At 65.5% G+C, this 108,687-nt stretch carries 95 protein-coding genes, 1 tRNA gene and 1 pseudogene; 37 read left to right on the top strand and 60 right to left on the bottom strand.

Annotated elements, in window-relative coordinates:
- Nucleotides 1-915: 915 nt before the first annotated feature.
- Together ABD056_RS05150 and ABD056_RS05145 are read left to right on the top strand one after the other, a co-directional pair.
- The gene (locus ABD056_RS05150; protein ID WP_343865041.1) at nucleotides 916-1,992 is read left to right on the top strand and encodes a porin; all 1,077 of its coding nucleotides are present in this window, start codon (nucleotides 916-918) and stop codon (nucleotides 1,990-1,992) included.
- Nucleotides 1,993-2,275: 283 nt separating this feature from the next.
- Complete coding sequence (locus ABD056_RS05145; RefSeq protein WP_343865039.1) at nucleotides 2,276-3,361, top strand: porin; 1,086 nt, start codon at nucleotides 2,276-2,278, stop codon at nucleotides 3,359-3,361.
- An 88-nt stretch (nucleotides 3,362-3,449) separates the two neighbouring features.
- Here the strand turns inward: ABD056_RS05145 and ABD056_RS05140 are convergent, their stop codons facing one another.
- Entirely contained in the window at nucleotides 3,450-3,944 is a 495-nt protein-coding gene (locus ABD056_RS05140; RefSeq protein WP_343865037.1) for a baeRF12 domain-containing protein, read from the bottom strand.
- Between the two features lie 97 nt (nucleotides 3,945-4,041).
- Nucleotides 4,042-4,983, bottom strand: a complete 942-nt coding sequence (locus ABD056_RS05135) for a diacylglycerol/lipid kinase family protein (protein WP_343865035.1) — start codon at nucleotides 4,981-4,983, stop codon at nucleotides 4,042-4,044.
- A 226-nt stretch (nucleotides 4,984-5,209) separates the two neighbouring features.
- Here ABD056_RS05135 and ABD056_RS05130 point away from each other — a divergent pair, with 226 nt between their 5' ends.
- Together ABD056_RS05130 and ABD056_RS05125 are read left to right on the top strand one after the other, a co-directional pair.
- Nucleotides 5,210-6,142 (top strand): UDP-2,3-diacylglucosamine diphosphatase, encoded by a 933-nt coding sequence (locus ABD056_RS05130; RefSeq protein WP_343865033.1) that lies wholly within the window; start codon nucleotides 5,210-5,212, stop codon nucleotides 6,140-6,142.
- Entirely contained in the window at nucleotides 6,076-7,143 is a 1,068-nt protein-coding gene (locus ABD056_RS05125; protein ID WP_343865031.1) for a glycosyltransferase family 4 protein, read from the top strand. The genes ABD056_RS05130 and ABD056_RS05125 overlap by 67 nt, the downstream gene beginning before the upstream one ends.
- Nucleotides 7,144-7,636: 493 nt before the next feature.
- Here ABD056_RS05125 and ABD056_RS05120 read toward each other — a convergent pair whose 3' ends face one another.
- The 30 genes and pseudogenes from ABD056_RS05120 to ABD056_RS04975 all read right to left on the bottom strand — a co-directional run bounded on the left by ABD056_RS05120 (nucleotide 7,637) and on the right by ABD056_RS04975 (nucleotide 56,327).
- Nucleotides 7,637-11,479, bottom strand: coding sequence for an ATP-binding cassette domain-containing protein (locus tag ABD056_RS05120; protein WP_343865029.1), 3,843 nt, complete (start codon nucleotides 11,477-11,479; stop codon nucleotides 7,637-7,639).
- 81 nt (nucleotides 11,480-11,560) lie between these two features.
- Complete coding sequence (locus tag ABD056_RS05115) at nucleotides 11,561-11,866, bottom strand: hypothetical protein (protein WP_343865027.1); 306 nt, start codon at nucleotides 11,864-11,866, stop codon at nucleotides 11,561-11,563.
- 30 nt (nucleotides 11,867-11,896) lie between these two features.
- Nucleotides 11,897-12,859 (bottom strand): GNAT family N-acetyltransferase, encoded by a 963-nt coding sequence (locus ABD056_RS05110; protein WP_343865026.1) that lies wholly within the window; start codon nucleotides 12,857-12,859, stop codon nucleotides 11,897-11,899.
- On the bottom strand, nucleotides 12,852-13,409 hold the full coding sequence (locus ABD056_RS05105) for a cyclic nucleotide-binding domain-containing protein (protein ID WP_343865024.1): 558 nt from the start codon (nucleotides 13,407-13,409) through the stop codon (nucleotides 12,852-12,854). Before ABD056_RS05105 ends, ABD056_RS05110 begins: the two co-directional genes overlap by 8 nt.
- A 19-nt stretch (nucleotides 13,410-13,428) precedes the next feature.
- The gene (locus tag ABD056_RS05100) at nucleotides 13,429-16,338 is read right to left on the bottom strand and encodes an NHLP bacteriocin export ABC transporter permease/ATPase subunit (RefSeq protein ID WP_343865022.1); all 2,910 of its coding nucleotides are present in this window, start codon (nucleotides 16,336-16,338) and stop codon (nucleotides 13,429-13,431) included.
- Between the two features lies 1 nt (nucleotide 16,339).
- Nucleotides 16,340-18,466 carry an NHLP family bacteriocin export ABC transporter peptidase/permease/ATPase subunit gene (locus ABD056_RS05095; protein WP_343865021.1) on the bottom strand — a complete coding sequence of 709 codons (2,127 nt, stop codon included), beginning with the start codon at nucleotides 18,464-18,466 and terminating at the stop codon, nucleotides 16,340-16,342.
- A gap of 35 nt (nucleotides 18,467-18,501) precedes the next feature.
- Nucleotides 18,502-19,761, bottom strand: a complete 1,260-nt coding sequence (locus tag ABD056_RS05090) for an NHLP bacteriocin system secretion protein (RefSeq protein ID WP_343865020.1) — start codon at nucleotides 19,759-19,761, stop codon at nucleotides 18,502-18,504.
- Nucleotides 19,762-20,420: 659 nt separating this feature from the next.
- On the bottom strand, nucleotides 20,421-21,944 hold the full coding sequence (locus tag ABD056_RS05085) for an LTA synthase family protein (protein WP_343865019.1): 1,524 nt from the start codon (nucleotides 21,942-21,944) through the stop codon (nucleotides 20,421-20,423).
- Nucleotides 21,934-22,701: an SDR family NAD(P)-dependent oxidoreductase gene (locus ABD056_RS05080; protein WP_343865018.1), complete on the bottom strand. Its 768-nt coding sequence runs from the start codon at nucleotides 22,699-22,701 to the stop codon at nucleotides 21,934-21,936. Before ABD056_RS05080 ends, ABD056_RS05085 begins: the two co-directional genes overlap by 11 nt.
- On the bottom strand, nucleotides 22,698-23,918 hold the full coding sequence (locus ABD056_RS05075; protein WP_343865017.1) for a capsule biosynthesis protein: 1,221 nt from the start codon (nucleotides 23,916-23,918) through the stop codon (nucleotides 22,698-22,700). The genes ABD056_RS05080 and ABD056_RS05075 overlap by 4 nt, the downstream gene beginning before the upstream one ends.
- Nucleotides 23,918-24,958 carry a capsular polysaccharide export protein, LipB/KpsS family gene (locus ABD056_RS05070; RefSeq protein ID WP_343865016.1) on the bottom strand — a complete coding sequence of 347 codons (1,041 nt, stop codon included), beginning with the start codon at nucleotides 24,956-24,958 and terminating at the stop codon, nucleotides 23,918-23,920. The genes ABD056_RS05075 and ABD056_RS05070 overlap by 1 nt, the downstream gene beginning before the upstream one ends.
- On the bottom strand, nucleotides 24,958-26,148 hold the full coding sequence (locus ABD056_RS05065) for a glycosyltransferase family 4 protein (RefSeq protein ID WP_343865015.1): 1,191 nt from the start codon (nucleotides 26,146-26,148) through the stop codon (nucleotides 24,958-24,960). Before ABD056_RS05065 ends, ABD056_RS05070 begins: the two co-directional genes overlap by 1 nt.
- Nucleotides 26,145-27,326, bottom strand: a complete 1,182-nt coding sequence (locus ABD056_RS05060; RefSeq protein ID WP_343865013.1) for a polysaccharide biosynthesis/export family protein — start codon at nucleotides 27,324-27,326, stop codon at nucleotides 26,145-26,147. The genes ABD056_RS05065 and ABD056_RS05060 overlap by 4 nt, the downstream gene beginning before the upstream one ends.
- A gap of 28 nt (nucleotides 27,327-27,354) precedes the next feature.
- On the bottom strand, nucleotides 27,355-28,254 hold the full coding sequence (locus ABD056_RS05055) for a GDP-mannose 4,6-dehydratase (protein WP_343865011.1): 900 nt from the start codon (nucleotides 28,252-28,254) through the stop codon (nucleotides 27,355-27,357).
- A gap of 184 nt (nucleotides 28,255-28,438) precedes the next feature.
- Nucleotides 28,439-29,473 (bottom strand): GDP-mannose 4,6-dehydratase, encoded by a 1,035-nt coding sequence (gene gmd, locus ABD056_RS05050; RefSeq protein WP_343865009.1) that lies wholly within the window; start codon nucleotides 29,471-29,473, stop codon nucleotides 28,439-28,441.
- A gap of 37 nt (nucleotides 29,474-29,510) precedes the next feature.
- Entirely contained in the window at nucleotides 29,511-33,860 is a 4,350-nt protein-coding gene (locus tag ABD056_RS05045; RefSeq protein ID WP_343865007.1) for a glycosyltransferase, read from the bottom strand.
- A 19-nt stretch (nucleotides 33,861-33,879) separates the two neighbouring features.
- Nucleotides 33,880-34,602: a DUF4214 domain-containing protein gene (locus tag ABD056_RS05040; protein ID WP_343865005.1), complete on the bottom strand. Its 723-nt coding sequence runs from the start codon at nucleotides 34,600-34,602 to the stop codon at nucleotides 33,880-33,882.
- A gap of 9 nt (nucleotides 34,603-34,611) precedes the next feature.
- Complete coding sequence (locus tag ABD056_RS05035) at nucleotides 34,612-37,026, bottom strand: FkbM family methyltransferase (RefSeq protein WP_343865003.1); 2,415 nt, start codon at nucleotides 37,024-37,026, stop codon at nucleotides 34,612-34,614.
- Complete coding sequence (locus ABD056_RS05030) at nucleotides 37,026-38,276, bottom strand: glycosyltransferase family 4 protein (protein ID WP_343865001.1); 1,251 nt, start codon at nucleotides 38,274-38,276, stop codon at nucleotides 37,026-37,028. The genes ABD056_RS05035 and ABD056_RS05030 overlap by 1 nt, the downstream gene beginning before the upstream one ends.
- On the bottom strand, nucleotides 38,273-38,926 hold the full coding sequence (locus ABD056_RS05025) for an ABC transporter ATP-binding protein (RefSeq protein ID WP_343864998.1): 654 nt from the start codon (nucleotides 38,924-38,926) through the stop codon (nucleotides 38,273-38,275). Before ABD056_RS05025 ends, ABD056_RS05030 begins: the two co-directional genes overlap by 4 nt.
- On the bottom strand, nucleotides 38,923-39,711 hold the full coding sequence (locus ABD056_RS05020) for an ABC transporter permease (protein WP_343864996.1): 789 nt from the start codon (nucleotides 39,709-39,711) through the stop codon (nucleotides 38,923-38,925). The genes ABD056_RS05025 and ABD056_RS05020 overlap by 4 nt, the downstream gene beginning before the upstream one ends.
- Nucleotides 39,712-39,716: 5 nt before the next feature.
- A complete protein-coding gene (locus tag ABD056_RS05015; protein ID WP_343864995.1) occupies nucleotides 39,717-40,820 on the bottom strand; it encodes a KpsE/RkpR family capsule polysaccharide export protein in 1,104 nt (367 codons plus the stop codon).
- Nucleotides 40,817-42,184 carry a phosphohexomutase domain-containing protein gene (locus tag ABD056_RS05010; protein ID WP_343864993.1) on the bottom strand — a complete coding sequence of 456 codons (1,368 nt, stop codon included), beginning with the start codon at nucleotides 42,182-42,184 and terminating at the stop codon, nucleotides 40,817-40,819. The genes ABD056_RS05015 and ABD056_RS05010 overlap by 4 nt, the downstream gene beginning before the upstream one ends.
- A gap of 3 nt (nucleotides 42,185-42,187) precedes the next feature.
- Entirely contained in the window at nucleotides 42,188-43,600 is a 1,413-nt protein-coding gene (locus ABD056_RS05005; RefSeq protein WP_343864991.1) for a mannose-1-phosphate guanylyltransferase/mannose-6-phosphate isomerase, read from the bottom strand.
- Nucleotides 43,601-43,618: 18 nt separating this feature from the next.
- On the bottom strand, nucleotides 43,619-44,941 hold the full coding sequence (locus ABD056_RS05000; protein ID WP_343864989.1) for an aminotransferase class I/II-fold pyridoxal phosphate-dependent enzyme: 1,323 nt from the start codon (nucleotides 44,939-44,941) through the stop codon (nucleotides 43,619-43,621).
- Nucleotides 44,938-52,449: an SDR family NAD(P)-dependent oxidoreductase gene (locus ABD056_RS04995; protein ID WP_343865043.1), complete on the bottom strand. Its 7,512-nt coding sequence runs from the start codon at nucleotides 52,447-52,449 to the stop codon at nucleotides 44,938-44,940. The genes ABD056_RS05000 and ABD056_RS04995 overlap by 4 nt, the downstream gene beginning before the upstream one ends.
- 96 nt (nucleotides 52,450-52,545) lie before the next feature.
- A pseudogene (locus tag ABD056_RS04990) lies at nucleotides 52,546-53,505 on the bottom strand (IS481 family transposase); the annotation flags it as partial.
- A 126-nt stretch (nucleotides 53,506-53,631) separates the two neighbouring features.
- Nucleotides 53,632-53,766: a hypothetical protein gene (locus ABD056_RS04985; RefSeq protein WP_343865045.1), complete on the bottom strand. Its 135-nt coding sequence runs from the start codon at nucleotides 53,764-53,766 to the stop codon at nucleotides 53,632-53,634.
- 12 nt (nucleotides 53,767-53,778) lie between these two features.
- Nucleotides 53,779-55,743: a phage terminase large subunit family protein gene (locus ABD056_RS04980; RefSeq protein WP_343864987.1), complete on the bottom strand. Its 1,965-nt coding sequence runs from the start codon at nucleotides 55,741-55,743 to the stop codon at nucleotides 53,779-53,781.
- A gap of 2 nt (nucleotides 55,744-55,745) precedes the next feature.
- On the bottom strand, nucleotides 55,746-56,327 hold the full coding sequence (locus ABD056_RS04975) for an elements of external origin (protein ID WP_343864984.1): 582 nt from the start codon (nucleotides 56,325-56,327) through the stop codon (nucleotides 55,746-55,748).
- A 155-nt stretch (nucleotides 56,328-56,482) separates the two neighbouring features.
- Between ABD056_RS04975 and ABD056_RS22895 the strand changes: the two genes are divergently transcribed.
- The 8 genes from ABD056_RS22895 (at nucleotide 56,483) to ABD056_RS04935 (ending at nucleotide 59,435) form a co-directional block, all read left to right on the top strand.
- Nucleotides 56,483-56,773: a DUF6900 domain-containing protein gene (locus ABD056_RS22895; RefSeq protein WP_425545007.1), complete on the top strand. Its 291-nt coding sequence runs from the start codon at nucleotides 56,483-56,485 to the stop codon at nucleotides 56,771-56,773.
- A gap of 7 nt (nucleotides 56,774-56,780) precedes the next feature.
- Nucleotides 56,781-57,347 carry a DUF3489 domain-containing protein gene (locus ABD056_RS04965; protein WP_343864982.1) on the top strand — a complete coding sequence of 189 codons (567 nt, stop codon included), beginning with the start codon at nucleotides 56,781-56,783 and terminating at the stop codon, nucleotides 57,345-57,347.
- Nucleotides 57,344-57,703: a hypothetical protein gene (locus ABD056_RS04960; RefSeq protein WP_343864981.1), complete on the top strand. Its 360-nt coding sequence runs from the start codon at nucleotides 57,344-57,346 to the stop codon at nucleotides 57,701-57,703. The genes ABD056_RS04965 and ABD056_RS04960 overlap by 4 nt, the downstream gene beginning before the upstream one ends.
- Nucleotides 57,687-58,037 (top strand): hypothetical protein, encoded by a 351-nt coding sequence (locus ABD056_RS04955; protein ID WP_343864979.1) that lies wholly within the window; start codon nucleotides 57,687-57,689, stop codon nucleotides 58,035-58,037. Before ABD056_RS04960 ends, ABD056_RS04955 begins: the two co-directional genes overlap by 17 nt.
- A 106-nt stretch (nucleotides 58,038-58,143) precedes the next feature.
- Complete coding sequence (locus ABD056_RS04950; RefSeq protein ID WP_343864977.1) at nucleotides 58,144-58,407, top strand: hypothetical protein; 264 nt, start codon at nucleotides 58,144-58,146, stop codon at nucleotides 58,405-58,407.
- Complete coding sequence (locus tag ABD056_RS04945) at nucleotides 58,404-58,886, top strand: hypothetical protein (protein WP_343864975.1); 483 nt, start codon at nucleotides 58,404-58,406, stop codon at nucleotides 58,884-58,886. The genes ABD056_RS04950 and ABD056_RS04945 overlap by 4 nt, the downstream gene beginning before the upstream one ends.
- Before the next feature lie 61 nt (nucleotides 58,887-58,947).
- On the top strand, nucleotides 58,948-59,157 hold the full coding sequence (locus tag ABD056_RS04940; RefSeq protein WP_011886397.1) for a TA system antitoxin ParD family protein: 210 nt from the start codon (nucleotides 58,948-58,950) through the stop codon (nucleotides 59,155-59,157).
- A complete protein-coding gene (locus ABD056_RS04935) occupies nucleotides 59,157-59,435 on the top strand; it encodes a type II toxin-antitoxin system RelE/ParE family toxin (protein WP_011886398.1) in 279 nt (92 codons plus the stop codon). The genes ABD056_RS04940 and ABD056_RS04935 overlap by 1 nt, the downstream gene beginning before the upstream one ends.
- A 7-nt stretch (nucleotides 59,436-59,442) precedes the next feature.
- Here the strand turns inward: ABD056_RS04935 and ABD056_RS04930 are convergent, their stop codons facing one another.
- From ABD056_RS04930 to ABD056_RS04845, 18 genes are all read right to left on the bottom strand, one after another.
- Nucleotides 59,443-60,012 carry a group I intron-associated PD-(D/E)XK endonuclease gene (locus ABD056_RS04930; protein ID WP_011886399.1) on the bottom strand — a complete coding sequence of 190 codons (570 nt, stop codon included), beginning with the start codon at nucleotides 60,010-60,012 and terminating at the stop codon, nucleotides 59,443-59,445.
- A complete protein-coding gene (locus ABD056_RS04925) occupies nucleotides 60,009-61,271 on the bottom strand; it encodes a site-specific DNA-methyltransferase (RefSeq protein ID WP_343864969.1) in 1,263 nt (420 codons plus the stop codon). The genes ABD056_RS04930 and ABD056_RS04925 overlap by 4 nt, the downstream gene beginning before the upstream one ends.
- Nucleotides 61,264-61,713: a D-Ala-D-Ala carboxypeptidase family metallohydrolase gene (locus ABD056_RS04920; RefSeq protein ID WP_343864967.1), complete on the bottom strand. Its 450-nt coding sequence runs from the start codon at nucleotides 61,711-61,713 to the stop codon at nucleotides 61,264-61,266. The genes ABD056_RS04925 and ABD056_RS04920 overlap by 8 nt, the downstream gene beginning before the upstream one ends.
- Nucleotides 61,700-63,124: a site-specific DNA-methyltransferase gene (locus ABD056_RS04915; RefSeq protein WP_343864966.1), complete on the bottom strand. Its 1,425-nt coding sequence runs from the start codon at nucleotides 63,122-63,124 to the stop codon at nucleotides 61,700-61,702. The genes ABD056_RS04920 and ABD056_RS04915 overlap by 14 nt, the downstream gene beginning before the upstream one ends.
- 430 nt (nucleotides 63,125-63,554) lie before the next feature.
- Complete coding sequence (locus ABD056_RS04910) at nucleotides 63,555-63,941, bottom strand: DUF6362 family protein (RefSeq protein ID WP_343864964.1); 387 nt, start codon at nucleotides 63,939-63,941, stop codon at nucleotides 63,555-63,557.
- Between the two features lies 1 nt (nucleotide 63,942).
- Nucleotides 63,943-64,419 carry a crossover junction endodeoxyribonuclease RuvC gene (locus tag ABD056_RS04905; RefSeq protein ID WP_019560057.1) on the bottom strand — a complete coding sequence of 159 codons (477 nt, stop codon included), beginning with the start codon at nucleotides 64,417-64,419 and terminating at the stop codon, nucleotides 63,943-63,945.
- A 139-nt stretch (nucleotides 64,420-64,558) separates the two neighbouring features.
- Nucleotides 64,559-66,850, bottom strand: a complete 2,292-nt coding sequence (locus ABD056_RS04900; protein WP_241924173.1) for a phage/plasmid primase, P4 family — start codon at nucleotides 66,848-66,850, stop codon at nucleotides 64,559-64,561.
- Nucleotides 66,843-67,439 (bottom strand): sigma-70 family RNA polymerase sigma factor, encoded by a 597-nt coding sequence (locus tag ABD056_RS04895; protein ID WP_019560059.1) that lies wholly within the window; start codon nucleotides 67,437-67,439, stop codon nucleotides 66,843-66,845. Before ABD056_RS04895 ends, ABD056_RS04900 begins: the two co-directional genes overlap by 8 nt.
- Before the next feature lie 201 nt (nucleotides 67,440-67,640).
- Nucleotides 67,641-68,375, bottom strand: a complete 735-nt coding sequence (locus ABD056_RS04890; RefSeq protein WP_019560060.1) for a PD-(D/E)XK nuclease family protein — start codon at nucleotides 68,373-68,375, stop codon at nucleotides 67,641-67,643.
- Entirely contained in the window at nucleotides 68,372-68,872 is a 501-nt protein-coding gene (locus ABD056_RS04885; RefSeq protein ID WP_019560061.1) for a DUF6511 domain-containing protein, read from the bottom strand. Before ABD056_RS04885 ends, ABD056_RS04890 begins: the two co-directional genes overlap by 4 nt.
- Nucleotides 68,869-69,726: a P63C domain-containing protein gene (locus ABD056_RS04880; protein WP_026330034.1), complete on the bottom strand. Its 858-nt coding sequence runs from the start codon at nucleotides 69,724-69,726 to the stop codon at nucleotides 68,869-68,871. The genes ABD056_RS04885 and ABD056_RS04880 overlap by 4 nt, the downstream gene beginning before the upstream one ends.
- Nucleotides 69,727-69,737: 11 nt before the next feature.
- Nucleotides 69,738-70,364, bottom strand: a complete 627-nt coding sequence (locus tag ABD056_RS04875; RefSeq protein ID WP_343864958.1) for a hypothetical protein — start codon at nucleotides 70,362-70,364, stop codon at nucleotides 69,738-69,740.
- Nucleotides 70,365-70,369: 5 nt separating this feature from the next.
- Nucleotides 70,370-71,212 carry an ATP-binding protein gene (locus tag ABD056_RS04870; protein WP_241924171.1) on the bottom strand — a complete coding sequence of 281 codons (843 nt, stop codon included), beginning with the start codon at nucleotides 71,210-71,212 and terminating at the stop codon, nucleotides 70,370-70,372.
- Nucleotides 71,209-71,691, bottom strand: coding sequence for a hypothetical protein (locus ABD056_RS04865; RefSeq protein ID WP_241924170.1), 483 nt, complete (start codon nucleotides 71,689-71,691; stop codon nucleotides 71,209-71,211). Before ABD056_RS04865 ends, ABD056_RS04870 begins: the two co-directional genes overlap by 4 nt.
- Nucleotides 71,688-72,014: a helix-turn-helix transcriptional regulator gene (locus ABD056_RS04860; RefSeq protein WP_241924169.1), complete on the bottom strand. Its 327-nt coding sequence runs from the start codon at nucleotides 72,012-72,014 to the stop codon at nucleotides 71,688-71,690. Before ABD056_RS04860 ends, ABD056_RS04865 begins: the two co-directional genes overlap by 4 nt.
- 159 nt (nucleotides 72,015-72,173) lie before the next feature.
- Entirely contained in the window at nucleotides 72,174-72,650 is a 477-nt protein-coding gene (locus ABD056_RS04855; protein ID WP_241924168.1) for a hypothetical protein, read from the bottom strand.
- Complete coding sequence (locus ABD056_RS04850; protein WP_241924167.1) at nucleotides 72,647-74,014, bottom strand: recombinase family protein; 1,368 nt, start codon at nucleotides 74,012-74,014, stop codon at nucleotides 72,647-72,649. The genes ABD056_RS04855 and ABD056_RS04850 overlap by 4 nt, the downstream gene beginning before the upstream one ends.
- Nucleotides 74,011-74,472, bottom strand: coding sequence for a DUF2924 domain-containing protein (locus ABD056_RS04845; RefSeq protein ID WP_026330036.1), 462 nt, complete (start codon nucleotides 74,470-74,472; stop codon nucleotides 74,011-74,013). The genes ABD056_RS04850 and ABD056_RS04845 overlap by 4 nt, the downstream gene beginning before the upstream one ends.
- Before the next feature lie 369 nt (nucleotides 74,473-74,841).
- On the opposite strand from ABD056_RS04845, the gene ABD056_RS04840 reads away from it, so the two are divergent.
- From ABD056_RS04840 to ABD056_RS04825, 4 genes are all read left to right on the top strand, one after another.
- Nucleotides 74,842-75,279: a thermonuclease family protein gene (locus ABD056_RS04840; RefSeq protein WP_343864953.1), complete on the top strand. Its 438-nt coding sequence runs from the start codon at nucleotides 74,842-74,844 to the stop codon at nucleotides 75,277-75,279.
- Nucleotides 75,280-75,368: 89 nt separating this feature from the next.
- Nucleotides 75,369-75,602 (top strand): LexA family protein, encoded by a 234-nt coding sequence (locus tag ABD056_RS04835; protein ID WP_241924165.1) that lies wholly within the window; start codon nucleotides 75,369-75,371, stop codon nucleotides 75,600-75,602.
- A gap of 35 nt (nucleotides 75,603-75,637) precedes the next feature.
- Complete coding sequence (locus tag ABD056_RS04830; RefSeq protein WP_343864950.1) at nucleotides 75,638-76,426, top strand: hypothetical protein; 789 nt, start codon at nucleotides 75,638-75,640, stop codon at nucleotides 76,424-76,426.
- The gene (locus tag ABD056_RS04825; RefSeq protein ID WP_026330037.1) at nucleotides 76,416-78,527 is read left to right on the top strand and encodes a 7-cyano-7-deazaguanine synthase; all 2,112 of its coding nucleotides are present in this window, start codon (nucleotides 76,416-76,418) and stop codon (nucleotides 78,525-78,527) included. The genes ABD056_RS04830 and ABD056_RS04825 overlap by 11 nt, the downstream gene beginning before the upstream one ends.
- Nucleotides 78,528-78,784: 257 nt before the next feature.
- Here the strand turns inward: ABD056_RS04825 and ABD056_RS04820 are convergent.
- A tRNA-Ala gene (locus tag ABD056_RS04820) sits at nucleotides 78,785-78,860 on the bottom strand.
- A gap of 163 nt (nucleotides 78,861-79,023) precedes the next feature.
- Here ABD056_RS04820 and ABD056_RS04815 point away from each other — a divergent pair.
- From ABD056_RS04815 to ABD056_RS04780, 8 genes are all read left to right on the top strand, one after another.
- The gene (locus ABD056_RS04815) at nucleotides 79,024-79,320 is read left to right on the top strand and encodes a YggT family protein (RefSeq protein WP_343864947.1); all 297 of its coding nucleotides are present in this window, start codon (nucleotides 79,024-79,026) and stop codon (nucleotides 79,318-79,320) included.
- Nucleotides 79,321-79,325: 5 nt separating this feature from the next.
- Entirely contained in the window at nucleotides 79,326-79,661 is a 336-nt protein-coding gene (locus ABD056_RS04810) for a DUF167 family protein (RefSeq protein WP_343864945.1), read from the top strand.
- A complete protein-coding gene (locus tag ABD056_RS04805) occupies nucleotides 79,654-80,556 on the top strand; it encodes a bifunctional 5,10-methylenetetrahydrofolate dehydrogenase/5,10-methenyltetrahydrofolate cyclohydrolase (protein ID WP_343864943.1) in 903 nt (300 codons plus the stop codon). The genes ABD056_RS04810 and ABD056_RS04805 overlap by 8 nt, the downstream gene beginning before the upstream one ends.
- 126 nt (nucleotides 80,557-80,682) lie before the next feature.
- Complete coding sequence (locus ABD056_RS04800) at nucleotides 80,683-81,627, top strand: DMT family transporter (RefSeq protein ID WP_343864941.1); 945 nt, start codon at nucleotides 80,683-80,685, stop codon at nucleotides 81,625-81,627.
- A 73-nt stretch (nucleotides 81,628-81,700) separates the two neighbouring features.
- A complete protein-coding gene (locus tag ABD056_RS04795) occupies nucleotides 81,701-82,462 on the top strand; it encodes an SDR family NAD(P)-dependent oxidoreductase (protein WP_343864939.1) in 762 nt (253 codons plus the stop codon).
- 309 nt (nucleotides 82,463-82,771) lie between these two features.
- Complete coding sequence (locus tag ABD056_RS04790) at nucleotides 82,772-83,815, top strand: OmpA family protein (RefSeq protein WP_343864937.1); 1,044 nt, start codon at nucleotides 82,772-82,774, stop codon at nucleotides 83,813-83,815.
- Nucleotides 83,816-83,997: 182 nt separating this feature from the next.
- Complete coding sequence (locus ABD056_RS04785) at nucleotides 83,998-84,543, top strand: NUDIX hydrolase (RefSeq protein ID WP_343864935.1); 546 nt, start codon at nucleotides 83,998-84,000, stop codon at nucleotides 84,541-84,543.
- Nucleotides 84,544-84,623: 80 nt separating this feature from the next.
- Nucleotides 84,624-85,118, top strand: a complete 495-nt coding sequence (locus ABD056_RS04780; protein ID WP_343864933.1) for a PAS domain-containing protein — start codon at nucleotides 84,624-84,626, stop codon at nucleotides 85,116-85,118.
- 127 nt (nucleotides 85,119-85,245) lie between these two features.
- On the opposite strand, the gene typA is transcribed toward ABD056_RS04780, so the two are convergent.
- Both typA and ABD056_RS04770 read right to left on the bottom strand, forming a co-directional pair.
- Nucleotides 85,246-87,066, bottom strand: coding sequence for a translational GTPase TypA (gene typA / locus ABD056_RS04775; RefSeq protein WP_343864931.1), 1,821 nt, complete (start codon nucleotides 87,064-87,066; stop codon nucleotides 85,246-85,248).
- A gap of 40 nt (nucleotides 87,067-87,106) precedes the next feature.
- On the bottom strand, nucleotides 87,107-88,105 hold the full coding sequence (locus tag ABD056_RS04770; RefSeq protein ID WP_343864929.1) for an adenosine kinase: 999 nt from the start codon (nucleotides 88,103-88,105) through the stop codon (nucleotides 87,107-87,109).
- Nucleotides 88,106-88,302: 197 nt separating this feature from the next.
- Here ABD056_RS04770 and ABD056_RS04765 point away from each other — a divergent pair, with 197 nt between their 5' ends.
- Together ABD056_RS04765 and ABD056_RS04760 are read left to right on the top strand one after the other, a co-directional pair.
- Entirely contained in the window at nucleotides 88,303-89,067 is a 765-nt protein-coding gene (locus ABD056_RS04765; protein ID WP_343864927.1) for a class I SAM-dependent methyltransferase, read from the top strand.
- Nucleotides 89,068-89,155: 88 nt separating this feature from the next.
- Nucleotides 89,156-89,986 (top strand): universal stress protein, encoded by an 831-nt coding sequence (locus ABD056_RS04760; protein ID WP_343864925.1) that lies wholly within the window; start codon nucleotides 89,156-89,158, stop codon nucleotides 89,984-89,986.
- Between the two features lie 82 nt (nucleotides 89,987-90,068).
- Here the strand turns inward: ABD056_RS04760 and ABD056_RS04755 are convergent, their stop codons facing one another.
- Entirely contained in the window at nucleotides 90,069-91,298 is a 1,230-nt protein-coding gene (locus ABD056_RS04755; RefSeq protein WP_343864923.1) for a class I SAM-dependent rRNA methyltransferase, read from the bottom strand.
- Nucleotides 91,299-91,616: 318 nt separating this feature from the next.
- Here ABD056_RS04755 and ccoN point away from each other — a divergent pair, with 318 nt between their 5' ends.
- From ccoN to ABD056_RS04700, 11 genes are all read left to right on the top strand, one after another.
- Nucleotides 91,617-93,092: a cytochrome-c oxidase, cbb3-type subunit I gene (gene ccoN, locus ABD056_RS04750; RefSeq protein WP_343864921.1), complete on the top strand. Its 1,476-nt coding sequence runs from the start codon at nucleotides 91,617-91,619 to the stop codon at nucleotides 93,090-93,092.
- A 13-nt stretch (nucleotides 93,093-93,105) separates the two neighbouring features.
- Nucleotides 93,106-93,834 carry a cytochrome-c oxidase, cbb3-type subunit II gene (gene ccoO / locus ABD056_RS04745; RefSeq protein ID WP_343864919.1) on the top strand — a complete coding sequence of 243 codons (729 nt, stop codon included), beginning with the start codon at nucleotides 93,106-93,108 and terminating at the stop codon, nucleotides 93,832-93,834.
- A gap of 12 nt (nucleotides 93,835-93,846) precedes the next feature.
- Entirely contained in the window at nucleotides 93,847-94,038 is a 192-nt protein-coding gene (locus ABD056_RS04740) for a cbb3-type cytochrome oxidase subunit 3 (protein ID WP_343864917.1), read from the top strand.
- Nucleotides 94,022-94,888 (top strand): cytochrome-c oxidase, cbb3-type subunit III, encoded by an 867-nt coding sequence (gene ccoP / locus ABD056_RS04735; protein ID WP_343864915.1) that lies wholly within the window; start codon nucleotides 94,022-94,024, stop codon nucleotides 94,886-94,888. Before ABD056_RS04740 ends, ccoP begins: the two co-directional genes overlap by 17 nt.
- 461 nt (nucleotides 94,889-95,349) lie before the next feature.
- Entirely contained in the window at nucleotides 95,350-96,846 is a 1,497-nt protein-coding gene (gene ccoG / locus ABD056_RS04730; RefSeq protein ID WP_343864913.1) for a cytochrome c oxidase accessory protein CcoG, read from the top strand.
- Between the two features lie 84 nt (nucleotides 96,847-96,930).
- A complete protein-coding gene (locus ABD056_RS04725; protein WP_343864911.1) occupies nucleotides 96,931-97,434 on the top strand; it encodes a FixH family protein in 504 nt (167 codons plus the stop codon).
- 34 nt (nucleotides 97,435-97,468) lie between these two features.
- Entirely contained in the window at nucleotides 97,469-99,835 is a 2,367-nt protein-coding gene (locus ABD056_RS04720; RefSeq protein WP_343864909.1) for a heavy metal translocating P-type ATPase, read from the top strand.
- A gap of 74 nt (nucleotides 99,836-99,909) precedes the next feature.
- Entirely contained in the window at nucleotides 99,910-100,152 is a 243-nt protein-coding gene (gene ccoS / locus ABD056_RS04715) for a cbb3-type cytochrome oxidase assembly protein CcoS (protein ID WP_343864907.1), read from the top strand.
- A gap of 78 nt (nucleotides 100,153-100,230) precedes the next feature.
- The gene (panB, locus tag ABD056_RS04710; protein WP_343864905.1) at nucleotides 100,231-101,112 is read left to right on the top strand and encodes a 3-methyl-2-oxobutanoate hydroxymethyltransferase; all 882 of its coding nucleotides are present in this window, start codon (nucleotides 100,231-100,233) and stop codon (nucleotides 101,110-101,112) included.
- A gap of 5 nt (nucleotides 101,113-101,117) precedes the next feature.
- A complete protein-coding gene (gene panC, locus ABD056_RS04705; RefSeq protein WP_343864903.1) occupies nucleotides 101,118-102,005 on the top strand; it encodes a pantoate--beta-alanine ligase in 888 nt (295 codons plus the stop codon).
- Nucleotides 102,006-102,118: 113 nt separating this feature from the next.
- A complete protein-coding gene (locus ABD056_RS04700) occupies nucleotides 102,119-102,892 on the top strand; it encodes a putative metalloprotease CJM1_0395 family protein (RefSeq protein ID WP_343864901.1) in 774 nt (257 codons plus the stop codon).
- Nucleotides 102,893-102,920: 28 nt separating this feature from the next.
- On the opposite strand, the gene ABD056_RS04695 is transcribed toward ABD056_RS04700, so the two are convergent.
- The 6 genes from ABD056_RS04695 to ABD056_RS04670 all read right to left on the bottom strand — a co-directional run.
- Nucleotides 102,921-104,258 carry an alanine/glycine:cation symporter family protein gene (locus ABD056_RS04695; RefSeq protein ID WP_343864899.1) on the bottom strand — a complete coding sequence of 446 codons (1,338 nt, stop codon included), beginning with the start codon at nucleotides 104,256-104,258 and terminating at the stop codon, nucleotides 102,921-102,923.
- Between the two features lie 128 nt (nucleotides 104,259-104,386).
- Nucleotides 104,387-105,331 carry a glycosyltransferase family 9 protein gene (locus ABD056_RS04690; protein ID WP_343864897.1) on the bottom strand — a complete coding sequence of 315 codons (945 nt, stop codon included), beginning with the start codon at nucleotides 105,329-105,331 and terminating at the stop codon, nucleotides 104,387-104,389.
- A 98-nt stretch (nucleotides 105,332-105,429) separates the two neighbouring features.
- A complete protein-coding gene (locus ABD056_RS04685; RefSeq protein WP_343864895.1) occupies nucleotides 105,430-106,062 on the bottom strand; it encodes an NUDIX hydrolase in 633 nt (210 codons plus the stop codon).
- Nucleotides 106,063-106,150: 88 nt separating this feature from the next.
- A complete protein-coding gene (locus ABD056_RS04680; protein WP_343864893.1) occupies nucleotides 106,151-107,059 on the bottom strand; it encodes a bacteriohemerythrin in 909 nt (302 codons plus the stop codon).
- 273 nt (nucleotides 107,060-107,332) lie between these two features.
- Entirely contained in the window at nucleotides 107,333-108,118 is a 786-nt protein-coding gene (locus tag ABD056_RS04675) for a hypothetical protein (RefSeq protein WP_343864891.1), read from the bottom strand.
- Nucleotides 108,119-108,176: 58 nt separating this feature from the next.
- On the bottom strand, nucleotides 108,177-108,687 hold a 511-nt coding region (locus ABD056_RS04670; RefSeq protein WP_425545006.1), incomplete at its 5' end, for a hypothetical protein.

The raw sequence follows: 108,687 nt of genomic DNA, 5'->3' as shown, positions 1-108,687 counted from the left end.
GCGATGTCGATCCCGAGAAAACCTGACATGTCCCCCTCCGAACCTGTTGCAGGCTGGCCGCACAGGCGACCATCCTTGTGCATCCAGGCTCACCACGGAAAGGGGCCTTCGATACCGTCCGGTCTCAGGTGCGGCACAGCGAAGGGGGCCTGATCTCAGGCACGCACTTCAGAGAGGCAGGGACAAACAGGCTCTCCCTTCACCAGCCTCGCGCAGCTTACTGCCGACGCTGGGCAAGACATACAAGGGACTGCCGGCCGGGGAGGGGGCTCGTCCACCTGGACAAGGGCCACGACCTTGCCCCGGTGCGGGCTGATCATTGGGAACCAGAGAGGCGCGCCGAGCATCCTGCCTCGGCCAATTGGCGCTGAAAGACCTGGTTCTCGCCCTCCTCTCCGCGACCTCGCCGCCATCGAGGGCATCGTCGGCCTGTGGAAGAATTTCCGCCGCGGCGCCGCGAGGTGCGCGACCGTCCGGCGGTCACCTTCCTCTCCGCCGTCCGATCATCGCGCTTGCCGGCCACTGGTTATAAATCAGGGAGCCAGATCAAACCGGTATTGGCCGCCGCAGCATCCCCAGTTCTGTCATCGCCACAGGCGGCACCGGCGCAGGTCTCTGATCCTTGACGGGTGGCACATATATTAAGGGGTAGATCAGGCCAAGTTAACCCAGAATAGGAAGTTTTCCTACCTCTTTTGATAATACTTACAAATACCTCAAAAGATCATCGTGTGTCTTCGCGGCAACAGCGTGGCAAAAACACAAATCCTTTCCTCTTCCTGACGTTGTCTTTGCCGAAACATCGTGTCTTTCATTGGCCTCACGGCAGGGCCGTTCCTGGCGGCTCAAGTCCGCAGGGGGAAAATTCCGGGTGCCGCCATGAGCACACCCATCTCGTCACGGAGAGTTTGGACCATGAAAAAGATTCTTCTCGGCAGCACCGCCCTGATCGCGGCCGTGTCGCTGTCCATGCCGGCGTCGGCCGCCGAAAAGATCCGCCTCGGCCTCGGCGGCAAGCTGGAGCAGTACTTCGGCGTCGTGTCGCAGGACGATGCCCCGGGCTTCGATCCGACCACCACCGGCATCAACACCGACACCGAAGTCTACTTCTCGGGCGCCACCACCCTGGACAACGGCCTGACCATCGGCGCCATGATCCAGCTGGAAGCCCAGACCAACTCGGACGTCACTGCCAACGCTGACGAGCAGTACGCCTACATCGAAGGCGCCTTCGGCCGCATCATCGCCGGCCAGAAGGACGGCGTGCTGACCCAGCTGGCCCACGAAGCGCCGCAGTACGGCCTGGCCGACGACGACGTTTCCGCGTTCTTCAACCCGGCCAACCTGCTGACCAACTACCGTCGCGGCGTCGACACCACCCTCGGCGGTCAGGACAACGCCAGCGTCAGCTACATCTCGCCGTCCATGGCGGGCTTCAGCTTCGGCGCCACCTTCATGCCGAACGTCAACGGCGCCCTGCAGGCCAACAGCGAGACCCAGCTGCACAACCAGTGGGAAGTCGCCCTGGCCTACAACGGTGAGTTCAGCGGCTTCGCCATCGGTGCCGACGTGGCCTACATTGAGGCTTCGGGCGCCAACGCCGCCGATGCCGAGGATCCCTGGGGCTGGCGCGCCGGCCTGATCCTGGGCTACGCCGGTTTCCAGGTGGGCGGCAGCGTGCTGCAGCTGGAAGACGCCGCCGGCAACGCCGGTGAGGACAGCCTGACCTGGAACGCCGGTATCGGCTACAAGACCGGCCCCTACGGCGTCTCGGTGGTCTACCTCGAGTCCGACTTCGACGATCCGGTCACCGGCGACAACTCGGAATACCGCCAGGTGTCGCTGCACGGCAGCTACGCCATGGGTCCGGGCGTGACGCTCGCCGCCGCGGCCTTCTGGGCCGAAGGTGAGCAGAACTACGGTGCGGCCGCGGCCGGCAGCGACAGCGTCGACGGCGTTGGCGGCATCGTCGGTCTGCAGCTCTCCTTCTGATCCGCTACCGGCGCAAGCCGGGAGCCGAGGGGGGGATGACGGCCCGGCCGCGCAAGCGGTCGGGCCGTTGCCTATTCTGCAGGCAACTTCGGCATCAGCGGGCGCCGATGGCTGGAATGTGACCAAATAGTAACACCCAGGGCGGAATCCGTTCACACGTCATTCATCTCCGTTGCCGCCGGGCCGCGCCCGTGGCTTCTTCTTCTTGTTCAGTTTCGGAGGCCGTTTTCCCGATTCGCCGGCACCCGCGGCGGATGGCCATCCCCAGGGAGTTGAACTGGAAATGAAGAAGCTTCTCCTCGCGACTTCGGCGCTTGTCCTCGCTGGCGCTGCCGTTTCCCCCGCCATGGCTGCCGAGAAGATCAAGCTCGGCCTGGGCGGCAAGATGGAACAGTACTTCGGCGTCACCTCGCAGGACGATGCCCCCGGCTTCGATCCGACCACCACCGGCATCGCGACCGACACCGAGGTCTATTTCTCCGGCGCCACCACCCTGGACAACGGCCTGACCATCGGCGCCATGATCCAGCTGGAAGCCCAGACCAACGCTACTCCTCAAAATGAAAATGCTGACGAGCAGTATGCCTACATCGAGGGCGCGTTCGGCCAGATCCAGGCCGGCCAGAAGGAGGGCGTGCACGCCCAGATGGCGCACGAGGCGCCGCAGTACGGCCTCGCCGACGACGACTTCGGCGATTGGTTCGCACCGGGCGATTACTATGCCGGCTTCATGAACGGCTGGAACGGCCTGGACACCACCCTGTCCAACGACGACGCCTCGATCAGCTACATCAGCCCATCGCTGGCCGGCTTCAGCGTCGGCCTGACCTGGACCCCGTCGCCGGGCGGCGCGCTGCAGGCCAACACGGTCACCAACGCCCACAACCAGTATGAAGCCGCCATCGCCTATAACGGCGAGTTCGGCGGTGTCGCCATCGGTGCCGACGTCGCCTACATCGGCGAATCGGGCGCCGACGACAACAACGCCACCACCACCGATCAGGCGGCGTGGCGCGGCGGTCTGGTCATCGGCTACGCCGGCTTCGAAGTGGGCGGCAGCTACCTGCGCACCGACGACAACGACGGCGCCCGCGGCGACGACCGTGAAGTGTGGAACGCCGGCATCGGCTACAGAACCGGTCCCTACGGCGTGTCCATCACCTACACCGCGTCGACCCTCGACTACGGCAACGGCAACAAGGACAAGCTGTACAACGTCTACCTGGGCGGCACCTACGCGATGGGCCCGGGCGTGACGCTGGTCGGCGCTCTGTACCACGCGGAAGCGGAACGCCGCCTCGCCAATGCGCCGGACCCGGAAGACGTCGACGCCCTGGGCGCCGTGGTCGGCCTGCAGCTGGAGTTCTGATCGGCTCCTGCCGGTACGGACACCACAGGCCCGGCGGGACACCGCCGGGCCTGTCGGCTTTTCAGGGCCATGCCGGTCCCGGCCGGCTTCAGCCGGCGGCCGGGTCCGGGTGGCGCCGCGCCTGCGGGTCGATGGGCAGCAGGTGGGTCAGGTGGCGTTCCAGGTCGGCTTCGTCGGAGCCGGTGTAGTTCTTCACTTCCTCCGCCACCACCTTCTGGGCCAGCGGCTTCGGCATCAGCTCGCGCACCGAACTCATGGTCTGGGCCGGGGCGCAGATGATCAGCTGGTCGAACTCGTTGCGCTGGGCGTGGCGGGTGAGGTCGTCGATCACTTCCCGCATCAGCTCGTGGCGGGCGCGGTCCTGCGGGTTGGACTTGGGCTCGTAGGCGCTGCGGCCCTCGTCCTCCATGTTGCTGGAGAACGTGCGGCCGGGCTTGTCGCGCTGGACCTCGCGCGCCTTCACCGCCTGCCCTTCGAACTCCCGGTGCTCCAGCCGCTGGACCGGCTTGCCGGGGCCCGCGTGGACGAAGAGGCGGGCCTGGGAGCCGTCGGCCACCAGGATCCAGGTTTTTGTCGCGTCCATGGGATACCTCGCTTGCTGCTTGGTTTCCCTTGGAAACGGGGGGCGAGGCCCGCGGGTTTCCCGGTCGTCGGGAGCACCCGCCGGGCGGGCCGCGCCGTCAGGCCGGATAGACCAGCGCCACCGTCTCGTCGGCGATGGCCACCTGCGCCGGCAGGCGGGCGATGATGTCGCCGTCGCCCTGCACCGGCTCCCGCGCCGGGCTGCCGTCGATGGTGAAGGAGGTGGAGCGCAGCACCTCCACATCGGCAAAGTCGGCCAGCGCCCCGGTGGCGAGGCCGACGGCATAGCGCAACACGTTCCACATGCCTTTTCTCTTCAGCAGGATCATGTCGAGTCGGGGTTCGGTCAGCCCGCCGTCGCGGACCACCACGAAGGGCCCGCCGTAGAGGCGGCCGTTGAGCGCCACCGCCGTCGCCGCCTGGTGTACGGCGCCGGTGACGTGGTCGGTGACGGAAAGGGTCGGGAAGGGGTAGCGGCGGGACTGGCGCAGCATCTCCCACACGTAGGCGGCCTTGCCGAAGCGGCGCTTGAGCCGCAGGTCCACATGCTCCACCACCACCGCATCGAAGCCGGCGCCGGCCATCAGCAGGAAGCAGCGGTCGCCGGCGCGGCCCAGGTGGATGCGCCGCACCGGCCCGGTGGCCAGCGCCTGCGCCACCTTGGCCGGCGCCAGCGGCAGGCCGATCTCGTGCGCCAGCACGTTGGCGGTGCCGAGCGGGATGATGCCGAGCGGCACCCGGCTGCCGGCGCTGACCAGACCGTTCACCGCCTCGTTGATGGTGCCGTCGCCGCCGGCCACCACCAGCACGTCGCAGTCCTCCGGCGAGGCGGCGGCGGCGAAGGCCTCGGCATCGCCCACCTTGCCGGTTTCCCGCAGCACCACCGCGCAGCCGTGCCGCTCCAGCGCCGCCAGGGTGGCGCGCAGGCGGGGGGGGCGGTTGCCGCCGGCGGTGGGGTTGAAGATCACCATCAGGCGGCGGACGCCGGCAGGGCAGTCGGCAGCGGTCGGCCGGTCGGCGCGCGGGGAGTCGAACACCATCTTCTCCAGAATAGAGGAACCATGGCAGGTGCACATCCGCACCAGATCACGAACGCCTGAGGAAAGTCTGATCGTTACAGTGATACTTCAGAACAAAGACAAGAATGTTTCTGGCCTGTTAATTATTCTTGTCTACGGGTGAATTTCGTTCTCTGTGTGCCGCCCTTATACTACACATTGCGCCCAGATCAACCGCCCACACGGCATTTTTTGCAAGCAGCGGAAGATGAATGCGGTGAGCACGCAGCGCCGGTACCGATCCGTCTTCATTTCCGACGTCCACCTGGGGACGCGCGGCTGCAAGGCGGATTTCCTGCTCGACTTCCTGCGGGTGGTTGAAAGCGACAACCTCTACCTGGTCGGCGACATCGTCGACGGCTGGCGCCTGCGCAAGCACTGGTACTGGCCGCAAAGCCACAACGACGTGCTGCAGAAGCTGCTGCGCAAGGCGCGCAAGGGCGTCAACGTGGTGTTCATCCCCGGCAACCACGACGAATTCGCCCGGTCCTACACCGACCACGAGTTCGGCGCCGTCAAGGTGATGCACGAAGCAACCCACATCGCCGCCGACGGTCGCACCTATCTGGTCATGCACGGCGACCAGTTCGACGGCGTCATCCAGTACGCCAAGTGGCTGGCCTACCTGGGCGACTGGGCCTACACGACGGCGCTGGCCCTGAACCACTGGTTCAACGTCGCCCGCAAGCGCTTCGGCCTGCCCTACTGGTCGCTGTCCAAGTACCTGAAGCACAAGGTGAAGAACGCCGTCGCCTTCATCGCCGACTTCGAGGCGGCGATGGCCGGGGTGGCGCGCCAGCGCGGTGTCGACGGGGTCATCTGCGGCCACATCCACCACGCCGAGATCCGCGACATCGACGGCATCCTCTACTGCAACGACGGCGACTGGGTGGAAAGCTGCACCGCGCTGGTCGAGCACTACGACGGCCGCATGGAAATCCTCGACTGGACCGAGATGCGGCAGTTCAGCGCGCTGGACGCCTATGAACGCGCCCGCACCGAACCCTCCGGCCCCGTCACCGTCCCGCCCGAGGCCGTCGGCCCGGCACCGGCCCCCGTGGAGAACACCCCGGCATGCGCATCCTCCTCATTTCCGATGCTTGGTCGCCTCAGGTCAATGGTGTGGTCCGCACGCTCCTGACCCTCAAGGAGCAGCTGGCCGAGCGGGGGCATGAGGTGTTCGCCATCACCCCCAACGACTTCCGCACCATCCCCTGCCCCAGCTACCCGGAAATTCCGCTGGCGCTGCTGCCGGGCAACAAGGTGGCGCGGATGATCGAGCGGTTCCGCCCCTGCGTCATCCACATCGCCACCGAAGGGCCGCTCGGGCTGGCGGCGCGGGCCTACTGCGTCAAGCGCGACATCCCCTTCACCACCGCCTTCCACACCAAGTTCCCGGAATACATCCAGGCCCGCACGCGGCTGCCGCTGTCGGTGGGGTACAAGGCGGTGCGCTGGTTCCACCGGCCGTCGCGCTGCGTCATGGTGGCCACCGACGGCATCGAGGCGGAACTGAAGCGCTGGGGCGTCGGGAACATCGGCCGCTGGGGCCGCGGCGTCGATACCGACCTGTTCCGCCCCGACCCCGACGCCCGCGCCCTGTTCGGCGACGGCGGCGACGGGCGGCCGGTATTCCTCTACGTCGGCCGGGTGGCGGTGGAAAAGAACATCGGTGCCTTCCTCGACCTCGACCTGCCGGGGCGCAAGGTGGTGGTCGGCGGCGGCCCGATGCTGGACGAGCTGAAGCGCCGCTATCCCGGCGTCACCTTCACCGGGCCGAAGTTCGGGCACGAGCTGGCGCGCCACTTCGCCGCCGCCGACGTCTTCGTGTTCCCGTCGCTGACCGACACCTTCGGGCTGGTGGTGCTGGAGGCGCTGGCCTGCGGCACGCCGGTTGCCGCTTTCCCGGTGGCCGGGCCGAAGGACGTGCTGCAGGGGGCGCCGGTCGGGGTGCTCGACGACGACCTGCGCAAGGCCGCCCTGGCGGCGCTGGAGATCCCGCGCGAGGCCTGCCGCGCCTTCGCCCTGCGCAACAGCTGGGATGCCAGCGTCGACCAGTTCCTGGCCAACCTGGCGCCCTTCGCCACCGATGCGTACTTCCCCTCCCTGCTGCCCGAGCGCGAGACGCAGGCGGCGGAGTAGGTGCAAGCTGCCGTGCTCGGAGAAGGGAGATCCTGTTTGGCCCTGCCTCTCCGGAGCACTTTCCCCTCGTTCGGGGTCATAGCCGGCGGCGGCGAAGACGTTCAAGCACTGGGCCGGCATGATCGCGTCGATATCCTGGCGGATCTCCTCCCGCAACGCTTCCCTGGTTCTGGCCGCGGCTTTCTGGATCTCGACGAACTGGGTGTCGTTGCCGACCAGGGAGAAATCCACGGCTCCATCCCCGTCCGCCAGGCCCGGGCGTCGCGGCTGGTCGCGCATAGGCGATGGCTGACGCATCATCCAGTGGGCCGCCACGGTCGCTGCCGCGGCTGAAATACCAGTTGCTCAAGGTTTTGCCCCTCCTCGACCGCCGGCAGTGCCGCCGGGCGGCACGGTGATCCCTGCACCGACTAACTCGGTCCCCCCTCTCGGCCGCGCTCAATGCGGCGGGGGAGGGGGCTGAGGGCACCTGCGGCCCGAACTGTCGCTGCTGCTATCGAAAGGGAGCAACGCGAGGCAGGGTGGTGACGCGGTCCAGGATGGCGGAGCCGTCGTGGCGGTCGAGGGCGGCGCGGCGGTAGATCCGTGGCGGGGCCGGGTGGGCGGCAGGGGCGGTGGCGGAGGGCGGAGGGGCAGGAGGCGCGCAGGGCAGGGTGATCGGCAGCAGGCGGCCGTCCTGCAGGCGCCAGGCGTGGTCGACCAGGGACAGCGTGTCCGCCCGGTGGGCCGTCAGCAGGGTGGTGATGCGCCGCCGCCTCAGCTCGGCCAGGATCAGGGCCTGTACTCCGGCATCCAGCGCCGCCGTGGCTTCGTCGAGGACGAGCAGGCCGGGCCGGCGCAGCAGCACCCGGGCCAGCCGCACCTGCAGGATCTGCCCGGCGGACATGCCGCGCGGGTCGAGCGGCGTGTAAAGGCCCATGGGCCAGCGCGCCACCTCTCCGTCCAGGCCCACTGCCGCCAGCGCCGACCACGCTGCCGCCGCGTCGTGGGGCGTGCTGCCGAGAAGGTAGGACCGCAGCGTCATCCCCGGCAGCGGCTCGTCCTGGAACAGGGCATCGCAGGCGGCCCGCAGCACGGTCCGGTCGCTGTCCCGCAGGCTGTGGCCGCCGAGGCGCACGGTGCCGCGCTCCGGGGCCAGCAGGCCGAGCAGGATGGCGATCAGCGTGCTCTTGCCGGCGCCGGAGGGGCCGACCACCGCCACCACCTCGCCGGCGGCAACCTGGAGCGAGGCGCCGTCGAGCACCGGCGGGCCGTCGGCGCGGTAGCGGAAGTGCAGGTCTTCGGCCGTCAGGGTGGCGTCGAAGGCGGCGGGGGCCGCACCCGCGTCCTCCACCGGGCCGGACAGGAACGGACCGACCCGGCGCCACTGGCGGCGGTGGTTCAGGCTCTGGCGCCCGGCGTGCGCAAGCAGCCATGCCGCTGCCAGGACAGGCGCGGCGACGGGCGCGACGGCGGTCAGGGCAAGGCCGGCAAGGGTGGCGCCTCGCACCGCCGCCTCGGCCCACGCGAGGCGCCGCAGGGGAGCGCGGGCGGCCTCGTCGGCGGCCTGCTTCTGCCGCTGCCAGTGCTCGACCACACGGTTCAGGCCGCCGTTGCCCCGCAGGTCCGGCAGGGCCCCGACCAGGGCCGCAAGGGTGTCGTCGGCGGCCTGCCGGGCGGAGAGGGCGGCGGCCGGCATCGCCCGCTGCGTCTGGCCCGCCAGAAGGCGTCCGGCGGCCTCGCTCCAGGCCGCCAGGTGGTCGGGGTGGCGGGCCTGGACCCAGGCCGGTTGCAGGCGCAGGGCGTGGCCGGCGAGCTGGATTTCGCCGACCGCCATGCCGATCGCGCGTCGCCGCCCGGCCCCCAGGTCACCGGCCGCGGCGCCGAGCGCCACCGCCGCGGCGCCGAGTACCCCCGCCGCCAGCGGCAGGCCGGGCACCAGCAGGCCGGTGCCGAGGCACAGCAGCAGGGACGAGGCGGCGGAGGGCAGAGCCGGGCGCGGCCTGTCCAGGGCCGGCTGTTCGGGCAGCGGGCGGCGATGGGCGGCGATGGCGTCCTCGGCCACCGCGCTGGCGTCGGCATCGGTCAGGGGGCGCCGGCTGCCGTCGGCCAGCACGAGGGAGTAGCGCCCGTTGCGGCCCGGCAGCAGGGGCGTCCAGCCGAGGGCGGCATGGCGGACCAGCAGCGGCTCCAGGCTGTTGTGGCGCCAGGCGTCGCCGGTCAGGCGGACGTGGCGCAGCACCACGCCGCTGCGGCGGGCGGCGTGGCGCAGGCCGGCCAGCCCGCCCTCCGTCCTCGTGTCAGCCTCCAGAGGCGGCGGCAGCCCGAGGGCCGCCAGCAGCCGCTCCAGGCCCGCCCGTTCCTCCGCCTCCGCCGGGGTAGGTGGCGGTGGTGGCGGTGCGGGCTGGGGCGCCGGTCCGCAGTCCTGCGAGACGACCGCCGCGCCCGTGGCGGTCAGGCGGCCATCGCCGAGGTGCCACACGGCGTCGCAGGCGGCGAGGCTTTCCTCGCGCTGGCTGATGAGCAGAAGGGTGATGCCGTGGCGGCGCAGATGCCGGCGCAGGAGGGTTTCCGCCTCCAGGTCGACGCCGTCCAGGGCCTCGTCGATGATCAGGATGTCGGGGCGGCGCACCAGGGCGCGGGCGATGCCGAGCCGCCGGCGCTGGCCGCCGCTGAGGTTGCGCCCGTGCGCCTCGACGGGCTGGTGGAGGCCGCCGGGGCGGTCGCTGAGTTCTTCCCACAGGCGGACGGCCCGCAGGGCCTCCTGCACTGCCGCATCGGAGATGCCGTGATCCCACAGCGTCACCGCATCGCGCAGCGACGCCTGGACCAGGATCGGTCGCTCGGTGACCAGCGCGAGGGTGCCGCCGCGCGTGGCGGTGCCGTCCCACGGCAGCACCTGACCGGCGGCGATGGCGGCGAGGGTGCTCTTGCCGGCCCCCACCGGGCCGGTGAGGCCCACTTGCGCGCCGGCCTCCAGGCGCAGGGTGAGGCCGTCGAGCAGGGGCGGGGCGGCGGTGCTGTAGCCGAAGCGCACCGCCGATAGCTCCAGTACCCCCGGCGTCGCCGTCGACGAGGTCGGCTGATCGGCCGGCGGGGCGGCCTCGATGTCGGCGAGCAGGGCGGCCTCGCGGCGCAGGTGGAGCAACCGCCGGGCCAGCTGCCCGACCCCCAGCCACGGCCACAGCGCCAGAGCGGCGAGGGCGAAGGCCGGGCCGCCGCCCGTGGCTCCGGCAACCGCCACCGCGGCCGCGGCAAGGCCCACCGTGGCGCCCCGGTGCCAGGCCGCGGCGGTGACGGCGCGGGCCAGCGTCGCCGAGTGCTCCGCCCGGCTGCCGGCGATCTCGGCCAGCAGGTCGTCGTCGCGGCCGTCGAACAGGTACGACGGCAGGCGCAACGGCACGGCAAGCGGAAGGTCCGGCAGATCGTCGCCGGCCACCGCCTCGGCCCGCCGCCGGATGGAGCCCCGCGCGGCCGTGGCGACGGCGGCCAGCGCCCCGCAGGCGACCGCCCCGGCGACGGTCGCCGCGCCGGCAACCGGGTGCATCAGGGCGAGCGTGACGCCCGGCACGGCGGAGGCCGCCAGCCGGGCGGCGTCCACCGTAACCGGGGCGAGGATGTCGCGGCCGACGCGCTGGCCGCTGTCGGCTATGGCCTGAAGAAGGGACGGGCTGCGGTGGGCGATGCTGGCCGGGCTGCGGCCGAGCAGGGTGGAGAGGCTGTCGCTGCCGATGCACTCGTCCAGGCGACGGGACAGGTGGCGGCCTGCCGCCAGGGTGGCGGCCAGCAGGGGCGGCAGCGCCAGGGCGGCGGGCCAAAGCTCGCCCGCCATCAGCGTCGCCACCGCCATCACGCCGGCCTCGCCCGCCACGACAGCCGCCGTCCACGGCGCCGCCGCGACGGCAGCGCGCCGCAGGATGGCGGAACGTGCTCGCCAGGGCCGGCGGGGGCGCACCTGCGGTCCGGGGGTGACGGCCAGGGCCACGCCGGTGAACATGCGGTCGAAATCGGCCCGATCCATGCGCATGGGCCCGACCGCCGGGTCGTTCACCTGCACCCAATGGGGCGTGATGCCTTCCACCACCACCATGTGGTTGAAGGACACGAACGCCATGAGGGGGAGGGGGCGGCCGGCGAGGGCCTCGGGTTCGCAGCTGACGGCGTGGGCCAGGAAACCGTAATGCCGCGCCAGATCGCGCAGGCGGCGGAGCGAGGTGCCGTCGCGGGAGGCTCCGGCCACCGTGCGCAGCTCATGCAGCGGCACATGGCAGCCATGGTAGCCCATCAGCATGGCGAGGGCGGCAAGGCCGCACTCGGTCATTTCGTGCTGCAGGACGGTGGGGGTGCGAACGGTCACGGCCCGGTCCGGTGGTCGACGGCTCGCACTGCTGGATCTCCGCAGGAAAGGGGCTCCCGGAGACCGGGAGCCCCATTTGCCTCAGCCGAAGCCGATCTTCGCGTTCTTGCCGAGGTCCTTCATGGTGGGCCGCGGCGGAACGCCGCCGGCCACCAGATCGAGTTCGTCGTCGGACAGAACGGTTTCGTCGGTGGGGATCAGATTGAAGGTGCCGTCCTTGTTCTCCACCAGCTTCAGCGGCAGCGGCAGGTCGATGCCGTAGTGCGCCTTCACGGCGGCGTTGATGTCGGCATCCGCTTCGGCGCGGAAGGCCGCGTCGGTCTTCAGGCGGGCGGTGGCGGCGGCGATGGTGTCGGCGCCGAACAGGGCCTCAAGGTCAAAGGACATCAAAAGATACTCCTGAGAATGGTTGATGGTTTATTTTTGTAGTGTTCGAAAGGTAATCCTCAGTTCCCATGCCTCGTCCACCTTCAAATGGAGGGGGCCGAAGCGGCGTCGCACCATGGCCATCATGCGTGGCAGGCAGGTGTGATAGATGGCGATCGACTGCGGGCCGAGCAGGGCGGCCTGACGGTCGAAGGCGTGCCAGTAGGCGCCGACCAGGGCGCCGGTGTGCCACAGGTCGGGCCGCAGATAGGCGGAGCGGTAGGTGACGGCCGGGCGGTCGCGGTAGCCGGGCAGGGGCACGCCCGCCGCCTGCTCCGCCATCACCCAGCCCACCAGGGCGCCGCCGCGCCGCACCGCCACCGAGCATTCGGGCAGCGGCGCCGCCATCGACCAGTCGGGGTGCATGTGCGGTACGTAGCCCTCGCCGCCGGCCATGGCGGCGATGGCGGCGTGGTCGGCGGCATCCAGCGGCCGCCACGGCGCGAAGCTCACCCCCTCGGCATCGCGCAGCCGGCCCGACACCGCCGGCCAGCGCGCGACCGCTTCCACCATGGGGCCGGCCTCGCTGAAGCAGATGAGTTCCCGCAGCTCCGGCGGGCCCCAGCCGGCGGCGGTTGCGGCGGCGACCAGGGCGGCCGCATCCCCCGCCGGCAGACGGCTGGAGTACGCGGCGGCGGCGCGGTGGGCGCCGGCGGCGGCGGGCGCCTCGGCGAAGGCGGCCAGCAGGCGGCGGCCGAACCCCTGCCGGCGCAGCGCCGGCGTCACCACCACCGACAGCAGCAGCGCCTCGCCATCGTTGCCCAGGGTTCCGAGCGCGAGGCCGACCGGCACCCCCGCCAGGGTGGCACCGACAGCCAGCCACGGCAGCGCCAGCGCGCCCAGGCAGGGGGCAAGACGGGGATAGGTGAGGCCGGCATAGGCCGAGGTATTCCCGGCGAGCGGCGCCAGCACGACGGTGGAGCGAGGCCGGGCCGCCGCGACCGGGTCAGCCATGGCTGTCCACCAGGCGGGCGGTGGCGAGGGTGCGCAGCAGGCGGTCGAAGCGGTCGCCGGCCTGCGACAGCGAGTCGAGGATGGCGTCGTCCAGTTCGTCGGCCAGCACGCCTTCGTCGGCAAGGCTCGCGTCCTCGCCGTAGCCGAGGCGGCGGACGGTGTTGCGCAGGCGGTCGGCCAGGAACAGCGCCATGGCCTTGTAGAAGCGGCCGGTGAAGGCGGTGTCGCTGGCCAGCTTGGCGCTGAGATCGGCGCGCGACAGTTCCAGCACCACGCAGCCCTCCAGCGCCTCCACCGAGGCCGAGGGCGGGGCGCTGTCGACGAAGGACATCTCTCCCACCACCTCGCCGGCGCTGAGGCGCGCGACCGTGCCGACGCCCCGCACCGTGACCGCCACATGCCCTTCCAGCACCACGAACAGCGAGGCGATGGGCTGCCCTTCGGTGATCAGCCGCTGGCCGGCGGCGATGCGGCGGCGGACGCCGGCATGGGCCAGCCACTCGACATCGCGGTCGTCGAAATGGCCGAGGATGTACAGAACCTTGCGCATTCCGCGCGTCCTCCCGTGGTTAGAGCATCTGGCGCCGCGCCATGTCGGCGAACGGGCCCGGCGTGGAGACAAGCTTGTCATAGGGCCCCTGCTGCACGATGCGGCCGCCGCGCAGCACGACGATGCGGCCGGCCTGCTGCACCGAGGTCAGGCGGTGGGCGATGACGATGCGGGTGACCGGCAGGGCGGCCAGGGTTTCGGTGACGATGGCCTGGGTGCGGTTGTCGAGGGCGCTGGTGGCTTCGTCCAGCACCAGCAGGCGCGGCCGGCGGATCATGGCGCGGGCCAGCAGCAGGCGCTGGCGCTGGCCGCCGGACAGGGTGGCGCCGCCGTCCAGCAGGGGGGTGTGCATCTCCATGGGCATGGCGCGGATGTCGGGCTCCAGCCCGACCAGCCGGGCCGCCGTCCAGGCGTCCTCCAGCCCGAGGCCGCTGGTGCCGACGATGTTGCTGAGGATGGTGCCGCCCGAGACCTTGCCGCTTTGCAGCACCACGCCCATCTGCCGCCGCACCGCCGCCAGATCGAGGTCGGCGAGCGGCTTGCCGTCGAGGAAGATCTCGCCGCCCTGCGGCCGCTCGAACCCCAGCAGCAGGCGCAGCAGCGTCGATTTGCCCGAGCCGGAGGGGCCGACCAGCGCCACCCATTCCCCCGGCTCGATGGCAAGCGACAGGTCTTCGATGAGGCGGGCGCCGCCGCTGTGGTAGGCGAAGGTGACGTTGGCGAACTCGACGCCGCCGCGCAGCACCGCCGGGTCGCGGCCCTGGCCGGCTTCTTCCGGCACCGCGTCCAGCACCGGCCGCAGGCGGGTGTACAGCGGCACCGCCGCCAGCACGTCGGTCAGCGATTGTCCGACGGCGTTGAGCGCCGCCAGGAACTGGCCGAAGGCGGCCAGGAAGGCCAGCATGGCGCCGGGCGTCAGGCCCTGCGGCGGGCGCGTCGGGTCGCCGCCGCCGAGCAGGTGGCGGCGGCGGTCGATGGCGGCGTCCTCGATCACCAGAACGGCGACACCGAGCAGCAGCAGCGTCGCCACCGCCGGGAAGGCGGCATGGAACACCGTCAGGTGGTTGGAAACCCGGCCGGCGGCGGCGAAGTGTCGCTTCTGGCCGGCATAGAGGCGAGCCCAGGCGCTGAAGGCGCGGTCGACGGCGGCGGCGGCCTTCAGCTTGCCGATGCCGGCCAGGATCTGGAACACCAGCCCCTCCACCCGGCCGCGGGCGTCGGCGTGGCGGGCCTCGTGCCGCAGCTGCACCGCCGCCAGCCCCACCGTCGTCACCAGCGAGGCAAGCGCCAGGGCCAGCCCGACCAGCGCCAGCCAGGGGTCGAAGAAGAACAGCGCCGCCAGGCTGAAGGCCGAGAACAGCAGGCTCTGCAGGGCGGTGAGGGCGGCGCCGGACAGCCGCTCGCGGATGCCCTGCACGCCGAGCACGCGGTCGGCCAGGTCGCCGGCGCTGAAGCGGCTGTAGAAGCCGGGCGCGAGGCGCAGCAGGCGGTCGAACATGCCGGCCTGCAGCGACCAGTCGAGACGGCCTTCCACGGTCAGGGTCAGCAGTTGCCGCACCAGCTGGAAGGCGCCGGCCCCCAACGCCGCCGCCAGCAGGCCGCCGACCAGGATCAGGTGCTGGTCGGCCATGGCGCGCGGGATGATCTCCTGCACCAGCAGGTTGGTCGCAAAGGGGACGCTGAGGGCAAGCAGCGCCGTCAGGGCGCCGAGCCAGCCCAGCCGCCGCAGCACCGGCCCGGCATCGCGCAGCCCGAACCGCACCAGCGCCGCCGCGCCCAGCGGCGTGTCGGGCAGCCGGCGATAGAGCATGCGGGCCTGCGGCTTGAGCCGGTCGGCCAGACGGGCATCCACCCGCCGGACCGTGCCGTCGGCCGGATCGTGCATCATGTAGCCGCCGCGGACCGGCAGCAGCGCCACCGCGGCGGCACTGTCGCCGCCGTTGTCCTTTTCCCACCACGCCAGCAGCGGCCCGCTGTCGCGACGCCACCAGCCGTCGCGCAGCAGCACCATGCGCCAGCGGATGCCCGATGCCTTCAGCACCGCCTGCAAACGGTCGCCGCCGGTGTCGGCGGTGGTGGCCGGGCGCAGGGTGAGGTCGAGGTGATGGGCGAGCAGATGCAGCGCCGCCAGCTCCGGCACCGTCTCGGCCGGCGGCGGCGGCGGGGCGTCGGGCTCCGCCACCTGGGCGAGGGCGCGCAGGCCGTCGGTGCGCGCCCGGCGGTTGATGTCGTCGCGCCGCCGCTGCCGCTCGCTCGCCTGGGCGGCGCGGCGGCGCAGGGCGCTGTCGATGACGGCGGCGGCATGGGCGTGGTAGGCGGCCAGGGCCTCGCCCGTCGCGGCATCCGGCAGGGCGTCGAGCACCTCCACCTCGCCGCGGTCGAGGCAGTGAAGCCAGAGGGTACGGGTGAGCGGCACCGGCGCCGCGCCGGGGGCCAGGGGCTCGACCGCCTCGTCGCCGCCGCGCAGGCGGAAGCGGCCACCCTGCACCACCACCCACACCGGCAGCAGGGCCGTCCCGCCGCACCGCAGGCCGGGGGCGACATCATGGTGGCCGGGAGCCAGGGCGAGGTCGGCGCCGCCGGCCCCGGTGCCGCCGCCACCCGCCATCTCCGCCAGCCCGGCGGCGAGGGTGGCGACCCAGTGGTCGCGGGCGGCGGGCGGCATGGCTTCGGCGGTGTGGCCGGCGTCCTCCACCTCGGCGCCGAGCCCCGGCACCGCCCGCACCTCCCAGGCGGCGCCGGCCGGGGCCGGCAGGGGCGGCAGCCAGCCGCCGGCCTCGACCCGGCAGAGGAAGTGGTGGCGACCGCTGTCGCCGTCGGCGGTGCGCTCGACGGCGAACAGGTCAACCGCCCCCCGTCGCACGATGCGCGGCACGGCAGGCGCGGAGGCGGCGCGGACTCCCGCGACGGGGGCGTCAAGCAGGGCCATGTCAGCCGCTCCGGATGAGGTCGGCATAGACGCCGTTGCGGGCCATCAGCGTCTGGTGGGTGCCGCGCTCGACCACCTGGCCGCGCTCCAGCACCACGATCTCGTCGGCGTCGCGGATGGTGGACAGGCGGTGGGCGACGATGAGGCAGGCGCAGCCGCGCCGCCGCAGGTTGGAGTCGATGGCCAGCTCCGTCGCCGGGTCCAGGGCCGAGGTGGCCTCGTCCAGCACCAGCACCGCCGGATCGTTGACCAGCGCCCGCGCCAGTTCCAGCCGCTGCCGCTGGCCGCCGCTGAAGTTGAGGCCGCCCTCGCGCACGGCGCTGTCGTACCCGCCGGGGCGGGCGGCGACGTCGGCGTGGATCTCGGCATCCTTCAGGGCGCGGGTGAGCACCTCGTCGGGGACGTCGGGGGCCCACAGGGTCAGGTTCTCCCGCACCGTGCCCTCGAACAGCATGATGTCCTGATCGACGTGGGCGACGGTGGCGGCGAAGCGGGCCGCCGGCAGGTGGCCGATGGGGATGCCGTCGAGCAGGATCTCCCCCTCCCACGGCGCCAGCAGGCCGCAGACCAGACGGCCGATGGTGCTCTTGCCGCTGCCGGAGCCGCCGACCAGGGCGATGCGCTTGCCCGGCTCCAGCACCAGCGAGACCGCCTCGATCAGCGGCCGGTCGAGCGGCGAATAGCCGAAGGTCACGCCCTTCAGTTCGATACGGCCGCGCGGCGGTCCGTCGGCCCCGGCGGGAAGGGGCGGCGGCTCCGCCGGCGGCGGGGCGTTCAGCACGTCGGACAGGCGGGCGAGGTCGCCCTTCACCAGTTGCAGGCGGGTGCCGAGCTGCGTCAGGCCGGCCAAAGGTGCCATGAAGGCCTGAAACAGGCTTTGCAGGGCGACCAGGGCGCCGATGGTCAGCGCCCCGTCCATCACCCGCCAGCCGCCGATGCCCAGCACCACCACCGGCGCCAGGGCGGCGGTGAGGGCCGGCACCCCGGCGAGCAGGGCGGAATGCAGGCCCATTTCCTGCCGCGTGGTCAGCAGCCCGGCCTGATGGCCGCTCCACAGGGCGAAGGCGTCGGTTTCGGCGCCGGTCGCCTTCAGGGTCTCGATGTTGTGAATACTGCCGACCGTCGCCGACAGCAGCTTGCCCTGCTGGCCGAGCAGGCGGCGGTTGAGGTCGTCGCGGCGGCGGCCGGCCAGGGTCAGGGCGCCCAGGTTCACCGCCCCCAGCACCACCGCCGCCGCCGCCATCACCGGATCGAACAGGGCGATGACGGCAAGGTAGAAGGCCAGCGACATCATGTTGAACAGGTTGGTCGCCAACTCGCCCGACAGAAGGGTCGCCACGCGGTCGGTGGCGGCCACCCGTCCGGCCAGTTCGCCGGCATGGCGCTGGGTGAAGAAGCGTAGCGGCAGGGCCATCAGGCGGGCGAGGTAGCGGCTGGCGAGGGTGACCGCCAGCTTGCTCTCCAGCCGCAGCAGGTAGTGCTGCTGCAAGGCGGTGACGCCGGCCTGCGCCACGGCGGCGAGCGCCAGCCCGATGATCAGCGGCGCCACCCAGGTTTTCATCTGGTCGACCAGCACCCGGTCGACGAACTGGCTGGTCAGGCCCGGCACCACGATCCCCGGCAGCACCAGGAACAGGCTGAAGGCGGCCACCAGCGCCAGCGCCGGACGGGATCCGGCCAGCAGCCCGGTCAGCTGGGCGAAGGGGCGCGGCGGAGTGCCGCCGGGGGCGAAGTCCGGCCCCGGCTCCAGCGCCAGGACGACGCCGGTGAAGGCTTCGTCCAGATCCTGGCGGGAGACCTGGCGCGGGCCGCTGGCCGGGTCGGTGATGTGGACGCGGTCGCCGACGATGCCCCGGAACACCACGAAATGGTTGAAGTTCCAGTGCAGGATGGACGGCACCGGCAGATCGAGCAGGCCGTCCGGCTCCTTGCGGAAGCCCTTGGCGCCCAGGCCGAAGCGACGGGCCGCCCGCAGCACGTTGGAGGCCTTGGCGCCATCGCGCGACACGCCGCAGGCTTCGCGCAAGGTTTCCAGGCTCTCCCACCGGCCATGGTGGGCCAGCACCATGGCCAGGCAGGCGGCGCCGCACTCGGTCGCCTCCATCTGGAGGATGGTGGGAACGCGCACCGGCCGCCTCCGCCGCCGGGGCAGGGGCGGGGCGGTCATCCGTCCAGACCCGTCTGCTTGCGGATCAGCGGCACGATCAGGGTGGCGGGCGTCTGCTCGCGCACGGTGATGTCCAGCTCCAGCGTGGTGCCGCTGAACAGGCTGACGGGCGGCCCCTGGCGCGACGACCAGGCATAGCCGCTCGGCGTGTCGCCGGGGGTGAGGTCGATGCGCACTTCGTAGGGGGCACCGTCCTGCGAGAAGGTGGTGATGAGGGCGTCGTTCTGCAGCACTGCCGCCATGCCCTCGCGGGTGGACGGGAAGGCCGAGATGCTGCGCACGGTGCCGAGCAGGCTGCCGTGTTCCTCCCGCCGCACGTTGGCGGGGGCGATGCGCACCGGCATGCCGGCGGTCACCAGCTTGCCGTGGCGGGTGGGGATGTAGGCCACCGCCTCCAGCCCCTGACCGGCGCTTTCGATGCCGAGGACGCCCTGGCCGGCGCTGACCATGGTGCCGGCGGTGGCGCGGATTTCGGTCACCCGCCCGGCGGCCGGGGCGAGGACGTGGGTGTCGCGGTCAAGCTGGGCTTCCAGCTCGCGGATGGTGCGCTCGGCGGTGGCGACGGCGGCCTCCGCCTCGCTGCGGTCGCGCTCGTGGCGCAGCACCACCTCGTTCTCCTCCGCCTGAAGGCGCAGCAGGGCGGAGCGGCCGTCGGCGACGGTCTGCTGGGCGCGGGCGAGGTCGGTCTGGATGGCCTGCACCTGGGTGCGGGTGGCGATGCCCTGGGCGGCCAGGTCGCGGTGGCCGCGCAGCCGTTCGGTCAGCCACGCCACCTGCTCCTCGGCGGCGGCGATGGACTGCTCCAGCGCGTTGCGCTGCTGGGCGAGGTTGGCGCGCACGATCTGCAGTTCGCGGGCATGGGCGGCGGTGCGCCGGTCCAGGTCGGTGGTGCGCTCGGCAAGCAGGTCGCGGGCATTGGCGAGGCGGGTGACGATGTCGCTCTGGAGGATGCGGGCGATGGGCTGGCCCTCGCGGACGCTGTCGCCCAGGCTGACCAGCACCGCCTCGATCCGGCCGGCGGTGGGACTCATGGCCGAGACCACCCGGCCCTCTCGGGCGATGAGGATACCCTTTCCCTGCACGTTGGTCGGAATGGTGCCAAGGAAGGCCCAGGCGACCAGCACCGCCAGCAGCACCCCCAGGGTAGCGGCGACGATCCAGCCGCGCGGGTCGGTGATGACGATGGTGCGGTCAAGCTGATCGGGCGACGACAGGCGATCCAGCGCCGCCTGGCGGAACGGCGGCCGGGTCGTCATGGTGCCGCAGCCGCAGCGGGGACAAAGGCCGGCGGGCGCGCCTGTGCGGACGCTTCAACGGGATGCAGAACCACTCTCTGTGCTCTTCCCCAGGACCTGATGGACCCTCACCGCGACCCCCGGCGGTTTCCCCGCTCCTCCGGCTGCCGCCGCCTCATAACTTCACAATCGGACAAACTGCTTGAGGCTGCAGTTATCTAACCATAAAGATTCGCTGCGCGCACCTCAATCTGTCGGGGCATCTCATCCGAAAGGCGCCCCTGCTGCGTCCTCCGGTTGGGCGGCGGCGGACGGCATGGTGGAAGCGGGATGAGAGCCGGTCCCTGTCCTCGCGGGGTGATGCGGCTCACCCCGCGCCGGACGATGTTGATGTGATGCGGGCGGTGGAGGCGTGGCCGTGGCCGCGCGGCCTTCAACCACTCGGCGTGGTCGGCCGCAGAGCAGGTGACGGAGCCTGCCGGGCCGCAGGCGTGCCACCCAAGGACAGGGGTTCGATCGCCAACCCTAAAACAAAACACCCGCCGTCTCGCGACAGCGGGTGTTCCGGGAATTCTGGTGGTGGACTCTACCACTCTGACAAACTTTCCTCAATAATGCCTGCGGGTTGCTGCGGAAGCACGCGAAGTCATGCGACTGACCGAGCTGCCGCGCATGTGGGGTTAGCGTGTCTCCATCAAGCCCACACCCCGCAGCCAAGCCATCGGCAAGTCATTCGCTGCCAGATCTACAGCGCGAGGGCGTACGGGGTTTTGGTTGTTCCAGATAACATACTCGACATCTCCATCGGGCGCGCCAAAAGTCTCATAGACCGAAGGCATGATCGGCACATGGTCGCCGAACCAGCAGAGGCTGGCCGGTCGTTCACACCGGTCAAGCGACTGACGGAGTGTCGCGATCATCTGATCCGCGTTGCGCAAGTGGCGTAGGTAAATGGTCAGATCATCGCAGCCTGCCGGCGGCTGGACCGAATACAACGCATCAACATCCGTTGGAATTACCCTTTCGAGGTGAAGGGGCCCATGGTTCTCCATCGTAATGACGAAGAGGAACACAGGGCCTGTGGCTTCACGCAAGAGCGCGGCAACCTTGTCGGCCACGGCGGCATCGCCGATGTAAGGGCCAAAGCGCATCGTGTCGTCGAATGCGCGAACATCCAGAAATTCGTCGAAACCCAAGCGCGGATAAACGCGGTCACGCTGATAGAAGCTCGCGGGGTAGGGATGGATGCAGACCGTGCGATAGCCCAGTCCCTTCAGGTAAGACGCCAGCGACGGCGCATCGCCACCGGCCGCGATCGCCCGATACGGGTTAAAGCGATGCACGCCCAGCCTGTCCTCATCGATGCCGGTGAGAAAAGCGAACTCGGTGCGCACCGTATTAGCTCCCCAGGCCGGAACCTTCAACTTACCGTAAGCCACGGCATCGACCTTGAGACGGTCAAACTCGGCCAGCACTTCGGGACGGATGCCAGCAAAAAGCGGTCGCGGGTCGAAAAATGATTCGCTTTGCACCGCTACCAGATGCGGCAACTCGCCTTTTTCGCGGGTGGAAGGCAAGAACTCGAAAGGGGACGCCACTGCCAACGGCGCACTCTCTTCCTGGGAATACCGCCAGAGAGATGCCAACAAACCCAACGCACGGACATCCCGCACTGGCTCAAGACTGACCGGAAGCGTTTTCCAGCTACCCACCAGTAAAAGGAGCGCACTCCCGACAAACACCACGGCAATTCCGCCCAACTGACCCGACCAGACAAAGCGTTGGAGAGGGGTTTCCTCCATCCACAGCCCCACGGCGACCGCCAGCACGAACCCCGCTGCCGCAGCTAAAAACTTCCCCCACCCCAGAAACGGGATGTAGAGGCGAGGGTGCCGTATCGTATCGGTGAAATACTCGTAATCCTGGAACACAAAGGGCTCGCGCAAGGCCTTGAACTTGGCGTTGTTCACCAGCACCACCATCAGCAGAAAAGCTGACACGGCTGCAGCGGCGAACCAAGGGCATCCCAGGAGCAGCGCCAAAACCGCGTAAGAGGACATCCACAAGCCCCCATGCAAAGCCCAGGCGGCCCAGGGGCGCGCGAATGACGGGCGCGGCGTCATCAGACGTTCAATGGTTACCGACAAGGCAAGCCCTGCCGCCGCAGCAGAAAGCACCGCCACGAAAGCGCCATCAACGTTCACCTGGAGCAAACCCTAACCAGCGCAAAATATTGGTCGAAAGCGCGGCAGGTAACACCGCCAGCCACCACGTCCCCCAGTTCAGCGGAAACGGGAAACTGATGCGTGCCTTGTCCCGCGCCAATCCGCGCCGGATCGCCTTGGCTGCCCGCTCGGGGGGCCACAGAAAAGGCTTCGGCCCAGGCATGGCGTCACACATGGGCGACTTCACATAGCCAGGCATGATCACATTGACTTTGATGCCATGAGGCGCAAGCCAACCCCGTAATGCCTCGCCATAAGCCTTGAGACCGGCCTTGGTGGCGCAGTAGGTTGGCGTCACTGGAAGACCAAAATACGCTGCCAGCGAGCTGACCAACGCAATCTGGCCGCAGCCGCGCGCTTGCATCGCGGGCAATACCGCCTGCACGATGAGCATCGCCGCTTTCAGATTCACGTCCAAAAGCGCCTCCACCTCATGCCACGGCTCCGGCTCGCCGTTGGGGCCGATGTGAGTATTCATTCCTGCGTTGATGATGACCAAATCCAGCGGCCCTAAATCTTCCAACCATGCCCGCAGCGCGGTGAAATCCCGCATATCCAGCCGCATCGTGACCACCTCCGCGCCAAGCCCCTGGCAGGCCGTCGCCATTTCCTGCAAACGCTCGGCATGACGACCGTGCAGGTAGAGCGTCACCCCCGGTGCGGCATATTCACGCGCCAGTGCACCGCCGATAGCACTGGTTGCGCCGGTAATCAGAACGCGGTACTTCGCCGTCACAGCAGCGCCTCCAAGGGCGAACATTCAGCCATCAGCACGTGCGCCGCATTGTCCACGGCCAGGGCGATACCACGCGCGCAGTAAAACCCGCCGTTGATTTGAGTGGCACGGATGACCACGCGGCGAAAACGGCGGAACAACTCCCCATCAGGCGGTGACGGTGCCTGCCAAAACTCATCCAACCGAACCTGGCTTGTCAGACCTGGGAGGTTGTAAATAGGATCACTGAGCGTCAGCGTGGGCGTCCCCTGCTCCAGCGCGACGATGCCCGCAGTGCTGTTGACTGTCACCACACCGCGCGCCTGTTTCAGCAAGGCCAGCAAATCACCGTCCTCAAAAAAATGAATCCGCCCAGACAGGCCCAACCGCCGCGCTGCCTGCTTGATGATCCTGTCATAAGGCATCAGCCCCATATCCAGCGGGTGGTTCTTGATCACCAAGTGATGGTCGTGCGGCGCATTGCGCGCAAACGATTCCGCCACATACTCGATCACCTCCCCCATATCACCAAAGCGAGAGTGATCGCGAATCTGCGCATCCGAGTTGAGCTGCAATGGGAGCACGAAATACGACCGCTTTCGCGCGATGAACGCCCCCATCCGCTCCCGTTCGCGCTTACCAAAGAGACGCAACCACGCGAAGCGTTTGAGGTAGCCCGCATACTCCAGCGGCGCATAGATGCCGTGCGGTCGGTAGCGGGGAAACAGCACCGGGTTGGCAGCGTTGGCCACATGGTAGACCACATCGTGCATCGCCCGCTTCCAGAACGGAGAAAGAAAGGACACCACGCTCTCAGGTTCGTCCAACGCACCCCCTACCTCCCAGAACCAGTCTGGATCCCGCGGCAGCAACGAATGGCCGTTCACCCCCTCCCGCTCTAGTGTCACCCAATAAGGACGGAAATACCCTTCCTCAAATACATGCGTGCGCACACCGCAGACCTCGCCGTGCTCCGCGGCAGGCCGATGCACTGGCCTACGGTCACCGAACAAGATTTGATCGGTAATGCCGTGGCGGCGGTAGAAATCGTCAAGGAAATCGCGCAACGCTGTCAGTGGCTCCCGAAACCACCATGCAGGACGCCCCCCCCAATACGCGGCGTCGCCAGCGCAAAAGTGGATGCGATGCACCGCATGCCCTTGCGCACGGAGCCGGTCAGAAAGATGCGCGAAAAAGGGCGTGGCTGGGCCTTGTAGAAACAGGAACGCGCGACGCATTAACGTACCCCCACCACCCGGCGCAACACCAAGCGAGTGAGATGACGCCACCACGGGGTCTTGCTGCCCGATCGGGTGCGCCAAAGCTGCAGACGCTCCAGAGCCTCCTCAGGTGAAATGCCCCCTCCATGCTCATAATCGAGATAGCGCGGATAAAGAATCAAACAACCAGCCACCAACTCATCGAGCGTCAGCCGCCGCGTGCGCCGTGGCAATGGCACGACATCTTGCGTCAGCCCCCATCCCGCATAAAACGGCTGGCCATAGCAGATCACGCGCTTACCGCGCAAAAGCGCCTCGAACCCGGCGAGCGAGGTCATGACATGCACCTCATCCACGGCAGACAGCATCCCATCCATCGGCGCCTCCAGCACGATTTCATCACACCAGCGAGCCGCATCAGTCTCGCCCGCGCCCCGTGCGCGCAAACCCGCCACCACGTCGGGATGGGGCTTGTACACTACATACGCCTCAGGATTCGCTTCGCGCACGGCGCGCAGCAAATCGAGATTACGCCGGATACCCGGCGCACCAAAGGCAAGGGAGGCGTCCGTCTCCACCTGCCCCGGCACAAGAATGCGTAACCTTCCGTTCACGGGCGGCTGCCAAACCGCCGCCCCCACGTTGTACTTGGTCAGCCCCGCCGTAACGAGCGACAGGCGCAAGGCCTGGGCACGCGCAAGCAGCGCCTCGCCGAACTTGACCGTCTCCAGCAACACCTCCAAGTCTGAGGGCTGCGTGGCATCGAAATACATGCCTTGAGCATCCACCACCAGCGAGAGCGGGCGAATCAAATCCGCCCCCAAGCCGACCGAGCGCAGAAACCCATCCTCCAGGCGCAACAGACGCACGCCATCAGGCAACCCTTGCGGCGTGTGCATCCCCCACACCGCCAACCACGCCCCCTCGGGCAGCTGATCGACGTGCTGGATGAACACCACGCGCTGCCCGGAAAAACACAAGCGCACTGCCTCCCGTTTCCAGCGGGAGAACCCCAGCGCATAGATGACCGGTGCCTGTTGCCAAGGTTGGGTAAGCATCAGCCGCGAATCTCCAGGCCGATCCCCCGCAGAAAGGACTCGACCGCGCTGAAATGCTCCGCCCAGGTCGGTGCCTTAAACCCCTGCATCCGCTCGAGTTGAGCAGCACGCAACGCGCTTTGGGGCTGTGCGTAATCCAAAATCACACGTCGCCAACCCGGCCCATCGAGCGGGTCGAGATATTCGGGTATCTCCCCCGCAATCTCGCGAAATACCGGCAAATCGCTGGCAATCACCGGCACTCCGAAGGAGAGGGCCTCCGCCAGCGGTAACCCATATCCTTCGACGAAGCTGGGGAACACTAAGGCACGTGCATGATGCAGCCACGTTGCCAGTTCTACATCGCTCGCGCGGGAAATCTCTACCACCCGTCCACGTAAGGCTGCGGATCGCTCCAGCAGATCAACCACCTGCTCGCATTCCCAGCCCCGTTGGCCGATGATCACCAGGTGCGGCGCCGCACCCCCCAGGGCTTTCGCAAACTCCCTCCAAAGGTGCAGCAGCAGCAGATGGTTCTTGCGCGGCTCGATGGTGCCCAGCATCACGAAATATGGCGTAGCCAATGGCGATTCGGGCGACGGTAGGGGTAGCCTCGCCCCCGCCAAGGGCGCGATCACGTGGGGAGGTATCGGCAGACCGTGCGTGCGCGCGTGGGACTCCAGGGCATGGGCCGTGTCGCGGGAGTTCACCACGATTCCCCGTGCGTTGGACAGCATCGTCTGCACACGCCGAGCGTGCCGCTCGGGCTCACCTGCACGGGCATACTCGGGATGCGTGATCGGGATCAGATCATGCAAAAAAAACACCGGCCGCAGTCCGTGCTTCCGGACCCGCACGCCATAGTTCGGCCGATCCAGCCCGCTGTGGCCCATGTTCAACAAGACAGCCCCTCGCGGTAACCCCTTGAGGACGCTTCGCGGAAGCGCTTTGGCAACCCACCAACGCACCCGTCGATTGAATCCTTCGGCGGGCAAGAGCAAAGCAGCAAACAGACGGTCCGAATCCTGCTGGGACAGCATCACCCAGAAGCCACGCCAGCGGATCAATGCGCGGCTTTCCCCCCCGAAGCGGCGCACATATTCGAGACAGACCCGATCCACGCCAGTAGGCAAACGCCCCTGCATCTGGCGATCCACCAAACGGGTGACATCCAGCAGGAACGCTCCCGTCGACATTCCTCCATCGGTCATTTAGACAGATTCACCAGACTGCTCACCGAGAAAATCGACGACGTCAGGATATTGAGGAACTTCTGCAGCTCAGCCGCAGGAGCGTTCGACACATACAGCACATCCTTGTTTCTGATGGGGAAGTTTTGCGCGATCAGGAAAGTGGCCGGGTTTTTCAGATCGGCGCGATAAATAACCGGTACCTTGCCTTCCGGCGTCTTGGGCAAATCCTTGCCGCCATTCTGAAACACTGAAGGGTCCTCAAAGCGGAAAATGAACACGCCCTGCGCATCCGCGCGCGCATCCTGCAAGCCACCGATGCGACCCAAAGCCTGCGCAAGCATAATGCCCTGCGCCTCGAAATTGATCTCCTCGTTCTTACCCGTCGCCCCCAGTGCCACGAAGCTCAAGGGCTGGAAGCTCGCCGTTACCACATCCCCCGGTTGCAGCAGGATGTTCTGTGCTGGATCCTGAATGATGCTCTCCAGCGGCATGGCCACCACCTTTCCCGCACGGGAGAGCTGGATCGTCGTCTTGCCCACCGGCTGACGCACCCCACCCGCCGCCGCCAAAGCATCCAAGAGCCGCTCGCCTTTGGCCGTAAGAGGCATCCGCACACTTTGTGCAACCTCCCCCACCACCGTGACATTGGCCGTGGCATTACGCGTCACCCGCACCAACACCTGAGGCAAATTGGCCTTACCGGAAAGACGACGGACAATCTCTTTCTCGATTTCCTGGGGCGATTTGCCGGAGACGAGAATGCTCCCCGCGAATGGCACATTGATCGAACCATCGGCCGCCACCATCTGCTCCGGTAGAGTCGTCACACGGGTGCTACTCACGCCCAGCTTCGGATCGATGGTCGCCGCACCAAAGAGCACGGCCGGTGGCGCTTCCCACACCGACACCTCCAAAAAATCCCCCGGCCCCACGGTATAGCCCCGGGGGGTCACCTCCGACAGGGCAACAGCAAAAGAAGCGTGCTTTCCCGCCGCCATTACGGCACGAGCCACAGCATCTGTCACTTCAATCACTGGAATCGGTGACACGACTTCCTTCTGCTCTGCCACCTGCGCCCGGCTAGGCCCTGCAGAAGCAATCCAGTCGGGGAAAGTGGCGCAGCCGGAGAGGCTAAGCAATCCCAACAATACAAACAAGACAACAGGATTGCCGCGCCTCAACCTGAACCCTTTCATATGGACAACCCATTCCTCTAACCTCACCCTATTCATCCTCTATCATCCAGCGTAGCGTCTCATCCAATGGAATATCCTTAAGCTGGCCGATCACCGATTCCAGACGAGTTCGGTCCCCCAGCAAGATTTTGACTTCGTTTTCCCGTACCAACGCCGGATTCACCCGAACCTCCATGTCATAACCGGAAATGTTCCGCGCCATGAACAGAATATCCTGCAACGTGTAAGCTTTACCCGAGCAGACATTGAAGGTGCCGCCAATGGCAGCCGGCGTTTCGAGCAATCGCCGGTAACAGTGCACCACCATACGCACATCGGAAAAATCGCGTGCGATATTCAGGTTTCCCAACTCGATAAAGGCAGCCCGCCGGCGTGCGTGGGCGACGATCTTTGGAATCAGGAAATGCTCGGCCTGACCGCGTCCCGTATAGTTGAATGGACGAACGATGACCATGGGTAAACGGTCAACATAAAGCCTCGCTACGTACTCCATCGCCAGCTTGCTTATGGCGTAATCATTAGCCGGCGCTGGCGGAGTCATTTCATCGAGCGCACCGCCCTTCGCATTGCCATAAATATTCGCGCTGCTTGCCAGTAACACGGTCTTCAGCGACGAAGACATGGGCAGCAGTGCCTCAAAAAGATGCCGCGTACCCAGCAGATTGGTACGATAGATGGCTTCAACATCCTTGTGGGCCAAGAAAGAAATCGCCGCCAAATGCACAACGACATCCGGCTGCACCGTTTCGACCACCACGCGCAGCTGCGCCGGATCAAGCAAATCGCACACGAAAACTCGAGAAACGAAAGGCAATGAAGAAGATGGCTCGCGGCGCACAAGGCCGAACACCTTATAACCTGCGCCAGCCAGCTCCTCAGCCAGATAACGTCCAGTAAAGCCGGCGATGCCAGTAATCAATGCTCTCAAGTTTATTCTCCTCTTTTGCCAGCCTTCCTCGGAACCATTGCCAAGCAGTGCTTCGGTGTCGCGGCGCTGTGTAAAGCCTTTTCCGGTACATCAACGATAACGATCATTCCGGCCGCTTCACATGATAACTCGCCCGACACCCAACGAGCAGTAGCGATGCGCGACGCATGCACTCGGTTATCCGTCAAAATGACCACCCTCGTTCGTTTCGTCGAATGTCGGCTTCTACCATCATCGCACCGAGCTCCTCCAGTGTAGTCCTCGGTTCCCACCCGAGTTTTACTTTTGCCTTGGCAGGATTACCGATGAGCAGATCGACTTCTGCCGGGCGATAGTAGCGTGGATTGACGCGCACCAGCGCCTTACCGCTGGCTCGATCGATGCCTACCTCATTCTCATCGTGCCCCTCGAACACAAGATCAAACCCGGCCGCCTTGGCGGCCATGCTAACGAAATCCCGCACTGCCACCGTGCGGTTGGTGGCCAGCACATAAGTGTCAGGCTCATCGGCCTGCAGCATGCGCCACATGCCTTCCACGTACTCTTCGGCATAGCCCCAATCGCGCTTAGCATTCAGGTTGCCCAGTTCCAGGCACTCCATCTTGCCGAGCTTGATTTTAGCCATACCGTCGGTGATTTTGCGTGTAACGAATTCCAAACCGCGCAACGGACTTTCGTGGTTGAACAGGATCCCGCTCGCGCCGAAGATGCCGTAGCTTTCGCGGTAGTTGACGGTGATCCAGTGGGCATAGAGCTTGGCTACACCATACGGGCTACGGGGATAAAACGGCGTGCTTTCATCCTGGGGCACTGCCTGCACCTTGCCGAACATCTCGGAGGTGCTGGCCTGATAAAAGCGGATTTTCGGGTTGACGATGCGTATTGCCTCCAAAAGATTGAGCGGCCCTAAACCCGTGATCTGAGCCGTTGTCATCGGCTGTTCGAATGACACCCCAACGAAGCTCTGTGCCGCCAGGTTATAGACCTCGTCCGGTTGGGCGCGCTCCAAAAGGCGGATGCTGTCGCCTAGATCAGTCAGATCGTACTCCACCAGATGCAGGTTTGGGTGCTGGGCAATGCCCAGTTCCTTGATACGCCAAAAATTCACCGAGCTGGTGCGGCGGTAGGTGCCGTACACCGTGTAACCCTTGTCGAGCAACAGCTTGGCGAGATAAGCGCCATCCTGACCGGTGATGCCGGTGATCACTGCCGATGTCATGTTCAAACTCCTGTTGATTGTGTAAAAAACAGCGCTGTTATCGACGGCGCTTCGATTTCCCCTTCGATTTCCACTTCGCTTTCTTTGGCATCGTTTTCGTGGCTACAGACCAGTCATTTTTTGCGGGAAACACCTGCTTCGGTGGCACGTCACAGTCGGCGAGGGCCAGGGCATCTTCTCCTGCATCTGACAGGACAGTATCTACTCCATGGTCATCGCCGTTGGCCGCATCGCCGGTCTTTTGCGCTGCGTCGTCCGTGACCAGGGCGGATGCTTCCACCTTCTCTAGAACAATTCCATCTAACGTCAAATCGCTCCCCTCATCGACCCACAGCCGGAATTCAAGGTCGCTGACCGACGATTCCAGCGCGAACAACCGCTCGAATTGCCATTTGCCCCCACCCATGTCGTTCAACCCCTGATGCAGGAGACGCCGCCCACCCTGATCGCACACGACATCCACCCACTCATCGCCCGTGCACCTGGCCGCAGTGCCATGCACCGCCAAGCGGTAGCGCCCTGCCGACAAGGGTACATAGGGACCGAACACCAGGAAGCCGGCTCGCCCAGTCGTCCGCATTCCGCGTCCGGCCCGTTCGCCCACCTGGGTATGCAGGCGCGGGTCGTTGCCCCAATAGCGCATCACACCGTCGGGCAGCCAGCTCCGATACGGTGCGACCTGCCCAAGCGCAATGTCGAGCAAGCGCTGGGCACTTTGCTTCCAGGTCAGCCAGGGCATCGCTTGGGATGACGGCGCTCTGCCTGCTCGGTGCAGGTCGAGCCAGGTGCGAACAGCTTCGGCGATCACGGCGGGATTCTTGTCGTCTACGAAATAGAAGGCATGTTCGCCTGCCACCTCGCGAAACACCGGAATGTCCCGCGCGATGAGGGGGAGTTTGTGCTGGGCTGCCTCGATCAAGGGCAGGCCGAAGCCTTCGCTTTCGCTGGCGGCGATGAGGCAAGTCGAGACGGCATAGACCTTCTCCAAGTATTCGTCGCTAATGCCTTCCAGCCAGAACAGGCGCTTGCCGCGCTCGGGATGCATGCGAAGTTTGTCCACGAGCGCTTCGACCATCCAGCCCTGTTTGCCCACGATGACAAGATTGACGTCGACGCCTTCAGTCCAGAGTTGCTCAAACGCCTCGAGCGTCTGGGCATGCCCTTTACGCGGCTCAACAGTGCCTACCATCAGGAAACTCGGTCGGCTGCGCAACGTGGCGAGCACCTGCCCGGCATCCGCAGGCACTCCGGTGGTCGGCACGGAATGTTGCACATCTGCGCCCAGATGGAACCAAGCGATGGCAATGGGCCGCTCGCGCTTCGGCCCAAAGGCCGCCAGCCAGTCGGCCATCTCATCCGCGACTGCACGGGAGATGCACGCCACGCCATCGAAATCGCTGATGGTCTCCAGCCAGCGCCGGTGGGTCTCCGCGGCTGACTCTGGGAAACATTCCGGCAAAAGGACAGGTAACAGGTCATAAACCACAAACCACACCTTCACGCCGCGGTCGCGCCAGCGATGCAAAAAGGCCTGCTGGGCCGGAACGACGAGGGGTTGCAAATCCAGCCCGACGAAGACATCGCCGGCCCAGGCTTCGGCCGGGGCATCCTCGGTCCAATCGTCCGGGATGCCCAGAAAACGGCAGGTCCAGCGCCGCGCGTAGCGATAGCCCGGCGCATCCACTGTGGCGTACACCGGCTCCACCTGAAAGCCTCCAGGCGGGTTGTCTAACCACTCCCGCAGGATGGCGCGCACCACGCGCTGAATACCGCTTTTGCCGTCGCGCTGGACCAACTCCGAAACATCCACCAGCAACTGCCGCCGTCGCGGTGTGGGCGGAAAGTTGCGCGCGAGGCTTGCCGCCAGCCGCGGCCACTCCTCCTCGGGCAGCGGCTGGTGCGCCAAACCGGTCAAGAGGCCTGGCAAGCCCGCCTGGGCGCACTGGTAAAACCCTTCGATGGCCTGAAAGTACTGCTCGGCACAGCGGCGCGGCGCATGGAGTGTGCGGATGATTTCCTGTGCCCGCGCGCCCAAAGCGCAGCGCTTGTCGGCATCGCGGGCAAGCGTCGTGAGTGCCTCGATCAGCGCGTCGTCGGAAAATTCATCCGGCAGCATCCACACGCCTTGCGGATCCAGGTCGGCCATGCTGCCGTGGGCATTGACGATGATGGTGGGAAGGCCATAATTCATGCAGTCCAGCACCGTGCCGGAGGTCTCACCGCGGGAGAGGGTGCGCAGTTGCACGCCGATGTCGGCGGCGGCCAGATACCGGCGGAAAGTCTCGGCATCGGCCCAGCCGGTGATGCGGATGCGCTCGGGAGCTGCGCTTTCGCGGATGCGGCGCACGAGATTCTGGCCGTAGTCGCCGCCGTGGTTCTCGCCGACAAAGACCAGATGCGCCTTGGGGTCGGCCGCAAGCGGCGAGGCCAACCACGCCTCGAGCAAGCGGTGGTTGAGCTTATGCGGCCCCAGCAGGCCAAAGGAACAGACCAGCAAGTCGTCCGCCGCCAGCCCCAGCGCCCGGCGCGCCGCCTCGCGGCCTGCGGCCGACGCCGGGGCGCGCAGATGGGGGATGACCGTCCAGTCCGTTGCGGCGGCGTCGCCGTACCACTGGCGAGCGAGCGCCCCCGAAAATTCGCTGTGCACGATGACGCCCAGCGCCCCCTGTAAAACAGGAAGGTTGGCCGGATAGCGCCAGACGACCTCCGCCGTGTCGGGCGCGGTGAAGCGCTCGCGAACCGCGCGGTAGCCGTGGCTGTCCAGCAACGCCCGTGCCCAGGCATGGAGCGTCTGGCCGTGCACCTCCCGGTGCGCCTGGATGCCGGAGAGGAAAAAGTCGTGCAGCACCACAACGCCCGGAATCTCTTCCAGCAACGCGAACATGTGTTCGTGGAACGTGGAATTGCCGAAGTGATAGAGCACCCGGTCATAGCTTGCTGCGCGGGCGCGGAATTCAGCCACGGTGCGGATGAGGCAGTTAGCGCGGATGTAAGCATCGGTCACCTCGGGCTGGGCAACGATGACCTCCACCTCATACCAGCGGGTGAGTTCGGGGAGCAGTTCGGCGCTGTAGTCGGCAATGCCGCTCTTCTCGGGCGGCAGCGGCGAGACGTAAGCGAGCCTCAAGCGGTGACGGCCCGGCCCGGGAGCAGGCAAGGTGAAAGCCGGCCGTGCCGCAGCTTCCAGGGCGGCCAGCGCCCGCCGCGCGGTTTCGTCCCAACTGAAGCGCTGGCTTTGCTTTAGGCCATGGCGTTCGAGGTCGTGCCGGAAAGCGTCGTCCGAGAGCGCACGCTGGATTAACGCCGCCATCGCGCGCTCATCGAAGGGGTCGAACAGCGCGTCTTTCCGTCCCACCACCTCGGGGAGGCTCGAAGTATTGGCCGCCAGCACCGCCTTGCCGCAGCGCATGGCCTCCAGCGCGGGCAGGCCGAAGCCCTCGTGCCAGGAAGGAAACACGAACAGGGTGCAGGCGTTGTAGAGGGCGAGGAGATCCTCGTCCGGAACGAAACCCGTCAGCACCAGCTCATCCTCATCCAGCCTGGCCTCGCGCGCCAAGCGCAGTAGCCGTTCGCGCTCCGGAGGCTGGACCGCACACACCACCGCCAGTTGGTGGGTGCTGCGGATCGTCCGAGGCAGGGCGGCATAGGCGCGGATCAGGCCTTCGATGTTCTTGCGATGGTCGACGCCTCCCGTGTACATGACAAACGGACGCTTGATCCCGTAGGCCGCACGAAGGTGTGCCTGCTGCGCGTCCGACAGCCGGATAGACCGGAAGCGCGCGTCGCAGGCGGTCCCGATAGGCACCACCGCGGCGGGATCGAAACCCAGGTGATCGACCGCCTCGTCTCCGGACGACTCGGAAATGGACAGCAACAGGGTTGCGCGGCGCAGGTGGTCGATCTTTTCCAGATACCAGCGCTCGGCGACCGGATCGCGGAGATAGATATCGCGGTAAATGAGCGGAATCAAGTCATAGAGCACCACCGCCGTGGGCAGCCGCGTGTGCTGGCCGATGCTGGTGACGGCATCGTCACTGAAAGCATGACTCTCAAACAGGCTGGTGACCACGACCCAGTCCGACCGCAGGGAAGCGAGGAAGGCTTCGCGCACGCGCTCGGCGGCGTGCCGGCGCTGGGTGTTGGCTGGATCCATACCAGCCACGGGGCCAGGGGCTTCCCACACCACGATCCGCTCCTGCGGTAAGAGGCCTTCGAAGGCGGCGCGGATGGGCTCGATGGTGTCGGCAAAGGCTGCGTTCAGAGCGATAAAGATTTCATGCCCCTTGTCCTTGCGTGCAAGGGCTTGAGCAAACTGAAGGGAATAGCGCCCGATGCCACGATCACGGCTCGCTCCCTGAGCGCCTTGCAAATCTATTACGATGCGCATCACTGCACTCCCTGTGTTCTTATCGGTTTGCAGCGGCCAGCAAGTATCGATATATCCGCTGCGCATTGGGGGAAAGCGAAGCCAGGTGTTGCGGTGGCACACTTGGGCTAGGGCCGTCTGCAGTCACCGACGCTTCCGGGGACAGGCTTTGCTCCAAACGTGCCTCCAGGTGCAGCAAACGGGCTTTTATATCGGCACACGTCGCGGCGGTGGCTTGCGCCAGCCGCCCGAGTTCCGTCTCCAGCCGGTGGAGTTGGCGCTCCAGCCGCTCGCCCCGCGCGAACCAGCGCCAGAACCAGTGGCAGGCCTTTTTCTCTTCTTCAACCAGCGCGGCAAGTTCCGCTTCGAACCGGGCTTGCTTGGGTGCGCGCGCCTGGGCTTCGGGCGAGGCGGCGACGTCGTCGAGCATCGTGCGGCGGTCGCCGCCTTGCCGCAAAAAGTCCGTGTAGTGCTGAAAACCGTCCGGATCCGGCGCTCGTCCGAGCAGGGCGTGGTAGGCAGCCGTCACGAAGGCCGCATCGTCAGGGATGGATAAAAGATATCTGCTACGCTGCAGGCGCTCGGGCGAGCGGGCGATTTGCGCCACGATGCTGCGCTTGCCGTAGCCGGCGCTGAGACGGCCCAGATAGTATCGCAGGCCTTCGGGGTCCGGTGCGCGGCCCAGGATAGCGAAGTAGGCGGCATGAATGAAGTCGCTGCCGTGCCGTTGCAGCAAGTCGTCCAGGATCTGGATATCGCTCATGTTGTGTTACTACCTCTCGTCGTTCATTGCAGGTGTGCCAATTTGCTGCTGTTCCTTCTCGGGTTCAGCAGGTACGGGTAGGGGGCCTGTTTTCGGCGTCGCGTCGTCACCGGGCCACACCTTCGCCCGGGGTGCGGGAAAACCATCACCAACCAGCAACGCGCTGTCTGGTGTTGAGGCATCGCGCCGATGCCGCGGAGCTAGCCAAGCGCCCAGGCGCCGCAAGGGCAAGGTGAGCCGCCATGCGTAGCTTTGGTGTATCCGCGCGAGTTCATCCGCTAGTTTCCGGGACTGCTCGGTATGGAACGCCAGTTCCGCATCGAGGCGGGTTTTCTGCTCGATGGCCATGTTGAGCAAATGCGTTTTCTCCGCCAATCGCAGTTCGATGGAGTGGCGTGTTTGTTGCTCGGCGAGCAAGCGGGCTTGCAGTTCGTGTTCTCGTTCGAGCAGGGCCTGTAACGTCGCCTGAGCCTCACGGCGCACATTGTCAAGCGCACACTCGGAAGCCTCACGCAGCGTCTGTTCGCGCGCTGTGGCTTCTTCCCTGGCGCGCTCCAGTGCCTCGCGCAACGTCTTCAATTCCTCCTCGAACGCGGCTTCGCGCACGGCATGGGCTCTTTCAGCCGCTTCGCGCGCCTGGCTTGCCTGTGCGTGCAACCGCGCCAATTCCTCGGCAAATTCCCTCTCTCGTGCGGCCCACTGCTTGAGATGCGACTCGATTTCTCGGCGGGTTCGGTCAACCGCCTGTTGCGCATGCATTTGAAGCTCGCGTTCGCGTTCAGCCGCCTCATCGCGCGCACGTTCCAGCGCCGCACGCAGCGCCTTCAACTCTTCCTCCAGCGCTGCCTCCCGCTCAACATGGGCTCGTGTCTGCTCGATCGCCGCCTGCTGGGATTGCCTCTGCTGTTCCAACAGGTGTTCGGCCAGCTCTTGCTCACGCTCCAGCAGGCCCCGTAGTTGCGCCTGGGCCTCCCGCTGGGCTTCGGCCAGCGCCTGCTCGGATTCGGCGCGCAGCGACCGCTCGCGCTCGGCGGCTTCTTCCCTGGCGCGCTCCAGTGCCTCACGCAACGTCTTCAATTCCTCCTCGAGCGCGGCTTCGCGCACGGCATGGGCTCTTTCAGCCGCTTCGCGCGCCTGGCTTGCCTGTGCGTGCAACCGCGCCAATTCCTCGGCAAATTCCCTCTCTCGTGCGGCCCACTGCTTGAGATGCGACTCGATTTCTCGGCGGGTTCGGTCAACCGCCTGTTGCGCATGCATTTGAAGCTCGCGTTCGCGTTCAGCCGCCTCATCGCGCGCACGTTCCAGCGCCGCACGCAGCGCCTTCAACTCTTCCTCCAGCGCTGCCTCCCGCTCAGCATGGGCTCGCGCCTGCTCGAGCGTCGCCTGATGGGATTGCTTCTGCTGTTCCAGCAGGTGTTCGGCCAGCTCCTGTTCACGCTCCAGCAGGCCACGTAGTTGCGCCTGGGCTTCCCGCTGGGTTTCGGCCAGCGCCTGCGCGGATTCGGCGCGCAGCGACTGTTCGCGCTCAGTGGCTTCTTCCCTGGTGCGCTCCAGCGCCAGACGAAGGGCGTTCAACTCTTCCCTCAGAGCAGCCTCTTGCTTAGTGGCCTGGAACCGCATTTCATTGGCTGTTTTCTCGGCATCGCGGAATTTACTTTCCGCAGCGGCCAGTTTGGTTTCCAGTTGAGCTACCACCTGCTGATGGTTGTGCACCAGCCAACTCGTCATGGAGGTTCCGGTGCCGCTCAACTGAAACCCATCGAAAACATTTGGCGGATAGATGAACCGCTCTCCGAGCTCGGGGTGTTGTTCATGCAAATAGAAACGATTGAGACCGTCGCGATATACCAGACGGTAGTTCTTGTCGAGAATCAAGGGTTCCCAGTCGGCATAGGTATCACTCTGAGTGTTGGGATAGGTTGCCTCGACAACGATGATCCATGGACGGCGCGGCGATTCGCGCCATCCGGAGAGTACTTCGCGTTCGAAGCCTTCGACGTCGATCTTGAGCCAATGGATATCGTCGGAAGGCGCAAGCGCAAGCAGCGAATCAAGGGTAATGGCGGTGACCGGGGTTTCCACGACTTCGTAGCCCAGTTTTGCCTGATGTTCCAGCGCGATGTCCTTGCGTGCCGTGGACAAACCACTGTCTGGAATCTCGTAAAACTGAATGATGCCCGGACGATCGGAAACCACCGCTTGGATCACCGTTTCGTCTGGGCGATCGGCGCGCAGGAGATTAACGTACTCGGTCGCGGGTTCGACATGAATGCCACGCCATCCGTGCTCGTAGAACGCCTTGCTGACAGAGTCGATGACGGGGTGCCAGGCACCGATGTCGATGTAACAACCATCTGGGATGTCACCGACGGCGCGCCAGAGGATGACGTCCTCGAAATTCTGCGCATAGGAGATGATACCCATCAGGTGTTCTCCGCGGCCAGCGAGGAAAGAATGGATCGGGCCGTATCCGCCCAAGTGGGAATGTCTAAAAACGATATTGGCATCCTTCCCTGGGCCGTTCCGAGCCAGTCATCGATGGTGTGCGCTAGGGTCGACGGTTCGCACCCGGCGTCGAAGTAGCGCACACCTTTATCCTCATGAAGACGGAACACGGGAATGTCCCGGGCCAGCACGGGCTTGCCATAGCCTAAGGCTTCAATGAGCGGGAGCCCGAAGCCTTCGGCGAGGGAGGCTACGATCACGCCATTGCACGCAGCATAGAGCATCGCCAACGCCTCATCGCTCGCGTCGTCCAGCCAGAAGAGGTGCTTGCCATGCCGCGGGTGGCTGCGTAAGGCCAACTGCAGAATTTCAGTTTTCCACCCCGCCCGTCCCACGATGACGAGGTTGTAGCCACGTCCCTGCCGCCATAGGATGTCGAATGCCGCCAATACGTCGGCATGGCCCTTGCGGGGTTCGATGGTACCGACCATGAGAGCGGTGGGGCGCCGGGCGAGGCGTTGCAAAAGCGAGTCGAATTCAGCCGGCAGTCCGGTACTTGGTCGGCTGCTCGCCAGGTCCCAGCCCATAGGCAAGACGCAAGTACGAAATCCACTCTCTAGGCCGTAGCGTTGCGCCAGCTCCTCGCGTAGCTCTGCTTCCGTGTAAGGCGAAATGCAATAAAAACCGTCTGCCATCGCGGCCAGCACGCCGAGCCATTTGCGATAGCGGACAACGTTTTTGTCGCTAAACCAAGCCGGGTTTCTAACCGGCAGAAGGTCGTAGATCATGAACCACAGCTTTCCACCCCGGCGTTTGAATTCTATGAGCTGCCGCCGGTGAAAGCGTATGGTGTCGAGAGCAAAATCCAGCCCGATGAACACGTCTCCGGGCCTGCCCTCGATGGGCATATGAGGGGCAGGAGCCTTGGGGGTAGGCCACTGGATGAGGTGATAAGGATACTTGCGATTAGCGCCAACAGCATGAATAACCCAACCGGGCTGCGGATCAGTCAACAAGTGCGAGGCGACTGCACGAACGACGCGCTGGATGCCGGTTCCGGCATCGTGTCTACTGATAACAGAAACGTCAACATACACGCGCCGCGGGGAAGTTGTGGCGCGGAACGAGCACTTCGCGAGCTCGCGCCTCAAGCGCTGTACCTGCCAGGCTTCGAGCCAATGCGGGGATGTATAAGCATACGCATGCCGCTCGATCGCCGACCAGATCATGTCGTTACTTCCTGATAGAAGGCGTAGGCCATATCGATGTCGTCGAACATGTGCATCTTGCCTGCGTGCAGCACACCGGCGCGATCGCAGTGTTCGCGAATGTTGTGCGCCTCGTGCGACACCATAACAAAGGCGCGATCCTTGCGTTTCTCAAACAACTCGGTCTGACATTTGGCATGAAATCGAGCATCGCCCACCGAGATGACTTCATCGATTAAAAAACAGTCAAATTCGACCGCCATAGAAATGGCGAAGGCCAGCCTCGACCGCATGCCTGATGAATAGCTTTTGACCGGCTCACGAAAAAACTTTCCCAATTCAGCGAAATCCTGCACGTAGTCGATCTTGTCACGGTAATCCACTCCGTACACCCGGCAGATGAACTTTAAATTATCCAGCCCGGTGAGGCTGCCTTGGAACGCACCGCCGAATGCGAGCGGCCAGGAGATGCTCATACCGCGATCAATGCAGCCTTGGGTAGGTCTTTCAGCTCCGGAAAGGATGCGAATTAGCGTGGATTTACCCGCACCGTTGCGGCCGAGGATGCCGATTTTGTCGCCTGGCTTGATGGTGAGATCGACGCCATCCAGTACGGTATGGAGTCCGCTGCGGGTGGGATAGACCTTGGTGATGCCGAGCAACTGGATCATTCCGGCTGCACCCTTCCTTCCATGTCGCGCACCAAGGCTAAGCCGATCAGCGTGAGAAGGAGATTGGCAATGGCAAAATAACCTGGGTTCTCGTATGTCGGCACGATCTCGCCGAAATAACCATGGCGCAACATTTCAACGCCATGCACCATGGGGAGCCACAATACGGCATCCTGGGCGGCCTTGGGTAGCCAGTGCACCATGTAAACGGCGCCCGACAAGGGAAACATCAGGTAGGTCATGACATGCCAAATGCGTTCGAAAGTCTCCGACCGCTCGGAGATGGCCCCCACGATGAGCCCCAGACCGAGGGAGAACCAGGCGAGCAGCAGCCAGCCTCCAATCACAGGCACAATGTCCTGTGGCCAGCGCATGGCACCGATGAAGGCAAAGCATGCCGTCAGCACGATGAGAGACGCGGTCGCCCCGACCCATTCCAGCACGATGCGCGCTAGCAGGATGTCGAACACCTTGACGTTGCGGTGGTACATCAAGGCCAGATTCGGCTCAATTGCCTTGGTGCAGCGGTTTGCCGCATTGCGCCACATCAGTACCGATGAATAACCGGTAATGGCAAAGGCAATGATGGGGATGTCAGAGAGTGTGTGCAGATTCGCCAGATACCAGAGAGCAGCCACGCCCAATGTGAAAAGCATGGGTTCAAGCATGATCCAGAGTACACCGAGACCATGCCGTCCATAGCGGGTAATCACCTCGCGCAGCAGCAGAGCTGCGATGACACGGCTCTGGATGGCAAGCGAATGCCGTAAGGAAACCGTGGACATGACGCTCAATCTACATGCTCCCGGATGCCGGCAATGAGCATGGTCAACACCCCCCAGACCACAAGACCCAAGACAAACACAGCCAATACGACCCGCAACCGCCGTGGCTCCATCGCGGCATCGGGCAGACTCGGCGCGCTAATGCGTTCGAGATAGAGTTGCTGACGTTGGGCTTCGTTGCGCGCAAGTTCCAGCGAGCTCATGGCGGAAGCGAGCATTTTGTCGGCGAATTCCTTTTCTAGCGCCAGCCGCTGGAATTCAGCAGCCTTGCCGGCAAGGGATTTGTCTCCGGCCCCAGCAACACCGGCGCTGAATTTGCCGATTTCATCCTCCAGCATCCGAGCCCGTTGACGCAGCACGGGCAATTGTGGGTTGTTGGGGGTAAGGCGTTCGAGCTGGGCTATTTGCGCTTGTGTTGCGATGAGTTCGTCTTGGAGCTTGGCGATTTGTTGCAACGGGATCGCGGCCTGCTGTTCAGGGTTGATGACGTTCTTCCGATTGCGGTAGTCGGCCAGGGCGAGTGCGGCTTGCTTGGCCTTGACTTCGGCCTTGGCCACTTCACTTTCGGCGAAGCGGATCATGTCCTCCTGCGCCCGTTTGTTGAGCCGGTTGATGAGTTTCTCAGCGTGTTCAAGCAGTCGCTGGTTGATCTTCTGGGCTTGCTCAGCACTGAAGGCGCGCACCGAGAGGGTGGCGATGGATGACGTGGCATCGAGCTGGAGGCCGACGACTTTCTGGTAGTAACGGTAGAAGTTTTCCAGGCTGTCATCCCAATCCAGTCCGGGAAACCGACTGAAGAAGTCACCGTGGGGTTTGGAATAGGACGCCTTGATGTTCAATTCCTTGTCCAGCGCGGTCATGGCATCATGCGAGAGGATGAAGTCCTGCACCACAAAAGCATCGTCCTGAGCACGGGAGATACCCGTTCCTTTGAGGAGCAGCCCAAGGGGCGAAGTGGTTTGCTTTTCTGGGCTGCGCACAACAAAACGCGATTCTGAAATGTAGATGTCCGCCGCAATAAAACCATAGTAGATAATCGCAAGAAGTGTCGGCAGGACTGTGGTTAGCAGAAAAAGACGGTTCTTTAGCATATTAGCCAAGGCGCTCATGACAATAATCCTTGGATTTCAAGCACCTTTTCCGAAACGAGCGCGGCATTTCTCCGGCTTTCCACGTTGAGACGTAGTAGGGGTTCGGTGTTGGAACCGCGCAGATTGAAACGCCAATCGGGAAACTCGATGCTCAGGCCATCGGTGCGGTCGATGAAGGGACTTTGCGGAGCGTAATAGGCTTGGATTCGCTCAATAACCGCTTGTATGTCGTCTACACGATAGTTGATTTCCCCGCTGCACGGGTAGGCAGCGATGCGCTCGTCTACAAGTTCGGCCAGCGTTTTCCCGGTTTTGCTGATCAGTTCGACAATGAGTAACCAAGGGATCATGCCGGAATCGCAATAGGCGAAATCGCGGAAGTAATGATGCGCGCTCATTTCGCCACCGTAGACGGCGTCTTCCTGGCGCATGCGTTCCTTGATGAAGGCGTGACCAGTTTTGGATTGCACGGGAATACCGCCGGCTTGTCGTACTTGGTCGAGGGTGTTCCAGGTCAGGCGTGGATCATGGATGATTTTGGCGCCAGGGTGTTTGGCCAATATTGTCTCGGCGAGCAGCCCGACCAGGTAGTAGCCTTCAATGAAGCGGCCCTGTGCGTCGAACAGAAAGCAGCGGTCGAAGTCGCCATCCCAAGCGATGCCAAAGTCGGCGCCATGCTCAATGACAGCCCGGGATGTAGCGGTACGCATTTCGGGTAGGAGCGGGTTGGGCACGCCATTGGGGAAGGTGCCATCGGGTTCGTCGTGAATGAGGATGAATTCAAAAGGGAGATGGGGCATCAGTTGCCGAATGACGAGGCCGGCTGTGCCATTGCCCGGGTCGGCCACGATTTTGAGCGGTTTGAGTATCGAGAGGTCGATGTAGCCAAGCAGGTGTTCGATATAGGCCGATTTGTCCGTATCTGTCTTGATGTTGTGCAGACTGTCTTCAACCCCGCGCGCGCTGGCAGGCGCGGAGAGAGTCTCGACACGGTCGCGTATGGCAAACAAGCCACTATCCCCGCTGATGGGGCGAGCACCTTCGCGCACCAGCTTCATGCCGCAGTAACCTTTGGGATTGTGGCTGGCAGTGATCATGATGCCGCCACCAACGCCTTCAGACTGGCGGTGGAAGGTGTGGAAATAGACTTCCTCAGTACCGCATAGGCCGATGTCGATGATGCCTGCACCACCGGCGTTGAGTCCGCGCATGATGGCCTGTGCAAGCGCCGGGCTCTCCAGACGGGCATCGTGTCCAACCACGACCAGCCCAGGCTGAATTTCCTCGGCATAGGCACGCCCAATCCGCCACGCCATGTCTTCATCGAGTTCTTCAGGGACACGGCCACGGATATCATAGGCCTTGAAACAATTCAGGTTCATGAGTTACGCCCTGCCGTATACGTCTTCGAAACGGACGATGTCATCTTCGCCCAAGTATTCGCCGCTCTGGACTTCGATCATCACCAAATCGAGCACGCCAGGATTACTGACGCGGTGGCGATGACCGGCGGGGATGTAGGTGGATTCGTTGGTCGCAACCAAAATTTCCTGTTCGCCATTGACGACCTTAGCCATGCCTTTTACGACGATCCAGTGCTCGCTGCGGTGATGATGCATTTGCAGGGAAAGGCTGGCACCGGGCTTGACGACGATGCGCTTGATCTTGTAGCGGTCGCCTTCTTCGAGCACGGTATACGACCCCCAGGGGCGGTGCACGGTGCGATGAAGCTTATGGGCTTCGTGGCCACGCGCTTTCAGTTCGCCATAGAGGTGCTTGACGTCCTGGGCACGATCCTTTGCCGCGACGAGCAAGGCATCGGGGGTGTCAACGATGATGAGGTCGCGCACGCCCACCGCGCCGATGAGTCGTTCTTCGCTACGGATGTAGCAGTTTTCCGTGTCCTTGAGCAGCGCCTCGCCTTCGACACGATTGCCTCGGGCATCGGCCTCATTGAGATCGCCCAGGGACGTCCATGAACCGATGTCGCTCCAACCGATGTCGCAGGGGACGACGGCGGCGCGCGCGGTCTTTTCCATGACGGCGTAGTCGATGGAATCTTCCGGCACGAGCGCAAAATTCGCGACATCGAGTTCGCGCTGGCTGAAATCGCCGCCTTGAGCGGTGTGCGATTGAGCGAGGCTAGCGCGCACCCGATCGAGAATGACCGGGCAGTACGCCCCCATTTCGTCGAGCATGGTTTGCGCGGCAAAGCAGAACATGCCCGAGTTCCAATAGAAATTGCCCGATTGCAGATAGTGCTGCGCCGTTTGGCGATCCGGCTTTTCAACGAAGCGCTTGACGCGGGGACCATCGGCTTCGATATAGCCATACCCGGTCTCCGGCGCTGTGGGTTGAATGCCGAAGGTGACCAGCGAACCAGCTTTTGCAAGGTCAACCGCCTGAGCGACGGCTGCCGCAAACGCGGCTTGATCCGCTATCAGATGATCTGCGGGCAGAACAAGGAGAATGGCATCCGGATTCGACTCAGCGACATGGAGCGTGGCCGCTGCTACCGCAGCCGCTGTGTTACGTCCAATCGGCTCAAGCAAGTAGGAAAGGGGCAAGCGGCCGGCATTGACTTCTCTGAATTCATCTGCGGTCTTGAAGAAAAAGTCGCGATTGGTGACCGTGAGAACGCCTGTCACACCAGGCAATTGGGCTGCCCGCAAAAAGGCCTTTTGCAGCAGGCTTTGACCATCGTTAAGGCGAATGAATGGTTTGGGATGCGCTTCGCGCGAGACTGGCCAGAGCCTGGAACCTGCACCGCCGCAGAGAATAACGGGTACCAAAGACATGATGTTGAATCCTTGATATCAGAGCAAATCCGCGAACGCATCCATGACTGCCGCGACGTGCGTCTCGCTGTGGATGCTACTCACAAAAAACCTCAACCGCGCCGCTTTCTCTTCCACCGCTGGATAGACGATGGGCTGCACGTTGATTCCGCGATCGAACAGCGCATTCGAAAGTTTTGTCGCCTTGAGCGAACTGCCGACGATCGCGGGGATTATTGCATGGCCCTCGGAGTAGCCGGTGTCGATGCCGTTTTCGCGCGCAAGTTGTAGAAACTGCTGCGCCCGTTCGCGCAAGCGCGCGACCCGCTCCAGCTCTTTCTGCATGAGCCTCAAGGCAGCAAGCGATGCCGCTGCCATTGGCGGGGCGATGCCGACGCTGTAGACGAAGCCCGGCGCGGCATATTTGAGATGCTCGACCAGCGCCCGCTCGCCGGCAATATAACCGCCGCAACCGGCCAGGGTCTTGGAGAGTGTGCCCATCCAAATATCGACGTCTTTGCCGTCGATGCCATAGTGTTCGTGACTGCCCTTGCCCGTGTGGCCCAGCACACCTAGAGCATGCGCTTCGTCCACCATCAGGAAACAGCCGTGGCGGCGCTTGATGTCGATGAGGGCGGGCAGGTCGGGAATGTCGCCATCCATGCTGTAGTGGCCTTCGACGACGATGAGCACGCGCTCGAACTGTTGGCGGATTTCAGCAAGGATCGCATCGAGCGCGTGGGTATTGTTGTGCGGGAAACTGCGCCGCGCAGCACCGGAGAGTTTGATGCCTTCGAGCACGCTGTTGTGGATGAGGCTGTCGTGGATGACGAGATCGTTGGGGCCGAATAGGGTAGCAATGGTCGAGACATTGGTGGCGTGGCCACTCACGAAGACGACGCAGTCCTCGACACCGTAGAGTTCGGCCAGCGCCTCTTCCAGCTCACGCTGGATGGGCCGCTCGCCAGCCACCAAGCGGCTGGCGGAAGCGGATGTGCCATAACGGTCGATGGCCTCCTTGGCAGCCTTGTTGACCGCCGGATGCCCAGCCAGCCCCAGGTAGTTGTAGCTGGAAAAATTGATGAATTCCCGCCCATCGATGTGGGTGAGTGCGCCGGCCACGCCGTCGTGGGCGATGAAGAAGGGGTTGCGCAGCCCCAGACGATCCGCCGCCGCCTTGGGCACTAGCATTCTTTCGTAGCCCGGGTGGCGGTCGAAGCGGGTGAAAGCTTCCGGCACGCGAGTTTGGCTCAACGGACGAGCGGACGGACCGTGTGCCGTTGCGCCAGCGCCGACTTTTTTGCCGAGGAAGCGCTCGATGATCTGTTGCTTGGCCTTCTGGCCGAGGGACGATTGCGTCATGCCGTGAACCTCGTCCCTTGTTGTTGTAGTGCACGGACATCTTGGGTGATCTGCTGCAAGGCTTCGGCGGTCACGGCTTCGCCATGTTGCTTGGCCATGCCCTGAACCACGACTTCAACCGTATTTGTAGCCGCATTATCTTGGTCGGCGCCGCCAAGCAGTTTTTCGACGATGCGCTGAGTGACCTTTTCCGCCATGGGCGATTCGTTGAGCATCATCACAGGCAATTGTATGCCGAGTCGCTGTTCGAGACCAAGCGCCAGCTCGACCGACATGAGCGAATCGAGCCCCAGGTCATGCAGGCTGCGCGTGGGGTCAATACGGTCTGCGCTGATGGCGAGGACTTGTGCGATTTCCTGGATCACCATCTGCTGGATGATCGCGGCGATTTCGTCGCGGCTCTTGCCAGCGATCAAGGTGCGGAAGTCCGTCTCGTCCGGAGCAAGAGATGTGCTCTTGAGATCACGATTGAGATGCGCAAAACGTTGGTTGCCACTCGATGGCAGCAAGCGAGCCAAAGTGTTCCAGTTGAAATTGGCAACGATGACGGAACGGCTTTGCGGCAGTAGATGGTCGAGCTCGTCTAGCGCCAGCCGGGTATGCAGCGGCGGTTTGCCAAGACGCTGCGCCAGGCTGTCGCGCACCGCTTCATTGCGGGCGAGATAGCCCGCATCGCCGATCGGGCCCCAACCAATGCAAACAGCGGGCAAGCCCATCTGCCGACGCATTGCGACCAGGCCCTCCAGCCCGGCATTGGCGGCAACATAGTTGGCCTGGCCTGGGTTGCCGATGGCGGTGGTGATGGACGAGTAGAGCACGAAGTATTCAAGCGGCACGTCGAGCGTGGCCTGATGCAGATTCCAGGCACCCAGCAGCTTGGGTGCGATGGCCGCTTCCATCCGTTGGGCGTCGAGGTTCTGTACGAGACCATCGTCAAAGACGGCAGCCGCATGAACCACGCCCTGGATGGGTGGGCAGGTCTTGCGCACTTGCTCGACCATGTGCATGACTGCCGAAGGGTCACTTACGTCACACGCCACGGCTTGCACCTCGATGTCTTTGGCCAATAACTCATCAATGGCTTCTTTGGCACCCGGGGTGTCCATGCCACGACGCCCCACCAGGACGAGGTGCCCGACACCATGTGCGGCCAGCCAGCGTGCTGATTCCAGACCGAAGCCCGAAAGGCCGCCCGTTACGATCCAGGTCGAGTCCTTGGCCAGATGCAGCGGTTCTGACGCCGTTGCCTTCCGTTGGATGATCGGTCGCGCGTCGGCAAGCGAGACGACTACCTTGCCGATGTGTCGAGCTTGCTGCATGGTGCGGAAGGCATCGACCACGCGCTCGGCCGGGAAAACCCGGCAGGGCAAGGGCGTAAGCGCCCCTTCGCGGAACAAAGCCATCACTTCACGGAACATGCGTGCCGCCAATTGCGGTCGACCGGTCAGAAGCTGGTCGGCGTCAATGCCGAAATAGCTGATGTTGTCTTTGAAGGGGCGTAGGCCAACCGGCGTGTTCTCGAAGAAATCACGCTTGCCAAGCTCCAGGAAGCGACCAAAGGGCTTGAGCACGGAAAGATTGCGGCGGATGGCTTCGCCCGCAAGTGAATTGAGCACGACATCGATACCTTGGCCATCGGTCGCGGCAAGAATCTCGTCGGCAAAGGCGAGGCTGCGCGAATCGAATACGTGGTCGGCTCCCAGCAAACGCACGAAGTCCCGTTTCTCTTCGCTTCCTGCCGTAGCGAAGACTTCCGCGCCCAGATGCTTGGCCAGCTGGATGGCGGCAATGCCCACCCCACCAGCGCCGCCGTGGATGAGCACGCGCTCGCCCGCTTGCAGATCGGCCAGATGCTTGAGAGCGTAATACACCGTGAAGAACACGGTGGGCACGGTAGCGGCCGATTCGAACGACCACTCTTCCGGCATCCGCGCAAGCGCTTCGGCGCGGGTAACGACATGGCTTGCAAAACAGGCTGAGCCAAAACCCATGACCTTGTCGCCCGGCCTGAAATCGCGCACGCGCGCCCCAACCCGGCTGACAATGCCGGCAAACTCTAGCCCCAGGCTCGCACCGGCGAAGCCTTTTTCCACGGCTTCGTCCGGCAGAAGGCCCATGAGATACATGACGTCGCGGAAATTGAGGCCGGTAGCCTTGACCTCGACTTCGACGGCTTCATCAGCCAGCATGGCTTCCTCCTGCGGCAGCCAGACGAGGTTGCGCAGCTGTCCAGGCAAGTGGAAGTCGAGGCGGAAGCGCTCTCCCGGCGCTGCACATTGGCTCAGATCCTCAGCCGCTTCTTGCATGACCAGCGTATAGCGCCCGGTATCGGTGAGCAGGATCTCGGAAGCACCGTCAGGGCGAAGCAGTTCGTTTTCTAAGTGGTCGAGGCCGTCCCGGCAGTCCATGTCGATTAATGTAGTTTGCAGCGCCGGGTATTCGTTCATGACCACGCGCGCGAAGCCCCACAGGGCAGCCTGCTGGGGATTCGGTTCGACTGTGGCGGGAAGGCTCGAGGCCAAGGCACCACCGCGGGTGACGAACCACAGACGCGGCGGTTTTGCAGAATGTGCAGCGATGGTTTGCACATTCCTGAGAGCCTCACTAAGCAATGCCGTAGCGGCTTCCGGCGCGTCGCCCCAACCGCGCATGCACACGACGTGGTCGATACCATCGAGGCTTTGCGGTAGAGATTGCGCCGTTGCTACCTGCTGCCCCTGCGATTCGAGCCGCACGGCAAGATGACCCGCCAGCTCCAGGGTGGCCGCATCAGCAAGGAATAGCCATGAAGCCGGTTTTGGATCAGGCAAGGCGACCTTCCACTGTGCAGGCGCGCGTGCCAGGAGCAGGTAGGCGCCTTCGTTAAGGCCGTCGGCGGCAGGTTCGCAATAATCCAGTACGTCCTCGAAACCTTCGGCCCGCAAGAGATCGACCCAAGCGGCAGCTGGCACCAGCGAGGATCGTGGTATTTCGTCGCCTGTGGCCTCGTGCCACCAATCTTTCTCCAGACCGGCCAGAAAGTCGGCGCTCCAGTCCGGGTGACGTTCAGCAATCATCAGGCTCGCCCCCGCCGCCAACCAGCGCCGGACCTGAATCAGCGCGGCTTTCGGACTCACGGCCCGGTGCAGGGTGTGACGAAGAATCACGACATCGTACTTGTCCGGCAAGCGAGCATCCGTCGTCAACTGCCAATTCGCGATATCCAGCGTCGCAATGACGAGATTGGGTTCGTAGGCGTATTCCGCCTGCTGACGTTCGGCCACGGTTTCGGGCAAGGCAAGAACATAATCGAGCCGGTCTTCGGGTAGTGCAACCAGCAAGGCACGCGGGACTTCGCTCGGGCCGTCGGCGATTTCCAGGACGCGCAAGCGACGGTGCGCTGGCCAGTCGCTTGCCAGAAGGTGCAGGAGGTGCTCGACCGCCTGTCGCATACCAGAATAGGCTGGATCGTCCTGATATAACGTTTCCGCGACGGCCGAGCAGCGAAGTGCCTTGATTAAGGCATCTCGCTCAGACGGATTCTGAAGAAGATGCGGCAGTTGGCGTCCCACCCGGCCTAGCAGAACGAGGTGCGGCAACGCGGCGCCGTGCTCGCGCTGCAGAGTGCGCCAGATTTCCTCGGCGGCAGGCAGATCGCTGCTGTCGGCCAGTTGCCAACGCCCTTCTTGGAAGGAGAGCAATCCTTCCTGCCGCAAGAGGCTGCTGAGCCAGCGGGCATAGGGATCGGACGTGGTCATCAGCCCTTGCAAGGCATCGTCGCCCTCGCGGGCAATCGTCCAGAAGGCCTCGAATGTGAAGGAGACGACAAGCGCCTCGAACAGGGGTAAGGCCTCCTTGAACCAGCGACCGCGGGGTTCCGCCTGCTCAGCCATGGCCAGCGAAAGGGTTTCAACAAGCGCCTGCGTGGAGGGCAGTTGGGTCTTAAGGCCTTCTGCAGGATGCGGGTGCAACCAGGCGTCAATGCGCCAGCGTGAGACTTTTTCCTGCGCCTTATGCGCGAGCAGTGCGGCGCGGAAACGGCAACCGCTTACCCTGGCCAGAAGGGTATCTTCGGCATCGAACAGTTCGAAGTCCGCCAACACGGAGCGTGCGCTGCGGCGTGTGAGCCGTGCGCGGAATCGGCTGGGTTTGCCCGCACGGTGGTATTCAAGCCGACCGGTCTTGACAGGCAACAAGGCGACACCCCGCCCGGCATCGATGTCGGCACGGAAGAAATCGACCAGCGACTGGTAGCAGACATCGAGCAAGGCTGGATGGAGGAGGTAGTCGTCTCCAGCCAGGTCGGCGTGATATTCCAGGACAGCTTGCAGACAGTTGTCGGCGACAACGGCCTCGTGCAAGCCCTGAAAGGTCGGGCCGTAATCGAGCCCCAGCGTAGCTGCCAGGTGGTAGTGGGCTTCCCTGTCTATCCTGTCGGTGTTCGCCGACAGAGGGGGAATCCGCGCACTCCGGGAGCCGACACCCGGCTGCAAAATCCGCCCGGCGGCATGGAGCGTCCACTCATCATGGCTCAATCGCTGCCGACTCTTGATCTGGAAACTACCGTCTCGATCGTTGAGATCGAAACGCAGCGTGCGCGCGTGCTCGCCATCGAAGACCATGGGTGAAACGATGTCCATCTCTTCGAACACCAGCGGTTCCCCGCCCAGCCACTCACGTGCCGCCGCGAGGGCCATCTCGGCATAGGCCGAGCCGGGAAAGACGATGGCACCCCCCACCTGGTGGTCGACGAGCCAGGGCAGGACAGCCGGATCGAGTGTGTTTTCCCAGGCGTGTGCGGCCTCGGGAACCCGCCAACCCAACAGCGGATGCACGCGACGCCGCTCAATGGCCAAAAGGCTCTCGCTGGTACGTGGGTGCCAATGCCGCTCACGTTGCCAAGGGTAGTTGGGCAACTGGACGCGACGCCCGGGCTGGGGGAAATAGACGCCAAAATTCGGTTGCTCAGCCAGGAGGTGGACACGCAAGGCGGTCTCGATAAGGTGGTTCCAACCATCGGCTTCCTTGCGCAAGGTGGGCAGTACCCGCCCTGTGACCCCCGTGGCTTGCAGGCTCTCAGCAATGTAGCGTTGCAGAATGGCATGCGGCCCAATCTCGATGAAGCTGCGGCAGCCAAGCTCGGCGAGTGTAACAACGGCTGCCGAGAATTGGACGGGCTCGCGCACATTGCGCCACCAGTACTCTGCACCCAGCTGATTGCCGTCGAGTACGCTGCCGGTGACTGTCGAGACGAAGGCCGTTCCTGCCGCAGCGCGGGGTTCCAACCCGGCGAGGCTAGCGAGCAGCGGCACTCGGATCGGGTCCATCTGGCGGCTGTGGAAGGCATAGTCGAGGTCGAGCAGGCGGAAGAAGAGACCCTTGGGCGCAAGATGAGACTGGACACGTTCCAGATCGGCCAGGCTGCCTGAAAGGGTAAGGTTCTTCGGGCTATTGATGCCGGCAATCGTGATATCGAGCGCATCGCCCAGTTCCGCAATGACAGCTTGCATGGCTTCAACCGAGAGCCCGACTGCGGCCATACGACCCGTGCCGCGCGTTTCGCCCTGGGCGCGGCTGCGGGCAACAATAACCCGGATGGCTGCGTCGAGATCGAGCGCGCCAGAAGCCCAGGCGGCCGCCACTTCACCCACACTATGGCCCGCCACTGCCAGTGGCTCGATGCCCTGCGATTTCAACAAGCACGTGATAGCGACCTGAATGGCAAACAGCAAAGGCTGGGCGACAACCGTATCGTCGAGACGGGATGCGTCCCCGGTGGCCTGTAACTCGGCCAGCAGCGAAAAGCCGGCGATGGGCTGCATGTTGGCGTCTAGCTCGGCCAGAACAGCGGCAAATTCAGGCGATTCAGCCATGAGGCGCAGGCCCATGCCGACCCACTGGGCACCATTGCCGGAATAGACGAAGGCAACGCCGCCCGATTGGGGCAGTTGTTCTTCGAGTACCAGGCCGTCCGGTGCGCTGCCTTGGGCGTAAGCAGCCAGTTTTTTCGCCGCATCGTTTGGCGTGTTGGCGTGCAGTGCCAGGCGCTTATCCAAGCGGTCGCGCCGATGAGCTGCGGCATGAGCGATGTCGTAATAGTCCGTTGGCGAGCTGTTCTTCAGCCGTTCCGCATGACGGGAAGCCAACGTTTGCAGCGCCGCGTCAGAACGCGCGGAGAGGAAAAGCGGCGGCAACGCCTCTGGCGTATACGCCTTTTCCTCATCGTGACGGTATTCACGCAGCAGGACGTGCGCGTTTGCACCGCCAAAGCCGAATGAGTTGACGCCCGCCACCAGAGAGGTTTCTTTTTCCAGCGATCGGTATTCGGTGACTGGCTGCAGATTGAGCCCGACGAAATCGATGTGCGGATTAGGTGTTTCGAGGTGGAGTTGTGGGGGCAGTGCGCGGCGTTGCAACGCCAGGATCGCCTTCACCAAACCCGCCATGCCGGAGGCAGCTTCCATGTGGCCGAGATTGGCTTTGACCGAGCCGATGGGCAGAGGTGTTTCGCGCCCTTGGCCATACACCGCCCCGATGGCGGCGGTTTCGATGGGGTCGCCAACCATGGTGCCTGTACCGTGCGCCTCGACAAAATCGATGTCCTGTGCCGACAGATTGGTTTTCGCCAGGACGTTTCTCATCAGCTCGACCTGGCCGTCTCGGCTGGGAATGGTGATACCCGTCTTGCGGGCACCGTCAGCATTGACACCCGTCGCAAGGATTACCGCCTTGATATCGTCGCCATCGGCCATCGCCTGTGCCAGCGGCTTGAGCAGGAGCACCGCCCCACCCTCTGCGCGCACATAACCATTGCCAGAAGCATCGAAGGCCTTGCAACGCCCATCGGCGGACAGCATCGAGGCCTTGGTAAAGCCGACAAAGGGATAGGGGTGCAACAACAAATTGACCCCACCGACGAGCGCGGTGCTCGCCTCTCCAGTCTGCAACACACGGCAGGCGTGATGCAGCGCGACCAAAGAAGAGGAGCAGGCGGTATCGACGGCGAGCGACGGGCCGTGCAGATCGAAAACGTAGGAAAGACGGTTGGCCGCAATGCTGAGCGTGTTGCCGGTCATCGAGTGCGACGACATAGCAGCAAGATCGTCGAGCCCACGTGTGCCATAGTCGAGACTGGAGATGCCGACATACACGGCGCAATCCGTACCGGAAAGCTTAGAGGGAGGCACCCCCGCGTTCTCCATGGCCTCCCAGGAAAGCTCAAGAAGCAGTCGTTGCTGCGGGTCGAGCCAAGCAGCCTCGCGCGGTGAAATGCCAAAGAATCCGGCGTCAAACTCGTCGATGCGTGAGAGAACGCCCGCCGAGAAGGTGATGCTGCGCCCCGGTTCTGACCGTTTTGCGTGCTGAAGCTCGTTGCTAGCCCAACGATCACCGGGCACCTGAGTGACCAGATCCTTCTTTTGCTTTAGCGCCTCCCAAAGGCTGGTATCGTCTGCAAGATCACCAGGAAAACGGAATGCAATACCAGTTATTGCAATGGCGTTTATATTATTTTTATTGGATGAAGGCATGGCTACCGCAGCCTGCGGATTTGTTTCCAACGCAGGATCGCCATCTGGCAGACCATTTATTTCCGAGCCAAGCAAAACCTTTTTGAGTTGATTCATGTCGTGTCCCGGCTGATTGGTAACACGTCTGTTGAACAGTTCGGGGTGTGATCGCTGCCATTGTTTCATGGCCTGGATGGGGCTGACATGCCCCAAGGCTTTCTGTGGCAGTTGGTGATTGTACAGCCAGACATACCGCAGGATGGTGGCCTCAAGTTCTTCGCCGGAATGGAAGTGATGGGTGCGCAGGATGTCGGCGATGCGCCCGTTGAAGCGTTCAACCATGCCGTTGGTCTGCGGGTGTTTTGGGCGGGTCAGGCGATGCTCAATGCCTAGCTCCTCGCAGAGCTGATCGAACTGATGCCTGCCGGTCGGCGTACGCTCTCCCCGTGTGATGAAGCGATCCGTGAATTCCTTGCCGTTGTCGGTCAGGATCGTTCGGATACGGAAGGCAGCGGCCTTGTGCAATTCCTTCAGGAAGCGCCGGGCGTTGGTAGCGCTCTTGCTGGCATAGACACGCACGAACACCCAGCGGGTGGCGCGATCAATGGCCACAAACAGGTAACGCCGCGTGGTTTCGTCCGCCATCTGCGGCAGGTACTTCACATCGATGTGGACGAAGCCGGGCTCGTAGGCCTTGAACGGCTTGGTCCTGGGGCGATCCACGCTCAATGCCTCGCGCGCCGACACTCCATGGCGTTTGAGCATGCGGTGCAAGGCAGCGCGTGAGATGGTCGGATGGATGAACTCGCGTACGACTGCCAGCAGGTCATCCAGCGAAAGGCCCAGGCTTTTACGCAAGACGAGCACGATGGACTCCTGGGCCGGCGTCAGCGTGGTTTGCAGTCGATGAGGGGTATGGGAGGCGTCATGAACCGATGCACGCTTCTTCCAGCGGGCGATGGTGGAGACACTCACGCCAAAGCGCTGGGCCAGAACCCTCATGGGCTCCTTGCTGACCTGGATCTCGGCGCGGATCCTGGGTGTCGTGGTGGCGTTCTTGTGCAGCCTCAGATGCATCGTTTCAGCTCCAGCATGACCTCTCGGGCCAAGAGTAAACCACGGCGTCGTCCAGTCAACGAATCATCCGAGACACGACATCTAACAATTCATTCAAGCCGACGCCGCTTCGCGGCGCGGCTTAATTCAGGCGATGGCCGCCACCAGACTGGACTTGTCGGTGGTGGTGAGGTTGGCGAGATTGCCGGCCTTGGCGCGGACGTCGTTGAACTCCTGCGCGACGCGGATGACCAGGCTCTCGATGCGGGTGGTCAGTGACATAGCGTCTCCTCGTCAGGACAGCCAGCGGCTCTTGATCACGCGCCGGCCGGTGTTGCGGTTGCCAGAAACACCCAGGCCACCTCGATGGGTGGCCTCGGTGATCGATTCAGTAGGTGTTTCAAGGGCTGGCGGACTGGCCAGCCCCAGTTGCCGCTCCAGTTCGCGCCAGTGGCGTTCCTCGAAGCGGTCGAGCCCTGCGGCCGCAGCAGCAGCACGGGCATACACGTAGCAGTCGAGCGCCTCATTGCGCTCGCGCATCTTTTGCCACTCGCGGTGGGCAAATCCGTTGCGGTCGCGCCGGGTGATCAGCTGCTCGGCGCAGAGCTGTTGCAGGTATTCGGCATCGACCTTGGGCAGGTGGACGAAACCGGCCGGGTAGGTCACCGTCACGCCGTCGTCGGCCACCTCCGCGCTCTGGCGCAGGTGGTTGTAGAACTCCAGCTTGGCGATGCCGCCCGCAACCGGGAACACCTTGATGCCTCGGCGCAGCTTCTTGCCGCTGGCGGTGGCGTCCACCGCCGTGGGGGTGCCGATCAGCGCCGCACCTCCAGCAATGCCCTTGATCGGCATGAGCCGCGCATCGCGCACGCTGCGTACAAAGGCGTAGGCCTCCTGGGTGGCATATCCGGTATCGAGCGCCAGGCGCGCCAGGCTCAGCTGGCAACCGCTGGAGTGGGTCCAGGTCTCGCCCATGAGCTTCGCCAATGCTGACCAAACTTCGGCTCGCGCCGTGTCGCCCATCAGGATCCGGTGCTCCACCAGCCAGGCGGCCTTGCCGCGCCCGAAGGCCCAGACCGAGACTTCGATGCGGTCCTTCTGCACGTCGGCACCGGCAGTGAGCAACAGGCCGCCCGCAGGCACGGTACCGATTCGGTAGTCCTCTCGGCGTTCCAGCAGGCGCTGCCAGTCGGGCGCTTCGCCTTCTTCGACCCAGGTCTCACCCAGTTCGGTGTTCTTGAAGGTCTTGATGGCCGACGCCGATCGACTGTCTGACATCGCAGCCGATTCCCAGGCCCGCGCGATCTCGATCCAGCTGCGCCAGCCCACCGGGCTGTAGAGGCTGGAAAGATGAAACCCGGCCGTGCGCCCAGCTTGATCTGGCGCGCAGGCCTGCCACTGTCCGTTGTCCAGCATCCAGGTCTTGTGATGCTCGGCAATCGGCTCCCCACAGCCTTCGCAGATGTAGGCTGCTGTTTCTGGCTGGCCACGCTCCCAGCGAAGCTGCTCAAACCGCAGCCACTGGCGGTGGTCGCAATGCGGGCACGGCACGAAGTAGCGGCGCTGGTCCGATGCATCGAACTCGCTCTCCACCGCACTGGCCCCGGCGATCGTCGGGGTCGAGACGATCAGGATCTTGCGCCGGGCAAAGGTGCGGGTGCGCGCTTCGGCCAGCGAGATCGCGTCGCCTTCACCTTCCACATCCAGCGGGTAGCCATCCACCTCATCGAGGAACAGGTAGCGCACCGGCATGGAACGCAGGCCCACCGCGCTGTTGGCGCCGGTCATCACCAGCACCCCGCCGTGAAACTCTTTGGCGAGGATGGTGTTACCTGAGTCCCGACTGCGCGCCGGGGCGATGCGTTCCTGGATGGCAGGGCTTTCCTCGATCAGCGCGTCAATGCGCTGCTTGGAGGCCCGCTTGGCCATCTCGACGGTGGGCCACACTGCCATCATCGGGCCCGGGGCATGGTGGATCACGTAACCGACCCAGTTCAGGCCTAACTCCGTACCGCCCACCTGTGCCCCCTTCATGAACACCACGCGTTCGATCGGTGACATGGGCGACAAGCAATCCATGATCTCGCGCAGATAAGGCGTGCGACTGGTGCGCCAGCGCCCGGGCTCGGAGGCCGCCTTGCTGGAGAGCACCCGGTGCTTGTCGGCCCATTCGGATACCGTGAGCAGCGGGTCGGGCGTGAGGCCCTCGCGCCAGGCACGCTCGATCGCGTCCCAGCCTTCGTAATACAGCTCATCCATGATCAGTCCACCTTGGGTTGCACATCGCCCAGGTCTTGCAACTGTTCCCGCACGGCGGCGTCCAGTGCCACATGCAGGGCATGCGGCTCCACCCCCAAACCAGCAGCCATCTGCGCTGAGATGCGTGCCGGCCAGTTGAGCCAGGCATCGCGCTCGGCCCGGGCGAGCTTGAACACGTGGGCCACGGCCTGGGCGCGGTCGACCAGTTCGCCTTTCAGCTGTGCCAGGCGCACCTTGTTGGTCTGCGCCTTGACCACCTCGTTGACGGTGCGGGCTTGCAGCAGCGACGTGCCGCCCGATGACAGCGCCGGGGTGGGTGACTCTGCCGTTTCGCGTGGTGGTCGCGCGAAAGCTTGCGGAGCCTCGCGGGCAGATACGGAAACCTGCGGGGCCGGTTTGTCACTGGCGACATCTGCCACCGACCGCCGGGTCGGCGTGGTGTTGGCTGCCCACTGGGCATCGGCCACCACCGGATCGATGGTGCCGTCCGGCAGCTGGCTGATGCGCCCGGTGTCGATGGCCTTCTTGACGGCCACGTGCGACACGCCTCGGTGGCGCGCATAGGCGCGAATGGACAGTCCCATGTGTTGATCTACTCAGTGCAAGTGGGTGGCCTCCTGGAGGTATGGGTCAGGCAAAGGCGAGTGAATCACCCGGGAATAAAAAGCGCTTGGCTTCTGGGGCGCACAGCGCGTGAATGCGGATGTCGATTGACAAGCAACCCACCAAGGAGCCACACATGGCCAAACCCAAGCAAACCACCGCACTCTCCCCGGACGAGATCGAGCTCTTGCTCGAATCGATTGCCCTGGACCACCTGTTTATCGAAACGCTGGTGACCCAGCACAGTGACCGCCTGGACTTCCATGACGTGAGCGTCTGGGGTGTCAAGAGCGCCTTGCAAGCCGCGTTTGATGCTGGATTGCGTGCCGCCGGCGGAAGCCCAAAGCAGGCCGTGCAGCGCACGCACAAGGCCACCGCAGCCAATCGAATCAGCGGCAACGGCAGCGCCGCTGCCCTGCAAGCGTGAGGGCGCCATGACCACCGCACTCAACCTCAACCAGCAGGCCATCCTGGAGCACGCCGTACAACACAGCGGCGGCAAGATCGCCTGGTTCCCCGAGCACATCAAGGGCGGCGCTCGCGCCAAAGTGCTCGAAAGCTTATTCAAACGCGCCCTGATCACGCCTGACGGCGATGACTGGGTGGTGGCTGCCGAGGGCTACGACGCCTTGGGCCTGCCCCGACCGGGCGCCTTGCCACCGACCATCACGCTGGACGATCCGGAACTGGAGGCCGATGTCGCCAGTGCAGAGGCCAGTTGGCAACAACCTGCCAAGGACAAGCCGGTTCGCACCCGCGCCGACAGCAAACAGGCCCTGGTCATTGGCCTGCTGCAACGCCCCGAGGGCGCCACCATCGCGCAGATCATGGAGGCCACGGGGTGGCAGCAGCACACCGTGCGCGGCACCCTGGCCGGCACGCTCAAGAAACGCCTGGGGCTGACCATCACATCAGCCAAGGAGGCCGGTGGTCAGCGCGTTTACCGCATCGAGTCCGCGTCCGCGGGCACCGCTACCGCTATCAATTCGGAGGCTGCATGAACGCCCGCCCCAACTTGGCGCGCCTCGATGAACTCGGGCAGCGCCTGGCCGACCAGACGTTTCACACCCTGATCAGCCTTTGCCCCGAAATCCGCAGCGCCAGCCCGGCGCGCCAGGAGGCCGTGTGTGCCGCGATGCGCGCCAGGGTGGCACCAGCCATCGACCGCCTGCTCGAAGACGCACGGCTTGCGCCCTGCTTGGCCGAAGCGGCGTTTCACAACGCTGTGCTGACCCTCGCACTGGCCGGCGTCGAAGCCTTGCAGGCCAAGGTCGCCAGCCCCAAGTACCAAGCAACCAACCAAGTCTCAAATCAATCCAGAAAGGCCCGTCATGCCCAGCATGTCCATCACCATTGAACGCACCCCTTTGACCCTCCAGTGGGAGGGCCAGGAGATTCAGGTCGAGCAGCTCGGGATCCGACTGCCCTTTGCGCGCAAGCCCGAGAACCTCAGGGACATGAGCGCCAGCGGCGACTACATCGTCTACGTCACCGAGACCCGGACCATGACACCCGAGGAGTTCGATGGCTTCGCCGCCAACCTGCTGGTCTCGCGCGACTGGCTGGCGGGCAAGGGTGGCTATGTCGGCCAGGGACGTTTGTGCGTGGAAGTTCACGCCCCAGGACGCCCGTACCTCTATGTCGACCCGTCTGGCGGCGACTACGCCCGCTACGCGGCCCGGCTGGGCTAGTGGCTCTGCCGCCACGCTGTTCATCTTCTTCCATCAAAGCCTTGGCTTTGCATCGGAACAGCGCGTCAATGGGGTCATCGCCAAACGATTGAACGGAAGCCCCACCATGACCCTCGACCTCGACACCTTGATGCGCCAGATGACCGAGCAAAAGGCCAAAGACGCCTTGCTCACCGCCCGATCCACCCTGGAGCGCAGTCTGCGCGAGTTGGATCACTACATCGAGCGGCTCGACATGGCCGAGACGCCGCACGACAAATCGCAGGTGATGAACTGGGCGCTCAACGCCCTGGCCTGCAACATCACGCCCAACCTGCGCCTGGACCTGATCGCCAACGCACAGGCCGAACTGGCCAGCGTCGCAAAATGATCACGCTCTCGAAAAATGATCGAGAAAGCCTTGGCTTCCATGCCCTACAGCGCGTCAATGGAGTCATCGCCAACACAGAAACAGACGCAGACATGGAGCCGACGATGACCACCACCCAGCAAGCAAAAATTCCTGCAACTCAAAATGAGTCGTGGGGCTTATTTGGGACCCTCGGCGAGCACGCCGAAGCCGCCTGGCCAATAGCGATGACGGCGATCTCGGACGCGACCTACCAACCACTGGACTCGGTGCGCGCCTTCCTGGACAGCCGCCATGGCCGCCACTTTGCCGACGATGTGCTCAACGGTCTGCACGCCGGCGCCAATCTGCAGGAGGCGATCCACGCCGCCACCCAACGCTGGATGGGCTGGAGCATCGGTCGCCTGACCAGCAAGCAGCACGGGATTCCCAAGGGCTTGCCTTACCTGACGGGCTTTGTGATTCACTGCGAGATTGTCGAAGAGGCCCTGGCCGACTGACAGCACATGTTCCATTTTGGTCCCTTATGGGCTATCATAGACCCATTCAAAGGAGGTTCGTATGGCCATCAATGTCAAACTGCCCGAAGCCTTGGTTGAGACCGCCAAGCGCTATGGCACCATCGAGCACCGCTCGGTGCCCAAGCAAATCGAATACTGGTCTCAGATCGGCAAGATCGCCGCAGAAAACCCCGATCTTCCGTTCAGCGTCATCCGCGACATCCTGATCGCTGACCAGGAAGAACCCGTGGGTGAGTACCAGTTCGGCTGATGCGCGTCCTTGTCACACCGACCTTCGAGCGCGCCGTTAAAAAGCTGCACAAGCAGCAAAAAGCCGCGCTTGACGAGGCAGTTCGAACCATTGTCGGCCAGCCGGAAGCCGGTGAAACCAAAGTCGGCGATCTGGCTGGCGTGCAGGTTTACAAGTTCCGTATGGGCAACCTGCTGTGCCTGCTTGCCTACCGCATTCTGGATGAGAACACGCTCAAGTTGCTGATGGTTGGCCCGCACGAGAATTTCTACCGCGACCTCAAACGCACCGAGCATTGACATGGACTCAGGAGGCGAACAATGCCTCCTGTCGTTGTCTCATCAAAACGCTATCCAGGGCGAATTCGAATTTCGCATCCTCAAAGTAGCGGCACTTGACGCCACCATCACCATAGCGGACCCCGGGTACGCGCAGCGCAATGCAATCGTTGTGGGTATCGGCCAATGCATAGTAGGCAATCAGCCGGCGATCCAGGGCGACCAATGCCAGCACATCAAAATCATCGCTGCTGTACCGCCGTCGCCCACCTTTTCCAGCTCGACGGGTGTGAAACACATACAGCGGAGAGCCGCGGTTGAGCGAACCGGGTGTCTTGGGCGTCTTGGTGGATTTTACCTGAACCCGGATCACCCGCTGGCCGATGTCAACAGCAATGTCATACGGCACGCCTTGTGATGTCGGGTACGCTACCCAACCATTGAGCAGCAAATCTGCCATCACCAAATACTCACCCGCTCGGCCAATCTCCATTTCGGCGCTGACCCGCAGGTTGTGGTGCCGAACAACAGCACTTTCGTCGATCAAGCCGTGGTCCTTGGGCTCAGCCACATCCAAGAAGCTGAGCTGCCTGATCACGCCGGAGCCTCCTGGATTGTGACCTCGTCGAAGACGCGTTGGCTGTATTCAGAGATAGCCTTGCCGCCACTGAATTCCTGCCAACGGCGAACAATGACATCGCAGTACTTCGGCTCCAACTCCATCATGAAGCAGCGGCGCCCCGATTTCTCAGCGGCGATCAGCGTGCTGCCGGATCCGCCAAAGCAATCGAGGACCACATCGCCTGGTCGGCTCGAATTGCGGATTGAACGTTCCATCAACTCGACAGGTTTCATCGTGGGATGAAGATCGTTGCGGGCAGGTTTCTTGATATTCCAGACGTCACCTTGATCGCGATCGCCACACCAATGCCGACTGCTGCCTTCCGGCCAGCCATACAGGATCGGTTCGTATTGACGCTGGTAATCCGCTCTGCCCAGGGTGAAGGTGTGCTTGGCCCAAATGATGAACGTAGACCACTTTCCACCGGCCGCGCGAAACGCGGCTTGTAGCGTGTCAAGTTCGCTGGAGGACATCGCAATGTAGACCGCGCCATCGCAGTGGGGCAGCATCAGCGAGAGCGCATCAAAGACGAAGTCGTAAAAGCCCTCGCCCAAGTTGTCATTCAGGATGGGTCGGTGTTTACCACGCAATTTGTCTTTCGCGCTATTGGCATAGTTGACGTTGTAGGGCAAGTCGCTCCAGATCATCTGAACGCGTTGCCCGGCGAGCAACTGCTCGTAGCTGAATGGCTGCGTAGCATCACCGCAAACCAGCCGGTGATTGCCAAGAATCCACACGTCACCGGGTCGGCTGATGGCTGTTTCGCTCAGTTCTGGAATGGCATCCTCATCTGTATTGCCATCGACCGTGGTCTCTTCGCCCGCCATGATCTCGGCCAGCGCGTCGGCATCGAAGCCGGTGATGTCGAGATTGAATCCATCTTCCTGCAGCGACTGCAACTCGATGCGCAGCATGGCGTCGTCCCAGCCGGCGTTTTCTGCAATGCGGTTGTCCGCAATGATCAGCGCGCGGCGCTGGGTGGGTGTCAGATGATCGAGCACGACCACCGGCACGGTGTCCAGGCCCAGCTTTTGCGCAGCGGCCAACCGTCCATGACCGGCGACAATCACGCCATCGGATCCCGCCAGGATCGGATTGGTGAACCCGAACTCGACGATGGATGCCGCAATCTGCGCCACCTGCTCCTCGGAATGGGTGCGGGCGTTGCGGGCGTAGGGCACGAGCTTGGCAGTCGGCCAGCGTTCGATGTGGGTAGAGAGCCAGGGTTCAGACATGGACCAGCCCCGCTTCGTAGATGGTCTTGCCCTGCGCCAGCTTGGCCGTGAGCAACTGGGTGCGCTCATTCGAGATCGCCACTGCCAGATGGGTCCACCGTCCGAACTCGTGAATGATCTGCACGCAGGGCAGCTTCAACTGGTGGGCGGCTTGGCACACGAGCAACGGCGTCATACCTGGCACGATGAGGTCAGCCGCACGCCCTTGCATGTGGTGACTGGTCGGACTGCCCCCAATGGCGCGGTTCAGCGCTGGCGAGCGGTAGCCGGAGGTGATCACCACCGGGCGCTTGAGGTGAACGCGCAGCGGCTGCAGTACCGATTGACACAGCCGACGCAGGTTCTCGATGACCTCGGGTGTGGGCTCGTTGGCAATGCCACGGCGAGCCGCCGTTTCTGAGACCAGAAACTCGGCCAGTTCGAAATGTTCAGACAGTTGCATGTTCGCTCTCTTGTCGATGCTCGGCTTTGCGTTGTTGAGCAACAACCTCAAAGGGTTCTGCGGTGGCGGCCAAGGTGACCGGCACGCCAGGGAAGTTCTGTTGGAAACGGAGCAGCGCCACGTCGACGTATTCGGGCGCGATCTCCACCGCGCGGCCAATACGCCCTGTCCGCTGGGCGGCCATCAGCGTGGTGCCGCTGCCGCCAAAGGGCTCAAACACGACCTCACCTTCATCGGTGTAGGCCTCGATGACCTCCACCGGCAGCGTCACCGGAAAGACGGCCGGGTGATCGATGTCCTTGCCGATCTTTCCCTTGTGGCGCATGACCCGGATCACTGAGTCGGGAATTCGGCAGTCCTGCGTCGGCTGGCCGGCAGCGGTCCAGCCGTTGACCTGGCCATCCTTGCCACGCATCGCGGTCGAGGATCCGTCGGCGCGCAGGTGCGTTTCCTGACCGGCAAACTTGCAGGGCACGGTCTTGTTGGGTTTGCGCGTTTGCCGGTTGAAGTGGAAGATGAATTCAAAGCTGGGGGCCAGGCGTCCTTGCCAGTCACCGGGCATCCCTGGCCCCTGGTCCCAGACGTACCAGGCAAAACGCCGCCAGCCTTGTGTCCGCATCCAATCGAGCCACTGGTCCCAGTAGGGGATGAACTCGTTGTCGCGGTGGATCAGCCCGAGGTTGACCAGCACCTGGCCATCGGCGGCCATGGGTACTTGCGCAAACACGCCGCGCATCAGGCCATCCCAGTCGGCAATGCCGCCAGAGGTGTAGTTGCGCTGGTTGCCGTAAGGGGGCGATGTGAAACACAGGCTGGCCTGCTCGCCCTGCATCAGGTTGGCGATCACCGATGGATCGCTGGCATCGCCGCAGATCAGGCGATGCGGGCCCAGCTGCCAGACGTCGCCGACGCGACTGGTTGGCTGCTCGGGAGGCTCGGGTACTTCGTCGTCTGCTTCCGAATCCGATTCCTGCTCCGGTATCTGCGAATCTGCGTCACCGAGATCGGCCAGCATCTTGGCCAGCTCGTCATCCTCGAAACCGGTCAGCAGCAGGTCGTACCCGGCCTCAGACAGCTCCGCCAGTTCAAGCGCCAGCAGTTCATCGTCCCACCCGGCGTCCAAGGCCAAGCGGTTGTCGGCGATCACGTAGGCGCGCTTCTGCGCCGGGCTCAAATGGCCCAGCTCGATCACCGGCACTTCGGCCAATTCCAGCTTACGTGCCGCCGCCAGGCGTCCGTGGCCTGCGATGATCCCGTTGTCACCATCGACCAGGATGGGCTGAGTCCAGCCAAACTCCACGATGCTGGCCGCGATCTTGTCGATCTGCGCTGGCGAGTGCGTGCGCGGATTGCGCGCGTAGGGCAGCAGCGCATCGATCGGGCGGTATTCGATCTGCAGGTTGGGCGTCATGGAATTGAAAAACCCGCCGAGCGTTGCCGCCGGGCGGGTTGGAAATATTCAGTGGGTGGTAACTGTCAGGAGCGGTGGTAACCACAGGCCGGTAACCTGGCCGGGTGGTAACCTGTTTTTAAGGGCAGACGCTATCGAAATCTCGCGCTGTTGCCCCCCGCATACCGTTTTGGCCAGGAAGGACCCATCGATTGTCCGCAGGACTCCGCATTCATCTGATTGGCACCAGCCATCAGGCGTTTGCATCACTTCGCATCTGTCGGGGTGCAAGGTTACGGTCGGAAGATCACGCCCGCTGCTCACACCGCTGTCCTGACCATAGCTGAAACTGTAGGCCCAAACCGGGCAAAACGCGACAGGGGGTGTTTTGGCATCTGTCATCACCATCCCCCACCACCCCGCGCCCGTCTTCGATTTGCCGCGACTTCAATCAGTGCCCCTTGTTCAGGTGCAGAACGACCAGATGAATAGCGGCGTCGTACCGCCGCTGCGCAGTTCTTGCCGCGCAGGCAAACCGCCGACCGATCTGCTCCCAGCGATAGCGGTTCGAGCGCATCCAAACCAGGTGGCGCTGCTCGACTTCCAGCCACTGCACCCAGCGCATCGTCTCCAGCATCCGGTCGATGGCCTCGGGGCTCGGTGGGTACGCGCGGTAGACCTTCTCGTCGGCTGCGAATGCCTCCCACTCTTGGCGGACGAAGGCCGGCCAAGTGTTGAAATAGCCTTGTACCCGCACCGGGGGCAGGCGTCGCCCAGTGCTGGCGGCCTCTTCGAAGCGGGCTGCCACGTCCTCAATCGTCCAGTGGTTGCGGGCCACATCACACCTCCTGACCAACGTCGTGGTGATGGACAGCCCAGGACAGCAGGGCCAGCGCGTCGGCTTCGTTGTCGTTGGCCGGGGCATGACCGCGAGCACGGGCGGACGCCACCATCTCGTCCTTGTTCGCGTTGCCCTTGCCGGTGGCGTGCTTCTTGATCGTGCCCACCGGGACGCCTTGGTACGGGATCTGGTGGTGCTCGCACCATGCGGTGAGGTGAGCCATGAACCCGCCGTAGGTGTGTGCCGCATCAACCCCGGCATGACGACGGACCTCCTCGAAGTACACGGCGTCGATACCGTCACAGGATTGCTTGATCTCGGTGAGCCAGCGTTTGAAGCGCAGAAAGCGCATGCCGCCGCCCTCGAAACGTTGTGGCCGGAAACTTTCCGATCCGCTGGTGATGTGGCCGTCGCTGCCGCGCAGCGCCCAGCCGGTGGTGGTGCCCAGATCGAGGGCAAGGATGGTCGTGGTCATAAGGTCAGTCCCGGTTTCTTGCCGATCTGACGCAACTGGCGCAGTCGCACATAACTTCTCTACACGTGCGTGCGCGCGCGTGTAGAGCGATTTAGTGCAAATGTGTCGGTTGTGTCAGGCGGCATGGTTTTCAGAGGAGTCATTCGTCCGCATAGGGCGTATAGGCAGGCATCGGCGGATGCTTGAGGCCAATGCCCCGGAATCCGCGCACGCCCATGCCGTTGCGCCACTTCTCGATTCCGCGGGTGATCAGCAGATCGGAGAAACGTCGCTGCGAGCCAATGAACTCGCCCGATGCCTCGGCCCACTGCTTCCAATCCGTGAACAGCTCTGCGGTCAGTGACTTGGCGTTGACCTCCCGCACACAGCGCTCGTCGATCCAGCGGCCCAGCGCGTCCTCGGACTCGAAATACTCCTCGGTCGCGGCTTGCACGCTGGCGGGCGGCTTCAATCCCTCGCGCTGCCAGGCAAGGCATCCGGCCACGGCCCATGCGAGGATGCCGTCCCGTTCGGCCAGCAGCTTTTCCGTCAAGCGCGGATCGCGCCGATCCGGCGGGATCGTCACCGTGAACGGAATCATGTGCAGCCGCCTGCGCATTGCCTCATCGATGTTGCGAATGGCGGGCTTGTGGTTGCCCACGATCACGGGCTTGAATTGCGGCGTGTATTCGAAGAAGTCCTTGTGCATGAAGCGCGCGGAGATCTTGTCGCCGCCGGTGATGGCCTTGACCTTGGATTCGTTCAGGCGTCGGCCTTGCTCGGTCTCGATGGCGGTCACGAAGCGCGCGCCACGTAGGCCTGCCAGATCGGTCGGATGGCGGTCTCCACGGGTTTCGACGAAAGTCTCCATCGATGCCGTGGCGGCGTAATTGCCGAGGATGGTGCTGATGACGTTGGCGAACACACTCTTGCCATTGGCTCCCGTGCCGTACAGGAAGAACAGCGCGTGGGCGCTGGTCACGCCGGTCAGGCAATAGCCGACCATGCGCTGCAAATACGACTGCAGATCAACATCGCCGCCCGTGATGTCGGACAGGAATGCCATCCACTGCGAACATTCGCCGTCCGGGGTGGCCGTGGTGATCTTGGTCATCCGGTCAGAGCGCTCATTTGGCCGCTTGCGTCCGGTCTTGAGATCGACCACGCCACCGGGCGTATTGAGCAGCCACGGATCGGCATCCCACTCGTCGGTGGTGGCCGCATGCCTGCGGTCGGCACGCGCCAGTCGCTCGACGCCGCCAACCGTACTGGCGCTGGCCAACTTGGCCGCGACCTTGGGGTTTTCAGCGCGCACGGCGGTCTGGCGGCAGACACTGCGGATCAGATCGGTGGCGGCCAGCGTGTCCTCGGTGCGCCAACGTTGGCCATCCCACACCAGCCAACGACCCCACGCCGCGACATAGCGCCAATCCCGGTGGTAGCGGCGGGTGAAGGCCAGCGCCAGCGCATCCTCCGTACCCCATACGGACTCATCGCTGCCGACCACCGGTTCGTCGACATCGGCCACGTCGTGCATCTGCAGACGCGGGCCGTGGGTGAGGAAGGTGGCGACGTCGAAGCTTTCGGCGATGGCGTCCGCCGCGTCCCAGCCCTCGGCGGCATCCTCGGGCGGGTAGAGGATGTGGCAGGACTTGGCACCGGCGGCCAGGATGGCCTGGGCCGCCTGCACGGCGTACTCCCAGCCCGGCTTGTCGCGGTCGGGCCAGATCAGCACAGCCTTGTCTTTGAGCGGCGACCAGTCGGTCTTGTCGACCGGGGCATTCGCCCCGTGCATCGCGGTGGTGGCCACGATGCCGACGTCGATCAGCGCCTGCGCGCATTTCTCGCCTTCGACCAGCACCACCTGTGCGGCGCTGATCATCCCCGGCTGGTTGTACAGCGGGCGCGGCTCGGGCGGCGTCATCTTGCGCCGCTTGGCGTCCCAGGGCCGGAACTCCTTCTTGCGTCCCGGTGGGTCGTAGCGGTAGACGACGGCGATGAGACGGCCCGCCTCATCGAGGTAATCCCACTTGGCGGTGGCTGGGCCGAGTTCGTCCACCGGCGCATCCTTCTTGCGGGATCGGCGTACTGGCATCTCGCGGGCGCGACCGAGCAGATCAGCAGCCGCACCCAGAACAAGACTGAACTCGGTATGGATATTGAGGCCAGAATGCCCGGCGATTAGCGAAAAGATGTCGCCGCCATCGCCCGTCGCGCGATCCGTCCACAGTCCGGCCTTCTCGCCATCGAGCACCACCTCGAGGCTATCGCCAGGACTGCCCAGCACATCACCGATCAGGAATTTGCCACGGCGCTTCTTACCCGCCGGGAACAAGGTGGTCAGAACGGATTCAAGACGCGCGAGCAGTTCGGCACGCAGTTCTTCGCGTTTGCTGTCATCAAGGATGCGCGTGGGCTCGACTGGTTTTGGGGTGTCATTGAAGTCAAGCATCGGCAGCACCTCCGATCACATCGGCGACACCGGCCAGCTCCTGCGGGATGCGAGATTCGTGACGCAACTTGCGCAGTGCCTTCCCCTCGATCTGGCGGACGCGCTCGCGCGTGACCTTCATCTTCTCGGCGATCTCGTCGAGCGACGCTCCGGCAAAGAAGCGCTCGCGGATCACGTCCGCCTCACGCGGCGTTAGCGAATCGATGGCATCCTGAATGATGCGGCCTGCCTGCGCGTGGCTGGCCAGCCGCAGCGGGTCGGCAGACGCCGTTCCACAGGTCAGGGCTTGCACGCTGTCTGCATCCAGATCGATGCTGGAATGGTTCTTTTCCAGCGGCTGGAGCTGTGCATCCGACCACAGATCGGAGGGAGATGCATTCAGGAAGTCGCACAAAGCCCATGCGCACTCCCGCAACAGCCCATCCGGTGTCAGCGGAGAGCGCGTGAGATTGAGGTAGGGCAGCAGTGCGCCGTAGTAGCTGATGCCAACGGCAGCGGCGAACCGCGCGCCTGGTCGGTAGCCTGCCTGCTCGATGGCGCGCAATAGACGGGCATTGCGTACGGAGATGCGCACACGGTAGTCAGTCATGGGCTCCTCCTTCTGCCGCTGCCCACGCGGTGAGCTCTGACATTCGGAACCGAACCATCTGGCCGATCCGATAGTGCGGAATGCGCTTGGAGGCGCGGCACCGTGGCTTGGTGAAGTAGTACGTGGGCAGATTGAGCAAACGGGCGGCTTGCCGTGCCCCTACCATCGGTTCCGCCTCTGGTGCGTGTGATTCGATATGGTTCATTGCGTCCTCCAGCACCGGTCCTGCCAGGGGCACATCCGGCATTCGAAGTGGGTCGGATCGACAAAGGCGCGCGGCAGCAATTCGCCTGTTTCAGTCGCGGTGATGACTTTCACCGCCCGGTCGGACATGCGCTGCGCAAGCCCAGCGTCGAACGGCACCCGCTCGGCGTAGATCTCCATCGTGTCGGCATTGAGCGCCGTGAAGATCGCCGGATGCTCGTGCAGTTCGAGATAGGCTTGGTAAATCGCCACTTGCGCGGCATAGATGGGCTTGGCGATGGCCAAGCCCTTTTTCTCCAGCTCGCGCCAGGACTTGTTGCTTAAGGCTTTGCACTCCCAGAGCGCTGGATAGGCAAAGCCCTCGGGGCCAGCGACGATGACGCCGTCGATGTGGCCCTGCAGTCGGCCATCGGCCACCGAGAAGCCGAACTGCTCGCCGTCCGCCTTGCGCGTGCGCAGGTCGAAGCCTGCGCCCCGCAGCCACGCGACCATGCAGTCCTCCATGACGTGGCCACGTTCGAAGATGCGCAGCATCCGGCCATCGGACTCGCGGCCCTGGTCGACGGGTGCTTGCGCGTACTCGAACTGCAGCGCGCGCTCACAGGCCACCCCGAGGCGCGAGGCCCCGAGGTACTGGCGCTCAGACTGGCGGGCGCGGGCCAACTGCAACCCGGCGTCGACCAGGGCGGTGACCTGGCCCGCGATACTCGATGAGGAATTGAAGTCGATCATGGCTTCTTCCCCTTCGGTTCATCCCAAGGCAGGTCGTCCTCCAGATCCGCGAAGGGATTGGCGGCATCAGGTGACAACGGATCAGGCGTGGGCGGCAAGCCCCGCACGGGCGGAAACTTGGTTTCCTCGTGGTGCGCGACCATTGCGTCCGACCAGCAAGTGACGATGGCGTCGATTACCCGCAGAGCTTCGGCTTCGGAGTAGTCGCCCAGCGGCTTGGTGAAGCCGATCTCGCTCGCTGCCTCGCCGAAGGCCTTGAGGCAATGACGCATTGCGGCCAGTTCGACATCAGACGGATCAATCATGGCGACCTCCGTCTTGTCGATGCGACCTTCCTTGGCCCGCTGCCAGTTGCCGTACAGCGCGTGAAATGCGTCCTGGCAGCGACGCGAGCAGAACACCCAGTCGATGGGATAGCGCCGGGGATCGCCCACACTGTGGCGGTTGTCGGTGTGGCCGTAGCCCCGGGCCTGTCGTTTGCAGACCCAGCATTTCATGCCCCCTCCTCGAGTTCATCGAGCAGCAGGCCCAACTGCAGGGCAGCGCCAGCAAAGGCGGCCTCGCAGCGGCGCTTGAAGTCGGGATAGCTCATCGAGCTGCGCGCAATCGCCGTGACCGCGTGAATCTGCGATTCCAAATGCGCGAGTCCCTGATCGGACAGCCACTGGTGATGCTTCTGCGAGATGCCCTTGCGATTGCGGATCTCATCCAGCAGCTCCTCTGGCAGCACCGGCCCGTAGACCCAGCGCAGCGTGATCTGGCCAACGACGTGCGGTGGGTTCTGGTCGTGGCCCTGGTACTTCCAGCCGAACAACCGATAGATGGCGCGGTAGTAGTCCGGGTGGAAGCGGCGCTCCCACGATGCGCAGGACTGGCGCAGCAACTTGGAGATCAGCTCCTGCAGCGCGTCCGGCGCACGGTGGTGCTGGTAGCCCGTGGCCTCGTCGATGAGAGCGACTTCGCCGGTGGTGGCCAGCGCCGAGAGAATCTTTCGGCAGTTGGGGATGATGTGCTGCCGCTTGGCATGCAAACGCCCCTGCAGCGCCGCGTCGATGATGCCCAGCGCCACATCGCTCAGGATGCCCGCCGGGAAGAACGTGCCGATCTGGCCGGACGGCAGGCGCACCTTTGCGTACCCTTTTTTTTCGAATACTGACAATGAGTTAGCGGAAAATTCGCGGATCAAAGCGCCGATTTGCGTACCCGGACTTTTGTCCCGCAGACCCAAGGCACGCGCCAGTTGGCGCTGGACATAGCCGCGCTCGCCGGTGGTGAGCACGACCGCCTCGCAGTCGAGATCTCCGAAATGCACGACGCCGTAGTGGCTGGCAGTGAGCATGGATGCGTTCATGACGGCCTCCCTCACTGTGCCCAGGACGGTTTGCCCGTCACGGGTGCGCGTTGCGTAGCCGAGGTCTGATACGCGGGTGCTGCCTGCGCCGGAGCGCCCGAGGTGCCGCCGCCGGTCTTGGCCTTGGGCGGCACGCCCATGAGCTTGGCGTACTCGGGGTGGTCGGGTTCGACCGCGAGCTTGACCACGTTGCGGTCCTGGCCCTTGGCGTCCTTCTCGATGTCCACGCGGGCCAGAAACTCGATGCCGTCCAGTTCATGGAAGCCCTGGATGCGCCGCGCGGCGGCGGCCTGCGGACTCATGTCCTGCGGGTGGACGTTGCGCGCGCTGTTGAGCACGGCGCGGATGAAGCTGCGGCCCATCTGGCCCCAGGTCGGGCCCTTCTTGGAGTGCAGGCCGATGTTCGACCACATCTTGCGCTTGGCGTAGTCGCCTGCCGTGACCACGAACTCGGCGGCGAGGTAGATCGAGCCGGTCTCGAAGGATTCGGTGGCGTAGCCGCCCGTCCATCCCTGCGACGGGTCGTCATAACCGCCTGGCTTGAGAGTCATGCGCACCGGCACCAGCGTGCCCTTGGGAATGAGGTCGAAGCCCTGTTGCTGTTCCGCATCGTTGAAGTCGTTCCAGTTGGTGGTCATGGCGATTACTCCTGAGATTCGATAGGGGTGGCGGCGCGTGCAGGCGTGGCGGTTGCGCCCGCGCACTTGGCGATCAGCGCGCCGAGATGCGGCGGCTCCAGCAGGTCGAGGCGACCACTGCGGTCTTTGGCCGGAAAGCCGTAGGGGTTGACGGTGTGGGTGACGAACGCGCGGTAGGCGCTACCGTCCTCGGCCTTGATCTCGGCCAGCGTCACGACCTCATCGACGATGCCGGGCAGTTCGAGGGCGGTCTTGCTGCCCTCGATCTGGGGCACGAACACCTTGCGGTTGTAGTCATCGAGGCGTTCGTCGAGGATGGCCACGAACACCACGTTCTTGCCGCGTGCGTGCTGAAGGTGGGTCAGCGCGGCGATCATTTCCTGACCAAGCAGGCCATAGGCTGCGCGCAGGTCTGTCTTGCCGGTGCGGTCGCTGACGGAGCCCGGCTGCGTCTTGCACCACGCGAAGCACTGACGCGAGAGCTGCGTGATCGAGTCGAGGAAGAAGGTCTGGTAGCGGTCGAGTTGCGCCGGGTCGCCAAACTTCTCGACGACGTGGTCGTAGTGCGCCTGCGAGAACGCGGCCTCCGGCGGCAGCGACTTGTCGGGACCCGCGAGGAACACGAAGAAGTCGCGGCTCTCCGGCCACGATGCCGGGCGGATGGTGTCGCCCGGCCAGTCAGCCACGGCAAGATCGCCCGCCTCGATGTCGAGGAACAGCGTGGTGGTCGGGTCGAGGTCCTTGAGCCGGGTGGTCTTGCCAATGCCGGACTTGCCCAGCATCAGCAGCTTCACGCCCTTGCGCTCGGCCATCCGCTCGATAGCGGACACGATGGGGAGCTTTTTCATGCGGCCTCCCCATCGAGCGTCAGGGTGATGACCGGCTTGCCTTCCTCGACCGTGCGGGCAGCCGCGAACTGCTGCTGCAAGGCCTGCGGCCAGTTGCTGTAGCGGGTCTCGGACACCGAAAGCTTGATGTCGATGTAGTCCTCGACCTTGTCGCCCGCAGCGACGATGCGCTCGGCCATCTCCTTGAGGATGATCTGGTTCCAGGTCACCCTTTTGGGGAGTTCGTACTTGATGTGCAGCGCCCCGTCGCGAATGTGGGCGGTGCCGAAATCGCGGCCAGATGCGCGCAGGGCCGCTCGAGCCTGCTCGCCGTACCGCTGGAGCTTGGCGGCATCCAGCTTGGCGCGCAGGTTCTTGAGGTAAGCGACGGCCTCATCGACATTTCGTTCGGCTGCGACGAAGTCGCTGATCGGTAGCGCTGCCAACTGGGGCGTGCTCATGGCCGCGAGGTCGGCTGGGTAGAGGGTCAGTTCTTTCATGACTGACCTCCCTTCACCGGCACACGTTCGGACGTCGAGGCGTAGACGTGGCGTTTCTCGTAATCGAGCACCCCGTTCTCGCCATCGAGGGGGTAGGCCACCTTCTTCGAGAACTTGACGAAAAAGGGGCCCTTTCCCATCCCGCGCCACCTGGTGAGGGTCTTGGGGGACATGCCCCAACGATTGGCGAGCTCGACCTCGCTCAGGAATCGGCGCTGGGACAGCGCCGTGCTTTCAGGGGTGGGCGTCGAACTGAAGCCGACGCCGGAATTGAGGGCCGGTGTTCCACCGGAGCCCCCAGCCAATGCCATGGAATAGGCCATTGCCGTGCTCCTTCCCGCTCAGGGATTCGGGCGCGACCGGTGGCCAGTCCTGTACTGGCCGTTGATGACCGATGCACGCCTTCATCGGGGAAGGCGCTACATCCGGCGTAGCAACAGCTACATTTGGCGTAGCGGAAAATTTTTTTGCTGGACCCTCTGCTACCCGAGGGACGCGATCAGACGGCGTTGCTCATTCCAGTCCAGGGGCACCTTGGCCCGCAGCAGGGCCTCCAAGGACACCGCCCGGGGCAGGCGTCCTTCGTATGCAGCCTGGACAATGTCAGGGGCGAGAAGCGCCAGCCGCAGCAGATCGTTGACCGTGGAACGGTGGATGCACTCCCGCTCGGCAATTTCGGCGCTGCTGGCCACCGTTCCGTTGTCGATCAACTGCTGCCAGTAGATACCGCGTCCCAGCGCCTTGAGCAGTGGGCGATCCTGTTCGGGGGTCAGTACCGGGGTACTGGTGATGGCAATTGGCTGGGTGACGCCTTCCGGGGCAACGATTACCTTTTTGATACCGCGCTTCTTGAAATGGAAGGGCACGAAAGTCGTGATCCGGACACCTCCCCCCTCCAGCGGATGGCGGCGCTCGTGGGGTATGCCATCGCCGATCAGCTTCTTGGACGTGCGGTTCATGGGGTCATCTCCATTTCCAGCAGTTCGCCGCCGATGCTGTCCGCCTGCAACTCACCGGCCAGTTCCCGCCATCCCGACTCGCGCCAGACGATATCGACGCCATCGGAGAGAAGCTGGACGCGCTCGATCAGCAGATTGACCAGCCGCACCTGCTCAGCGGGGAACAAGGCTTTCCAGACCTCTCCGAGACGGCGCATGGCCAGCAAGGTCGTGGGCTCATCGATCTCCGGGTACTTGCTGCGCACCGCGTTCCAGACTCCCTGGATGCTTTCTGGCGACTGGAGCGCCCCCACAATCAGGTTCACCACCACCTCCTCGATTTGGTCGGCCGGGATCATCCCGGTGGCGCTGCTGCGGTAGCCGTAACGGCTGTCTGCCTTGGGGATGTAGTAGCGGTACTTCTTGCCGGATGGCTTCTTGCTGTAAGTGATGTGGTATTTGCCGCCATCAGGGCCGAACATCAGGCCACGCAACAAGGCATCGGTCTTGTGCCGGGTCTGGGTCTTGCCCATGCGCTGATGGGCATCTTCGGCAAGGATGGCCTGCACTCGGTCCCACAGCTGGCGCGTGATGATGGGCTCGTGTTGCCCGGCAAACACCGCTCCCTTGTGGCGAATTTCGCCGACGTAGATCGGGTTGCGCAGTACCTTGGAGATGTACTTCTTGTCCATTGGCGTGCCGTTACGCACGCAGCCATCCTTCAGGCGGTTGGGCTTGGTGGTGATTCCCTCCAAGGCCATTTCGCGGACGATGTCTGTGATGGAGCGTGTCTCGGTAAATCGCATGAAGATTCGCCGGATGACCTCCGCATCTTTTTCCACAACAACGAGCTTGCGGTCTCTGACCTCGTAGCCCAGCGGCGTGTATCCCCCCATCCATAGACCCTTGCGCTTGCTGGCGGCGATCTTGTCGCGGATGCGCTCGCCGGTGACCTCGCGCTCGAACTGGGCGAAGGACAGCAAGATGTTCAGCATCAGCCGCCCCATCGACGTGGTGGTGTTGAATTGCTGTGTCACCGACACGAACGACACCTTGTGGCGCTCGAAGAGCTCCACCAGCTTGGCGAAGTCGGCCAGGCTGCGTGTCAAGCGGTCGATCTTGTAGACGACCACAATGTCGATCTGGTCGGCCATGATGTCGGCCATCAGCCGTTTCAATGCCGGGCGTTCCATGTTGCCGCCTGAGTAGCCGCCGTCGTCGTAGTCATCGGCGACCGGCAACCAGCCCTCGGCACGCTGGCTCACGATGTAGGCATGGCCTGCTTCGCGCTGGGCATCAAGAGAGTTGAAGGATTGATCCAGGCGCTCGTCGGTGGAGACACGGGTGTAGACGGCGCAGCGCTTTTTGGTCACAACGCTATTCATTTCCCGCCTCCTCGCCGCTTGTTCTTGATAAGCCCAAAAAACAGGGGGCCCGACCACTGGGTGCCGGTGATGTGGCGGGCAACGGCTGACAGGCTTTTGAACCGGCGGCCTTCGTATTCGAAAGATCCGTCTGCCAGCGCGGTGACGCGATGTTCGCGGCTGTCAAACTCCCGCACCAACACAGTGCCGGGGATGACCTGAACTTCGACGCCGCGCTGCGTCTTGATCTTGGATTGGGCTTCGCCAATCCGCGCCATTTGTTTTTGGACAAGTAGCGTAGTGCACAGCGCTTCCTCTTGAATTTTGTAGGCGACGCGGCCTTCGACATAAGCCCGGTTATGGTGCGGCGGTCGCTGCGGGAAATACTTGTCCCAGATAGCCCACAGAGCTTTCATGGGCAGCTTCGGCAGATTAGCGATTTGCGCCGCCAGCGAGAGGGGTGTTGCGGGTGCGTTCATTTCAAAACTCCTTTTGTAGAGGGGTTCGTATGAACGCGCTCGGGTGCCGAGAAGCCAAGAGGAATGTCGCCATCTTTGGGGCGCGTGGAATGCAAGCGCGCGATGGCGGTTGCGATGATTTCCGCGGCCTCGCGCGCCCGTTGGCGAGGGGACATCAATTCAGGGAGTGTTTGTTCGACGGTCATTTCGGTAGCCAGTAAAGTTGTCAGACCGTTACGAAGAATATGCACACAGGGCGGTCGGGGTATCCCGTTTCAGCGTGCATCAGATAGGGAGAGCGAGATTTCGAGGAGATTTTTCTGGGCGACGTTGATCGCCCTGGCTGCGTGGAGTGCCAGCGCGGAGACCATCACGGGCAGAGTGGTTGGCGTGGCCGACGGGGACACGGTCACCGTGCTTGATGCTGATAGGACGCAGCACAAGATCAGGGTGGCTGGGATCGATGCGCCGGAGAAGAATCAGGCGTTCGGGCAGAGATCCAAGGCGTCAATGTCCGACCTCGTATTCGGCAAAGACGTCGTCGTGATGAGCAGCAAGCGCGACCGCTACGGGCGGCTCGTGGGCAAGGTGCTAGTCGCCGACCCCTCCTGCGCCGCAAGCACGTGTCCGAAGACACTCGACGCAGGGCTGGCCCAGATCACAGCTGGGATGGCTTGGTGGTACCGGCAGTACGCACAGGAGCAGTCCGCCGAGGATGCCGGTGCCTACGAGTTCGCCGAACAGGAGGCGCGCGGCCGCCACGCCGGACTGTGGCGCGATGCCGATCCGATAGCTCCTTGGGACTGGCGCCGCGCCTCGCGCCCGTAGTCAGACCAGAGATTTTCTGCGTTGGGTCGCCTCCATTGACCTGATGTTCATCAGGTCATATATTCTCGAAATCGGCGAGGAGGAATGCCATGAGCAAGCACAAGACAGAAGGCATCACTGAGCCGCAGACCAGAACGCTGAGGGCGATTTGCCAAATCTTCGACAGCACAGGCCTGCCGCCTACCGTCAAGGAGTTGGCCGACGCGCTGGGCATCAGCCACGCCAGCGCCCATGAACAGATCGCGCAGTTGGTACGCAAAGGGTATTTGAGGAAAGAAGAAAAAAAAGCCCGGAGCATCGTGATCGTGAAACGGCACGAGTGATCGCGATGTACTGATCTCAACAAGGGGAATCCTGAATGGGGCACGTTCGGCTCGGGGTACTGCCAAGGACGAAAGCGTGGAAGGAGGTCGTCGGCCTGATCGCCGCTGGCGCAGACGTGTCCCAAGTTGCCAACGCCACCATCGCCGCCGCAGAAAAGGCGTTCTCGTTCGTGATGGATGACAAGGGGTACACGGAGGCCGTGTGGCTGATGACGCAATTGGCCATTGCCGCCAAAAAGGATGATCTCTACGCCCATCTTCGATCCGTCGGCATTTCCTTGCCTGACGACGCAACACTGCCCGATGTGACGGCGAGTCTCACCGAGGCCTTGGATCGTGCCGTCGACCATTCCCGCAGGCGCTCCGATCTTGCCGAGATCGCCGGACGCGCGCTGGTCGGCGCGGTGGCCGACGCGCTTCAGCCCCACTTTAACGGTCTATTCCCAAACGACAAGGACACGATGCGCGCGGCGCTTTCCAAACTCGGAACGCAAAAGGAATTCGGCGATCTGTCGCGTTCGTTCTTCGACCGGCTGGCCAACCAGAGCCTCCAATATTTCCTGTCCAAGACGCTGGCGACCCATGTGGGTGAAGGAATGCGCTTTGCGACGATGAACCAGAAAGCGCTTTTCGATCACGCGCTGAGCACGCATACGTGGGAAGCATCGGTGATCGTTCGAGATTTCTCGTCCCAATGGTTTTCCAAACACCGCTACGAGGAAGGCGGTGACATTTCAAGAAAATCGTCCGACGGCTTTGCTGGCTTCGCGCTGAAGAAGATGAAGGATGAATTGAAGTTGGGGGCGCGCACCAGTGCAAACTAAGAAATTCGTCATTTGCGGAAACGCCTCGGCCAAGGGAATCAGCGACGATCCGAAGAACGAAATTCGCCTTCGGCTCTCTGGCGTGAAAGGAGAAGGCAACGTCACGCTGCGCATCGAGGACATCCACAGCAAGATGTTCGGCAGCGTGCCGACCAGGTTCCACGACCTGCTGGAGATCGCTACCTACGTCTACAGCGCCGATCAGGTGATTCTGCGCGGTGCGGACGATGTCGATAGCTTCGGCGATGGCTGGCGGCGCGACCTGCATTTCGTCGTGCCGGTGCGCAATCCGGATTTCTGGAACGGCGAGGAGGTGAAGAACGCGCTCACCTCGACGCTGGACTTCCTCTCGGACGACAACTACGCGTTCAGCTTCGTCAAGCTGGAACAGGATCATTCGTTCCAGGACTACCTGGAGTTCAACGACGCACAGACCATGTATGGCAAACCGGAGCAGGTGGTGATGTTTTCCGGTGGTTTGGACTCACTGGCAGGCGCGCTGGACGAAGTGCTGGGCCAGAGGCGGCGTGTGGTGCTGGTCACGCACAAGGCCACGCCCAAGCTCAACACCCGGCACAAGACGCTTCAAGAGCTGCTGGCGCAGAAAGCGGGAGACAACGCGCCGCATCAGATCAGCGTGCGCGTTCACAAGAAGAAGCCGCTGAACCGGGAATACACGCAGCGCAGCCGCTCGTTCCTGTTCGTCTCGATTGGCGCGACCATCGCCAAGATGCTCGGCCTGAGCAGCGTGCGCTTCTACGAAAATGGCGTGATCAGCCTGAATCTGCCGGTGTGCGCTCAAGTGGTCGGCGGCCGCGCCACCCGGACAACGCACCCCAAGGTGATGAAGGGTTTCCAGGACATCATCACACTGGTGGCTGAAGCGCCATTCACGGTCGAGAACCCGTATATCTGGAAGACCAAGGCCGAAGTCGTCGAACAGATCGTCAAGCTGGGCTGCGCCGACCTCATCAAGCACTCGATGACCTGCACCCACACGTGGGAGATGACGAATCAGCACACCCACTGCGGCCTATGCTCGCAATGCATCGACCGGCGTTTTGCGGTCATCGCCGCCAAGGCCGACCAGTACGATCCGATTGAGCATTACAAGACGGACGTGTTCACGCAGAGCCGGAACAAGGACGACGACAAGATCATGTCCGCATCCTACTTGGAGCGGGCCAACCAAGTGAGCTCGCTGGAGAACGTAGGGCAGTTCCTCGCCAAATACGCCGAGGTGAATCGGGTGCTGCGCTTCCTTGGCGGAAGCACTGCACAGGCTGCCCAGCTCGTTTTCGATCTCTACAAGCGGCACGCCAGCGAGGTGAACGCCGCGTTAGACGAGATGGTTCGCCGCCATGCCACGGCGATCCGGGAGCGCACCATGCCGGGCGATGCCTTGCTGCGCACCGTACATGAATCCGCATCGGTGATCTCGGTGCCAACGGTGTCGCCGAAGGAAAAGCAGCCAGATAACTTCTTTCGCAAGCGCGGAGGCGGTTGGGAGGCTCGGTTCAATCGAGGGAACACGATCAATATCATAGGCGTGGACAAGGGCGCGGAATACATCAACCTGCTGCTGGCGCATCCGGATCGGGAGGCATCTGTCTATGAAGTCGTTTGCGGCTATGCGCTGGGCGTCGCCGATCACGCGAATTCCGGGCTGGAGCACGATGACATTGAAGATGGTTTTCAGGTGACGACCGGAGCACCGCTGGGCAACGCGGGAGTCGTGGTGGACAGGAAGGCAGTCGAGCAATATCGAGCCAAGTACCAGTCGCTGGTTACCGAGAAGGCGGAAGCCGAGCAAGACGGCGATCACCAGCGTGTGGAGGAAATTGAGGACGAGATGGCCCAGATCGCTGATGCGATCACGGCAGGTGTCGGCAAGGGCGGCAAGCTTCGCAAGGCTGGCGACAAACGGAAAAACGTCCGGGACGCCTTCCGCAACGCCGTCAACCGGGCGATCAAGCAGATTGAGAAATGGGACAAGCCGCTGGCTGAACACCTGAAGGCCAGCATCAAATTTGGCAACGAGGTCGTCTACCGGCCCGGGGTGCCCATCACCTGGGATGTCCGCCCCATTGTGAATGAGTAGCCCTGTCCGGGGCGGGTCGCCTGCGTGAAGGCGGCTTCCGTGCCGAACAGGCCGCCGCAAACCCGCGCCAATGCAGGGCCGGGTGCGAAGTCCCCCTTCGCAGAAACAGAGAATAGGCGGGCACTGAGAACGAAAAGCCACCCGAAACGGGGCTGTCCAGGCCGGTGGCGTCCGTCGCAGCGAGGCGCGAACCCGCGCCAAAACTGGCGTTCCGGGCAGAAAAAAACCCAACCGAGAGCGGTTGGGTTTTGAGTAAGTGGTGGAGCTGAGGGGAATCGAACCCCTGACCTCTGCAGTGCGATTGCAGCGCTCTCCCATCTGAGCTACAGCCCCGGTGGGCGCGGATAATGGTGGGGGCGGGTGGGGTTGTCAAGCACTTCGTCGCGCCCTTTCACTTTTGCCGTCAGAGACCCGAACCACCCGCCGGCCTTGCGCGATCTGCCCCCAGGCCTTACGTTTTTCGCGAGCATTTCCAACGCGGAGCGGTTGTACGTCCATGGATGTCGTTCTCGGGCCCCTGCTGCAGGTCGTGAGCATCGCGCTCAATCTCTATCTCTGGGCGCTCATCATCTCGGCGGTGATGAGCTGGCTCGTGGCGTTCAACGTCATCAACACCCACAACCGCTTCGTCTACACCGTGGGCGACTTCCTGCATCGCATCACCGAGCCGGCCCTGCGGCCGATCCGGTCGGTGGTGCCGGTGATGGGCGGCGTCGACCTGTCGCCCATGGTGCTGATCCTCATCATCATCTTCCTGCAGGGCGTCATCGGCCGCCTCGCCTACTCGCTCTGACCGCCATGAACGTGCCGGTGGCCGGGCTGCCGCTGCAGGCCGTCGCCGACGGGGTGCGGCTGGCGGTGCGGCTGACGCCCAAAGCGTCGCGAAACGCCGTGCAGGGGCTTGCCCTGGAGGCCGACGGCGGCCACGTGCTGAAGGTGGCGGTCACCGCGGTGCCCGAGAACGGCAAGGCCAACGAGGCGTTGATCAAGCTGCTGGCAAAGGAGTGGAAGCTGCCGAAGACGGCCTTCACCCTGGTGGCCGGCGCCACCGACCGCCGCAAGACGCTGCACATCGCCGGCGATCCGGCGGCGCTGGCGGCGCATCTGGCGGAAAGGATCATCGGCCATGGCTGAAGCCCTGCTCATCGACGGCCGCGACGACGCGGAAGACCTGCGCGATGCGGTCGGCAAGCGGGTGCGGGAGATCCGCGACACCCGCAAGCTGCGCCCGGGCATCGCCCTCATCCGCGTCGGCGACAAGGGCGAGACCAAGGTGATGCTGGACGAGCGCGAGGCCTGGGCCCGCGACGTCGGCTTCACCGTCAACCGCCACGACATGCCGGCCGAGACCACCACCGACGAGCTGCTGCTGGTCATCGAGGGCATGAACGACGACACCGCCATCAACGGCGTGCTGCTGCTGGAGCCGCTGCCGCGCCACATCGACCTTCCGCGGGTGCGCCGCGCCATCCAGGCGGAGAAGGACGTCGACGGCCAGCACCCCCGCAACATGGGCGAGATGATCACCGGCGGCACCGGGCTGCTGCCCAGCATCCCCCTGGCGGTGCGCCACATCCTGCGCCACCAGCACGGCCGCGACCTGGCAGGCATGACGGCGGCGGTGATCGGCCGCTGCGCCGTGGTCGGCTCGCCGGTGGCGCAGCTGCTGACCCTGGCCGACTGCACCGTCACCCTGATCCATTCGCGCAGCCGCGATCCCAAGGCGGTGACCCGCCAGGCCGACATCGTGGTCAGCAGCATCAACCGGCCGGAGGCCATCCGGGCCGACTGGATCCGCCCCGGCGCCACCGTCATCGATACCGGCCGCCACCGGGTGCAGCGGCCGGACGGCAACGTCGAGCAGGTGGGCGACTGCCGCCGCGCCGACATGCTGCAGGTGGCCGGCGCCTATGCCGACCGCTTCACCGCCGTCGGGCCGCTCGGCATCGGCATGCTGCTGCGCAACACCCTGCTGGCCTGCTGCCGCCAGCACCGCCTGGACATGAAGCTGGCCGACTGCGGCGTCTGAGGCCGCCGGCGCCCCAGCGCAGACGGCGGCATGCCCGATGGCGATGGCCGGGATCGCAGAGTGGCTCTGGCCCCGGCAGCGGAGTCGGGCCATGATTTCCGCCGTTTTCCTGCGCCCGGAACCGCCATGCCGTCCCTCCTGCAGCGTCTGCTGCGGCCGTTCGATGCCCTGCCGCAGCAACTGTCCCACAACGTGCGCGGCGCCCTGTGGATGATGGCCAGCTCGGTCGCCTTCGGCTTCATGGGGGCGGGGGCGAAGCTGTCGGGCGGCGACCTGCACGGGTTCGAGGTGGCCTTCTTCCGCTGCGTGTTCGGCTTCGTCGCCCTGATGCCCTTCCTGCCGTGGCGCGACATGGGCTCGGTGCTGGTCACCCACCGGCCGGGGCTGCATGTGCTGCGGGCGCTGTTCGGCTCGGCCACCATGCTGTGCATCTTCTACGCCATCGCCAACATGGAACTGGCGGCGGCGACGGCGCTGGCCTATGCCCGGCCGCTGTTCCTCATCGTGCTGGCGGTGCTGTTCCTGGGCGAGGCGGTGCGCTGGCGGCGGTGGGCGGCGACCGCCTGCGGCTTCGTCGGCGTGCTGCTGATCCTGCGGCCCGACACCGGCGACCTCAACGCCGCCGCCTGGGCGGCGGTGGCGGCGGCCTTCCTGATGGCCTGCGTCATCACCCTCATCAAGCGCATGGCGGCGACGGAAGGGCCGCTGACCATGCTGACGTGGTTTTCCATCGCCTCCATCATCGTCACCGGCATTGCCTCGCTGCCGCACTGGAAGACGCCCGATGCCGGAGTGCTGGCGGTGCTGGCCGGGGTGGGGGCGCTCGGCACCATGGGGCAGTACTTCGCCCTGCGCGCCTACCGCTTGGCCGACACCACCATCGTGGTGCCCTTCGACTACTTCCAGATCCCCATCGCCTGGGCGCTCGGCTTCCTGATGTTCGCCGAGCAGCCGAGCTGGATGACCCTGGTGGGGGCGCTGATCATCGCCGCCTCCACCCTCTACATCCTGCTGCGCGAGGCACGGGTGAAGCAGGCGCCGCCGCCGCACGATGCCTCCCGCCCGACGTGATCTTTCGGTTCGGGGGCGAATCTGGTATGCAAACCATCCTCATCTTCTGTGCAAAAAATACCGGGAGGAATACATGAACGTCCAAGGGCAGGCCGCCATCGTCACCGGCGCCGCTTCCGGCCTCGGCCGGGCCACCGCCGCGGCGCTGGCCGCCGCCGGCGCCAAGGTCACGCTGCTCGACCTCAACGAGGACAAGCTGACCGCCGCGGCGCGCGAGATCGGCGGCCTGGCCGCCGTCTGCGACGTCACCGACGCCGCCTCGGTGAAGGCCGCCATCGCCAAGGGGCGCGAGGCGCACGGCCCGGCCCGCATCGCCGTCAACTGCGCCGGCGTCGTCCACGGCGCCCGCATCGTCGGCAAGGAAGGGGCCATGGACCTGGGCGCCTTCTCCCGCGTCATCCAGATCAACCTGATCGGCACCTTCAACGTCATGTCGCAGGCCGCCGCCGACATGGTGGGCCTCGACCCGCTGGAGGAAGGCGAGCGCGGCGTCATCGTCAACACCACCTCGGTCGCCGCCTTCGAGGGCCAGTTCGGCCAGGCCGCCTATGCCGCCTCCAAGGGCGGCGTCGCCTCGCTGACCCTGCCGGCGGCGCGCGAATTCGCGCCCAAGGGCGTGCGCGTCATGTGCATCGCGCCGGGCATCTTCGAGACGCCGATGTTCGAGGGCCTGCCGCCGGACGTGCTCGACAGCCTGCTGGCCAAGACCCTGTTCCCGAAGCGCCTGGGCAAGGCCTCGGAATACGCCGACCTGGTGCTCTCCATCTGCGGCAACCGCATGCTGAACGGCACCGTCATCCGCCTGGACGGCGCCATCCGGCTGGAGCCGCGCTGAGTCGCGCCGCCACGGCCGGCAAAAATCCTGGCAAGGGGCGCCCGCAGCGGGCGCCCCTTCGCCTTATGGGGTAATGGTTGAGCCCGTTTGGCGTATTCTCGCCACAGAGCTGTTGCTGCTGCGCAACAGGTGTGGGGAAAACGCTGCGACGGTGGCAGCGGAACCCGCTCCAACCCGTTCCAGAACTTGATTTCTGCGCCGGTTGGGGCACACCCTAGCGCCAGAACATCGCGCCCTACGTGGCCCATGCCGCTTTCCCCTGTGGCAGCCACGACACGGTTCAGGATTGAAAGAAGGAAGGTCCGCGTCATGAAGCGCTCCCTCGCCCTCGCTGCCAGCGTCATCGCCCTTGCGGTCGCTGCCGGCGCGCCCGCCCTGGCTCAGAACCAGGGCCCGTACATCTCCCTCGGCGGCGGCTACGTCATCCCCGAGAACTCCGACCTTGACGGCACCGGCGGCGCCGGCGATGCCACCGTGCGCTTCGAGGACGGCTGGGCCGCCATGATCGCCGGCGGTTACGCCTGGGGCAACGGCCTGCGCACCGAGCTGGAATTCAGCTACCGCGACAACGACGTGGATCGCGTGACCCCGGGCGTCGGCGGCAGCGGCTCCATCAACGCCCTGGCCGGCATGGCCAACGTGCTGTACGAATTCGACTTCGGCATCGGCCTGAAGCCGTACCTGGGCGCCGGCCTCGGCTTCGCCCGCGTGGAAGCGGAAAACATCCGCAACGCCACCGGCGGCTTCACCGATGACGGCGACACCTCGTGGGCGTGGCAGGGCATTGCCGGTGCCGCCTACGGCATCACCGACAACGTCGACCTGACCCTGGACTACCGCTACTTCCAGGCGCCGGACCTGTCGCTGAACAACGGCGTCGGTTCCTACGACACCGAGTACGAAAACCACACCATCATGGTTGGCGTGCGCTACACCTTCGGCGCCCCGCCGGCTCCGCCGCCGGCCCCGGCCGCCGCTCCGGCCCCGGCGCCGCAGGCTGAACCGGTCGCCCAGCGCCCGGCCGCCCGCGACTATCTGGTGTTCTTCGAGTTCGACCGCTCGAACCTCACCCCGGAAGCCCAGTCGGTGCTGAACCAGGCCGCCTCCTCGGCCCGCAACGCCACCCCGACCGTGATCAACGTCACCGGCCACGCCGACCGCTCGGGTCCGGACGACTACAACATGCGTCTGTCCATGCGCCGCGCCGAGGCCGTCGCCACCTACCTGGAAAGCCAGGGCGTGCCGCGTAACCTGATGTCGATCGCCGCCGAAGGTGAGTCGCAGCCGCTGGTCCCGACCGCCGACGGCGTGCGCGAGCCGCAGAACCGTCGCGTCATGATCCGCATCCAGTAAGGACGCGGGCGCACCTCCGCGGTGCACTCAGAGCAGGAAACGGCGCCGGAGCAATCCGGCGCCGTTTTCCTTTGGCGCCGCCGCCGCCCCCTGCGCCCTCGGTGAGCCGGTTGCCGCCCTTGCTCTCGGCGGTGGCGGCGCGCACATTGGAGGCCATGACCGGCAGCGAGCGGATATCCCCCATGAGCGACGGAACGGCAGGCCCGCGCGGCCCGGTGGTGGAGCGTGTGCCCGATGGCGACGAACGCCCCCGCCTGATCTGCGAGGACTGCGGCTTCATCGCCTACGAGAACCCCAAGATCATCGTCGGCGCCGTCGCCACCTGGGGCGACCGTTACCTGCTCGCCCGCCGCGCCATCGAGCCGCGCAAGGGGTTCTGGACCATCCCGGCCGGCTTCATGGAACTGAACGAGACCACCGAAGCCGGCGCCGCCCGCGAGGTGTGGGAGGAAGCGCGGGCGCGGGTGACGGTTGGGCCGCTGCTCGGCCTCTACAGCCTCACCCACATCAGCCAGGTGCACCTCATCTATCGCGCCGAGATGCTGGACGCCGACCACGGGCCGGGGCCGGAAAGCCTGGAGGTGGCGCTGCTGGCGTGGGACGAGATCCCATGGCACGACCTCGCCTTCCCCTCCGTCGCCTGGGCGCTGGAGGCCCACCGCCGCCAGCACGGCCGCCGCGACTTCGCGCCCGAGCCGGCGCCGGAGCGTCCGCGGGCACCGGAGTGACCGCCCGGCGCCCTTTGTCCCGGTCGCGCTACACCTTTGCACGGCTTGGCGGGATAGACCGAACGTCGTAGACCGGAGCCATGCTGAAGCAGAGCGTCATCGACTCGATGGTCCCGCCGCTGCGGGAACTTTACGCGCTGTGGCAGGCTCTCGGCTGGGACCGCGGGCTGCCGCTGGCGGCCGACATGCTGCGCGTCGATCTGGCGCGCTGGCGGGCCAATGCGGTGATCATCGAACGGCGCGACGGCACCTACTGGTACCGCTGGTACGGCCCGGCCCTGCGGGCGGCCTTCCACACCGACCTGACCGGCCTGGCGCTCGACGCCATCCCCGAGCACATCCTGCCCGCCGGCCAGCGCCAGCTGATCGAATACGAGTTCGGGACGGCGCTGGAGCGGCGCAGCCCGGTGTGGCGCAGCTACAAGGCCCAGTTCGACGGCACCGAGCAGGTCTGGCAGCGGCTGGTCCTGCCGGCGGCCCCGGCGGAGGGCGAGCCGGTGAGCCACATCCTCATCGTCGCCGCCCGGGTGGAAACGCCGCCGGTGACGGTGAAGCGCATCCCCACCTTCAGCTGAGGCCGGCGAAGGCCGCCATGTGGAAGGCCGCCTGCTCGGGCGCGTAGGGCCGGTGAGGGCTGTTCAGCAACACGGGCCGCCCCCAGGGGGAGCGGCCCACGTCCGTGTCGTGGCGTGCGGCCTGGGATCAGGCGGCGCTGCCCTGCTTGGAGGCCCGCTTGCGCTCGTTCGGGTCGAGGAACTTCTTGCGCAGGCGGATCGCCGACGGGGTGACTTCCACCAGTTCGTCGTCCTGGATGTAGGCCAGGGCGTCTTCCAGCGTCATCCGGCGCGGCGGCGGCAGCAGGATGGCGTCGTCCTTGCCGGCGGCGCGGACGTTGGACAGCTTCTTGGCCTTCTGGACGTTCAGTTCCAGGTCGCCGGTCTTGGTGTGCTCGCCGACGATCATGCCGCCGTAGACCTTGGTGCCCGGCGTGATGAACTGCGGGCCGCGGTCGAGCAGGTTGAACAGCGCATAGGCCACGGCGTCACCGGCGTCGGTGGCGATCAGCACACCGTTGCGGCGGCCTTCGATCGGGCCCTTGTAGGGGGCGTAGCCGTGGAACAGGCGGTTCATGATGCCGGTGCCGCGGGTGTCGGTCAGGAACTCGCCGTGGTAGCCGATGAGGCCGCGCGACGGGGCGTGGAAGACGATGCGGATCTTGCCGCCGCCGGACGGCCGCATCTCGGTCATCTCGGCCTTGCGCAGGGCCATCTTCTCGACGACGGTGCCCGAGAACTCTTCGTCGACGTCGATGACGACCTCTTCGATCGGCTCCATGCGCTGGCCGTTCTCTTCCTTGAACAGCACGCGCGGGCGCGAGATGGACAGCTCGAAGCCTTCGCGGCGCATGGTCTCGATCAGCACGCCGAGCTGCAGTTCGCCGCGGCCGGCGACCTCGAAGGCGTCCTTGGCTTCGGTTTCGCTGACGCGGATGGCCACGTTGCCTTCCGCTTCGGCCATCAGGCGGGCGCCGATGACGCGGCTGGTCACCTTGTCGCCGTCCTGGCCGGCCAGCGGGCTGTCGTTGACCGAGAAGGTCATGGCCAGCGTCGGCGGGTCGATCGGGTGCGACGGCAGCGCTTCGTTCACTTCCGGCACGCACAGGGTGTCGGCGACGGTGGCCTTGGTCAGGCCGGCGATGGCGATGATGTCGCCGGCCTCGGCTTCCTCCACCGGCACCCGCTGCAGGCCGCGGAAGGCCAGGATCTTGGAGGCGCGGCCCTGTTCCAGCAGCTTGCCGTCGCGGCCGAGCGCCTTGATCGGCTGGTTGACCTTGATGCGGCCGGTGGCGATGCGGCCGGTGAGGATGCGGCCGAGGAAGTTGTCCGACTCGAGCGTCGTCGCCAGCATGGAGAACGGCGCGTCGAGATCGCGCTTGGGCGCCGGGACGTGGTTGACGATCAGCTCGAACAGCGGCGTCAGGTCCTTCGGCGTGTCGTTCTCCAGGTCGCGTACGGCCCAGCCGTCACGGCCGACGGCGAACAGGGTCGGGAAGTCCAGCTGCTCGTCGTTGGCGTCGAGGGTGCTGAACAGGTCGAACACCTCGTCATGCACCTCGTGCGGGCGGGCGTCCTGGCGGTCGACCTTGTTGATGACGACGATGGGGCGCAGGCCCAGCTTCAGCGCCTTCGACAGCACGAACTTGGTCTGCGGCAGCGGGCCTTCGGCCGAGTCGCACAGCAGCACGACGCCGTCCACCATCGACAGGATGCGCTCCACCTCGCCGCCGAAGTCGGCGTGGCCCGGCGTGTCGACGATGTTGATGCGGGTGCCCTGCCAGTCGACGGAGGTGCACTTGGCGAGAATGGTGATGCCGCGCTCACGCTCCAGGTCGTTGGAGTCCATGGCGCGTTCGGCCACCTTCTGGTTCTCGCGGAAGGTGCCGCTCTGCTTCAGCAGGGCGTCGACGAGGGTGGTCTTGCCGTGGTCGACGTGGGCGATGATCGCGATATTGCGGAGGTTCATGACTTTCCAATCTGCGTCCGCGCCGACCGACGGAAGGGCCCTACGCCAGTTCCGTTGCCAGCAGCGTCTTCAAGGGGACGTCCGGCCGGGCGCCCATGTGGCTGATGATCTCGGCCGCGCATCGGCTGGCCAGATGGCCGCTCTCGGCCAGCGACTTGCCGCGGGTATACCCGAAAAGGAACCCCGAAGCATAGAGGTCACCGGCGCCCGTCGTATCGACAAGGCGTGCCGGCGGATGCGCGTCCACCACGAAGCTGTCCTGACCGTTTACGATCACGCTGCCCTTGGCGCTGCGTGTCAGACAGGCGATTTCGACATGCTCCCGCACCTGACGGGCGGCGGCGTCGAAGCTGTCGGTCCGGTAGAGCGACATGATCTCCGCCTCGTTGGCGAACAGGATATCCACCAGTCCTTCCGTCAGTTCAAGAAATTCCTCGCGATGACGGTCGACACAGAAGGAATCCGACAGCGACAGGGCGACCTTGCGGCCGGCTTCCTGGGCGGCGAGGCAGGCGCGGACGATGGCGTCCTTGGCCAGCGGCGCGTCCCACTGGTAACCCTCCACATAGGTCACCTCGGCGCTGGCGATCAGGTCCTCGTCGATATCGGCGGGCGCCAGCCGGGTGCAGGCGCCAAGATAGGTATTCATCGTCCGCTGCGCATCGGGGGTGACGAGAATAAGGCAGCGGGCGGTGGGCACGCCCTCGGCGGCGGCCAGCACCGGGGTGTCGTAATGCACGCCGATGGCGGAAATGTCGTGCCGGAAGACGCGGCCCAGGGTGTCTTCGGCGACCTTGCCGATGAACGCCGGGCGGCCGCCCAGCGAGGCGATGCCGGCCACCGTGTTGGCCGCCGAGCCGCCGCTGCTTTCAATGGCCGGACCCATGGCGGCATAGATGCCCTCCGCCTTGGCGCCGTCGATCAGGACCATCCCGCCCTTGGGCATGCCGTGGGTCGCGAGGAAGGCATCCTCGGCGTTCGCCAGCACGTCGACAATGGCGTTCCCGATGCCAACGACATCGAAGCGGGTGTCGGCCATACCTGAAAGTCCCCTGTCTTGTCCGTGTTGATTAGATCCGGAGTCGTGGCGCGCAGTATAACGCCTGTCCTAAGGCGCACAAGAGCGGCACAAGGCGGGCGCGCATTCGTCGCTCCGTCGTCATACTCAGGATAGGTGACGCTGCCAAGGATGCCGCGCTGCTTGCACGGCGTCGCTGCCGCTGGCACGGTGGCGGCATGACCCGCACCCCTGGTGACGACGAAACCGACGACGACAGCCAGGCCGGCTCCGCCTTCGCGGCGGAGGTTGGGCGGGTGGTCTATCCCGACGTGCCGGAGGACCGGCGCGCCCTCGACCTGCGCATCGCCGCCACCTACGACTGGACCTTCGGCCTGCACGGCGCCCGCCCGCGGGCGGTGCTGTGGAGCAACGGCCGCGGCCAGCGCCTGCGGTTCCGCCAGCTGGCGCGGCTGTTCGGGCCGGAGGTGCGGCGCGGCGGCCTGTTCCGGGCGCCGCAGGGGGCGGTGCGCATCAACGACCTCGGCTGCGGCTACGGTGCCCTGTTCGGCTGGCTGCGGCGCAACCGCTGGCTGGCGGCGGACGCGTCCTATGTCGGCTACGACCTCTCCCCCCGGCTGATCGAGGCGGCGCAGCGCCGCTTCCCCGATCCCCGAGCCAGCTTCTACCTGTCCGGCGAGGCGACGGAGGAGGCGGACTATTCCTTCGCCTCCGGCACCTTCGGCCTCAAGCTCGACCAGTCGCCGGAGGCCTGGCGGGAGCATTGCCGCGGCGTGCTGCGCCAGCTGTGGGGGCAGAGCCGGCGCGGCCTCGGCTTCAACATGCTCGACCGCCGCGGCCGCAAGGGGCGGCCCGACGACGGCTCGCTGTTCTATGCCGATGCCGAGGAATGGGCCGCCTTCGCCGCCGACGGCCTGGGCGCCCGCGTCGAGCTGCTGACCCATTACACGCCGCACGACTTCACCGTCCTGGCGTGGCGGTAATGCCCCCGTAACACGTGGGCTGTTGCCTGCCTTCGCGGTTTGCGTATGCTTCTTCCCTATCAAAAAATACATCAGGGAGGATCTTCGTATGCCTTACAAGACGATCGTCGTCCATCTCGACACCACCGAGCGCTGCGCCAAGCGGGTGGCCATGGCGCTGGGCATCGCCCGCCAGCATGGCGCCACCCTGCACGGCTGCTTCGCCCAGACCGACCCGCACGTGTCGATGATCGACCCGCTGCACCGCGCCAGCGACCGCCTGAAGACGGCGTTCGAGGAGGTCACCGCCCAGGTGCGCGCCGAGGCCGAGGCGGCCGGCGTGGCGGTGCGGTTCTCCATGTCGCCGCTGATCACGGCGTCCAACGTCATCCACTACTTCGTGCGCGCCGCCCGCCACGCCGATCTGGCGGTGGTCGGCCAGTTCGACCGTGACGCCGGCAAGGGCATCGTGCCCGAGGACATGACCGAGCAGGTGGTGCTGAACGCCGGCCGGCCGGTGCTGGTGGTGCCCTATGCCGGCGAGTTCCCGCGCTGGAACGACCACGTGATGGTGGCCTGGAACGCCGGCCGCGAGGCCGCCCGCGCCATGTCCGATTCCCTGCCGCTGCTGGCGACGGCGCACAAGGTGAGCGTGATGGTGGTGCGCGGCAAGGGCGACTCGGAAGCGGATTCGCCGGGCTACAAGGACGAGGACGTGCAGCACTTCCTGGCCGCCCACGGCATCGCCAGCGACCTGCGCTCGGCGGTGGCGACGGAGATCGGCATCGTCGACATGCTGCTCAACCGCGTCTCCGACGAGGCGGCCGGCATGCTGGTGATGGGCGCCCATGGCCACTACGGCTTCCCGCATATCCTGCGCGGCGGCGTGACGCGGGAAATGCTGCGCCACATGACCGTGCCGGTGCTGCTCAGCCACTGAGGCGGCCGGGCGACGGAGGGGGCGCGGCCGCTGCCGTCGCCCCGTCCCGCCCCGCTTCCGTCCTCGTCCTCGTCCCGCCGGCTCAGTCGAGCTGGAAGGTCAGCGTCTTCAGGTAGGCGGTTTCCGGCAGCGCCGGGTGGACCGGATGGTCAGGCCCGGCGAAGCCGGTATGCAGCAGGCGGCCGTGGCGGCCGGCCTGGGCGATGCCGCGGCTGACTTCCTCCTGGAACATCTCCAGCGGCATGTGGTGGCTGCACGAGCCGCACAGCAGCACGCCACCCGGTTCCACCAGCGCCGCCCCCAGGCGGGCGAGCTTGCGGTAGCCCTTGGCGGCCTGCGGCTGGTCCTTGCGCGACTTGGCGAAGGCCGGCGGATCGCAGATAACGACGCCGAAGCGCTCGCCGGCGGCGGCCAGCCGGGCCAGTTCGCCGAAGGCCTCGGCCTGCACCGGCCGCACCCGGTCGGCGAAGCCGTTCAGCTCCGCCGCCTGCATCGCCAGGGCCTGCGCCCGCTCGGCGCGGTCCACCAGCACCACCTCGGCGGCGCCGCGGGCGGCGCAGGCCAGGCCGAAGGCGCCGGCATAGGCATAGACGTCGATCACCCGCCGCCCCGCCGCCAGCTGCGCCACGAAGGCGCGGTTGGGGCGCTGGTCGTAGAACCAGCCGGTCTTCTGGCCGGTGGCGAGGTCGGCGACGTAGGCGACGCCGTTTTCCTCCAGCCGCACCGGCGCCTCGACGCTGCCGCGGGCGACCACGGTGGCGGTCTCCAGCCCCTCCAGTCCGCGGGCCGGGGAGTCGTTGCGCAGCACGATGGCGGACGGCTGCAGCAGCGCCTCGCAGGCCTCGATGACCAGCGGCGTCAGGCGCTCCATGCCGGCGGTATTGGCCTGAAGGGCGAGGACGTCGCCGAAGCGGTCGATGATGAGGCCGGGCAGGCCGTCGCCTTCGGAATGAACCAGCCGGTAGAACGGCCGGTCGAACAGGCGCGACCGCAGGTCGAGCGCCGCCTGCAGCCGCTGCTGCACGACTCGACTGTCGACGGTCGTCTGCCAGTCGCGGTCGATGACGCGGGCGGCGATCAGCGAGTGGGCATTGAAGGTGGCGACGCCCAGCTTTTCGTCGCCGGCATCGACCAGGGTGACCAGGCTGCCGGCGGGCAGGGCCTTGGCCTCGGCGGTCATCTCGACCTCGTTGGAGAACACCCACGGGCTGCCGCGCCGCAGCCGGCCGGAGCGGCCTTTCTGCAGGCGGACGGCCGGCCGCGCCTGCGGGCTGTCGGCAGCGGGGGCGGCGGAGGCGGGGGTGTCGATCATGACTTTGTCCTGCTGGCAATGGCCGTGGGTAAGGCGACCTATGGATTACGGCCAGATTACGGCGCCGGTCCGTCTTTTGGCTGGAAAATTTGTGGCATTTGCTATAGATGGAAGTCCGATCCCGCAAGGGGTCGTCTGTCTGCGCGCGAAGTATTCCCAAATCCGGCGCAGACGGGCAACGGTCGGATCAGTGCTGATCGGTCGGGTACGCCAGCTTCCGAAGGGGAGCCGCCACGAGCGGCAGGAAGACGACGCACCTTGCACAGGGGCCTTTCCGTACCGGTGGGGAAGAATGTTCTGGTCGATCAAGGAGGGGTCATGACCCAAGCGACCACGGCGTACAACGCCCAGTCCGCGGCGACGCCCTATAACGAGGGTGTTATCCGCAACTTCGTCATTGCGGCGATGTTCTGGGGCGTGGTGGGCTTCCTGGCCGGCGATTTCATCGCCTGGCAGCTGGCCTTCCCGGCTCTGAACCTCGATCTGGAGTGGACGACGTTCGGGCGTCTGCGCCCGGTCCACACGTCGGCGGTGATTTTTGCCTTCGGCGGCAACATCCTGATCGGTTCGTCGCTGTATATCGTTCAGCGCACCTCGCGCACCGGCCTTTACGGCGGTGCCGCGCTGGGCAACTTCGTGTTCTGGGGCTATCAGGCGTTCATCGTCATGGCCGCGCTGGGCTACGTGCTCGGCATCACCCAGGGCAAGGAATACGCCGAGCCGGAGTGGTTCGTCGACCTCTGGCTGACCATCGTCTGGGTCGCCTACCTGACGGCCTTCGTCGGTACGCTGATCAAGCGTCGCGAGCCGCACATCTACGTTGCCAACTGGTTCCTGCTGGCGTTCATCGTCACCATCGCCATGCTGCACCTGGGCAACAACCTGGCCGTTCCGGTCAGCTTCTTCGGTGCCAAGTCCTACCAGCTGTATTCCGGCGTGCAGGATGCCATGACCCAGTGGTGGTACGGCCACAACGCGGTCGGCTTCTTCCTGACTGCCGGCTTCCTGGGCATGATGTACTACTTCATCCCGAAGCGCGCCGAACGCCCGGTCTATTCGTACCGGCTGTCGATCGTGCACTTCTGGGCGCTGATCTTCCTGTACATCTGGGCCGGTCCGCACCACCTGCACTACACCGCCCTGCCCGACTGGACCCAGACCCTCGGCATGGTGTTCTCGGTCATGCTGTGGATGCCCTCCTGGGGCGGCATGATCAACGGCATCATGACCCTGTCCGGCGCCTGGGAAAAGCTGCGCACCGACCCGGTGATGCGCTTCCTGGTCACCTCGGTGGCGTTCTACGGCATGTCGACCTTCGAAGGCCCGATGATGTCGGTGAAGGCCGTCAACTCGCTGTCGCACTACACCGACTGGACCGTCGGCCACGTGCACTCGGGTGCTCTGGGCTGGGTCGCCTTCGTGTCCTTCGGCGCGATGTACTACCTGTTCCCGGTGCTGTGGAACCGCAAGCAGCTCTACAGCATGCGTCTGGTGTCCTATCACTTCTGGATCGCCACCATCGGCATCGTCCTCTACATCACCTCCATGTGGATCTCCGGCATCATGCAGGGCCTCATGTGGCGTGCGTATGACGAGCTGGGCTTCCTGCAGTACTCGTTCATCGAGACCGTGGAGGCCATGCACCCCTACTACGTGATCCGTGCCATCGGTGGTCTGCTGTTCGTGATTGGCGGCCTGATCATGGCCTACAACATGTATCGCACCATCAAGGGTGACGTCCGCACCGAGCAGCCTTACGAGGCTCCCGAAGCGGTCGTCGGCGCCCGTCAGTAAGGGGTGACGCGCTATGTCTCTGATCAAGCACCATGAGAAAGTCGAAAAGAACGTCCTCCTGCTGACGCTGGGCATCTTTTTGACCGTCATCGTCGGCGGCATCGTGGAAATCGTCCCGCTCTTCTCGATCGAAAGCACGATCGAGAAGGTGCAGGGCGTGCGGCCCTACACTCCGCTGGAGCAGGCGGGCCGCGACATCTACGTCCGCGAAGGCTGCTACAACTGTCACAGCCAGATGATCCGTCCGTTCCGCGATGAAGTGGAACGCTACGGTCACTACTCGCTGGCGGCGGAAAGCAAGTACGACCATCCGTTCCAGTGGGGCTCCAAGCGTACCGGTCCCGACCTGGCGCGTGTGGGCGGCAAGTACTCGAACGAATGGCACACCCGTCACCTGATCGATCCGCGATCGGTGGTGCCGGAGTCCATCATGCCCGGCTACCCGCACCTGATGCGCGAGCTGAAGTATGACGACGTCGGCGCCCGCCTGGCCACGCTGCGCATCGTTGGCGTGCCCTACACGGACGAGCAGATCGCGAACGCCAAGGCTCACCTCGAGGCGCAGGCCCGCGGCGAGCTGGATGAAGTTGCCCAGGAGTATCCGAAGGCCCGTGGCGGCAACCTGGACGGCAATCTCGAGAAGATCACCGAGATGGACGCCCTCGTCGCCTACCTGCAGGTCCTCGGCACCATGGTCGATTTCACCGAGTTCGACCCCGCTGCCGCCAACGCCTACCGGTAAGGTCATGATCTGATGCTGGAAGATCTGCAATCCCTGTCTGACTTCCTGCGACAGTTCTGGGGCCTTTGGCTGATGATTCTCTTCGCGGGGATCGCCATCTACGCCTTCCGCCCCCGTAACAAGGGGCACTTCGAAGAGGCGAGCACGGTGATCTTCCGCGAGGACGATGACGACAAGGAGCACAAAAATGGCGGGAACCCCTGAAAAGGACGCCATTACGGGCCAGCATACCACTGGCCATGAGTGGGACGGCATCCGCGAGCTGAACACGCCGCTGCCGAAGTGGTGGGTCTATGTCTTCTGGGCCACCGTGATCTTCTCCATCGGCTACGTGGTCGCCTATCCGGCGATCCCGTTCACCAACAGCTTCTCCGGTGGCATGCTCGGCTACAGCTCGCGTGCCGAGCTGGCGACCGAGGTGCAGCAGGCCCGCCTGCAGCACCAGGACAAGCTGGACGCCATCGCCGCCAAGTCGCTGGATGAGATCGCCGCCGATCCCAACCTGCGCAACTACGCCATGGCCGGCGGTCAGGTGATCTTCAAGGAAAACTGCGCCCCCTGCCACCAGTCCGGCGGTGCCGGTGCCTTCGGGTACCCGACCCTGGCGGACGACGAGTGGATCTGGGGCGGCGACCTCGACACCATCTACACCACCCTGCGTCACGGCATCCGCTGGGAGTCCGATCCGGACACCCGCCTGTCCGAGATGCCGGCCTTCGGTGCTGACGGCATCCTGGAAGCGGCGGAGATCGACGGTCTGGCCGAGTACGTCGTCGCCATGGCGGCGGGCAATGCCCCGACCGGCACCGACGCCGCCGCCCTGTTCGAAGAGCAGTGCGCCTCGTGCCACGGCTTCGAGGGCGAGGGCAACCGCGACCTCGGCGCCCCGGCGCTGAACAACCAGCTGTGGCTCTACGCCGGCGACGTGAAGGCCGTGCGCGACCAGATCTACAAGCCCAAGCACGGCGTCATGCCGGCCTGGGGTGGTCGCCTCGACGACACCGCCATCAAGCAGGCCACCATCTACGTCCACTCGCTGGGCGGCGGTGAGTGACCCCTGTGATGCGCTGAGCATCGCATGAGTCTGCAGCGGGTCCGGCGGCTTCGGCAGCCGGACCCGTCTGCGTTTTATCGGCCGGTTCATGAACGGCCGGCGGGACGGCAGTCTTCTTGACGTTTTGCGCATAGAAGCGCACAACAGGGCCGATGCCGTGCCGCATCCTCCGCCCCGTTCCACCCGGCCATCGGGCCGACGGGCGACGGATTGATGGATGTCATTGGCAGCAGGCCCCCGGCGCCGGTATGGGATCGCACAGGGGCCCGCCACAGGGTCGCGAGGACAAGCCGGAAAGCGCCCCCGAACCGCAGCATTCTGAAAACGCCGGGCTCTCCTGATGCGGGGGCATGGCGCTTCCGCGCGGTTCAGGTTGCGCCATCGGCGCCGTCGCACTACCCCTTATGTGCCCGAACCGGTGTGGGGCCGGCCGAGGCAGTGACGAGAGAGGTCGGGATACCATGGCCGTAGCGAACGAGGTCACGGACAAGGCGCCTGCGCCGTCCGAACCGCCGGGCAAGAAGCCGGAGGGCGACAAGGGCGAGAAGAAGGTCTCGCTCTACGCCGCCTATGAGAAGGTCCATCCGCGCGACATCAAGGGCAAGTTCCGCTCCCTGAAGTGGCTGGCGGCGCTGGTGCTGCTCGGCATCTACTTCATCGGCCCGTGGATCCCCTGGAGCCGCCCGGGCGAGGCCCCCGATCAGGCCATCCTGATGGACCTGGCCGGCCGCCGCGGCTACTTCTTCTTCATCGAGATCTGGCCGCAGGAAATCTACTACCTGACCGGCGTGCTGATCCTCGGCGCCATCGGCCTGTTCTTCGCCACCGCCCTGCTGGGCCGCGTGTGGTGCGGCTTCGCCTGCATCCAGACCGTCTTCACCGACATCTTCGTGTGGGTGGAGAAGGTGCTGGAAGGTGACCGCAACAAGCGCATCAAGTTCGACAAGTCGCCGCTGTCCGCCCGCAAGGTCGGCATCAAGAGCGTGAAGATGGTCATCTGGATGGCCATTTCGGTCGCCACCTCGTGGACGTGGCTGATCTACTTCGTGCCCGCCGGCCCGACCTCCATGGACATCCTCACCGGCCAGGCGTCCATGGGCATCTACGGCTTCCTGGCTCTGTTCGCCGGCTCCACCTTCCTGCTGGCCGGCTTCGCGCGCGAGCAGGTGTGCATCTACATGTGCCCGTGGCCGCGCTTCCAGGCCTCCATGTTCGACGAGGACAGCCTGGTCGTCACCTACGAGAAGTGGCGCGGCGAGCCGCGCGGCTACGCCAAGAAGGGCGACCAGTTCAAGGACCGCGGCCATTGCGTCGACTGCACCATGTGCGTGCAGGTGTGCCCGACCGGCATCGACATCCGCAACGGCAGCCAGCTGGCCTGCATCGGCTGCGGCCTGTGCATCGACGCCTGCAACCAGGTCATGGACCGCTTCAACCTGCCGCGCGGCCTCATCACCTACGACAGCACCAACAACATGGTGGCCCGCGCCAAGGGCGAGCAGCCCCGCTACCGCTTCGTGCGGCCGCGCACCATCACCTATGCGGCGCTGCTGGCGGTGGTGTTCGCCATCATGACCTATGCCATGTCCACCCGCGCCACCACCGAGGTGAACGTGCTGCACGAGCGCAGCCCGCTGTTCGTGCCGCTGTCCGACGGCCAGATCCGCAACGGCTACACCTTCAAGATCCTCAACAAGCAGTCGGACGAGCAGACCTTCGTGCTGTCCACCGACGGCATCGACGGCGCCCGCCTCACCGTGGTCGGCTTCGCCGACGAGCCGGTGACCAGCGTGCTGCTGCCGGTGAAGGGCGACAGCGTCGGCACCTTCCGCGTCTACGTCACGGCGCCCCCCGATGCGCTGGACGGCGGCTCCACCGATCTCGACTTCGTGCTCACCAATCAGGTGACGCAGGAAGTGGTGGATCATAGTACCCTGTTCGCCGGTCCGGGCCGCTAGGGCGCCCGGCCACGGCATCATCGCTGACAGGACAGGCTGGCCGCGGCGCTCCCGCGGCCAGCCGGCTGCGTCAAGGAGTACGGCATGAACAGCAAGAAGCGGCCCGACGGCTGGTGGTATCCCTACATCTTCGTCGCCGGCTTTCTGGTGGTGATCACGGTCAACATGACGCTGGCCTACTTCGCCACCTCCACCTTCAACGGGCTGGAAACGCAGAACGCCTACGAGAAGGGCCGCCTGTACAACGAAACCATCGCCCGCGAAGAGGCCCAGAAGGCGCTCGGCTGGTCGCTGGCCCTGACCACCGAGACCAAGGCCCACAACCCGCCGGGCGCCGGCTATCCGGTGGAGCTGATGCTGGCGGCGGCCGATGCCGGCGGCGCCGGCCTCGACGGCCTGGTGGTGGAGGCGGAAATCCGTCGCCCGACGGTGACCGGCAAGGACCGCACGGTCATCCTGTCGCGCCGCGACTCCGGCCGCTACGGCGATACGGTGGTGCTGCCGGAGCCGGGGCAGTGGGAAGTCCGCCTGCTTGCCAAGCGCGGCGACGACGAGTTCCGCCTGCGCGAGCGCATTTTCGTGAAGTGACGCACCGGCCCCGCCGGCTGCCCAGAGTATCGCCATGACCGCACAGCTTGCCGAATGCCGCCACTGCGGCAGCCCGGTCCCGCCGCGTTCGCCGGCGGGGCCGGAGTTCTGCTGCCGCGGCTGCCAGGCCGCCTATTCCCTCATCAACGGCATGGGCCTTGACGCCTATTACCGCCGCCGCTGCATCGACCCCGATGTGCGGCCGCTGAAGCCGGAGGACGAGGCGGTGGTGGACGTCTCCGCCCATGTGCAGGAGGAGGCGGACGGCCGCCGCACCCTGCACCTGATGGTGGAGGGCATGCACTGCGCCGCCTGCGTGTGGCTGATCGAGACCCTGCTCGGCCGCCAGCCGGGGGTGACCCAGGCCCGCGTCAACATGACCACTCGCCGCCTCACCCTGCAGTGGGACCCGGCGGCGGCGCCTGAAGGGGCGCCGGCGGCCCTGGTGGCGCCGGTGCTGCAGGTGGGCTACCGCCTGGTGCCCTTCGACCCCCAGGCCCTGGGGCGCGAGGGCCTGAAGGCGGAAAAGGAACTGCTGCGCGCTATGGCGGTGGCCGGCTTCGCCGCCGGCAACGTCATGCTGTTTTCGGTCAGCGTGTGGTCGGGCGCCGACATGGGCTGGGCGACGCGCGACTTCCTGCACTGGATTTCCGCCCTCATCGCCGTGCCGGCGGTGGCCTATGCCGGGCGGCCGTTCTACCGCTCCGCCCTGACGGCGCTGCGGGCCGGCCGCACCAACATGGACGTGCCGATCTCCCTCGGCGTGCTGCTGGCGACGGGCATGAGCCTGTTCCAGGTCGCCACCAGCCAGCACCATGCCTACTTCGATGCCTCCGTCAGCCTGCTGTTCTTCCTGCTGATCGGCCGCTACCTCGATCACCGCGCCCGCGGCCGCGCCCGCTCCGCCGCCGAGCATCTGCTGGCGCTGGGGTCGGGCTCGGTCACCGTGCTGGAGGCCGACGGCACCCGCCGCATGGTGCCCCCCAACCGGGTGGAGCCGGGCATGACCGTGCTGGTGGCGGCCGGCGAGCGGGTCGGCATCGACGGCGCGGTGGCGGAAGGCGTGTCCGACATCGACACCAGCCTGATCTCGGGCGAGTCGGTGCCGCAGCCGGTGCGGACCGGCGACCGGGTGTTCGCCGGCACCGTCAACCTGAGCGGCCCGCTGCGCCTGACGGTGACGGCGGTGGGCGAACGCACCCTGCTTGCCGAAATCGTCCGCATGATGGAAGTGGCCGAACAGGGCCGCGCCAAGTACGTCGCCCTGGCCGACCGGGTGGCGCGCAGCTATGCGCCGGTGGTGCATCTGGCGGCGCTGCTCACCTTCCTCGGCTGGCTGTTCATCGCCGATGCGCCGTGGCAGCAGGCGCTGCTGACGTCGGTGGCGGTGCTCATCATCACCTGCCCCTGCGCCCTGGCGCTGGCGGTGCCGGTGGTGCAGGTGGTGGCCACCGGGCGCCTGCTGCGCGGCGGCGTGCTGGTGAAGACGGCGACGGCGCTGGAGCGTCTGCACGTCTGCCGCACCATCGTGTTCGACAAGACCGGCACCCTCACCCTCGGCAAGCCAGACCTGCTGACGGACGGCGCCGCCTGGACCACCGCCGACCTCGACCTTGCCGCCAGCCTGGCCGGCGCCAGCAAGCATCCGCTGGCGCGCGCCGTCGCCGCCCGCTCCGCCGCTGCCGTGGCGGCGGGGGTGGAGGAGGTGCCGGGGGCCGGCCTGCGGGTCGGCGCCGTGCGTCTCGGCAGCCGCACCTTCTGCGCCGTCACCGAGGCGGAGGCGGCGGCCGAGCCGGCGCCGCCGGCACCGGGGCCGGAACTGTGGCTGCGCCGGGCCGATGGCAGCGTCGTCCGCTTCGCCTTCGCCGACCAGCTGCGCCCCGACGCGGTGGAGACGGTGGCGGCGCTGAAGCGGCGCGGCTTCACGGTGGAACTGCTGTCCGGCGACCGCGAGGATGCGGTGCGGGCGGTGGCGGAGGCGGTGGGCATCGACCGCTGGCAGGCCGGCGCCGCCCCGGCACAGAAGTGCGAGCGGCTGGCGGCGCTGCGGGCCGAGGGGCACGTGGTGGCCATGGTCGGCGACGGTCTCAACGACGCCCCGGCGCTGGCGGCGGCCGATGCCTCCATCTCGCCGTCGACGGCGGTGGACGTCAGCCAGACGGCGGCCGACGTGGTGTTCCAGGGCGTGCGGCTGGCGCCGGTGGTGGAGGTGTTCGCCGTCGCCGCCCGCACCGACCAGCTGGTGAAGCAGAACTTCGGCCTGTCGCTGCTCTACAACTGCCTGACCATTCCGCTGGCGGTGGCCGGTTACGTGACGCCGCTGATTGCCGCCGTCGCCATGTCGTCGTCGTCGGTGCTGGTGATCGTCAACGCCCTGCGGCTCGCCCGCGGGCGGGTGTGAGCGGCGGCTGAAAGGCTGGCCTCGGCGGCCGCCGCGCCCTATGTTGCGCAGGCACGGTGAGACGCGAGGGTGCGATGGACAGTCTGCTCATGCTCATTCCGGTCGCCCTGCTGCTCGGCCTGCTGGGGCTGGGCGGCTTTCTGTGGGCGCTGCGGTCGGGGCAGTTCGACGATCTGGACGGGGCGGCCAACCGCATCCTGTTCGAGGAAGACGACATGAAGGCGCCGCCGCCCGGCAGCCCGGCCGCCCGGCCGGCGGAGCCGGACCCGACCGCCGGGCCGGTGGACCCGACTCGTCCGGCGGACCGGCCGTCATGAACCTTTTGCTGCGCCGCCGAACCGGGTAAAAGACGCTCCAGTCCAGGAAACGACCAAGCCTCTCACAGGAGGAAACGTTTGAGCGCGCAGACCCAGACCAGGCGCGTCACCGTGCGCGACATCGCCGCCCGCAAGGGTGGCGAGCCGGTGGTGGTCCTCACCTGCTACACGGCGCCCATGGCGCAGTTCCTCGACCCGCATGTGGACATCCTGCTGGTGGGCGACAGCCTCGGCATGGTCGTCTACGGCATGGAAACCACGCTGGCCGTCACCGTCGACATGATGATCGCCCACGGTCAGGCGGCCATGCGCGGCTCGCGCAAGGCCATGGTGGTGGTGGACATGCCGTTCGGTTCCTATGGCGAGGGGCCGGCGCAGGCCTACCGCAACGCCGCCCGCATCCTGGCCGAGACCGGCTGCACGGCGGTGAAGCTGGAAGGCGGCGCCGAGATGGCGGAAACGGTGCGCTTCCTGGTTGATCGCGGCATCCCGGTGATGGGCCACATCGGCCTCAAGCCGCAGATGGTCCACGCCACCGGCGGCTTCCGCGCCCAGGGCCGCACCGAGGCCGAGGCGGCGCAGATCCGCGCCGATGCCCAGGCCATCGCCGACGCCGGCGCCTTCAGCATGGTCATCGAAGGCACCTGGGAAGCGGTGGCGCGCGAGATCACCGCCGAGGTGCCCTGCGTCACCATCGGCATCGGCGGCTCGCCCCAGTGCGACGGCCAGGTGCTGGTGACCGAGGACATCCTCGGCCTGTTCAACGATTTCCGGCCCAAGTTCGTGAAGCGCTACGCCGAGCTGGGCGCCCAGGTGAGCGAGGCCGCCGCCGCCTATGCCGCCGAGGTGAAGGCCCGCCGCTTCCCGGCGCCGGAACATTGCTTCGGCGTCAAGGCGCCCGCTTCCGGGTCGCAGCAAGCGCCCGAGTCGCAGAAAGCCCCCGAGTCGCAGAAAGGATGAGCGCCATGGCCGCGCCCGCTTCCGCCCACCGCGCCCTGGACACCGTCACCACCGTCGCCGATCTGCGCGCCCGCGTCGCGGCGTGGCGGGCGGAGGGCCTGCGGGTGGCGCTGGTGCCCACCATGGGGGCGCTGCACGAAGGCCACCTGTCGCTGGTGCGCCGGGCCAAGATGCTGGCCGACCGGGTGGTGGTGTCGATCTTCGTCAACCCGACCCAGTTCGGCCCCAACGAGGATTTCGCCCGTTACCCCCGCCAGCTGGAGCAGGACCGCTTCAAGCTGGGCATGGCCGGCACCCATCTGGTCTACGCGCCGACGGTGGAGGAAATGTATCCGCAGGGCTTCGCCACCCGCGTGGTGGTGTCGGGCGTGTCCGCCGGCCTGTGCGGCGATGCCCGCCCCGGTCACTTCGAGGGCGTGGCGACGGTGGTGTGCAAGCTGCTCAACCAGGGCCAGCCCGACGTCGCGGTGTTCGGCGAGAAGGACTGGCAGCAGCTGATGGTCATCCGCCGCCTCGCCCGCGACCTCGACCTGCCGGTGCGCATCGAAGGGGCGCCGGTGGTGCGGGAGATGGACGGCCTCGCCATGTCGTCGCGCAACGCCTATCTGTCGGACGGCGAGCGCAGCATCGCCAACTACCTCTACAAGACCCTGAAGCAGATCGCCGACGACCTGGATGCCGGCAAGGACGCCGGCCATGCCTGCGCCTGGGGCATCTCGGAACTGGGGCGGCTGGGGTTCGGCCCGGTGGATTATCTGGAAGTCCGCGACGCCGAGACGCTGGAGCCGGTGGAGGGCATCGTCGGCCGGCCGGTGCGGGTGCTGTGCGCCGTGTTCCTCGGCCGCACGCGGCTGATCGACAACGTCGCCGCCGGGGTGCGCGGCGGCGGCTGAGCGCTGCCGGCATGACGGCCATCACAGCGGCGATGGCCCGACCCCTTCATTCTTCCCGCCAACCCGTGTAGTCTGCTTCGATCGTTCTGCCAGAGTGGGGAGGATGCCGGGCCATGCTGTCGCCCGCCCTCATGCAGCCGCTGCCCGTGCCGCCGCCGACCCCGCTGCCGCCCTCGCCGGTGCGGCCGGCCGGCGACCGCTTTCCCGAGTCGCAGAAGCTTCCCTTCCCGGAGGACCGCCGCGGCGGCCAGACGCCTGAGCAGCAGGCGGAGGCGGAAGCGCCGTGGCAGCCGCCGCTGGCCGGCGATACCGCCGTGGCCGCCCAGACCATCGGCCAGCAGACGGATGAGCCGGCGCCCGGTGACCTGACGCCCGAGCAGCAGGCCCAGGTGGCGGAGCTGAAGGCCCGCGATGCCGAAGTCCGCGCCCATGAGCAGGCCCATCAGGCGGTCGGCGGGCGCTATGCCGGCGCTGCCAGCTACGACACCGTGCGCGGCCCCGACGGCCACTCCTATGCCATCGGCGGCGAGGTGCCCATCGACGTCTCCCCCGGCCGCTCGCCGGAGGAGACCATCGCCAAGATGGAGGTGGTGAAGGCCGCCGCCCTGGCCCCGGCCGAGCCGTCGCCGCAGGATCGCCGCGTCGCCGCCCTGGCCGACGCCCAGCGCCTGCAGGCCGTCGCCGACAAGCGCGAGCAGGACCGTGCCGAAGCCGCCGCCGCCCTGACGACGCCGGAAGACGGCGGCGACGGTGCGGTGGCTGCGGCGATGCCGCTCGCCTACCGTAGGCCGCCGCTGCCGCTGCTGCTGCAGGGCATGGCGGCCTATGGCGGCACCCTCGCCATGGCCGCCCCGGCGGCGCCGCTGCGGTTCGATCTGGTCGCCTGAGGCGGCCCGCCGGCCCGCCAGCCGGCCGCTACTTGCGGCCGAAGTAGGCGCGGCTGGCGGCGAACACCACGCCCGACAGCGCCACCAGGGCGATCAGGTTGGGAATGGCCATCAGCGCGTTCATGATGTCGGCCACCAGCCACACCAGTTCCAGGTTGGCGACGGCACCGACGTAGAGCGCCACCACCCACAGCAGGCGATAGGGCAGGATCGCCCGCACCCCCACCAGATAGACCGCCGTGCGCTCGCCGTAATAGGCCCAGCCGAGCACGGTGGTGAAGGCGAACACCACCAGCCCGAAGGTGACGATCAGCTCGCCGCCCTCGAAGCCTCGGGCGAAGGCGGTGGCCGACAGGGCGGCGCCGGTCTCGCCGGTGGTCCAGGCGCCGCTGGTCAGGATCACCAGGGCGGTCATGGTGCAGACGATGATGGTGTCGATGAAGGTGCCGAGCATGGCGATGGTGCCCTGGCGCACCGGCTCGCGCGTGCGGGCGGCGGCATGGGCGATGGGGGCGGAGCCGAGGCCGGCCTCGTTGGAGAAGATGCCGCGCGCCACGCCGAAGCGGATGGCCGCCCACACGGCGGCGCCGGCGAAGCCGCCGGTGGCGGCGGTGCCAGTGAAGGCGTCGGTGACGATGTGCAGCAGCACGCCGGGCACCTGCTCGGCATTGATCAGGATCACCACCAGGGCGCCCAGCACGTAGATGATGGCCATGAGCGGCACCAGCTTTTCCGCCACCTGGCCGATGCGCTGCACGCCGCCGATGATGACCAGGAAGGCGAGCACCGCCAGGGTGATGCCGGTCCAGCCCTTGGGGATGTCGAAGGTGGTGTTCATCACGTCGGCGACGGAATTGGCCTGCACCGTGTTGCCGATGCCGAAGGCGGCGATGGTGGCAAACAGGGCGAACAGCCACGCCAGCCAGGCCCAGTTCCGCCCCATGCCGTTGCGGATGTAGTACATGGGGCCGCCGGTGTAGTTGCCCTGGGCGTCGGTCTCGCGGTAGGTGACGGCCAGCACCGCCTCGGAATACTTGGTCGCCATGCCGACCAGGGCGGTGACCCACATCCAGAACACCGCCCCCGGCCCACCGAGGGCAATGGCGGTGGCGACGCCGGCGATGTTGCCGGTGCCGACGGTGGCCGCGAGGGCGGTGGTCAGCGCCTGGAACGGGCTGATGTCGCCTTCGTCCTCGGCCTTTGCGGTGCGGCCGGCCAGCGTCATGCGGATGCCGTAGGACAGCTTGCGCTGCGGCAGGAACTTCAGCCCGACGGTGAGGTAGAGGCCGGTGCCGAGCAGCAGCACCAGCATCACCGGCCCCCATACGAAGCCGGAGACGGCGTTGAGCAGCGTTTCGACGTCCATGGAGCGTCCCCTGTAGCGTAAAACGAAAACAGGCCACCGGGATGCACAACGCGCGCGCGCCGCACAAGGGCCGTTTCGGGGCGGTGAAGGGGAAACCGCCCCGGCCGCCGGTCAGTCGCGCCGAGGGGTCAGCGGGCGAGGGCGTCCACCGCCGCCGTCACCTCCGCCGCCGGCAGGTCGCGCAGGTCGGGCCGTTGCAGGGTGGTCACCGCCTCCGCCCACGGCCGGCATTCCACCGGGTCCGACTCGGCGGAGAACAGCACCACGCTGGGGCAGCCGGCGACGGCGATCAGGTGCATGGGGCCGGTATCGTTGCCCACCGCCACCGCCGCCAGCCGCGCGAGGCTCGCCAGCTGGCCGAAATCGGTGCGGCCGCGCAGGTTGACGGCGCCGGTGACGGTGGCGGCGATGGCATCCAGCTCCGCCGCCTCCTTGTCGGTGCCGATGAGCACCGGGGTGAGGCCGCGCGCCGCCAGATGACGGGCGACGGCGGCATAGGTCTCCACCGGCGCCCGCTTGGCCGGCCGCTGCGGCGCGCCGCCGGGCACCAGCAGGGCGAAGCGCGGCGGCACCGGCAGGGCCGCGAGGTCGCCGGCCAGGAACGACAGGTCGGGCCACGGCGGCACCGTCAGCCCGGCGACCTTCAGCTGGTCGGCATAGCGCACGGCGGCATGGCGGCGCGGCTCGCGCGGGTCGGCGATGAAATGGCTGGCGCCGGGGAAGATGCCGTTCCACTCCAGCCCCGACCGCCCCAGGCGCATGACGTGGAACATCAGGCGGGCGCGGTCGTTGCGCTGCAGGTCGTAGACGCGGTCGAAGCCGGCGGCCCGCAGCCCCCAGGCAAGGCGCAGCTGGGCCAGCAGGCCGCGCGGCCGCCCGTCGTCGCGCACCATGTCGAACAGGCCGCTCGCCCGCGCCATGGGGGCGAAGGGCGGGGTGGTCAGCAGGGTGATCTCGGCCCCGGCATGGGCGGCGCGGATGGCCTTCATGGCGGCCAGGGCGACGACGAAGTCGCCGAAGGCGCCAAGCTTGATGACCAGGATGCGGCGCAGCGGCCGGGGCGAGGCAGGCATGGGCGATCCGTGAGCAGGCGGCAATCGCTGCGTCTATAGCCCATGGCGACCGCCGCCGCCACCCGCCAACGGCAGGTGCCGGCGCTGCGGCGGCGGCCTCAGTCGAAGTCGGCCGGCAGCAGCGGGTCGCGGGCGTGGGCGAACATGCGGTGGATGTGCCAGGCGGTGACGCGGCCGTGCGACAGGTCCAGGCCGTCGATCTCGTCCTCGGCGAAGAAGCCGATCTCGCTGGTTTCCAGGCTGGGCGTGGCGGTGCCGCCGGTGATGTCGCACAGGAAGAACAGCTTGTAGAGGTAGAACGGCACCGGCCGCGCCGGCGGCGGGAAGCGGCGGCGGTCGTAGCAGCCGGCCAGCTTGCGCACGGTGACGGTGAAGCCGGTTTCCTCCCACACCTCGCGCGCCACGCCTTCGGCCGGGGTCTGGTTGACGTCGGCCCAGCCGCCGGGCAGGGTCCAGCGGTGGCTGTCGGCGACCTCGCGCACCATCAGGATGCGGCCGTCGCGGAAGGCGGCGCCGCGCACGCCGACCTTGGGCGTGGCATAGCCGGTTTCTTCCATGAACAGCGCCTCGATGCGCTCGGCCGGGGTGTCGGTCTGCTCGGCCAGCATCTCCGCCGCCAGGCGGCGCAGCTGCTCGAACCGCTCGCGGTCATAGGGGTTGGGGCTGAAGGCCAGGCCGGACTGGGCCAGGGCCTGGATTTCGCGCGCCCAGGTCAGCCATTTCGGTTCCATGCCGTCTCCTTGCGCTGGCGGGACGGCAGAATGCCACGGCCGGCGCGCGCGGTCACGCGCCGGCCGCAGCAGGCAGGACGGAGTCGCCTCAGGCGCGGGCCTGGGCGCCGGCGGCCGGGGCCGGCGGCCGCACGGGGATGAGCATGCCGCCGATCTGCTTGAACGGCAGCGGGTTGCGCAGGTGCCGCTCGATGCGGCCGCGCACGGTCTTGGTGGCGATGGGCTTGACCACCAGGTCGTGGACGCCGGAGTTGGTCGCCTTGACCAGGTAGTCCTTGGTGATCTCGCTCGACGGCATGAGGATGATGAGCGTCTTCGGATCGACGCCCGCCTGGCCGGTGCGCACCGCCTTGGTGAAGGCAAGGCCGTCCATGGGCTTCATGCCGTCGTCGACCAGCACCACGTCGACCGGGAAGTTGGCCATCACCTCCAGCGCCTCGGGGCCGGACTTGGCCTCGTAGATCTTGGTGACGCCAAGGGTGTTCAGCAGGCTGCGCAGCAGCGAGCGGAAGTTGAACTGGTCGTCGACCACCAGCACGTTGAGGGTGCGCCAGTCGATGTCGCCGTCGCCCACCGACTTGTTGGCGACCACCATGGGCGCGTCCTGCGCCAGCAGGTGGGCGGCCAGGGCCTTGTCGGACTTCAGGATGTGCTGGCTCAGCCAGACCTTGAGGAAGGCGAGCAGGTCCTTGACGCCGATCTCGCCGGCATCGAACCGCCGCCGCATCTCCACCACCTGCTTGACGAGCACCGAGTGCTCCTTCAGGTGGCCGGGCGACAGGTCGTAGTTCGACTTCACCATCAGTTCCTGTTCGCGGCCGAAATGGAACTCGGTGTAGTCGATCAGCACGTTCAGCACGCTGGAAATGGTGTCCTGCTCGTCGCCATTGTTCATGGCCTCGGCGAGCATGTTCACCTGGTCGATGAGGATCTTGTGATCGTCGTCAATGAGCGCGAACCCGACCTTCAGCTGGTCGGTGAACTCCAGAAAAGCCATGTTGTCCCCCACAGGCCCGAATGGACGCATCCTCCGGCGGAGCTTTCCGCAGCCGCACAGCCCGGTGCCCCGCTCTGCTGTTCAAGCGCGACATGATAGCAAAACGGCTAAAATCTTCATGGACTTTCGGTGTAGATATGGCGTCGGTTGGGGGTATACGGCCGGATCTCAGACCAAGGGCGGAGGACAGGGGGAAATATCAGCGACTGTCGAGTGTCGACAATTGCTCCCCCGGGACTGTCGCGAAGGTCTCGAAAGTGCGGAAAATCTTATTTAACGCAGGCGCTTATAGGCTTCGGCAAACATCGTGGCGCCCAGCGCCATGATGGTGAAGGAGATGGCGAGATCGGTGAACAGCAACACCGAGAACGGCAGGCCGAATCCGATCACCATCAACTGCAGGATGCCCCCGAAAAACAGCGCCGGCAGATGCACCGCCGCCGCCAGCGCCAGCATGCGCAGGGAGTTGCCCTTGCTCATTTCCCAGGCGCGGGCGAAGGAGGCCGGTTCCTCCACCGCCACCGCCGGGAAGATCAGGCTGAGGCGCAGGCTGGCGAGGATCAGCAGGATGAAGAAGAACACCGCCAGCAGCAGCGGCAGCACCGGCAGCTGGTGGGCCGAGATATTGCCGCTGGCAAAGGGAATGGCGACCGCCCCGGCGACGATCATCGGGGCCGCCACCACCAGCGCCAGCACCACCGCCCACAGGAGGAACCGCCCTTCCAGGCGGCCGAAGGTGAACAGCGGCCGCCCCTCCAGCCCCAGCGGGCCGTCGATGATGAAGCGGTACCAGCTGACCAGGAACGGCAGCGAGGCGAGGAAATAGGCGATGCCGATGATGCCCGGCCCGCCGCCGCCGTTTCCGTTGCCGGTGCCGGCGGGGTCGTCCTCCAGCCCCGGCGGCGGCGCCACCGTGGCGGAGCCGGTCAGCAGGTGTTCCACGATGCCGGCCATCAGCACCAGGGCCAGCGGCACGGCGGCACGGTCGGCCAGGACGCGGCGGAAGCGCCAGACGGCATGGTAGGCTTCGGCGGCGATCTCGACGACGGGCAGCAGCATGGAGTCCCCGGGCAGCGGTTGACGGAGCGGCGCAGGATACAGCCGCCGGCCGGCCTTGTCAGCGATTGCCGGTGGCCGGCGGCGGCAGCGTCGCCCCGTGTGCGGCGGCGGCCCGCACGGCGGCGGCGGCGGCGACCAGGGCGCGGGCGCGGTTCCACGGGTTGCGGACGGCCAGGGCATCGTCCACCGCCAGCCGCGCCGCCTCCGCCAGGGCGGCATCGCCGGAGGCCAGCAGGCGCTCGGCCCGCAACGCTCCCAGCCGCACCCGCGCCACCCGGTCGAGCATGGCGGTGCGGATGGTTTCCGCCTCGGCATCCAGGGCGGCGGCCTCGGCCGGCGCGGCGGCGGGCGCCGCCGCCAGCCGCTGCAATCCCTCCACCCGCAACGAGTCGTCGCCCACCCGCGCCAGGGCGCTGCGGGCCGCCGCCGGATCGCCCAGGCCGCGCCAGGCATCGCCGATGCGGGCCCAGGCGAAGGAGGCGGCGAAGGGCAGGTCGATCTCCGCCGCCACCGCCTCGGCCTCCCGCAGCGCCGTCGGCTGGCGCAGCAGCACGGCGGGGTCGGGCCGG

Origin of the sequence: Caenispirillum bisanense (assembly GCF_039523075.1) — a bacterium.
Taxonomy (GTDB): domain Bacteria; phylum Pseudomonadota; class Alphaproteobacteria; order Rhodospirillales; family Rhodospirillaceae; genus Caenispirillum; species Caenispirillum bisanense.
Note: the sequence above shows the minus strand (reverse complement) of the source record. Positions and strands in the feature narration are given on the sequence as shown.

Coding starts and splice junctions, on each gene's coding strand:
- ABD056_RS05150 (WP_343865041.1), top strand. CDS start 916: ATGAAAAAGATTCTTCTCGGCAGCACCGCCCTGATCGCGGCCGTGTCG.
- ABD056_RS05145 (WP_343865039.1), top strand. CDS start 2,276: ATGAAGAAGCTTCTCCTCGCGACTTCGGCGCTTGTCCTCGCTGGCGCT.
- ABD056_RS05140 (WP_343865037.1), bottom strand. CDS start 3,944: ATGGACGCGACAAAAACCTGGATCCTGGTGGCCGACGGCTCCCAGGCC.
- ABD056_RS05135 (WP_343865035.1), bottom strand. CDS start 4,983: ATGGTGTTCGACTCCCCGCGCGCCGACCGGCCGACCGCTGCCGACTGC.
- ABD056_RS05130 (WP_343865033.1), top strand. CDS start 5,210: ATGAATGCGGTGAGCACGCAGCGCCGGTACCGATCCGTCTTCATTTCC.
- ABD056_RS05125 (WP_343865031.1), top strand. CDS start 6,076: ATGCGCATCCTCCTCATTTCCGATGCTTGGTCGCCTCAGGTCAATGGT.
- ABD056_RS05115 (WP_343865027.1), bottom strand. CDS start 11,866: ATGTCCTTTGACCTTGAGGCCCTGTTCGGCGCCGACACCATCGCCGCC.
- ABD056_RS05110 (WP_343865026.1), bottom strand. CDS start 12,859: ATGGCTGACCCGGTCGCGGCGGCCCGGCCTCGCTCCACCGTCGTGCTG.
- ABD056_RS05105 (WP_343865024.1), bottom strand. CDS start 13,409: ATGCGCAAGGTTCTGTACATCCTCGGCCATTTCGACGACCGCGATGTC.
- ABD056_RS05100 (WP_343865022.1), bottom strand. CDS start 16,338: ATGGCCCTGCTTGACGCCCCCGTCGCGGGAGTCCGCGCCGCCTCCGCG.
- ABD056_RS05090 (WP_343865020.1), bottom strand. CDS start 19,761: ATGACGACCCGGCCGCCGTTCCGCCAGGCGGCGCTGGATCGCCTGTCG.
- ABD056_RS05075 (WP_343865017.1), bottom strand. CDS start 23,918: ATGCGTCGCGCGTTCCTGTTTCTACAAGGCCCAGCCACGCCCTTTTTC.
- ABD056_RS05070 (WP_343865016.1), bottom strand. CDS start 24,958: ATGCTTACCCAACCTTGGCAACAGGCACCGGTCATCTATGCGCTGGGG.
- ABD056_RS05065 (WP_343865015.1), bottom strand. CDS start 26,148: ATGACCGATGGAGGAATGTCGACGGGAGCGTTCCTGCTGGATGTCACC.
- ABD056_RS05060 (WP_343865013.1), bottom strand. CDS start 27,326: ATGAAAGGGTTCAGGTTGAGGCGCGGCAATCCTGTTGTCTTGTTTGTA.
- gmd (WP_343865009.1), bottom strand. CDS start 29,473: ATGACATCGGCAGTGATCACCGGCATCACCGGTCAGGATGGCGCTTAT.
- ABD056_RS05045 (WP_343865007.1), bottom strand. CDS start 33,860: ATGCGCATCGTAATAGATTTGCAAGGCGCTCAGGGAGCGAGCCGTGAT.
- ABD056_RS05040 (WP_343865005.1), bottom strand. CDS start 34,602: ATGAGCGATATCCAGATCCTGGACGACTTGCTGCAACGGCACGGCAGC.
- ABD056_RS05035 (WP_343865003.1), bottom strand. CDS start 37,026: ATGGGTATCATCTCCTATGCGCAGAATTTCGAGGACGTCATCCTCTGG.
- ABD056_RS05030 (WP_343865001.1), bottom strand. CDS start 38,276: ATGATCTGGTCGGCGATCGAGCGGCATGCGTATGCTTATACATCCCCG.
- ABD056_RS05025 (WP_343864998.1), bottom strand. CDS start 38,926: ATGATCCAGTTGCTCGGCATCACCAAGGTCTATCCCACCCGCAGCGGA.
- ABD056_RS05020 (WP_343864996.1), bottom strand. CDS start 39,711: ATGTCCACGGTTTCCTTACGGCATTCGCTTGCCATCCAGAGCCGTGTC.
- ABD056_RS05015 (WP_343864995.1), bottom strand. CDS start 40,820: ATGAGCGCCTTGGCTAATATGCTAAAGAACCGTCTTTTTCTGCTAACC.
- ABD056_RS05010 (WP_343864993.1), bottom strand. CDS start 42,184: ATGAACCTGAATTGTTTCAAGGCCTATGATATCCGTGGCCGTGTCCCT.
- ABD056_RS05005 (WP_343864991.1), bottom strand. CDS start 43,600: ATGTCTTTGGTACCCGTTATTCTCTGCGGCGGTGCAGGTTCCAGGCTC.
- ABD056_RS05000 (WP_343864989.1), bottom strand. CDS start 44,941: ATGACGCAATCGTCCCTCGGCCAGAAGGCCAAGCAACAGATCATCGAG.
- ABD056_RS04995 (WP_343865043.1), bottom strand. CDS start 52,449: ATGCCTTCATCCAATAAAAATAATATAAACGCCATTGCAATAACTGGT.
- ABD056_RS04985 (WP_343865045.1), bottom strand. CDS start 53,766: ATGTCACTGACCACCCGCATCGAGAGCCTGGTCATCCGCGTCGCGCAG.
- ABD056_RS04980 (WP_343864987.1), bottom strand. CDS start 55,743: ATGGATGAGCTGTATTACGAAGGCTGGGACGCGATCGAGCGTGCCTGG.
- ABD056_RS04975 (WP_343864984.1), bottom strand. CDS start 56,327: ATGGGACTGTCCATTCGCGCCTATGCGCGCCACCGAGGCGTGTCGCAC.
- ABD056_RS22895 (WP_425545007.1), top strand. CDS start 56,483: ATGGCCAAACCCAAGCAAACCACCGCACTCTCCCCGGACGAGATCGAG.
- ABD056_RS04965 (WP_343864982.1), top strand. CDS start 56,781: ATGACCACCGCACTCAACCTCAACCAGCAGGCCATCCTGGAGCACGCC.
- ABD056_RS04960 (WP_343864981.1), top strand. CDS start 57,344: ATGAACGCCCGCCCCAACTTGGCGCGCCTCGATGAACTCGGGCAGCGC.
- ABD056_RS04955 (WP_343864979.1), top strand. CDS start 57,687: ATGTCCATCACCATTGAACGCACCCCTTTGACCCTCCAGTGGGAGGGC.
- ABD056_RS04950 (WP_343864977.1), top strand. CDS start 58,144: ATGACCCTCGACCTCGACACCTTGATGCGCCAGATGACCGAGCAAAAG.
- ABD056_RS04945 (WP_343864975.1), top strand. CDS start 58,404: ATGATCACGCTCTCGAAAAATGATCGAGAAAGCCTTGGCTTCCATGCC.
- ABD056_RS04940 (WP_011886397.1), top strand. CDS start 58,948: ATGGCCATCAATGTCAAACTGCCCGAAGCCTTGGTTGAGACCGCCAAG.
- ABD056_RS04935 (WP_011886398.1), top strand. CDS start 59,157: ATGCGCGTCCTTGTCACACCGACCTTCGAGCGCGCCGTTAAAAAGCTG.
- ABD056_RS04925 (WP_343864969.1), bottom strand. CDS start 61,271: ATGTCTGAACCCTGGCTCTCTACCCACATCGAACGCTGGCCGACTGCC.
- ABD056_RS04920 (WP_343864967.1), bottom strand. CDS start 61,713: ATGCAACTGTCTGAACATTTCGAACTGGCCGAGTTTCTGGTCTCAGAA.
- ABD056_RS04915 (WP_343864966.1), bottom strand. CDS start 63,124: ATGACGCCCAACCTGCAGATCGAATACCGCCCGATCGATGCGCTGCTG.
- ABD056_RS04905 (WP_019560057.1), bottom strand. CDS start 64,419: ATGACCACGACCATCCTTGCCCTCGATCTGGGCACCACCACCGGCTGG.
- ABD056_RS04900 (WP_241924173.1), bottom strand. CDS start 66,850: ATGCTTGACTTCAATGACACCCCAAAACCAGTCGAGCCCACGCGCATC.
- ABD056_RS04895 (WP_019560059.1), bottom strand. CDS start 67,439: ATGACTGACTACCGTGTGCGCATCTCCGTACGCAATGCCCGTCTATTG.
- ABD056_RS04890 (WP_019560060.1), bottom strand. CDS start 68,375: ATGATCGACTTCAATTCCTCATCGAGTATCGCGGGCCAGGTCACCGCC.
- ABD056_RS04885 (WP_019560061.1), bottom strand. CDS start 68,872: ATGAAATGCTGGGTCTGCAAACGACAGGCCCGGGGCTACGGCCACACC.
- ABD056_RS04880 (WP_026330034.1), bottom strand. CDS start 69,726: ATGAACGCATCCATGCTCACTGCCAGCCACTACGGCGTCGTGCATTTC.
- ABD056_RS04875 (WP_343864958.1), bottom strand. CDS start 70,364: ATGACCACCAACTGGAACGACTTCAACGATGCGGAACAGCAACAGGGC.
- ABD056_RS04870 (WP_241924171.1), bottom strand. CDS start 71,212: ATGAAAAAGCTCCCCATCGTGTCCGCTATCGAGCGGATGGCCGAGCGC.
- ABD056_RS04865 (WP_241924170.1), bottom strand. CDS start 71,691: ATGAAAGAACTGACCCTCTACCCAGCCGACCTCGCGGCCATGAGCACG.
- ABD056_RS04860 (WP_241924169.1), bottom strand. CDS start 72,014: ATGGCCTATTCCATGGCATTGGCTGGGGGCTCCGGTGGAACACCGGCC.
- ABD056_RS04855 (WP_241924168.1), bottom strand. CDS start 72,650: ATGAACCGCACGTCCAAGAAGCTGATCGGCGATGGCATACCCCACGAG.
- ABD056_RS04850 (WP_241924167.1), bottom strand. CDS start 74,014: ATGAATAGCGTTGTGACCAAAAAGCGCTGCGCCGTCTACACCCGTGTC.
- ABD056_RS04845 (WP_026330036.1), bottom strand. CDS start 74,472: ATGAACGCACCCGCAACACCCCTCTCGCTGGCGGCGCAAATCGCTAAT.
- ABD056_RS04835 (WP_241924165.1), top strand. CDS start 75,369: ATGAGCAAGCACAAGACAGAAGGCATCACTGAGCCGCAGACCAGAACG.
- ABD056_RS04830 (WP_343864950.1), top strand. CDS start 75,638: ATGGGGCACGTTCGGCTCGGGGTACTGCCAAGGACGAAAGCGTGGAAG.
- ABD056_RS04815 (WP_343864947.1), top strand. CDS start 79,024: ATGGATGTCGTTCTCGGGCCCCTGCTGCAGGTCGTGAGCATCGCGCTC.
- ABD056_RS04810 (WP_343864945.1), top strand. CDS start 79,326: ATGAACGTGCCGGTGGCCGGGCTGCCGCTGCAGGCCGTCGCCGACGGG.
- ABD056_RS04805 (WP_343864943.1), top strand. CDS start 79,654: ATGGCTGAAGCCCTGCTCATCGACGGCCGCGACGACGCGGAAGACCTG.
- ABD056_RS04800 (WP_343864941.1), top strand. CDS start 80,683: ATGCCGTCCCTCCTGCAGCGTCTGCTGCGGCCGTTCGATGCCCTGCCG.
- ABD056_RS04795 (WP_343864939.1), top strand. CDS start 81,701: ATGAACGTCCAAGGGCAGGCCGCCATCGTCACCGGCGCCGCTTCCGGC.
- ABD056_RS04790 (WP_343864937.1), top strand. CDS start 82,772: ATGAAGCGCTCCCTCGCCCTCGCTGCCAGCGTCATCGCCCTTGCGGTC.
- ABD056_RS04785 (WP_343864935.1), top strand. CDS start 83,998: ATGAGCGACGGAACGGCAGGCCCGCGCGGCCCGGTGGTGGAGCGTGTG.
- ABD056_RS04780 (WP_343864933.1), top strand. CDS start 84,624: ATGCTGAAGCAGAGCGTCATCGACTCGATGGTCCCGCCGCTGCGGGAA.
- typA (WP_343864931.1), bottom strand. CDS start 87,066: ATGAACCTCCGCAATATCGCGATCATCGCCCACGTCGACCACGGCAAG.
- ABD056_RS04770 (WP_343864929.1), bottom strand. CDS start 88,105: ATGGCCGACACCCGCTTCGATGTCGTTGGCATCGGGAACGCCATTGTC.
- ABD056_RS04765 (WP_343864927.1), top strand. CDS start 88,303: ATGACCCGCACCCCTGGTGACGACGAAACCGACGACGACAGCCAGGCC.
- ABD056_RS04760 (WP_343864925.1), top strand. CDS start 89,156: ATGCCTTACAAGACGATCGTCGTCCATCTCGACACCACCGAGCGCTGC.
- ABD056_RS04755 (WP_343864923.1), bottom strand. CDS start 91,298: ATGATCGACACCCCCGCCTCCGCCGCCCCCGCTGCCGACAGCCCGCAG.
- ccoN (WP_343864921.1), top strand. CDS start 91,617: ATGACCCAAGCGACCACGGCGTACAACGCCCAGTCCGCGGCGACGCCC.
- ccoO (WP_343864919.1), top strand. CDS start 93,106: ATGTCTCTGATCAAGCACCATGAGAAAGTCGAAAAGAACGTCCTCCTG.
- ABD056_RS04740 (WP_343864917.1), top strand. CDS start 93,847: ATGCTGGAAGATCTGCAATCCCTGTCTGACTTCCTGCGACAGTTCTGG.
- ccoP (WP_343864915.1), top strand. CDS start 94,022: ATGGCGGGAACCCCTGAAAAGGACGCCATTACGGGCCAGCATACCACT.
- ccoG (WP_343864913.1), top strand. CDS start 95,350: ATGGCCGTAGCGAACGAGGTCACGGACAAGGCGCCTGCGCCGTCCGAA.
- ABD056_RS04725 (WP_343864911.1), top strand. CDS start 96,931: ATGAACAGCAAGAAGCGGCCCGACGGCTGGTGGTATCCCTACATCTTC.
- ABD056_RS04720 (WP_343864909.1), top strand. CDS start 97,469: ATGACCGCACAGCTTGCCGAATGCCGCCACTGCGGCAGCCCGGTCCCG.
- ccoS (WP_343864907.1), top strand. CDS start 99,910: ATGGACAGTCTGCTCATGCTCATTCCGGTCGCCCTGCTGCTCGGCCTG.
- panC (WP_343864903.1), top strand. CDS start 101,118: ATGGCCGCGCCCGCTTCCGCCCACCGCGCCCTGGACACCGTCACCACC.
- ABD056_RS04700 (WP_343864901.1), top strand. CDS start 102,119: ATGCTGTCGCCCGCCCTCATGCAGCCGCTGCCCGTGCCGCCGCCGACC.
- ABD056_RS04695 (WP_343864899.1), bottom strand. CDS start 104,258: ATGGACGTCGAAACGCTGCTCAACGCCGTCTCCGGCTTCGTATGGGGG.
- ABD056_RS04690 (WP_343864897.1), bottom strand. CDS start 105,331: ATGCCTGCCTCGCCCCGGCCGCTGCGCCGCATCCTGGTCATCAAGCTT.
- ABD056_RS04685 (WP_343864895.1), bottom strand. CDS start 106,062: ATGGAACCGAAATGGCTGACCTGGGCGCGCGAAATCCAGGCCCTGGCC.
- ABD056_RS04680 (WP_343864893.1), bottom strand. CDS start 107,059: ATGGCTTTTCTGGAGTTCACCGACCAGCTGAAGGTCGGGTTCGCGCTC.
- ABD056_RS04675 (WP_343864891.1), bottom strand. CDS start 108,118: ATGCTGCTGCCCGTCGTCGAGATCGCCGCCGAAGCCTACCATGCCGTC.